This is a genomic window from Candidatus Binatia bacterium, from assembly GCA_035631035.1.
GTDB lineage: Bacteria > Eisenbacteria > RBG-16-71-46 > SZUA-252 > SZUA-252 > DASQJL01.
In genome coordinates, this window is the sequence record DASQJL010000082.1 from 1 (window position 1) to 115343 (window position 115343).

Below are 115343 nucleotides of genomic sequence, written 5' to 3' on the forward strand. Positions count from 1 at the left end.
CTGGACCACCGCGCTCGCGGTGGCGAAATAGGTGAACGCGGGCACGATCACCTCGTCACCGGGACCCACGCCGAGGGCCGCGAGCCCGATCGAGATCGCCGAGGTGCCCGAGGAGACGCCGATCGCGTGCCGCGCTCCGAGGGCGGAGGCCAGCTCCCGTTCGAAGGCGTCGTGCTCGGCGCCCAGGATGAACTGTCCCGACGCGAGCACCCGCTCGAAGTCGCGGGCCAGCTCCGCGGCGATCGGCGCATGCGCGCGCGCGAGATCGAGCAGCGGCACCGGGCGCGCCGCTTCCGCGGGCGCCGCCTCGGCCGCGAGCTTACCGGCGCTCATGGGTGGCCTCCGCCGCGAGCCGCGCGCCGTGGGCCGCCTTCAGATCGTTCAGAAGCGCGTCGCGCTTTCCGTAGATCCGCTTGAGCGGGCGCTCCGCGTGCTTGGAGAGCGCGTAGGCGGTGAGGATCGGGAGCGCCACCGTGCTGTCCACGTAGGCCACCACCGCGTCGGGAAGCTTCTCGGGATCGATCTTCCCCCACGACACCGCCTCCGCGGGCGTGGCGCCCGAAAGCCCGCCGGTGTCGGCGCGGGCGTCGGTGAGCTGCAGGAAGTAGTCGTGCCCCGCCTCGTCCAGACCCAGCACCTCCTGGATCTGCGGCTCGGTCTGGAGCGCGAAGTTCTTGGGCGACCCGCCCCCCAGGATCAGGATCGCGCTCTTCCCGCCCGCCTTCTTCGCGCCGTAGACGATGGCCGCGGTCTCGTTCACGTCCCGGAAGACGTCCCACTGGATCGGCTCCCCCTCCAGGGAGAGCGCCGCCGCGTTCATGCCGATCGAGGAATCGCCCGGGGACGAGGTGTAGAGCGGCACCTCCAGCCGGTGCGCTGCCGCCACGAGCGAGACCTCCCCCTGGTTCAGCGCGCGCTCGCGCTCGGCCACGTAGCGCCCCACGCGGTAGTGGAACTCGGCCGTGCCCATCGGCCGGTGGAACTCCGGCTGGCGCATCACCTCGCGGAAGAAGGCGTCGGTGCGAAGCAGCACGTCGTAGTCGAAGAAGATGTCGAAGATCCGGACGATCCCCTGCTCGCGCAGCACCACGTCGTCGGCGTTGGCGCGCCCCTGGTGCATCGTGAGCCCGATGCCGAAATGGGTGTCGTGGTAGAGATTGGCGCCGGTCGAGATGACCCAGTCGACGAACCCGGCCTTGAGGAGCGGAATCAGGCAGGAGCGCCCCATGCCCGCCGGCGTGAGCGCGCCGCTCAGCGTGAGCCCCACCGTGACGTCGGGCTCGAGCATCTTCTCCACCAGGAGGCGGCACGCCTCCCGGAGGCGCGCGCCGTTGTAGGCGAGGAACGCGGTATCCACGAGCCGGTCCACCGTGATGCCGGGACGGATCGGATCGGGAGCGATCGAGGGGCCCTTCGAGTAGCGCGGCGATTTCGACGACGAAGCCATGGCTCAGGCCTTTCCGTAGATGGGGATGAGCGCTCCGGTGACCGCGGCCGATGCCTCCGAGCCGAGGTACGAGAGGAGTGCTGCGATCTGTTCGGGGCGGACCCAGGTCGCGACGTCGGCCTTCGGCATCGCGGCCCGGTTCTGCGGCGTGTCCACGAGGCTCGGAAGCACCGCGTTGGCGGTGACGCCGTCCTTCTTCAATTCCTGCGCCAGCGTGGCGACCAGCGCGTGCAGCCCGAGCTTCGAGGCCGCGTAGGGCGCCGCTCCGGCCTGGGCCTGCACGGCGCCCCGCGAGGAGACGAAGAGGAGCCTGCCTCCCCCCGATCGCTTGAGATGGGGAATCGCGTGCTTCGCGGCCCAGAACGCGGAGAGGAGATTCAGCTCGATCATGCCGCGCACCGAGGCCTCCGGGAGCTGTTCCACCGGGACGCCGCCCTCGTAGCCCCCCGCGATGTGGGCGAGCACGGCGAGGCCGCCCAGCCGCGCGGCCGCGCCGTCCACCGCCCCGCGCGTGGAATCGTGGTCGGTGACGTCGGCCTGGAACCCGGCCAGTCGCCCCGATTCGACCTCGGAGGCGTGCGCGGCGCGGAGCCGCTCCCACTCGGCGGGCGCTCGATAGGTCACCGCCACGGCGTCGCCGTCCTGGAGAAACCGCGCCGTCACGGCGCTTCCGATGGAGCCGGTCCCGCCGGTGATCAACACGCCCCGCGCCATGAGCCTCCCTGCCGCTAACGTGAACGGAAGCCGGCAGTATAGCGTGGGGCGTCGGCGACGTTCCAGAGCGCCGCTCTGGGGACCCATCCCACGGGGCTTCCCCCGATGATCACCTCGACGTCGTCGCCGTGGACACGCCCGGCGCGGGCGCGCTCTCCGGCGCGCATGAGGATCGGCGCGCGGGGGGTTTCGTCCACGCCGCTCCGCGCCTCGACGCTCATGGCCACCACGACGGCTTCGGGATGACGCCGCTCGGTGACCGCTCCCGCCGTGAGCCATGCCGCCAAAAGCAGCCCGGCGGCAACGCCCGCGGCGGCTCCGCGCGGAAGCCAGCGGCCGAGGCGTCCCGCGGGGAGGCGGCGCTCCGAGCGCGCGATCGCCGCGATGCCCGCGGCCGCCCCGAGCGCGACGAGGAGCGCTGCGAGCCACCATCCCTCCGCCGCCGAGAGGGCGATGGCGGGACCGCGCGGCATGGGCGGAAGGTCCTCTCCGCGCGCGGCCGCCACGGTCCGCTCGGCGATGGCCAGGTTTCGCCGGATGTCGCCCGCGCGCGGATCGATCCGCTTCGCGGCGAGCAGGAACGCGGTCGCCTCGCCGATCGAGCCGCGCCCCAGCGCCGCGGTGCCCGCGTCGTAGAGGACGCCCGCGTCGCCGGTCATGCCGCCTCCCGCGCCAGCCGCTCGACGAACGTCCGCGCCCCGGCGATCGCCTCACTGGCGGCACCCGGCGTGGCCGGCGCGAACGCGATCCGCTCCAGCGATTCCAGATTCCGCCGCGCCTCCTCGACCATGGCCTCGCCGGCGCCCGCATCGAGAGCGCGACGCAGCGTCTCCTCCCGCGAGCGCCCCTCCACGTCGGCGCCGTAGCGGACCCCGAGCGACTCGCCCAGCATCGCCGCGGCCCGGGCCGCCGCCGACGCGGCCGGAAGGCCGGAGCCCTCGAGCGCGGCCAGCTCGCGCGCGAGACGCTCCAGCTCCGAGCGCCGGCGCCGCTTCGGGTCGAGCCGGGCGCGCCGGCGCGCGCCGGCCGCGAGCGCCGCGCCCGCGAGCGCCGCAAGCGATCCGGCGCCGAGGGCCGCCGCGCCGGCCGGAGGCCCCAGCGAGAGCGACCCCCGCGGACCGGGGGTTTTGCGCGGGGCCGCCGGCGGCTCCATCGGCGCGGCCGCGGCCAACGTGGAGTCGCCGCCCGCGACGACACGGATCGGGATCGAGTCGGAGGTCTGCGTGTGGAAGCGCCCGTCTTCCGGATCGAACCAGGAGAAGCGGATCGGCTCGATGGCGAAGGTGCCGGGGACCTCGGGAACGAACGCCTTCTCGTGGCGCCGCTCGCCGCGGACCTCGAGCCCCTCGTTGCGCGCGCTGACCGCGCCGGGCGATTCGAAGGAACGGAGCGGGAGCGACGCGCCGACGTCGGGATCGCCCGCGGTGTTCAGGTTTCCCGCGCCGCGGAGGATCGTGGTGACCGTGACCGGCTCGCCGGCGCGCGCGACGAGGCGGTCCACCCGGACGTCCATCGAGAGGCGGCCCACCGCGCCCCGGAAGCCCGGCGGAGCGCCCCCGGGCAGCGGGAGCACGGTGACCGTGGCACTCTCGGTCTGGAGGGGGATCGTTTCGATCTGCGTCTCGGGGAATCCGAGAAGGCTCCAGGGATCGGGCGCGGTGGTCGAGCGCGCGACGCGCGCCTCGATGCGGCCGGGGCCCAGCGTGAGCTTCCCCGTGCGCGTCGGGAAGTAGGCCACGTCCTGCTCGTAGGCGATGTAGTCCTCCTTGCCCACCCGCACGCGGCCGCGCTTCATCTCGCCGAGCGACTCCTTCCAGAAGCCGTTCGCCTCGGCCACCTCCCACATCGGGACCTCTTCCAGGCGGTCGCGCGCGAAGAGGACGAAGCGTGCCGTGATCTGCTGGTTCCAGTAGGCGCGGCGCCGGTCCACGACCAGCCGGACGAACATCTCGGGCAGGCTCTCGTCGCCCCACACCCGGGGAGGGATCGCTTCTCCGGGCGGCGCTCCCGGCGGACCGGGCGCCTGCGCGCCGGCACCCCCGACCTCCAGCACGATCGGCTGGGTCTGCGCGCGCGCTCCCCCGGAAACGATCGCCACGGGAGGAATCGTGTAGCGCCCCGGGGCCGCGGCGCTCACGAGAAAGATGCTCGTGGTCGAGCGCGAGAGATTCCCGTTCACCCAGGAGAAGTTCTGGGAGTTGGCGACGCGCACGATGTGGAGCCCCGGCACCGAGGGGAGGGCGTAATCGGGCAGGCTCACGCCGCGCGCCTCGGCGACCACGGTGATCTGCGCCTCCTCCCCTACCGCGACGTGGTTCTTGTCGAGCTGCGCCTCGATGAGCAGGCGCGGCGCCGCGGCGCGCCCCGGCGCGGGGGCGACCGCGGCAAGGAGAAGGAGAACGGCGGCAATCCCGTTCCGCGCACTACCAGTCACGGACGTTCTCCCGCCTGGGCTCGCTCTGCTGCTTCTCGCGCTGGCGATCCGAGCGCCGCTCCGACTCGAGCGCATCCAGCCAGAGTTCCGCGTCGGAACGGCTCGGGATCGGGCCCGACGCGGAGGGGGGCGTGTTCTGCCGGCCGGGAGAGGGCGGCGCGTTCGGCTGCGCATTGCCCCCACCTCCCCCGCCACCCGAGCCGGGACCGGTCGGACCCTTGGACCCGGAGCCTCCCTGGTTGGGCGGCGTGGGCGGCGGCTTCGCCTCGCGCAGGCGGCGGAGCGCCTCCTCGAGGTTCTTCTTCGCGTCGGCGCGGCGCGGGTCGGCGCGAAGCGACTCCTTGTAACCCTCGATCGCCGCGTCGAGCTGGTTCTTCCGGAGCGCGTCGTTGCCCAGGTTGAACGCGGCGGCGCTCCGCGCGGGAGCGCCGTGGAGCTTCATCGCGTCCCGGAACGCCGCCGCCGACGAGTCGGCCAGTCCCAGCTTCCGGAACGCGATCCCCTGGTCGTAGCGGACGGCGGCCGAGGTCGGCTGTTCCTGGCGCGCCTCGCCGAAGGAGTGGAGCGCCGCGGCGTCCTCTCCCTTCTTCAGCTGGCGCACGCCGCGCCGCGCGGGGCCGCCCCATTCGTAGAACGCCCCGAGCGTGCTCGCGGCGAGCAGGACCAGCACGAGGGCGCGCTTCACCGCTTCCTCCGCCGCGGCACGAGCCGCTCCAGCACGAGGAGCAGCCCCGCGCCCGCGGCAAACCACGCGAACCGCTCGTCGTAGGCGCGCACCGTCTGCCCGCGCGCCTCCACGCCCCCCTCGGAGCGCATCGCGTCGGCCAGGTGGAGCGCCGCGCGGCCGGTGCCGTCCCCGCGCTCGTAGGTGCCGCCACCACGCTTGGCGAGGTCGCGGAGGAGCGGCTCGTCCAGCTTCGTCTGCACGATGGTTCCCTCGGGATCGCGGCGCTTGCCGACCACGACCCCGGTCGAGTCCACGATCGGGATCGTCGCGCCCTGCGGCGTACCCATGCCGAGCGTGAAGAGGCGCGCGCCCGCGCCGCGCGCCATGCCCGCGGCCGCGCGCGGGTCGCCCTCGAGGTTTTCTCCGTCGCTCACGAGCAGGACGGCGCGGGGCCGCTCCCCCGGCCGGCGAAGGAGCATCGAGGCGAGCCGCACCGCGCCGGCGACGTTGCTCCCGGGCTCGTCCAGATCCTCGGGCACCGCGGTCTCGACCACGGACTCGAGCCCTTGCGTGTCGGTGGTGAGGGGACTCAGCACGCGCGCGTTCCCCGCGAACTCGACGACCCCGATGCCGGAGCCCTCGAGCGCCGAGAAGAGGGAGAGGAGCTCGCGCTTGGCGGCGCGCAGCCGGTCGGGACGGACGTCGCGCGCCTCCATGCTGTGGGAGAGGTCGAGCGCGATCACGAGATCCACCCCGCGCGAGGTGGTGGTCACGAGCCGGAAGCCGGCCTGGGGGCGCGCCATCCCCGCGATCGCGAGGGCGGCCGCAGCGAGCAGGAGCGCGTGCCGGGCCCATCGGAGCCCGGCGCCGGGCGTCTGGGCCCGCAGGCGGAGCATGCGCGGCTCCCCCAGCATCCGCTCCAGGCGCCCGCGCCGCCGCTCGGCGAACGCCAGCGCGAGCAGGAGGACCGGCACCAGCCAGAGCAGCGACAGGAGTTGAGGTTCGGCCCAGCGCACGAACGGCCTCCTAGGGGTAGCGGCGGAGCCAGGTCGCGCCGAGGAGCACGTCGAGGGCGAGCAGGATCAGCCCCGCGGCCAGGAACTTCGGCCCCGCCTCGGCCCATCGGGTGTACGAACGCATCTCCACGCGCGAGGGTTCCAGCGCGTCGATCTCGTGATAGACGCGGTCCAGGAGCTCGGCCGTGGTCGCCCGGAAGTAGCGGCCGTGCGTGGTGTCGGCGATCGCCTTCAGCGTCGTCTCGTCCACGTCGGAGCGCACCCAGATGTAGTGGCGTCCCAGCACCGGGTCGTCCACCGGGAAGGGCGCCTGTCCCTGGGTCCCGGCGCCGACCGTGTAGACGCGCACGCCCACCGCGGCCGCCAGTCGCGCCGCCGTGACCGGGTCGACCGAGCCCGCATTGTTGATCCCGTCGGTCAGCAGGACCAGCACCCGGCTCTTCCCTTTCGTCAGCCGGAGCCGTTCCGCCCCGAGCGCGATCGCCGAGCCCACCGCGGTACCGTCCGGAAGCATCCCGAAGTCGAGACCGTCGATCAACGCGTTCAGGCCGTCGTAGTCGAGCGTGACCGGCGAGATCAGCTCCGCGCGTCCCGCGAAGGCGACGAGGCCGATCCGATCGTGCTCCCGCCCGCGCACGAAGCGCTTCGCCACCTCCTTCGCGACGAAGAGACGGTTCTGCGGCCGGAAGTCCTCGCAGCGCATCGAGCCCGACACGTCGATGGCGAGCAGGATGTCGATCCCCTCGCTCACGATCTCGCGCACCTCGCGCCCGGCCTGGGGGCGCGCCGCGGCCACCAGGAAGAGCGCCGCCGCCAGGGGCGCGAGCCAGGGCGCCGCGGCCGCGGCCCAGGCTTTCGGGCCCCGGGCGGAGGGAACGAGCGCCAGGCTCGGCACCGGCAGCTCGGGGTCGCGGAGCCGGGCGCGCCGGCGCGCGAAGAGCCAGAGGAGCACGGCGGGAATCAGGAGCAGGAGCAGGAGCGGCTGGCCGAAGCGCACCGGTCAGCCCTTTCCCGCGCGGGCGGCCGGCGGGCCGGGCGGGGTCCCGCCCGATCCGGCGTCGGCGCTCTCGGCCGCGGCAGGGGTCCGCGCCGGCAGGCGCTCCGGAAGGCGCTCGGCCGTGTCCAGCACGTCGAGCGCTTCGTCCCAGCCGCCGCCGCGCCGCGCGAACTTGGCGAGATCGGCGCGGGAGAGCGCCCGCCGGAGCGCGTCCACGCCGTCGGGCGCGACCGATCCGCCCGCGCGAAGGTCGCGAACGATCTCCATCGTCGTGCGGTCGCGCGTCGTGATCCCGGTGGCCGCCGCCGCGTAGTCGCGGATGGCGAGCGAGAGCCGGTCATAGAAAGCGTCGCGCGGCATCGGCTCCCCCTCCGCGCGAAGGGTGGCGATCGCGCGGCGCAGCAGAACGTCGGGCGGCTCCGCGGGGACCGGCGGCGCCTCCCCGGGCTTTCGCCGCCGCCGGATCGCGCGCGCGATCAGGATCGCGGCGACGATCGCGAGGAGGAGGAGTGCCGCGGCGACCGCATAGTCCACGCGGCGCAGCTCGGGGGTGATCGGCCCCCGGTCGGGCAGCACGGTGCCGCTCGCGGCGCGCGTCAGGGAATCCACGGCGAGGGTGTCGGCCGGGAAGAGAAGCGTGTCGCGCGCGGTCCCGTACGCCACCGGAAGGCGCACGGCGGGAAGGGCGATGGGGCCCAGGCCGAAGCCGCGGACCTGGTAGGGCCAGCGATAGACCGCCCGGTCGGCCGCCCCCTTGGTCCCGCTCGAGCGCGCCGATTCGATGCGGGGCGCCTTGGGCGCGGCCAGGTCCAGCTCGGGCGCCGCGGGGCTTCGGAGCAGCTTTCCCGGAACGGCCCCGGCGGGAAGATCGGCAGTGAGCGTCCAGACGGAAGGGTCGCCCAGCGTGACGCGGCGGGGCGAGAGGCTGCTCTTCATGAGGATCCGCCGGCCGCCGCGGATCTCCTCGCGCTCGGCGGTGGCGCCCGAGCGCTCATCGGAGCGGCGCGCGCAGCCCGCGGCGAGTAGAAGCGCCGCGGCGAGGAGGAGGACCGGCGCGAGGCGCCGCGCGGCGGGCTGGAACGGCGCGGGGATCACCCGCCCCGGTGCGCGCGCCGCTCGAAGTGCCGGATGAGGGGCGGAGCGACGGGCGCGCCCACTTCGAGCGCGATGCGCCCCGCGCGGGCGCGCGTGAAGGCCTCGGTGATTCCGCGCGCGCGCCGGGCCCGCTGCGCGCGCCACTCGGCGCGACCGCGGCGGGAGCCGAGATCGGCCCACCCCACGCGTCCGGTCTCCAGATCGCGCGCCAGGACCAGCCCCGCAGGCGGAAGCTCGCGCTCGAGGGGATCGGATACCTCGACGACGACCACCTCGTGCCGCCGCGCCAGGTAGGAGAGCGGCCGGTCGAAGTCGGAGGCGATCCAGTCGGAAACGAGCACGACGATGGCGCGGCGCCGGAGCACGCGGCCGAGGAAGGAGAGGGCTCCGGCGAGATCCGTGCCCCGCCCTTTCGGCTCGTAGGCCAGCATCTCGCGCACGACGCGGAGGGTGCGCGCCCGGCTCTTCCCCGGCGGCAGGTAGAGCTCGACCCGGTCGGTGAAGAGGAGAAGTCCCACGCGGTCGCGGTTCCGCGCCGCGGCCAGGGCGATCAGGGCGCCCGCCTCGGCGGCGATCTCGCGCTTGGTGCGCGCGCGGCTCCCGAACGCGAGCGATCCCGAAAGGTCCATCGCCACCACCACGGTCAGCTCGCGCTCCTCTTCGAAGCGCTTCACGTAGGGGCGTCCCGCCCGCGCCGTCACGTTCCAGTCGATCGCGCGCACGTCGTCGCCGACCACGTACTCGCGGACGTCGGCGAACTCCAGCCCCTTCCCGCGGAAGGCGCTGCGGTAGGCGCCGGAGAAGACCTCTTCGACCGCGCGCCGGCTCCGGATGGTGAGCCGCCGCACCTGGGCCAGGAGCTCGGGGGTGATCACGGCGATGCCGCCGCGGCCGCGCTCACGGCACTTCCACGCGCGCGAGGATGCGGCGCGTCACCTCGTCCACCGGCACCCCCTCCGCCTCCGCCTCGTAGGTGAGCAGGATGCGGTGGCGGAAGACGTCGGGCGCGAGGAGCTTGATGTCGTCCGGCGTCACGTAGGCGCGGCCGTCCAGGAACGCGTTGGCGCGGGAGGCACGCGCCAGCGCAAGCGTCGCGCGCGGCGAGGCGCCGAACTGGATGAGCGGCCGGAGGTCCAGGCCGTACCGCTCCGGCTCGCGGCTTGCGTGCACGAGATCCACGATGTAGCGGCGGATCCGGTCGTCGGTATAGATCGCGTTCACGGTGTGGCGCGCCCCGGTGATCTGATCGGCGGTGACGATCGGCTGCGGGAGCGGCGGCACCTCGCCCCCCATCCGGTCGAGGATGATCCGCTCCTCCTCGGGCGTGGGATACCCCACCTTGATCTTCAGGAGGAAGCGGTCCATCTGCGCTTCGGGAAGCGGGTAGGTCCCCTCCTGCTCGATCGGGTTCTGCGTCGCCAGCACCCAGAAGAGCGCGTCCAGCGGATAGGTCGTGTCACCGATCGTGACCTGCCGCTCCTGCATCGCCTCGAGGAGGGCGCTCTGCACCTTGGCCGGGGCGCGGTTCACCTCGTCGGCGAGGAGGATCTGCGTGAAGACCGGTCCGAACTTGGTGGCGAAGGCGCCGCGCTGCGGATCGAAGACCAGCGTCCCCGTGAGGTCGGCCGGCAGGAGGTCGGGCGTGAACTGGATGCGCTGGAAGCGCGCGTGGATCGCCTGGGCGACCGTGCGCACGGCGAGCGTCTTGGCCAGCCCCGGCACCCCTTCGAGGAGGAGATGGCCGTCGGCGAAGAGCCCGATCAGGATGCGCCGCACCATCGCGGCCTGCCCCACGATCGTCCCCTCGATGGCGGAGAGCAGGGGTGCTACGAAGGCGCTCTCCTCCCGCACGCGCGCGGTCCGTTCCTCGAGGGTCAGCGACGGTGTCTCGGGCATGCGCGTCAGCGGGTCAGGCGGCTCTGCGGGGGTAGAGCGGGAACGCCGCGCAGAGCGCCTCGACGTCGGCGCGGATCTTGGCGAGCGACGCGGGTTCGGCGCGCTTTTGGATGGCCTCGTCGATCCAGGCGGCGAGGCGGCGCATCTCGGCGACCCCGAAGCCGCGCGTGGTGACCGCGGGGGTGCCGATGCGGATGCCGCTGGTCACGGCCGGAGGCCGCGGATCGTTCGGGACGGCGTTCTTGTTCACGGTGATGCCGGCCGCATGGAGCGCGGTCTCGGCGTCGGCGCCGGAGAACCCGGCCTGCTTCAGGTCCACGAGGAGCAGGTGGTTGTCGGTTCCCCCGGTCACCAGCTGAAAGCCCCGCGCGGTGAGCTCGGCCGCGAGGGTCTTCGCGTTCTCCACGACCCGCTCGGCGTACGCGCGGAACTCCGGCGCCGCCGCTTCCTTCAGGCAGACCGCTTTCGCGGCGATCACGTGCATGAGCGGCCCCCCCTGCATGCCCGGGAAGACCGACTTGTCGATCGCTTTCGCGAACTCGGAGCGGCAGAGGATCATCCCGCTGCGCGGTCCCCGCAGGGTCTTGTGCGTCGTCGTCGTGACCGCGTCGGCGAACGGGACGGGGCTGGGATGCACGCCCGCGGCGACCAGTCCGGCGACGTGCGCCATGTCGAAGACGAAGCGCGCGCCGACCTCGTCGGCGATGGCCCGGAGCCGCGCGAAGTCGAAGAAGCGCGGATAGGCGCTCGCCCCCGCGACCAGCACCGCGGGACGGTGCTCGCGCGCGAGCCGCGCCGTCTGGTCGTAGTCGAGGAGGCCGGTCTCGGGCGACAGGCCGTACTGCACCGCCTTGAAGACGATGCCGGAGTAGCTGACCTTGTGCCCGTGCGTCAGGTGGCCGCCGTGCGCGAGCGCCATGCCCAGCAGCGTGGAGCCGGGCGCCATCAGCGCCATGTAGGTGGCGAAGTTGGCCTGCGCCCCGGCGTGCGCCTGCACGTTCACGTGCTCGGCGCCGAAGAGCGCCTTGGCCCGCTCGATGGCGAGCGTCTCGGCCACGTCCACGAACTCGCAGCCGCCGTAGTAGCGCTTCCCCGGATACCCCTCGGCGTACTTGTTCGTGAGGGGCGATCCCATCGCCTCGAGCACCGCCTCGCTCACGAAGTTCTCGGAAGCGATCAGCTCGACGGTGCTCTGCTGGCGCCGGACCTCCGCCCGGATCGCGGCGTCGATCTCGGGATCGACCGCGGCAAGCGGGCGCGCCGCCGCCGGGAGAGCGGACGGCGCGTCCGAAACCGGAGCGTCGGGAGTGCGCGGATTCATGATCGCGGCACGGGCGCGGGCGGGCGCGGTGCTAACGCGCCTTCTTCGCGGCCCGCTGCACCTTGGCGCGCGCTTCCACGGGGAAGAGCCAGCCGTGCCGGTCGCGCTCGCGTCCCTCGATGATGTCGAAGAACGCCTCTTGAAGCCGCCGCGTCACCGATCCGACGCGGCCGTTTCCGACCGGGAGCCGGTCCACCGATGTGATGGGCGTGATCTCGGCCGCGGTCCCGGTGAAGAAGACCTCGTCCGCGATGTAGAGCGTCTCGCGCGGGATCTGCTCCTCGCGGGTTTCGATCCCGAGATCCTTGGCGATCTCGAGGATGCTGTCGCGTGTGATGCCCGGCAGGATGGCGCTCGCGATGGTCGGGGTGCTCAGGACGCCGTTCTTGACGAGGAAGACGTTCTCGCCGCTCCCCTCGGCGACGAAGCCGAAGGAGTCGAGGGCGATCCCCTCTTCGTAGCCGTCCGTGACCGCCTCGAGCTTGATGAGCTGGCCGTTCATGTAGTTCGCGCCGGTCTTGGCCATGAACGGGAACGTGTCGGGCGCGGCGCGCCGCCACGAGGAGACCTTCACCGCGATGCCGGCCTCGAGCGCCTCGGCGCCGAGATACTTCCCCCAGTTCAACGTCGCGATCGCCACGTCCACCGGGACGCCGGTCGGATTCACGCCGAGCGTCTTGTGCCCGCGATAGACCACGGGGCGGATGTAGCAGGCGCCGCCGCCGTTCTTCTTGACCGTCTCCTTGGCGGCATCCATCAGCTCGCTGACGGAGTACGGGCAGTCGATCCGCGAGATCTTGCAGGAGTCGAGCAGGCGCTGCATGTGCCGGTCCAGCCGAAAGACCGCCGTCCCCTTCGGCGTGTCGTAGGCGCGGATCCCCTCGAACGTGCTCGAACCGTAGTGCACGACGTGCGAGAGGACGTGGATCTTCGCGTCCTCGTACGCCACGAACTTCCCGTTCATCCAGATGTAGCCTTGCGGCTCGCGAGACATCGCCCCTCCTTTAAACGGCCACGGCGTCCGGACGGACGCCGCCTATCGAACGCCTTCCCGCCGCTCGACGGCCTCCCGGATGACCGGGAGCCAGCGCAGCATGTGACTTCGAATCCGGTTGAATGTATCGACGTAATCATCAGGACCCCCATAGATTGGGTCCCTGACGCCGTCGTCTGCTCCCCCCTCGGCCCCGTGCTCGGACACCAGGTGGACCCGATCCGCAGAATCGGGCGCCAGGCTCTGGGCGGCGGAGACGTGGGCGGGCTCCATGGCGAGGACCAGATCGGCCTCGCGGACGAGCGCCGCCGTGAGCGGGCGGGAGCGGTGCTTCGTGAGATCGAGGCCACGTGAAGAGGCGGTCTGAATGGCGTATGCGGCGGCCGGGGCTCCCTCCCCCGCGCTCGACCCCGCCGACGATACGGTCACCCGTTCGGCGATGTCGGGCGGAAGGACGGAGCGGAGAATCGCTTCGCCCATCGGGCTACGGCAGGTGTTCCCGGTGCAGACGACGAGAACCTGGAACATGAGCCTCGCAATGTTGGAGAAAGAGCGTCGCGAAGCCCAGTCTAGGGGCCCCCCGAGGGGGCGTCAAGGGGCGCTTCCCGGCAGGGTCACCGCCCCCTGGCGCAGTACCGTAACCCGCTCTCCCTCCGCGCGTACCACCGTCGACGGAGCGCCCGAAAGAGGGCCCGAATCGACCACGAGCGCGACGCCGTCGGGAACGTCGTCGGGAGGGGGCGCCGTGGCTGCCGGCGCCGCCCCCGGAGCGTTCGCCGAGGTGGACACCACGAGTCCTCCGGCCGCCAGGATCACCTCGCGCAGGAAGGAGCTTCCCGGGCAGCGGAGCGCGACCGTTCCGCCCGGACCGAGCAGCGCCGCGGGGACGGAGGGACCGGCATCCAGCACGAGGGTGAGGGCTCCCGGCCACTGCGCGTGGATCAGCGAGGCGGCGGGCGCGGGGAGCGCGGCCATGAAGCGATAGGCGTCGCCGGGGCGCGCGACGAGTCCGATCCACCCCTTCCCCGGGCCGCGCGGCTTCAGCGACTCGAGGCGCGCGATGCCGGGCGCGCTGGCGGCGAGCGCGTGATACCCGTACAGGCCCTCGGCGGGAAGGATCGCGACGCCGCCCTCGCGGAGGGCCGCGCCGGCGCGCCGGACCGCTTCGTCCCGCGTCCCGTCGCTCAAGACGATCCGCTCGGCCAACGTGTCGCGTCCTGGGCTACAGCTTCTCGCCCCGCGCGAGCCGTTCCTTCAAGTCGTCCAGCTTGATCTGGAGCGCGGGATCGGCCAGGGCCAGGATCTGCGCCGCCAGCACCGCCGCGTTCTTCGCCCCCGCCGAGCCGATCGCCACGGTCGCGACCGGAACCCCCGCGGGCATCTGGACGGTGGAGAGGAGCGCATCCGCGCCCCCCAGGGGCGAGCCACCGAGCGGCACGCCGATCACGGGGCGCGTCGTGTGCGCCGCGACCGCGCCGGCGAGATGGTTCGCCATCCCCGCCGCCGCGATGAACACGTGGACGCCGCGCGCGGGTCCTCCGCGCACCAGCTCGCGCACGCGGTCGGGGCTCCGATGCGCCGAGGCCTGCTCCAGCTCGTTCGGAATGCCGAGCCGGTCGAGCACCTTGACCGCTTCCTCCAGCGTGGAGCGGTCCGACTCGCTCCCGATCAGGATCATCACCCGGGGCGCGCTCACGACGCGGTCCCCGCTTCGAGCGGATTGGCGGCGATGTCCTTCCGGTAGCGCATCCCCGCGAACCCGATCCGCGCCACCGCGCCGTAGGCGGCATCGCGGGCGCGCTCGAGCGTCTCGGAGCGCGCGGTGATGCCGACGACGCGCCCGCCGGCCGTGACCCAGCGGTCCCCGCGGCGGTCCACGCCCGCGTGGAAGATCGAGAGGCCGTGCGGCCAGGGGCCCTCGAGACCCTCGATCGGGACGCCCGACTCCGAGCGCTCGGGATAGCCGCGCGAGGCGAGCACGACACAGACGGCGGCGCCTTCGTGCGCGACGAACGTGGCGTGCCGCTCGGCGGGAAGCGCTCCGCGGGCGGCGGCGCGGAAGAGCGGAAAGGGATCTTCGGTCAGCAGCGGAAGCACGACCTGCGCCTCGGGATCGCCGAAGCGCGCATTGAATTCGAGCACGTGGGGGCCCTCGCGGGTGAGCATCAGTCCGACGTACAGGATGCCGCGGTACGGCGTTCCCTCTTCGCGCAGCGCGCGGAGCACGGGGTCGACGAAGCGGCGGCCGATCGCGATCGCCTCCTCGGCCGCCGGGACGCGCGCCGGGGCGCAGGCGCCCATTCCGCCGGTGTTGGGGCCGCGGTCGCCGTCCTCCAGGCGCTTGTGGTCCCGCGCGGCGGGAAAGAGCATCCACCGCTCGCCGTCGGTGAGCACGAGGAGCGAGGCTTCCTCGCCGCGCAGGCACTCCTCGACCACCACGACGGCGCCGGCATCTCCGAGGACCCGGCGGCGCATCATCGCGTCGATCGCCTCGCGGGCCGCCTCGCGCGACTCCGCGATCACGACCCCTTTTCCCGCCGCGAGCCCGTCGGCCTTGAGCACGACGGGATAGCCGAGCTGATCGGCGCCGCGCTCGGCGTCCTCGGGCGTCTCGGCGATCACGCAGCGCGCCGTCGGGAGCCCCAGCGCGAGCAGCCGCTCCTTCGCGTGGCGCTTGCTCGACTCCAGGCGCGCTCCCGCGATTCCCGGCGCCAGCACGTCGATCCCCACCCCGCGGAGCGAATCGCCGATGCCCAGCGCGAGCGAGGACTCAGGGCCGATGACGGCGAGATCGATGGAGTTGCGTCGCGCCCACGCCGTGAGCCCGCGGACGTCGGTGGTCGCGATCGGCACCCGCTCGGCGACCGGCGCCATTCCCGGGCTCCCCGGCGCGACCAGCACGTGCGGGTGGGACGGCGAATCGTGCAGGGCGCAGACGATCGCGTGCTCGCGACCACCCTGCCCCACGACCAAAATCCGGGGTCCGACTTCCATCAGCCCTCCCCGCCGAGCGCGCTTCGTAGCGCGGCCTGGAGCTTCTCGGGATGGGCCCGTCCGCGCGACTGCTTCATCGCCTGGCCCACCAGGAACGCGAAGGTCTTCTCTTTGCCGGCCCGGAACTCGGCGGCGGGGCCGGGATTCGCCGCGATCACCTCGCGCGCGAGGGCAACGAGCTCCGCCTCGCTTTCGATGGGGGCCAGGCCGTGCCGGCGCACCAGCTCGGCCGGGGGCGCCTCGTCGGTGAGCATCCGCTCGAAGAGCTGCTTGGCGATCTTCCCCGAGATCGCCCCGCTCGCGATCATCCCGATCATCGCGCCCAGCCGGTCGGCGCGGATCGGGAAGGTCTCGATCGGCTGGCCCGTCTTGTTCCGGACGGCGTTCACCTCGGTCATGATCCAGTTCGAGGCCAGCTTCGGCTGCCCCGACGCGGCGACCGCCTCCTCATAGTAGGCCGCGAGCGACCGCGTCTCCGTGAGCACTTCGGCGTCATACTCCGGGATTCCGTGGGCCGCGACCAGCCGCTCCCGCAGCGCGTCCGGCAGCTCGGGCAGCTCGGCCCGCACCGATTCGATCCACGCCGGCTCGAGGTCGAGCGGCAGGAGGTCGGGTTCCGGGAAGTAGCGGTAGTCGTGTGCCTCTTCCTTGCTACGCATCGTCTCGGCCACGCCGCGCGCGGAGTCCCAGAGGAGCGTCTCCTGGGTGATCCGGCCGCCCGACTCCACCACGCCGACCTGCCGGGCGATCTCGAACTGGATCGCTTTCTCGACGTAGCGGAAGGAATTCAGGTTCTTGATCTCGGTCTTGGTGCCGAACTCCTTCGCGCCCGCGCGCCGCACGGAGACGTTCGCGTCGCAGCGGAGGCTTCCCTCCTCCATGTTGCCGTCGCAGACGTCCAGGTAGACCAGGATCTGCTTCAGCTTGGTGAGGTAGTGGTAGGCCTCGGCGCCCGAGCGGAGGTCCGGCTCGGAGACGATCTCGATGAGCGGCACGCCCGCGCGGTTCAAGTCCACGCGCGTGGTCTCCACCCCCTCCTTCCCCTCGGGGTGGAGCGACTTTCCGGCGTCCTCCTCGAGGTGGATGCGCACGAGGCCGATCCGCTTGTGCGCGTCGTCGACGTGAATCTCCACCGCGCCCCCCTCGCAGAGCGGCCGGTCGTACTGCGAGATCTGGTAGCCCTTCGGGAGGTCGGGATAGAAGTAGTTCTTCCGCGCGAACACGCTCCGGAGGTTGATCCGGGCGCCGACCGCGAGCCCGGTCATGACGGCGAAGCGCACCGCCCGCTCGTTCGTCACCGGCAGCACGCCGGGGAGCCCGAGGCAGACGGGACAGACCTGCGTGTTCGGCGGCGCGCCGAAGCGCGTCGAGCAGCCGCAGAAGATCTTGGACCGGGTCTTGAGCTGCGCGTGCACCTCGAGCCCGATCACGGGTTCATATAAGGCCAGGGCGGCCACGCCCTGGCCTGAAGCGGCGTCCCTGGCGGCGCTCACGCGCTCACCTCCGCGGCGATCGGCGGCGCCTTGGTCGCGGCGTCGTTCCACCCTTCGTTGGCCCGGGCGATCCGCAACAGCGTCTCCTCGGCGAACGGACGCCCCACCAGTTGGAGCCCGATCGGCAGACCGGTCGCGCCGAAGCCCGCCGGGTAGGAGAGCGCCGGCACTCCCGCGAGCGAAGCCGGGATCGAGTAGACGTCGTTCAGGTACATCGCGAGCGGATCCTCCACCTTCTCGCCTAGGCCGAACGCCGTGGTCGGCGTCACCGGCAGGAGGAGCGCGTCGGTCCCGGAGAGCGCCTTCAGGAAGTCGCCCCGCACGAGCGTGCGCACCTTCTGCGCGCGCAGGTAGTAGGCGTCATAGTAGCCGGCGGAGAGCGCGTAGGTGCCGAGCAGGATGCGCCGGCGCACCTCGCGTCCGAAGCCCTGGCCGCGCGTGCGCTCGTACATCGCGCGCAGGTCGCCGCCGTTCCTGGCGCGCAACCCGTAGCGCACCCCGTCGTAGCGGGCGAGGTTGCTCGACGCCTCTGCCGGAGCGATCAGGTAGTAGGTGGCGATGGCGTGCTTCGAGCTGGGGAGCGCGACGTCGGCGAGCCGCGCGCCGTGCGCGGCGAAGGCGGCCGCGGCCGCGTCGAAGCACGCGCGGATCTCCGGCGAGAGCCCCTCGCCCTCGAGGAGGTCCCGCGGGATCCCGATCGTGAGCCCCTCCATCCCGCCCTCCAGCGCCGCGAGATCGACGGGGCGCGCCTCGGCGCGGCTGGTCATGTCGCGCGCGTCGGGACCGGCCACCGCGTTGTAGGCGAGCGCCGTGTCGCGCGCCGTGCGCGCGAAGGGTCCGATCTGGTCGAGCGAGGAGGCGAACGCGACCAGGCCGTAGCGCGAGACCGCGCCGTAGGTCGGCTTCAAGCCATAGACGCCGCAGAACGCGGCCGGCTGGCGCACCGAGCCGCCGGTGTCGGAGCCGTAGGCGATCGGCGCCTCGCGCGCCGCGACGGCCGCCGCGGATCCGCCGCTCGAGCCTCCCGGCACGCGCGCGAGATCCCAGGGATTTCGGGTCGGGTGGTAGGCGGAGTTCTCCGTCGAGGAGCCCATCGCGAACTCGTCGCAGTTGGTCTTTCCGACGAGGACCGCGTCCGCCGCGCGAAGCCGCTCGATCACGTGCGCGTCGTAGGGCGGCCGGTATCCCTCGAGGATCTTCGAGCCGCAGGTGGTCGGGATGCCGCGGATGCAGATGTTGTCCTTGATGGCGATCGGTGTCCCCGCGAGAGCACCCAGAGGCACGCCGGAGGCGCGCCTCTGATCCACGGCGCGGGCAGCGCGAAGCGCCTCCTCCGGCATCCGGTGGAGATACGTGCCCAGCTTCCCGGCGGTCTGGTCCGCGTGCGTGAGGAAGGCCCGCGTGATCTCTTCGGCGCTCACGCTCCCGGAGCGGACCGCGGCGGCGATCGCCTCGGCGGTGGCGCCGACCCCTTTCACGGATTCGCTCATACGACCTGCGGCACCCGGAAGTAGTCGCCGTCCCGATCGGGGGCCTGCGCGAGGGCTTCGTCCCGCACGTCGCAGGGCCGCTCCTCGTCGGGGCGAAGGGCCGGAGCCTTGCCCTCGGTCACCTGGCTCGTCGGCTCGATGCCGGCGACATCCACCGCCTGAAGCTGCTCGACGTACGCCAGGATCGCCTGGAGCTCCCGCACCATGCGCTCCTCCTCGGCGGGCTCGAGCTCGAGCCGCGCGAGCGCGGCGATCTTCTCGACGGTTCGGGCGTCAATCGGCATGGGACAGTTCCGCGAACGCGGCGAGGATCTTCTTGATCCCCGCGCGCCGGAATTGGATGGTCAGCTTGGCGCGCTCCCCGAACCCCTCGCTCCCCACCACGACGCCCTCCCCGAATTGCGGATGGATGACCCGGAGACCGACCGCGCTCTTGAGGGACCCCTCGGAGCGGCGCATGGCGGCCCCGGCGCTCCGGCGCGGCGAATACCGCGGCGCCTCCACGTCCCAGTGGCGCTCTTCCTGGACCAGGAGGCAGTCCTCCGGGATCTCCGACACGAAGCGCGAGATGCCGCCCCCCGACGCGTTCCAGGTGCGGCGATACGAGGCATGGAAAAGATGGACCCGCTCCCGCGCGCGCGTGAGCGCCACGTAGAAGAGCCGCCGCTCCTCTTCCAACTCGGCCGGCTCGTCCAGCGCCGAGGCGTGCGGCAGGAGTCCCTCCTCCAGGCCCACCACGAACACCACCGGAAACTCGAGCCCCTTCGCCGAGTGGACGGTCATGAGGTTCACGGCGTCCTCGGTGTCGTCCCAAAGGTCCACGTCGGTGAGCAGCGCGACCTCGGAGAGGAAGCCCTCGACCGAGGGATCCTCCGCGCGCCGGGCATAGGCCTCGGCGCCCGCGATCAGCTCCTCGACGTTCTCGATCCGCTCCTCGGACTCGGCCGGCGATTCCTCGGCGAGGTATTCCCGGTAGCGCACGGCGGCGACCACCTCGGCCACGCACGCGGGGGCGGTGCGCTCGAGGAAGGGTCGCATCCCCTCGAAGAGCGCGGCGACACCGGCCAGCTTCTTCGCCGCGGGCACGCCGAGCGCGGCCGGAAGCTCGGGATGGATCAGCGCCTCGGGCACGGTGAGCTTCCGCTCCTCGGCGAAGGCCTGGAGGCGCTCCACCGTGGTCCGGCCGATGCCGCGCGGCGGCACGTTCAGGACCCGGTACCAGGACACCGCGTCCTTCGGCTGCACCAGCGCGCGGAGATACGCGAGCACGTCCTTCACCTCGCGCCGCTCGTAGAAGGAGATCCCGCCGGTGATCTGGTAGGGGATCGCCGAGCGGCGGAGCGCGTTCTCCACCGCTCGCGACTGCGCGTTCGTCCGGTAGAGCACGACGAAGTCCTTGTTCCCCCGGTCCGACTCCCGGCGCTCCTGGAGGAGGATCGAGACGACCTTCTCCCCCTCGGCCTCCTCGTCCGGGAGCACGTGGAGGGTGAGCGGGTCGCCGGCCGGGTTCTCGGTCCAGAGCTCCTTCTCCTTGCGCGCCGTGTTGTGCTTCACGACACCGTTGGCGGCGCGGAGGATGGTCTGGGTGGAGCGGTAGTTCTGCGTCAGCCGGAGCACGGCCGCGTCCGGAAAGCGCTGCTCGAACGAGAGGATGTTCCCCACGTCCGCGCCGCGCCAGCCGTAGATCGACTGATCGTCGTCGCCGACGACGGTGAGGTTCTTGTGGAGGCGCGAGAGCCGTTCGATCAGGTCGAACTGGATCGCGTTCGTGTCCTGGTACTCGTCCACCAGGACGTGCTGGAAGCGCGTGGCGTAGTGGCGGTGCACCCCCTCGTCCAGGTCGAGCAGCTTCACCGTGTAGAGGAGCAGGTCGTCGAAGTCCATCGCCGCCCGGTCGCGCAGTCCCCGCTCGTAGCGCTCGTAGACCTCCGCCAGCTTCCGGTCCACGGGAGCGAACGCCGTCTTCGCGTACTCCGCCGCGGGAATCCCCTCGTTCTTGAGGCTCGAGATGCGCGAGCCCGCGCCCGCGGGGGTGAGGCGCTTGTCGTCGGCGCCCACCTCGCGCAGGAGCTCGCGGAGGAGGCTCCGCTGGTCGTCGGTGTCGTAGATGACGAAGGAGCGGGGATAGCCGAGCGTCTCGGCGTGGCGGCGCAGGATGCGCACGCAGGTGCCGTGAAAGGTGCCCAGCCAGACCTTGAGATCGTCCCCGCCGAGGAGCGCGGCCGCGCGCGAGCGCATCTCGCGCGCCGCCTTGTTCGTGAAGGTGAAGGCGAGGATCTGCTCGGGAAGGACGCCGCGCTCCTGCACGAGATGCGCGATGCGCCCCGTGAGGACGCGCGTCTTCCCGCTGCCCGCGCCCGCCAAAATCAGGAGCGGGCCGCCGGGGTGTTCGACGGCCTGGCGCTGCACGGGATTCAGTTGCACGTCGGGCTAGTACTCCAGTCGGACCTTGAGGTCGAGGTTGTATTCCTCGGGAGGACGGCCTCCGGGCGTGGCGTTCCGATCGGTGCGCTCTCCCTTGAGCAGGAGATGCCGCGTGACGCGGTACTCCGCGCCGATCCGCTGCTCGACGGCCCCCGAGAATTCGCGAGAATAATTGATGTAGAGGTCGCGCGTCACATACTTTCCCGCCCCCACGACGCCCACGTCGAGCGGACCCGAGCCGGTCTCGCCGCCGGCGCGCGCGCCGGTGCCGAGATCGAACGTGTCGATCCAGCCGCTCTGCGAGAGCCACCGCTCGGCATTGCGGAAGAGGTAGGCCTGGATCGGCAGCGCGAGCCCGCCCGCGCCTCCGTTTCCGCCCGTGCCGTCGCCGCTCGCCTCCTGCGAGGGGGTGAACTGCCCGTAGGTGAGCATCCGCCAGAGATCCGCCTGGGAGTAGCGGCTGTCGGGATTGGGATCCCAGAGATGGACCTCGGGGCGGCTCGCCCTTCCGGTCAAGGATACCTTGATGACCGTGGGCGATCCCTTAGAGACCGGGATCGTCGTCTCGCCGTCCACCGCCAGCTCCGGATCGGTCCGGTCGAGGCTGCTGAAGATGAAATCGCCGCTCAGGTTCTGGATCTCGCGCGTGAACAGGTAGTAGCGCCCCTTCCGCACGGTCATCGTGCCGAGCGCGAGGTTCCCCTCCCCCTTGTTGAGCAGCCGGAGATTCCCCTGAAGCTCCACCTCGCTGTCCACGGTGCGGTAGAAGAGTCCCTGCGGCACGTCCACGCTCACGTCGTAGTAGAACGGCAGCACGATCTCCTCCTGGTCGGTGGCGGCCAGGTCGAGCGTGAGGTTCCCCTTGGCGAGCGTGGACGATCCGGTGATGAAGGGGATCTGCCTTCCGTCCTCGGTCGTGCCGTTGGCGATGGTGAAGGTCCCCGTGAGCTGCATCGCGTAGGTCTCGCGATCGGTCACCGTGAAGTTGGAGGCGTTCACCTTGAACGAATACTTCCCCGGCGGCCCCGCCTCGATCGGGATCGCCTTGCCGGCGAGACCGCCCCATTGCCAAGTCCCGCTCCCGGTGAGCTTCCCCTTGGCTCCCTGCATCCCCGTCATCGACGTGATCGTGAGCTGGTTCTGGTCGAACGCGCCTTCGAGCTGGATCCGGCTCACGATCTCCTCGCGGCCGGCCAGGCGCACGACGCCGTCCTTGAGCTTGACCGATCCCTGGATCGCCGGCGCCCGCGGTGTGCCCGAGACCCCCGCCATGACGCTGAACTTACCCGTGCTCGAAGCGACATAGGCCGGATAGATGACCGAGGCGAGCTTGAAGTCGGCGTCGGTGATCCGGACGGTGAGCTGGAACGGACGGTCCCGTAGCAGGCGGTCCTTGGCAAAAAAGGAGAGATCCACCGGGATCTGCCCCGTGATGGAGGAGACGCTGCCGCTCTGCGTGAGGTCGAGCCGGGTGATCCGGAGCGTGCGCTCGGCGTAATCGAGGTCGGCGCCCGTGATCGCCCCGAGGACGCCGCGGAAGGCGATCCGCGGCGAGGTGGCGTGGATGGCCGCCACCGGCATGAGCCCCGTCCCCGAGACGTGGGCGGTGAACGTCGCCGTCCCGTCGAGCGAACGGAGCGAGGTGTCGGCCGGGGCGAGCAACGAGAGATCGAGCGAATCCACCCGGGCATCCAGGTCGAGCGCGGCGTTCTTCGCCCAGGACTCGTCGCGCCTGGCGATGCCGCGAAGCCATGCCTCCAGGGAGACCGGCGCCCGGATCGTTCCGGTGAGCGCGGCGCGACCGTCGGCGGCCGCCCAGCGCGCCCGGTCGATCCGCAGCACGCCCGGCGCGTAGGCGAGCGCCACGGACAGGCTGTCGCCGTTGATGCCGCCCCAGGAGGGGCGGAGCACCGCGGCGTCGACGGTGAGCGCGGGGTCGGAGAGCGGGCCCGACACGTGGAACGATCCCTCGATCTCCCCGCGAAGGGAATCGCGCGATGCCGCGAGTCCTGGGATGCGCGTCGCGTCCAGCCCCGAGAGCCGGCCGTCCGCGTCGATCCGGGCGCGGCGCAGATCCCAGTCGAACGCGATGTCGGCGCGGCCCGGGCGCATGTCGAGCGGCAGGGACGCCGTCTTCACGTGCCCCTGGCCGAACACGAGACGCACCGGCTCGAGATTCCGGAAGCGGAGCGTCCCGGCGGTCAGCACCATCGAGTCGAGAACGGCGGTGGTCTCTTCCTTCCCCGGGGTCACCGTGCCCCGGAACGCCAGGGTCGAATCGCCCGCCGACTGCACGTAGCGCTCGATCACGATCTTCTTTCCGAACGAGACGGTCGCCGCCGCGTTGCCCAGGGGCCGTCCGGCGGCGCGGATGCCGCGCGCCGTGAGGTAGGCGCGGGCCGTGCCGTCGGTCCCGAGGCGGCCGGCGGCGCTCACCAGCAGCGAGTCGTAGCCCGCGCCGTTCGTGAGGCGCCCGTCTCCCAGCGAGGCGCGCGCCTCGAAATCGGGCTGGCGGATCGAGCCCGACAGATCGGCCGTCAGGCGGCCCCGTCCCGACTGCGCGGCCACCGGCGACATCAGGCCGTTCATCGCGGCGAGATCCTCGATCGAGGCCACCACGTGCGCGTCGATCGTCTGGTCCGGCGCAAGGCGCGCGCGCCCGAGAAGGCGTCCGCCGGGCACGTCCACCCAGCTGCTGTCCAGGACCGTCGAGCCGTCGGCGCCCGTCGCCACGTGGAGAAGTCCCTGCCGCATGTCGAGCCGCCCGAAGCGGCTCTGCTCCAGCGCCACGGTCGCCGCGACCGTCGCGCGCGGGCGGTTGAAGCGAATCAGAAGGCGCGACGTGCCCGCGAGCGCGCCGGACGGCATGTCGTCGGGCGCTTTCCACCAGGGCACCGCGGCCGGGTCGATGCCGTGGAACGTGATCGAGGCCTGGAGCGGGCCTCCCGGTCCCAGCGCGAGGACGCCGCCGCCGGTGGCTTCGGCGCCGCGCACGCGGACGCGGAGTCCCGAGAAGGTGATGCGCTTGGGCGCCAGCGCGGCCGTCACGGCCAGGGTGTCGAGCGTCTCTCGATTCACCGTTCCCGCGAGGCAGGCCGTGGCCTTGCCGTCGGTCGGCGTTCCCTCGAAGGAGATCTCGCCCGAGAGCCGCCCGTCGGTCTTGCCGGCGCCCACCAGCCCCGAGACGTCCCCCAGGCGGAGCGGATCGAGGCGGAGGAGGCCGTCGGCGGCGCGCCCCGCGCGGAGGTCCCAATCGACGCTGCCCCGCACCCGCGAGTCGCCGTAGGCGACGACCAAGGGATCCACCCGGAGCGAGGATCCGATCACGGTCATCCCGCCGCTCGCGCGCACGCGGCCCCGCGAGCGCGCCGCGGGATCAGGCAGCCCCGAGAGCTCGTCCAGGACCAGCGTGGACTGGCCGGGGCCGGCCGTCAGCACGCCGCGGCCCTGCACCTGGGTGAAGCGGAGATTCCTCCAGTCGAGCGAGACGACGCCGTTCTTGGCGGCAATCGCGACCCGGGTCGTCCCGCCGGTTCCGCGCCGCGCCGGGTGCGACGCGAACTTCGGGAACACGACGCGACCCGCGCGGTCGTGCACGAGCCGGACGGTCAGGGAGTCGATGACGGCGGTGAGGCTCCGGTCCTTGCGGAAGAGGATGCCGAGCAGGTCGTAGTCCACGTGGACGCTCTTGGCGGACGCCCACGTGACCTCCCCGTCGGCGGTCTTCACCATCAGCCGGGGCCGTTCGAGGATGGCCCCGCGGAAGAGGGTGCCCGAGACCCGGCCCGCCTCGATCCGCGTAGAGTCGGTGCCCACCTGGTGGTTCAGGATCGCGACCAGCTGGCGCGAAAGAGCCGGATCGCCCCCGGAGAGGAGCGACGTCAGCACCCCGACCGCCGCCGAGACCACGAGGAAGGCGAGCACGATCCCCACGACGAAGAAGCGGACCGCCTGAAACCCCCAGCCGCGAGGTGCGGGAGCCGGAGGCGCGGGAATGTCGGTGGGTTCCGTGGTCATCAGAAGGCCTGGCCTACGCTGAAGTGGAATGTGCCCCGGGACGTGGCCGGATCCCGCTGGTCGGGTCGAGCCATGCGGAGCTTCCACCCGTAATCCAGCCGGAGGGGTCCCAGGGGCGTCGCGAAACGGATCCCCAGGCCGGCCGTGTACCTCATATCGTTATACCCCGCCCGGTCGCCGAAGCTCAGGAGATTCCTGGCATGAATATCGGTCGGGCGCTCCCAGACATTACCCCCGTCGAGGAAGGCCTCGGCCCCGAGCGGCCCGAAGAGCCTGTGGCGGATCTCGGCGTTGAGGAGCAGGAGGACTCTTCCTCCGACGCGGATCGTGGGGAGCCGTTGCGCCGGCGGGTTCCGCCCGGGGACGTCCACGGTGATGTAGTTCCCGGCCGCGTCGACCTGCGCCCTCGATCCCAGCTCATTCTCGCCGTATCCGCGCAGGCTGTTGGCGCCTCCGAGGAAGAGCCGCTCCTCGATCGGGATCAGGTCGATCGGGCTGGTCCCGGCCGTGACGCGACCCGCGGCCTGGGGGTTGATCAGGCCGAAGCGGATCCGGAACGCGGCGGTCGTCTTGAGGTTCACCGGGACGAAGGCCATGCCGATCCCTGTGTGCTTCAGGAACTGCGCGCTCCCGCTCAGGGCGCCCCCGACGAAGGAGGTCGACCCCAGCAGGTCGGTTCCCGTGCGCGGATCGAAGGGATTGTCGCGCGTATCCCGCTCCAGAGAGGCGACGAGCCGGTTGGTTTGATAGCTCTGGATGTTCGAGCCTCCCGTGGACTGGAAATTGACCGTGTCCGATACAACGTTTCGATGCTCGAAGGAGAATCGGCTGTGCGTGTGCAGCGTGAAATCGTACGAAAGGGCGCCGGTTCCCCCATAGGCGCGGTAGGGGCGAAGCGCCTGCGATCCGATCGTGGGCAGCAGGTGCTCGGCGTATCCCCCAACCGTGGCCGCGACGCGAAGGCCGAAGTTCCACGGACGCGTGAGCGACGCGTCGATCCGGCTGTCCCCAAGGCGAACCGCCTTGGGGTGCACCCGGAAGTAGGGGAAATGGACGTCCCCCTCGGTGCTTCCCTGCAGGCGCACGCCGAGGAGCCCGTTGGCGACCAGGCGCACGCCGTCGCGCCAGAGGTTCCTCTGCCCGAGCTGCGTCGTGAGGCGCAGCTGGTCCACCGTGCCGTACCCGACGCCCATCTCGACCCAGCCCATCTTCCGCTCGCGCACGTCCACGATCACGTCCGCGGTCTGTCCCAGGCTGTCCACCTCGCTCCGGTCGAACCGCACGTCGGAGTAGAACCCGGTGTCGTAGATACGCTGCTGGCTTCGAAGCAGCTTCGATCGCTTGAGCAGGTCGCCCCGGCCGATCGTGAACTCGCGCCGCACGAAGGTCGGCTTGGTCACGGACGTCCCCTCGACGATCACCGAATCGAGCCGCGTGACCGGGCCGGGCGCGATCCGGTAGACGATCGAAGCGCCGCTCGTGTCCACTTCCAGCGAGTCCCGCACGGTCGCGGCCACGTAGCCGCGCTCGGCGTACTCGTTGTGCACTGCCTCCCGGCTCAGGTCCTGCTTCGGGATGTCGAGCGGATCGCCCGGCTTCAGCTCCAGCACGTTCCGGAGCTTGTCCTCGGCCAGCGGTCCGGTGCCCTCGAAGCGAACCTCGCGGACACGGGCGCGCGGCCCCTCGGTGACGTAGAAGTGGACCTCGGCCTCGTTCCCCTTGGCGTCGAAGCGGAGCGGCACGCTGTCCACGCGGGCCTCGATGAAGCCGTGGCGCCGGTAGTAGTCCTGAAGCGTGAGGCGGTCGAAGCGGATGTAGTCGGGACGGAGCGGCCGCGTGCGGAAGAAGGGAAAGCCGCCGCGCCCCCGGGTGCGCAGGAGCTTCTTCAGCGTCCCGTCGCCGACCGAGGCGTTGCCGTGCATCTCGACCTTGCGGACGGTGCGCTCGACTTCGATGTCGCCGTTCTGGGCGAGAGCCGGCGCGGGGGCGAGGACCGCAAGCGCGGCGGCGAGGGCGGCCGCGAGCGCGGCGATGAGGAGGGCCGAAGCCCTTCCCGAGCCCTCGTCGCGCTTCAAGGGAGCGCGGTCAGGGCGTCGCGCGGCCCACGCTGTCTCCCGCCGCCGGGACCGTGAGCCGCTTGGAGATGTCGGCCTCCGCGCGCCGCCGTTGGGAGACGCGGTTCAGGTCATTGTAGAAGGAGAAGACCACGAGCCCGACGAGCACGATCAAGCCGATGCGCTGGAAGAAGAGCTGGGTCTTCAACGAGAGGGGGCGCTTCCGCACGCCCTCGATCAGGGCGAAGAAGACATGCCCGCCGTCCAGGATCGGAATCGGCAGCAGGTTCATCGCCATGAGGGCGAGGCTGATGAAGGCGGCGAAGAGGACGAGCTGGTCGAAGCCCCCGCTCGCCTGCTGGTTCGCGACCTGTGCGATGGCGATCGGCCCCGCGATGCTGTTGTGCAGCTTGACCGGGTTCGAGACGAAGCTCCAGAGCCCGGAGTAGATGAGACCGACCGTCTCCACCGTCTTCAGCACGGCGTACTTGGCCGCGGTGACGGGAGGAACGGTGCGGCGGACCGATATCTGCTCCACCGGGCCGATGCCGATCTTCCCCTCCGGCGTCGTGTGCACGGTGGCCCGGAACACCTGCTTCTCGCGCCCGATCGTGAGCGCGATGTCCTGGTCGGGGCGCTTGGTCACCTTCTCCTGAAGGTCGTTCCAGTTCGCCACCGGCTTTCCGTCCACGGCGAGGATCCGGTCCCCCTCGCGGATCCCGGCCGCGTAGGCCGGATTCCCGATGAGCACCTGCCCGATCACGGTCTTCATGTCCCACTGGACGCCGCTCGGAATGTCGGAGACCTGCTCGCGCGGCACGCTCAGCGCGACCACCCGGCCGCCCCGCTGCACCTGGAACGCCATCGGACCGGGAGCCTTCTTCGAGGACATCGCGTTCTCGATGGCGTCCCGGAGCTGCCCCATCGTGCGGGCCGGGACCCCGCCCCAGGTCAGGAAGGCGTCGCCGCTCTGCAGCCCGACCCTGGCCGCCGTGGAGTTCGCCTCCACGCGTCCGACGCGGGCCGGATAGTCCGACTCGGTATAGCCGATGGTGTAGAGGCCGAAGAAGAGGAGCATGGCGAAGACCAGGTTCGCGAGCGGACCCGCGACCGTGATCAGCGCGCGCCCCCACCACGGCTTTTCCAGGAATTCGCCCGCGTCTCCCTCCCGCTCCTCCTCGGGATTGTCCCCCGCCATCCGGACGAAGCCCCCAAGCGGCAGGAGCGAAATCCGGTAGTCGGTCTCTCCGGCCCGGAAGCCGAAGAGGCGCGGCCCCATGCCGATGGAGAAGGAGAGGACGCGGACCCCGAGCCACTTGGCCACCAGGAAGTGGCCCAGCTCGTGGACGAAGACGAGTACGCCCAGGACAAGGGCTCCGTACAGCAGGGTCGGCAGGAAGGCGGCCATCATGGTCCTCGGTAGGATGCGAATGGGAACAGGCTCGGCAACACGGTAACAGGTTGGGAATTCTGAATCAAGGCGGCCCGACCACCTCCCCGCCACCGGCCGCACGCCCCCTCGAACCAGGGAATCGGCCCAGGAGTTCCTCGTAAAGCGCCCTCGTGGAGGCGGCCGTCCGGTCGGCGGAGAAGGCGCGGGCCCGCTCCCTTCCCCGTCCGCCCATCGCGGCGCGCAGCGCGGGGTCCCCGGCGAGCCCCGCCATGGCGGCGGCGAGCGCCCCCGGGTCCCTCGGCGGGACGAGCAGTCCGGTGCCCCGGTCCTCCACGATCTCGGGGACGCCCCCCACGGCGGTCGCGACCACCGGCAGACCGGCGGCCATGGCGTCGAGCACGGAGGTGCCGAGCCCCTCCAGGTAGGAGGAGAGGACGAAGAGGTCGGCCGCGCGCAGGAGCGGCACGACGTCCTCGCGGAAGCCCAGGAAACGCACGCGCTCGCCGAGACCCAGCGATCGGTGCTCGGCGAGGAGCGCCTCGCGAAGGCCCCCCTCCCCCGCGATCCAGACGCGGAGCCGCGGAGCCCCGGCCACGGCCGCCGCCGCGGCGCGAAGGAGCGTGGTCTGGGACTTGTGCGGCGCCAGGGCCGCGACCTGAAGCGCCACCACCTCGTCCGGAGCGATGCCGAGCGAGGCGCGCGCCGCGGCGCGATCGAAGGGCGCCTCGAAGGGCGCGAGATCGATCCCGCTCGGGATCACGCGGATGAGCCGGCCGGAGACGCCGCTCGCCTCGAGCGCCCGCCGGACTCCTTCCGAGATGGCGGCGATCGCTTCGATCGGGAGGCCGTAGAGGAGGCGGCTTCCCCAGGACCCGCGCACCGGAAAATCCACGCGGCGGGAGAGGACGCGGACCGGTCCGGGTGCGGCGAGCGCGGCCATCGCGCCCAGGGCGTGCGCGCGCGCCGCGTGCCAGTGGACCACGTGCGGGCGCATCGCGCGCGTCACCGACGCGAGGCGGAGGATCGAATCGAGATCCCACGCCCCGCGCATCGGGACGCTATGCACCGGGAATCCCTCCGCGCGCGCGCGGGCAGCGAGGGCGCCCGACCCCGGCGCGGCCAGGTTGGGCTGGTCCCCGGCGTCGCGCTGGCGGCGCATGAGGAGCAGCACCTGCCGCTCCCCGCCGCGCCACGTGCGCTCGGAATCCACGTGGAGCACGCGCAGCGGCTCCCCCGCTCCGGGAGGGGCCGCGGCACCGGGCCCGGCCGCGTTCACCGCAGCCCGCCGCGCGGCCGACGGATCGCCTCGAGGAGGGCCGCGCCGACGCGCTCGGGAGTCGCGAAGCGGAGCGCCGCCTCGCGGCCCGCGGCTCCCATCGCCTCCCGGCGAGCCGGGTCTTCCGCCAGGGTCTCGATCGCTGCCGAGAGCGCTTCGGCGTCGCCGGGAGGCACCAGCGCCATCGGGGACGATCCCGGGAAGAGCTCGACGACGGCCGGCGAGCGCCGCGTCACCACCGGCACGCCCGCGGCGAGCGCCTGGTAGACCTTGTGCGGGATCACGCGCGCCGCTTTCTCCGTCGTGCCGAAGATGCCGAGAGCGACGTCGGCGTCCGCCAGGATCGCGAGCGCCTCCGGGTAGGGCACGCGCGGGACCCGGCGGAGGCTGCGAAGTCCCAGGGCCGCCGCGTCCCGGTCGGCCCGGTGCGCCGTCATCCCGTCCCCGACGAGGGTGAAGCGCGCGAAGCCGGCCCCACGCCGCGCCTCGAGGAATGCCGCGGCGCCGATCACCATCTCGACCCCGTGCAGCGGGAGAAAGCCGCCGACGTACACCACGTGAAGCGGCGCGCCGTCCCGCGCTCGCGTCGCCGCGCGCGCTTCTCCGAGCGCGAACGCGGCGCGGTCGGCGCCCACCGGCACGCGGGCGAGCTTCGAGCGCGGCACGCCGAACTCGGACGCGAAGAGCTCGCCGTGCTCCCACGTGTCGCAGAGGACCACGTCGGCGAGGCGCATCGCGACCGCGTCGCTCGCGCGGAGCCGCGCGGCCGCGACCGACCCGGCGCGGACGCGGCCCAGGTCGCGGACCTGGGTGTCCCAGCGCGAGACCAGAGGATCGAAGAGGAGCGGAGCGCCCGCCGCGTGCGTGAGGAGCGAGATGGGCGGCACGTCGCGGTGGCCGAAGGAGGGGACGACGAAGGCATCGGCGAGGGCGGCTCCCGAGAGCCACGCGCCGATCAGCTTCGCCTCGCGCGCCATCGGCCTGGCGGAGAGCGGATAGAGGCGCGCGTCCACGCCGTGTTCCACCAGTCCCTCCTGGAGCACGCGGACCCGCGGGTAGCCCGGATCGAACGCGCCGAGGAACGCGACCCTCACCGCCTGGGGTCTCGCGCGGATCCCTCCCGCGAGGCGATCTCCAGCTCCCAGCGCCGCGCGTACTTCATGAAGACCGAGAACGCCGCAAGCCCGCAGAGCACGATGCCGTGGCGCCCCTCCCGGAATCCTCCCTCGAGCAGGTACATGCGGAGAAAGCGGAGCGGCGGCCGGAAGAGGAGGCGCGCCGCCGACGCGCCCACGCCCCGCGCGCGGAGATCCTCGGCGGACCACCGGGTGTAACGGTGGAATTTCTCGAAGTACTGGTCCAGGTCGCGGTACGTGTGGTGGATCAGCGGCTCGAGCAGGCTCCCGACCCGCCCCGTCGCGATCGCGACCTCGGCGTGCACGTGGAGCGGCTCGTAGGCGCCCTGGGTGCGATCGAAGAGGCGGAGCACCCGGTCCCGCTGCCATCCCGCCGAGCGGATCGGCTTCCCCAGGAAATGGTTCGCCCGGCGGATCCAGTAGCCGTCGAGCCGGCCGCCGTCGGCGAGAACCGCCTCGATCTCGGCCCGGAGCGCCGGCGTGACGCGCTCGTCGGCGTCCACGATCAGCGCCCACCGGTGCGTGAGCTGCGGGAGCGCCCAGTTCTTCTGCGCCGCGGAGTTCACGTACTCGTGCTCCAGCACGCGATCGGCCGCGGCGCGCGCCGCCTCCAGCGTGCCGTCCGTGCTCCCCGAATCCACGACCACGACCTCGTCGGCCCAGCGCACCGACGCCAGGCAATCGCGCACGTTGGCGATCTCGTTCTTCACCGGGACGAGGACGCTCAGCGGCTCGCGCACGTCGTTCCCCGGGTCGCGGCGCGCAGGAGATCCCGCGCGGCCGCGGCCACCCGCTCCGCGGCCACGTCGCGCATGCAGCGCATGTGGCGGTCGCCGGGAAGCGGGCAGCGGTTGGCGTTGCAGTGCAGGCACTCGAGCCCCGCGGCCTCGACCGCCACGTGCGGTCCCTCGGGCGGGTGCCACGTGGCCGGGTTCGTCGGGCCGTAGACGGTCACCGTCGGGACGCCGAGCGCCGAGGCGAGGTGCTTGGGACCGGAGTCGTTCCCGATCAGGAGGGCGCAGCGCGAGAGGAGGGCCCCGAGCTCCTGCCAGCCGGTCGCGGGCGCAAGCAGCGAGGGGGTCTTCATGAGCGAGCGCGCCGCCTCGACGCGCTCCCGCTCCTCTGGCCCCCAGAGCCAGAGCGTCGTGCCCTCTCCGGCGAGCGCGTCCATCGCCGCCGCGAACCGCTCGGGCGCCCAGGTCTTCGCGGGCCAGGAGCCGGCCGGAGAGCAGGCGATGAGGGGCGGCGACGCGTTCGCGCGCCGAAGCCACGCATCCACCGAGGCCCGCGCCTCGGGAGCAACCTCGAAGCGGAGCGCCAGCCCCTGGGCCGGCAGGCCGAGCGCGCGGACCACGTCGAGCGCCGCCTCCGGCGCATAGCGCAGAACGGGGCGGCCGCTCGGCGCGAGCGGCTCCCGCGGGACGCGCACGGTGTAGGCGCCGCGCCGTCCGGGGATGTCGTAGCCGGCCCTCACGCGGGCGCGCGTGAGGCGCGTCAGGAATGCCGTGCGCGGATTGGATACCAGGTCGAGCACCAGATCGTAGCCGCCCCGCGCGAGCTTCGCGTAGAGGGAGGCCTGCGAGCGGAGCGAGCGGCGGTCGAACTCGATCACCTGGTCCACGTCGGGGTTTCCCTGGAGCAGGGCACCCATGCCGCGCGCGGCGATCACCGTGACGCGGGCGCCGGGGAGCCCCGCGCGCAGCGCGCGAAGCGCCGGCGTCGTGAGGAGCAGGTCGCCGCCGGCGCGGTGGCGGATCACCAGGACGGAGCGGACCCCCTCAGGCGGGAGCAAGCCGCGCCTCCTTACGCTCGAGCGCGCGCGCCACCGCCGCCAGCGCGTCGCCGACCCCGATCCAGTGGAGGCAGTCGAGGCGCGCGCACTCGTGACGGTGGCAGGGGCGGCACCAGATCTCCCGGTGGAGGAGCTGGTGCCCCTCGTCCGCTCCGTACGGAAACCAGATCTCCGGCACGGTCGGCCCCAGGATCCCGACGGTCGGCACGGCGAGCGCCGGGCCGGCGTGGAGCGGGCTCCCGTCGTTCGTGACCAGAACGTCGAGGGCGGCGAGCACGCCCCAGTACTCGCGAAGCGGAAGCCGCGGAAGGGACGGCGCGCCCGACCGCTCCGCCACTTCGGCCACGGTCCCCTCTTCCCCGGGACCGCCCAGGACCAGGGCGCGCGCTCCGAGGCCGGGGAGGGCGCGCGCGAGCGCCGCGAAGCGCTCGGGATGCCACCGCTTCGCGGGCCAGCGGTTTCCCACGTGCAGGCCGACGCGCGCCCCTCCCGGGGGCAGGAGGCCGTCCAGCCGCTCGCGCCCGCGGGCCGCCTCGTCGGCGGTCAAATGGATGCGCGGCGCGCCTCCCGAGGTCTCGATGCCGAGGGCGCGCAGCGCGCCCAGGTGGTGCTCGATCGCCGAGAGCGGCTCCCGCACCGGAGGAACGACGTGAGTGTAGAGATGGCGGCGTCCGCGGCGCGCCGGACCGACCCGTACCTGCGCCCCCGTCAGCGCGAGGAGCATCGCCGAGCGCGAATTGCCGTACAGGTCGATCGTCCAGTCGTAGCGCGCGCCGCGCAGCTCCCGCAGCACGGCGGCCGGGGCCGGCAGCGGAGACGGGGACGGACGGAAGGAGAGAACGCGATCGATCGCCGGATGGCCGACCGCCGCCTGCGCCGGATCTTCCTCGGCCAGGAAGTCGATCCGCGCGCCCGGGAAACGCTCGCGCAGCGCATCCACCAGCGGGAGCGCCAGGATGACGTCTCCGATCCGGCGGAGCCGCGAGACCAGGACGCGGGCCGGCGCCGGGAGAGGCGGAGCGGCAGGAGGAGCGTCCAGGGGGCGCGCGTCAGCCATCCGATCCACCCCGCCGGATCCGGCCGATCAGATCGCTGGAGGCGTGCTCCTTCGCGTCGCCGACGATGATCGTCCGCACGCCCAGCTCCCTCGCGATGCTCCGCTCGGGGACGGTCTCGACCGTGTAGTCGGTCCCCTTCGCGTGCAGGCCGGGGCGGATCCGGCGCAGCACCTCTTCCACGGTGTCCCCCTCGAACGAGGTCACGTGATCGACGCACTCGAGCGCGGCGAGCAGCTCGAGCCGCTCGGCCAGCGGAAGCAGCGGCCGCCCGGCGCCCTTGAGCCGCCTCGCGCTCGCGTCCGAGTTCACGGCCACGAGCAGCGCCCGTCCGGCCTGGCGCGCGGCGGCGAGGTAGCGGACGTGGCCGACGTGGAGGAGGTCGAAGATGCCGTTCGCGAGCACGAGACCCTCGCGCTCCCCGGGCGCGCGGTCCAGCCGGGCCGCGAGCGCCTCCAGCGACGCGATCTTCTCCGCCGCCGATCTCACGCCGGCCCCCGCCGCGACCCGATCACCGGAGCCGCGGAACCTCGTGCGCCTCGATGGCCGCGCGGAGCTCCGAGGCGTCCACGGTGGCCGTGCCCCGCTTCATCACGACGACCGAGGCCGCATAGGTCGAGAGCAGCGCCGCCTCGGCCTGCGACGCTCCCGCCGCCAGCGCGAGCGCGGCCGCGGCCGAGACCGCGTCCCCGGCGCCGGTCACGTCCGCGACGTCGGCCCCGCCGACGATCGGCACCGCCAGCGGAGAGCGCCGCCGTTCGATGAGCAGCATGCCGCCGCTCCCCCGCGTGATCCAGACCGCCTCGGCGGCGGCCGCCTTGCGGAGCGCCTCGCCCGCGCGGCGCAGCGACAAGGGGTCGAGGGAGTCGAGGTGGAACGCCTCCGCCACCTCGTGCTCGTTCGGGGTCAGCAGCGTGGCGCCGCGGAAGGAGCGGAGCGCGTAGCGCGAATCCACCACCGCCGGAATCCCCGCGCGCCGCGCGGCCGCGAGGGCGGCCCGCCGGACCGCGGGACCCAGGAGCCCGTAGCCGTAGTCGGAGAGGAGGACGGCATCGGAGCCGCGCACGGCGCGCTCGGCCGCGCGGACGAGGGGTCGGATCGCCGCGGGCGAAAGCGGTGCCGCGTGCCCGCGATCCATCCGCACGATCTGCTGGCGCGAGGCATGGCTCGATCCGGCGAGCACGCGCGTCTTCACGATCGTGCCGCCCGCACCGTCCCGCGCCAGCCAGCGGCCGTCCACCCCGATGGAGCGGAGCGCCCGCCGGAGATCGCGCCCCGCGGGATCGGCCCCGATCCGTCCGACGAGCCGGGCCGCCCCTCCCAGCGCGCGCACGTTCGCCGCGGCGTTCGACGCGCCGCCGGGCACGGCCCGCTCCTCCTCGAAGTCCAGGATCAGCACGGGGGCCTCGCGCGAGATGCGCGAGGAGCGGCCCACCCAGTAGCGGTCGAGCACCAGGTCGCCGATCACCGCGATCCGGCGTCCGCGGATCGCCCGCGCCAGGTCGAGGAGACGCTCGCGCGCGACGGTCACGGCGCGCTCCGCGCCTCGGCCAGGTCCAGCAGGCGGGCGCGCGCCCACGCGTCCGCGGCCCGGATCGATTCCAGGGTCAGCGGCTCTCCCGGCGCGTGCGCCGAGAGCACCTCGTCCACCAGCGGCATGAGGTCGACGAAGCGGATCTTCCGCGCGAGGAAGAGCCGCACCGCCTCCTCGTCGGCGGCGTTCAGCACCGCGGGCGCCGTGCCTCCGGAGGCGAGCGCGCGCCGGGCGAGGGCCAGTCCCGGCGAGCGCGCGGGATCGGGCGCCTCGAACGTGAGCGATCCCGCGCGCGCCAGGTCCAGGCGCGGCAGCTCCGACGCCCACCGCTCCGGATAGGAGAGGGCGTACAGGAGCGGAAGGCGCATGTCGGGACAGGAGAGCTGCGCCACGACCGAGCCGTCCACGAACTCCACCAGCGCGTGCACGATCGACTGCGGATGGATGACGACGTCGATCTGCGCGGGGTCGAGGCCGAAGAGCCAGCGCGCCTCGATGAGCTCGAACCCCTTGTTCATGAGGGTGGCCGAGTCCACGGTGATCCGCTCCCCCATCGACCAGGTCGGATGGCGGAGCACCTCTTCCGGCGTCACGCCGGCCAGCGTGGCGGGATCGCGGCGCAGGAAGGGGCCGCCCGAGGCGGTCAGGGTGACGCGGCGGATCGTGTCCAGCGCGCACCCTTCCAACGCCTGGTGGATGCCGCCGTGCTCCGAGTCCACCGGCACGATCGTGCCACCCCCCTGCGCGGCGACCCGTGCCAAGAGCTCCCCCGCGAGCACGACCGACTCCTTGTTCGCCAGCGCGACGCGCTTCCCGGCGTGGAGTGCCGCGATCGTGGGCGAGAGACCCGCGCTCCCGACGAGCGCGTTGACGACGACGTCGGCGTCGGGGTCCTCGGCCAGGCGCGTCGCCGCCAGGTCGCCGTCCAGCACCTCGCCGCGGAAGCGCGTTCGGAGCACGCGCGCGGCCTCGGGATCGGACAGGGCCACCCGGCTCACGCCGAACTCCTCGGCGGCGCGGAGCACCGATTCGACGTTCGCGCGCGCCGACAGGGACACGAGGCGCATCCGGTCGGGGTGGGCGCGCGCGAGCGCCTGCGCGGCCGCGCCGATCGAGCCGGTAGCGCCGAGGAGGGCGATCCGGATCATCGGTCCAGCACCCGGAAGAGGAGGTAGTAGGCCGTGACCGGAGCCGCGAAGAGGACGCTGTCAAAGCGGTCGAGGACGCCCCCGTGACCCGGAATGATCCGCGAGGTGTCCTTGGCGTCGGCGTCGCGTTTCAGCAGCGACTCGACGAGGTCGCCGAGCTGCCCCAGCACGCCGACCAGGGTCCCGAGCACGGCGGCGTCCAGGGCCGTGAGGTAGGGGGCGAACCAGGCGCGCGCCGCGAACGCGGCGCCCACCGCGGCGAGAAGCCCCGCGACCGCGCCCTCCACCGACTTCTGGGGGCTCACGTCGGGCATGAGCCGCGTCCTGCCGAAGGCGAGCCCGACGGCGTAGGCCGCCGTGTCGCAGATCCACACCAGGAAGAAGGGGAGGATCGCGAAGGAGGCGCCCAGCGCGTACGGCAGGCGCCACGCGCGCGGCAGCTCGCGGAGGAGCTCGATGTGGCTGCCGAACCAGCCGAGGTAGACGACGCCGAGGAGCGTGGCCGCGATGCTCCCCACGGCCTGCTTCCCCGCCCCGCGCCGGAGCTCCGCGAGCAGAATCGCCCCGGCGAGCACGGTGAAGAGCGCGCCCAGGTTCCACTCCGCCGTGCGCCCGGTCTGCAGGCGCAGGTAGGTGCCGACGGGCAGGAGCAGCCCCGCGAAGGTCCCCGACTTCCAGTGCGGCGCGAGCCCCTTCGATTCCATCATCCGATAGAACTCGCGGAGCCCGAGGCCGATCACGATCAGCGTGAACGCGAGCCAGACCAGCCCGCCCACGCGCGCCGCGAGCACGAAGAGCGGCAGGAAGACGACCGCGCTCGCGATCCGGAGCGGGAGGGCGGCGTCGCCGCGGGGCCGCCCGGCGGCGCCCTGGGCGTCCCGCGTCACGCCGTCCGGGACGGCGGGGTCAATCCGCGCGGCCGAAGCGCCGGCTTCGGTTTTGAAAGTCATAGACCGCCTGGTACAGGTGCCTGCGCCGGAAGTCGGGCCAGAGCGTGTCGGTCACCCAGAATTCGGCGTAGGCGAGCTGCCATAGGAGGAAGTTCGAAACCCGAAGCTCCCCGCTGGTGCGGATCAGGAGGTCGGGATCGGGGAGGCCGTCGGTGTCCAGCTGCGACTGGAAGTAGCTCTCGTCGATCTTCGTCAGCGGGATCCGCTGCTTCCGGTCGGCGGCCACGATCCGCCGAGCCGCGTCCACGATCTCGGCCCGCCCGCCATAGGAGATGGCGAGCACCAGGGTCAGCCCGGTCGAGCTCTCGAGGAACTGCATCGTCTCGGCCAGGATCGCGCGGCTCCGCTCGGGGAGGAGATCCACCCGGCCGATCGTGCGGAGCCGGACGTTGTTCTTCTTGAGCTCGTTCCGCTCTTCGCGGAGCACCTGCTCCAGGATCCGCCAGAGCCCGCGCACCTCGCCCGCGCGGCGCTCCCAGTTCTCGAGGGAGAAGGTGTAGAGGGTGAGGACGCGCACGCCCAGCTCGACGCATCCCTCGACCGCCTCGCGCACGGAGCGGCGGCCGGCGCGGTGCCCCATCAGCCGCGGGAGCCCGCGACGCTTGGCCCACCGTCCATTGCCGTCCATGATGATCGCGATGTGCTCGGGGACGGGCCGGCGGAGCACCTGGTCCAGGGTCGGAGCTTTGGATGGGGCGCGCATGCGATCCTCTTGCGCCGGGTCGCTCAGACCTCCATGACCTCGGCCTGCTTCTTGTGGAACAGTTCGTCCAGCATGCCGATGTAGCGGTCGTGGATCTTCTGGACCGCGTCATGCGTCTTCTTCGCGTCGTCCTCGGAGATCTTGTGCTCCCGCTCCAGCTTCTTCAGCTCGTCGTTGACCTCGCGCCGCACGGTGCGGACGCGCACGCGTCCGTCCTCGATCAGCTTGCCGAGGTGCTTGACCAGGTCCTTCCGCCGCTCCTCGGTCAGGGTCGGCAGCGTCAGGCGCACCACCGAGCCGTCGTCGGCCGGGTTCAGCCCCAGGTCCGATTTCTGGATCGCTTTCACGATCTCGGGAAGGATGGCGCGCTCCCAGGGCTGGATGACGAGCATGCGGGGCTCCGGCACGCTCACGCTAGCCACCTGCTGCAGCGGCGTGGGGTTGCCGTAGTACTCGACCTTGATGCCGTCGAGCAGCGCGGTCGTCGCGCGGTTCGTTCGAACGGTGGCGATCTCGTGCCGGATCGTCTCCACCGCCTTCTTCATCCGCTCTTCCGTCTGCTTCAGGATTTCAGGCCCCATCCCTAGACCTCCACGGCGACCCGGGTCCCCACGATCTCCCCGCGCAGCGCCCGGGCGAGATTGCCCGGAACGGTCACGTTGAAGACGAGGATCGGGAGCTGGTTGTCCATGCCCATCGTGAACGCCGTCATGTCCATCACGTTCAGGCGGCGATCGATGGCCTCCAGATAGCTGAGCGCGTCGAAGCGGACCGCATCGGGGTTCCGCATCGGATCATCGGTGAAGACGCCGTCGACCTTGGTGGCCTTGAGCAGCACGTCCGCGCGGATCTCGACCGCGCGAAGGACGGCGGCGGTGTCGGTGGTGAAGTAGGGATGCCCCGTGCCGGCGGCGAGGATGACGACGCGGCCCTTCTCGAGGTGGCGCACGGCGCGGCGGCGGATGTAGGGCTCGGCCAGGGAGCGCATCTCGATCGCGGAGAGGACCCGCGTCGAGAGGTCGCGGTCCTCGAGCGCGTCCTGGAGCGCCAGGGCGTTGATGACGGTGCCGAGCATCCCCATGCTGTCGGCCGTCGTGCGGTCGAGGGCGCCGCCGGTCGCCGTGCCGCGGATCATGTTGCCGCCGCCGATCACGATGCCGACCTGCGTCCCGGCGCGCGCGCCCTCGACGATCTCGTCCGCCACCCGCCCGAGGGCCTCGGCGTCGATGCCGAAACGAGCCTCCCCGGCGAGGATCTCTCCGCTCAGCTTGAGCAGGACCCGATGGGGCGCGGGGGCTCCGGACGAGGCGGACGAAGGGGCCATGTCCGGGCTCAGGCTTCCCCGATCTTGAACTTGGCGAAGCGCCGCACGACGATGTTCTCGCCGAGCTTCGCGATCGCCTGGTCCAGCAGCTCCTTCACCTTCCGGTCGGGATCGCGGATGGTCGGCTGCTCGAGAAGCACGACCTCCTCGTACATCTTCTCGATCTTCCCGTCGACGATCTTCTGGATGACGGCTTCGGGCTTGCCCGTCGCCTTGGCCTGCTCCGTCAGAATCGCGCGCTCCCCCGCGAGGAACGCCGGATCGAGCGACGTGCGGTCGACCGCCTGGGCGTTGGTCGCCGCGACCTGCATCGCGAGGTGCCGGACGAGCTGCTTGAAGTCGTCGGTGCGCGCGACGAAGTCGGTCTCACAGTTCACTTCGATCAACACCCCGAGCTGGTCGCCGGGATGGATGTAGGCGTGGACGGTGCCCTGGCGCACCTCGCGGCCGGCCTTGGCCGACGCGCGGGCCATGCCCGACTTGCGCAGCACCTCGATCGCCTTCTCGATGTCGCCGTTCGCTTCGGCCAGGGCTTTCTTGCACTCCATCATGCCCGCGCCGGTCCGCTCGCGCAGGTCCTTCACGTGCGAGGCGGTGATCGTCATGGAACACTCCTTCCTTCGTTCGGGATTCGGATGCGGGGGATCGGGCGGGCGCTAGGCGCTCGCGACCGCGGGCGTCTCGGGCGCCGCTCCGGCCTGGGCCGCCATCGCCTCGCGGTCCGCGCCCTCCTGCATCTCCTGGCGCGAGTTCATCAGCGTGTCGGAGACGAAGCGGCTGAACAGCCGGATCGCCCGGATCGCGTCGTCGTTCCCCGGCAGCGGGAAGTCGATCACGTCGGGATCGCAGTTGGTGTCCACGACGCCGATCACGGGGATGGCGAGCCGGTTCGCCTCGGCCACGGCAATCCGCTCCTTCTTGGTGTCGATCACGAAGACGGCCGCCGGAAGCTGCGCCATCTCCTTGATGCCCGTGAAGATCTTCACGAGGCGCACCCGCTCCTTGTTGATCTGGGCCTGCTCCTTCTTCGACAGCTTCTCGAGGACGCCCTCGGCGTCCATCTTCTCGATTTCCTTGAAGCGGCGGATGTTCGACTTGATCGTCTTGAAGTTGGTGAGCATGCCGCCCAGCCAGCGCTCGTTCACGTACGGCATTCCCGAGCGCTCCGCCTCTTCCCGCACGGCGTCCTTCGCCTGGCGCTTGGTCCCGACGAACAGCACGGTGCCGTTGCGCCGCGCCACGCCCTCGAGGAGCGCGCGGGCGTCCTGGATCGCCTTCAGCGTCTTCTGGAGATCGATGATGTAGATGCCGTTCCGCTCGATGAAGATGAACTTCTTCATCTTGGGATTCCAGCGGCGGGTCTGGTGCCCGAAGTGGACACCCGCTTCGAGCAGCTCCTTCATTCCAATGTCAGCCACGTCCAAACCTCCGGTCTTGTGCCTCCGCCCCTTCGATCCTACGGGCCCCCTCGCGCGAGGGAGACCGCCCGAGGCCCGGGGCGTGCGTAGTGGCGGCTCCCGTAGCGGGAGCCGCGGAACAACTCGTTTACCGCTTGGAGAACTGGAAGCGCTTCCGCGCCCCCGCCTGCCCGTACTTCTTCCGCTCCTTCATGCGCGCATCGCGCGTGAGGAACCCCTCCTTGCCGAGGAGCCCGCGGAGCGCCGGGTCGATCACCTGGAGCGCGCGCGCCACCCCGAGCGACACCGCACCGGCCTGGCCGGCCGGACCGCCGCCGCGAACGAGCGCGATGACGTCGTACTTGTCCGCCAGGTTCGTCGCGAGGAGCGGCTCCGTCGCCATCCGGGTGAGCACCATGCGGCAGAAATAGCGGTCGAACTCCACGCCGTTCACCGTACGCTTCCCGTTTCCCGGGACCAGCCGCACGCGCGCCACCGACGTCTTCCGCCGTCCGGTCGCCATGACTGGATTGGCCATCGTCACGCACCTCCCGTCGCGCCGGGCATCGGGAACGGACGCGGCATCTGGGCCGCGTGCGGATGCTCCGATCCGGCGTAGACCTTGAGCTTCTTCATCATCGCGCGTCCCAGCCGGTTCTTCGGCATCATCCCCTTCACCGCGAGGCGGATGATCTCATCCGGCTTCTGCGCCTGGAGGTCGCGGAACCGGGTCCGCGTGTCGCCGCCCGGATAGAGCGAGTGGCGGAAGTAGATCTTGTTGTCGCGCTTCCGCCCCGTCACCAGCACCTTCTCGGCGTTGACGACGATCACGTTGTCGCCCACGTCGAGGTGCGTGGAATAGGTCGGTTTCCGTTTTCCCTTGAGCACGCTCGCGATTTCACTCGCGAGGCGCCCCAGGATCTGCCCCTCGGCGTCCACGACGTACCAATCCTGCGTGATCTCCGAGGCGCGTACCGAGTACGTGCCCATCGATTCGACCTCCACTGACGATTGTTGGAACGAGCAAACGCTAGAGGATACGGGCGCTTACACCACCCTGTCAACCACCGCGGCCGGGACCTCGCCGGGGCGGGCGGCGCCCCGCTCCGTGACCACCCAGGAGACGAACCGCGCGGGGGTGACGTCGAAGGCCGGGTTGCGCCCCAGGACGCCGGGCGCCGCCGTCGGAATCCCGCGCAAGAGCGTCACTTCCGAGGAGTCGCGCTCCTCGATCGGGATCGAGGCACCGTCCTCGAGCGAGGGATCCATCGTGGAGGTCGGGGCCACCACGATGAACGGGACGTCCGAGGCGTGTGCGGCCAGGGCCAGCCCGTAGGTGCCGATCTTGTTCGCGACGTCCCCGTTCCGGGCGATCCGGTCGGCGCCCACGAGCACCGCCTCGATCCCCTCCCGCGCGATCACGTGCGCCGCGGCGCCGTCAGCGATCAGCCGCGGCTGGACTCCGGCGCGCACAAGCTCCCAGGCGGTGAGGCGCGCGCCCTGGAGGAGCGGACGAGTCTCCGTGTGCCACACCTCGACGGCGCCGGGGTGGCGGCGATGCACCTCGAGGATCACGCCGAGCGCGGTGCCGCCGCCGCCCGTGGCGAGCCCCCCGGTGTTGCAGTGCGTGAGGAATCGCCGCCGTCCTCCGAGGAGCGCCGCCCCGTGGGCGGCCATGGCGCGCGACGCGGCGCGATCCTCCTCCCAGATCGCCTCCGCTTCCCGCTGGGCGCGCGCCGCGATCGCGCCCGCGTCCGCCCCTTCCGCGGCGGCCGCGCCGCACGCCGCGAGCGTCCGGTCCACGGCCCACGCCAGATTCACCGCCGTGGGACGCGTCGCGCGAAGGCGCGCGCCCGACTCGCGGAGCGCCGCGAGGAGCGAGGCCGGGTCGCGGGATCCGCCGGCGCGGCGGCGCGCTTCCGCGGCGAGCGCGAGCGCGGCCGCGATCCCGATGGCCGGCGCGCCGCGGACGGCGAGCCGCGCGATCGCGTCGGCCATCGCGGCGGCGCCGTCGATCGCGATCCACGATTCCCGTTCCGGCAGGAGCGTCTGGTCCAGGACCTCGAGCGCGCCCTTCTCGATGCGGAGCGGATCCATGCCGGGCCGGCTCAGGGTTCCCGGACCGATGCTTCGCGCAAGAGCCCGAGCAGATGCTTCAGGTGGCTCAGCGGAAGCCCGACCACGTTGGAATAGGACCCCTCGATCGCCTCCACGAACAGCGCGCCTCCCCCCTGCACGGCGTAGGCGCCGGCCTTGTCGAGCGGCTCTCCGGTGGCGACGTACCGCTCCACCTCCGCCGAGCCGATCCGGGCGAACTTGACGATGCTGCGCACCGCCTCGCCCAGTCCCCGCTCTTCGGCCGGGTCGAGGATGAAGAGGCCGGTCCAGACCTCGTGCACGCGCCCGGACAAAAGCCCGAGCATGCGCGCGGCGTCCGCGCGATCGGCGGGCTTGCCCAGGATGACGCGGTCGATCACCACGACCGTGTCGGCGCCGACGTAGACCGTCTCCTCGGGCGCACCCTCCCCCGTGGGACCCGCTGCCGCGCCCCGGCCGGCGCCCGCGGCTTCGCGGGCCGCCCGCGAAGCGCGCGCCTTTGCTTCCGCCAGGCGCAGCACGTGGGCATCGGGGCGTTCCCCGGGGAGCGCGCTCTCGTCCAGGTCCACCGGCGCGGTCTCGAAGTGGGCCCCCACCAGCGTGAGGAGCTCGGCGCGACGCGGCGAGCGCGACGCGAGCCAGAGCTTGGGGCCGAGCGGATTCAGCAGATTGGGGCGCATGGGCGCCGGACCTCCCCCGGTCTCACGACGGCGTCTCGAGGAGAAAGGTGGCCGGGCCCTCGTTCACGAGCTCGACCCGCATCGACGCGCCGAAGCGGCCGCGGCGGACCGGGACCCCCGAGCCCTCGAGCGCCGCACAGAAGCGCTCGTACGCCGCCTCGGCCGCGACCGGCGGCGCGGCCGGGTCGAACCCCGGCCGGCGGCCTCGGGACACGTCGGCCACCAGCGTGAATTGGGATACGACGAGCGCCTCTCCCGCCACGTCGAGGACGGAGCGGTTCATCCGCCCCGCCTCGTCCTCGAAGATGCGAAGCAGGGCGCAGCGCTCGGCGAGACGGGGTGCCGCGGCATCCGGATCGGATGCGGCGACCCCGAGCAGGATCAAGAGCCCGGTCCCGATCCGCGCGATCTCCTCCTCCTCCACCCGCACCGCGGCGCGGCTGACGCGCTGGAGGAGCGCCCTCACGAAGCGAGACCGGCTTCCCCGTGGCCCGGCTTGCCGAAGACCTGCTCGCGCTCGACGGCATCCACGCCGTCCACGTTCTCGATCGCGCGCATCACCTCGCGAAGGTGCGCCAGGTCGCGCACCTCGACCACGAACGCGCCGCGGGCGTTCCGGTCGTTCGCCTTGATCCCGGCGGTCCGGATGTTCGTGTTCGTGGTCGAGATCGCCTTGGCGATGTCGGCGAGGAGGCTCTTCCGATCCTGGCCGAAGATCGAGAGCTTCACGGTGAAGGAGTCCTCGGGCTTGGCGCTCCAATCCACGACCATCCGCCGCTCCGCCGGCACGCGGTCGTCGAACGTGTTCGGGCAGTCGGTGCGGTGCACGGTCACGCCGCGTCCGCGCGTCACGATGCCGACGACCGGATCGCCGGGCACCGGCTGGCAGCACTTGGCGTAGGCGACCATCAGGTTGTCGACGCCCTGGATGCGCACGCCGTGTCCGGGCCGCCCGGTGATCGCGCGGATGGTCTCGAGCGAGGCCTCCTTGAGGCGCTGCACCGGGCCGCCGCCGTCGGGGATCCACTTGCCGATCACCTGCTGCACCGAGAGGTTCCCCTGTCCCAGCGCGGCGTAGAGCCCGTTCACGTCGGGATGCCCCATCGACTGCGCGAGGCTCTCGACGGAGACGTCCGGAGGAGGGGTGAGACGCCGGCGCCGCAGCTCGCGCTCGAGGATCTCTTTCCCCAGCGCGACGCTGTCGGAATGCTCGGCCACCTTGAGCCAGTGGCGGATCTTGGAGCGCGCCGCGTGCGTGCGCACCAGCTTCAGCCAGTCGCGGTTCGGTTTGGCGCCCGGCGACGTGATGATCTGCACCGTGTCGCCGCTTCGAAGCTCGGTGCGGAGCGCCACGATCCTTCCGTTCACCTTGGCGCCGACGCAGTGGTTCCCCACCTGCGTGTGCACGAGGTAGGCGAAGTCGAGCGGCGTGGCGCCGCGCGGCAGCCGCCGCAGGTCCCCCCGCGGCGTGAAGACGAAGACCTCGTCCTGGTAGAGGCTCGTCTTGAGGTACTCCATGAACTCGTCGGGATCGCCCATGGTCGCGCTCTGGAAGTCCGCCCCGCGCAGGAGCGGCGCCAGCTTCGCCTCGAGCTCCGCGTCCTGCCGCCCCCCCTCCTTGTACCGGTAGTGCGCCGCGACGCCGAGCTCCGCGATCTGGTGCATCTCGGCCGTGCGAATCTGGAACTCGACCATGAGGCCGCCGGGGGCCACGACCGTGGTGTGCAGCGACTGGTACATGTTGCTCTTGGGCGTCGCGATGTAGTCCTTGAAGCGCTCGTGGACGGGCGTGAAGAGGTCGTGCACCACGCCGAGGACCCGATAGCACTCGGTCTTGTCGCGCGTGATCACCCGGATGCCCAGGAGGTCGAAGATCTCCTCGAACGCGCGCTCCTGCGCGCGCATTTTCCGGTAGATCGATTCCAGGTGTTTCGGGCGCCCCATGACGTCGGCCTTGATGCCGGCCGCGACGAGGCGGTCCTTCACCGGCCCCATCACCTCCTGGATCTGCCGCTCGCGCTCCTCGCGCTTCAGCGCCACCTTCTGGCGCAGCTCCTGGAACGCCTCGAAGTCGAGGTGCTTCAGGCAGAGGTCGTCCAGCTCCCACTTGATCCGCGCGATGCCGAGCCGGTGCGCGAGCGGCGCGTAGATCTCGCGCGTCTCGCGCGCGATGGCGGCCGCGCGCTCCGGATTCAGCGCGTTCAGGGTGCGCATGTTGTGGAGCCGGTCCGCCAGCTTGATCAGGATGACGCGCAGGTCGCGCGCCATGGAGAGGAGCATCTTCCGAAAGTTCTCCGCCTGCTCCGTCTCGGGGCGGTCGAAGTGGAGTCCGCTGATCTTGGTCACGCCGTCCACGAGCGCCGCGACCTCCGGCCCGAACGCGCGCTGGATGGCCGGGAGGTCGATCTCGGTGTCCTCGACCACGTCGTGGAGGAGCGCGGCCTCGAGCAGCGTGTCGTCCAGGCCGGTCCCCAGCAGGTCCACGAGGATCGCGGCCACCGCGACCGAATGGGTCACGAACGGCTCGCCGGAGCGGCGCTTCTGGTCGACGTGCGCGCGCGCGGCGAATTCGTAGGCCTCGCGGACCTTCTCGAGATGGAAGGGCTTGCCGGTCTTGTGCAGCGCCTCGAGGAGCGGCCCCAAGGCGTCCGGGGGGGCCGGGACCACGGTCAGCGGACCTGGATGTCGCGCAGCTTGAGCTGGAGGCGCGACCGATTCTGCCAGACGTTGATCGTGGGGACGAACGCCACGGAGAGCTTGCCGCCGTTCTGCGCGATGACGCTGGCCATGTGTCCCATGCCGAACCCGATGCAGTCGAGATCCCGACCGCTCTGGCGGATGGTGAGCTTGAGGTGGTTGCGGCTCACGACGGCCGGCGGCAGGGAGAGCTTCACGTCGTCGGCCACGAACAGCGGCTCGGCGTTGCCGATCCCGAACGGCGCGAGCCGGTCCAGCGCCTGGACCAAGTCCTCGTTCAGGTGCTCGAGGTCGATCGGGCCGTCGATCGAGAGCTTGGGGATGAAATCGTCGGGCAGCACCTTGGAGCGCACCACGTCGCACAGCTGGTCGCGGAACGCCTCGAGGCACTCGGTCCGGATCGTGAGGCCGGCGGCGTAGGAGTGGCCGCCGAAGCCGAGGAGGTGCGCGCGGCACTCCTGGAGCGCCAGGCAGACGTCGAAGCCGGGAATGCTCCGCCCCGAGCCCTTCCCCTCGTCGCCGTCGGAGGCGATGAGGATCGTCGGCCGGTGAAATCGCTCGATGAGCCGCGACGCGACGATCCCGAGCACGCCGGGATGCCACCGGTCGGACCAGAGGACGATGGCGGGGGGAAGGTCGGCGCCGTGCTTCTGGAGCTGGTCGAGCGCGTCCTCCAGCGTGGACTCGTCGATCTTCTTCCGGTTCGCGTTGTCCTCCTCGAGGCTCTCCGCGATGATCGCCGCCTCGCGCGGGTCGTTCGAGAGGAGCAGGCGCACGCCGCTCTCCGCGTTCCCGAGCCGGCCCGCCGCGTTGATGCGCGGCGCCAGGATGTAGGCCACGTGGCCGCTCTCGACCCGCCGCGTGCGGAGACCCGCCACCTCCTTGAGCGCCGCGATCCCGGGCTTGTCGGAATGGCAGAGGCGCTCCAGGCCGATCTTGGCGAACACGCGGTTCTCCCCCACCAGCGGGACGACGTCGGCGATCGTGCCGAGCGCGACCAGGTCGAGGTGGTGGAAGACGAAATCGGGCGGGAGCACGTCGGGGCGCCGCGCGGCAAGCCCCTGCACCAGCTTGAAGACCACCCCCACCCCCGCGAGCTCCTTGAAGGCGTAGGGGCAGTCCTTGCGCTTGGGATTGAGCACGGCGCAGGCCTGCGGCAGCTCCCCGAGGGGCTCGTGATGGTCGGTCACGATGACGTCGATCCCCTCCTTCCGCGCGAGGAGGACCTCGTTCGTGGCGGTGATGCCGCAGTCGGCGGTGATCACGAGGCGGATGCGGCGCTTGCGCGCCACGTCCACGCCCCGTTCCGAGAATCCGTAACCGTCCCGGATCCGGTCGGGGATGAAGTAGGAGACCTTGGCGCCCATCTCCGCCAGCGCGGCCGTCAGGAGCGACGTGGAGGTGATGCCATCCACGTCGTAGTCGCCGTAGACCAGGATCGACTCGCGCGCGGCGACGGCCTGCAGGACCCGGTCCACCGCGCGGTCCATGTCGCGCATGGTGAACGCGTCCAGCAGCCGGTCGGTCGAGGGGACCAGGAACGATTCGACCTGCGCGGAGGAGGTGAAGCCGCGGTTGGCGAGGAGCCGCGCGAACGTGTCGGAAACGCCCAGCTCGGTCTTGAGCCGTTCCGCCAGCTCGGGAGCGGCGGGGCTCTTCAGGACCCAGGTCTTGGGCGTGGACGGACGCAAAGGCACCTCGGGGAGGCTGAAACGGACATTCGGGAACATGAGGCCACGCTCATTGTAACACCTTGCGCAACCGGCATCAACGGCCGGGACTCCAGGGAGTTACGCAGGCCGACGCCGGGGGTCAGAGCAGGTATCCGCCCGAAACCGGGAGCGCGGCGCCGGTGATGTATCCCGACTCCTCGGCCAGGAGGAAGAGCGCGGCGCGCGCCACCTCTCCCGGCGTCCCCAGGCGGCGTGCCGGGATCTTGGCCGAGGCGGCGGCCGCCGCCCACCGCGCCGGCGTGCCGGGGGTCCGGATCACGCCCGGGAGGATGACGTTGACCGTGATCCCGTGCTCCGCTTCCTCCTGCGCCGCGCTCCGCGCGAGGGTGAGCAGCGCGATCTTCGCGGCGCGATAGCCGTGCGCGAGCGACGCCGCGCGCGGCGTGTCCCCGCCGGCGACGCCGAAGAGGAGCACCCGCCCGAAGCGCCGCCGGCGCATTGCGGGAAGCGCGGCATGGAGGAGCGCGACCGCGCCGGTCACGTTGGAGCGGACGAGCGCTTCCCAGCGCTCGGGCGTGAGGGCCCGGAGCGGCCCCTCCCAGTAGTCGCCCGCCGCGTGCACGACGATGTCGGGGGCGGCGTGCCCCAGCCGTCCGCGTCCCCCGCGTCCTCCGGCGCCGGCGCCGGCGAGGCGGACCAGCCGTTGCGCCGTGCCGGGGCGCGTCACGTCGCCCCGGGCGGTGCGGAGGCTCAGTCCTCGCGCCGCGGCGGTCTCGCGCAGTGCGGCAAGCGAGACCGCCGAACGCCCCACCGCCAGCACGCGGCACCCCTCGCGCGCGAGCGCGATGGCCACGGCGCGGCCCAGGCCGCGGCTGCCCCCGACGACGAGGGCCGTGCGTCCCTGGAATCCGGTCGCGAGCGGGGCATCTTCTTTCGGGGCCATGGGCTGTGGTACTATAGGCGGCTCAGTCCGCAAGTCAATCGAGGGCCGATCCATGAACGACCAGCGCTGGGAAGAGGTGCTCCGCCGCCTCGACAAGCACTTCGGGAACCTCGAATTCGACGAGTCCGAGGACGAGGAGACCCACGCCGTCTCCGAATCCGTCACGTGGGAGAGCCCCCAGGGCCGGATGAAGCTGGTCCGCACCACGAAGCCGCTCGTCGTCGACAAGAAGATGCACTACTCGAACCGCGCCGGCGGCGGCACCCACGTCGAATACGTCTACTCCAAGACCGAATCCACCAGCCGCATCCGCCTGTTCCGCTGGAACGGATCGCTGAACGACTGGGACGAGATCGACGCCACCGCCCTGACCGGGCCGGAGGCCCGCTAGACCGTGGACCGCCACGTCGGCCTGGACCTGGTCCGCGTCACCGAAGCGGCCGCGCTCGCCTGCGCGCGATTCATGGGCCGCGGCGACGCGCACGGGGCCGACCAGGCCGCCGTGACCGCGATGCGGCGCGCGTTCGACAACGTGGACATCCGCGGCACGGTCGTGATCGGCGAGGGGGAGCGCGACGAGGCGCCCATGCTCTACATCGGGGAGCGCGTCGGCTCGGGGTACGGCGCCGAGGTGGACATCGCGCTCGACCCGCTGGAGTGCACGAACTCGGTGGCGTACGGCCGCGACAACGCCCTCGCGGTGATCGCGCTCGCCCAGCGGGGCCATTTCCTCCACGCGCCCGACACCTACATGGAGAAGATCGCCGTCGGCGCCAAGGCCGCGAACGCGATCGACCTCTCCCGCTCCGTCGAGGAGAACCTCGAGTCGGTCGCCGCCGCCAAGGGGTACGACCTCGAGGACCTCACCGTCGTCGTGCTCGACCGGCCGCGCCACGAGGAGCTGATCCAGCGGATCCGGAAGGTCGGCGCGCGCATCCACCTGATCCCCGACGGCGACGTCTCGGCCGCGATGGCCACCGCCGTCGAGTCGACCGGCGTGGACGTGCTGCTGGGCATCGGCGGCGCGCCCGAGGGCGTGCTCGCGGCGGCGGCGCTCCGCTGCCTGGGCGGCGCGATGCAGGGGCGCCTCAGGTTCCGGAGCGACGAGGAGAAGGAGCGCGCGACGCGGATGGGGATCGTCGACCACGACCGGATCTACACCCAGACCGATCTCGCGCGCGGCGACTCCATCATCTTCGCCACGACCGGCGTCACCGACGGGGACATGCTCGACGGCGTCCGCTTCAGCGGGGACGGCGCCGAGACCCATTCGATGGTGATGCGCGCGGCCACGGGAACGGTGCGCATCTTGAGGACGAGCCACCGCTTCTCCGGACCGGACGGACGGCCGGTGAGCATCGAGCCGTTCGAAGCCTTCCACCGGTCCTGATCCCGTGGCGCCCCCGCGCGACCTCGATGCCTTCGATCCTCCCGAGTCACCGGACGGCCCTCCGCTCGACCTGCTCGCGATCGGCGCCCATCCCGACGACGTGGAGATCTCCTGCGGGGGGACGATCGCGGCCGCTGCCGCCGAGGGGCTCCGCGCCGGGATCCTCGATCTGACGCGCGGGGAGAGCGCGACCAACGGCACCCCCGAAATCCGCGCGGCGGAAGCGGCAGAGGCCGCGCGCCTCCTCGGCGCGTGCGGCCGCTGGAACGCGGGGCTGCCCGACGGAGCCCTCCACGCCCACGATCCCGAGCAGGTGCGCCGCGCGGTGCTCTGGCTGCGCGCCCTGCGCCCCGACGTCGTGGTCGTGCACTTCCCGCGCGACCGCCACCCCGACCACGTGGCCGCGTCCGAGCTGATCGACCGCGCCTCCTACCTGGCAGGGCTGCGCCGCTTCGAGAGCGTCGGGAACGCCGCCCCCTTCCGCCCGCGCGCGCGCTACCACTACGCCTCGCGCGTCGGCTTCGCGCCCTCGTTCGTCGTGGACGTGACGGCGCACTGGGAGGCGAAGCGGGCGGCGATTCTCGCGCACGGGAGCCAGGTGAGCCGCACGTCGGCGGAGGCGCGCCCCACTCCCTTGAATCGGGAGGGCTTCCTCGACTTCGTGGAATCGCGGGCGCGCCACTACGGCGGGATGATCGGCGTGACCTACGGCGAGCCGTTTCACGCCACGGAGCCGATCGGCGTCCGCGCGCTGGCCGCCTTCCTCCGGACGCCGCAGCCGGCACCCGGCTCGTTCACCGGCTAGGCGACGCCAGCGCCGCTTTCGCGGCGCGAAAGAGGCGGAGCCGCTCCGCGTAGCGCTCGTTCCCCCGCGACAGCCGCACCGCGCGCTCGGCCGCTTCGATCGCCCGCTCGAGATTCCCCGCCCGGTAGGCCGCCTCGGCCAGCGTGTCGAAGAGGTTCGGATCGTCGCTCCGCGCGGCCACCGCGGCCTCCGCGTAGCGCAGCGCCTCGGCGGGATCGCCTCCACGCGTCGCCAAAAACCACGCCAGCTCGTTCAAGGCATCCGCGTCCTTGGGACCGCCGGCCACCGCGGTGCGAAACCCGGCCTCCGCGGCGGCGTACTCGCGCGCGGCCGCCGCGTCGTCGCCGCGCCGCCTGGCAGCGTCGCCGTAACGGACATGCGCCGCGGGAAGGAACGTCTCGGCGTGGCGCGCGTAGATCCGGCCCAGGGCGCCGATCGGGTCCTTGTCCAGGTCCACCCGCAGATCAGTGATCCGGTCCGAGCCGGGGACGGAGCCCGTGCCGAACCGGGGCTCGGGCTCGGCCGCGGCGCGCACGACGAGGAGCGCCGCCGAGGCTTCCCTCCCCCGCGCCGCGAAGGGATCGCCGTCCGCGCGCTCGCCGGCTTCGAGCGCGGCGAGGAGCCGCGCGCCCAGATCGCCGCTCCGCTGCGCGAACGCCTCAGCCATCGCCTCGAGGGTCGCCGCACCCCGGAGGCCATAGCCGGCGCAGGCGAAGCTCGCGCCGAGTCGGGTGCCCGAAAATCCCGGCAGATGCGCGCCCGAGCGGGCCGCGGCGCGCCCGCCGCGCCCCACGACGATGCCCACGCGGGCCGCTGGATCGGTGCCGGCGGGCACGAGCAGGATCAGAGCGGAGTCGGGATCCATCCCGCGCGCGAGCGCGGAGGCCGCGGCGCGGAGATCCCCGGCCCCGGGTCCCAGCGAGAGGAGGGCGCCCGCTTCCGCCGAAGCTTCCAGGGCGCGCGCGCCCACCGCGATCTCGGAGGCGGCGCACGCCGCGCCCCAGGAACCGGTCGCGGAATCGAACGCGGCCGCGGCCAGGGCGGGACCCTGTCCCAGGACGACGCGGAGCGGAAGGGCGAGGGTGTCGGTTCGGGACGGGGACGGTGGCGGCGGCGCGGCACGCGGCGCCTGCGCGTGCGCGATGGGGCCGAGCACGGCCAGGGCGGCGACGAGCGCCGCGGCCGTGGCCGTGGCCCGGAGCGAGACCCTCATGAACGTGGCGCGGCGTGGCGCCGCGGCATTACCGGGCGCGTTTGCGGGCGAGCGCGCGCTCGGCGGCCTGGATCACGTCGGGAGCCTTGATCCCGAACGCCGCCATCAGCTCGTCCTGCTTTCCCGATCGGCCGAAGCGGTCGTGCACCGCCACGAGCTCCATCGGAACGGGATGCGTGGCCACCACCGCTTCGGCGACGGCGCCCCCCAGCCCTCCGTGGATCTGGTGCTCCTCGGCGGTGACGATGGCGCCGCAATCGCGCGCGGCGCGCTCGATGGCGTCCCGGTCCAGCGGCTTCAGCGTGTGCATGTTCAGCACGCGGCATTCGATGCCGCGCGCGGCCAGCGCCTCGGCGGCGACCAAGGCCTCGTAGACCATCACGCCGCACGCGATGATCGCGAGGTCCTTCCCCTCGCGCAGCTGGTTCGCGCGCCCGATCACGAACGGAGATCCGGCGTCGGTCACGACCGGGACCGGCTCGCGTCCGAAGCGGATGTAGTACGGATGCAGGTCGCTCCCCGCGGCCACCGTGGCCTTGCGCGTCTCGTAGTAGTCGGCGGGCACGATCATCCGCATGTTGGGGATCGAGCGGATGATGGCGATCTCCTCCATCGCCTGGTGCGTGGCCCCGTCCGGGCCGACGCTGATGCCGCCGTGCGCCCCGCCGATCTTGACCGGAAGATTGGTGTAGGCCACGGTCACGCGGATCTGGTCGGCGCTCCGGCAGGAGGCGAAGGCGCCGTACGTCGCGAGGAACGGAATCTTTCCCACCGCGGCGAGGCCGGCGGCCACGCACATCATGTTCTGCTCGGCGATGCCGACCTGGATGAAGCGATCGGGGAACTTCTCCGCGAAGAAGTTCACGTTCGTCGAGCCGGTCAGATCGCCGACCAGCACGACGATGCGCGGATCCTTCTCTCCGAGGTCGACCAGGCCGTGGCCGAACCCCTCGCGGGTGCGCTTCATCTCGGGCTTGGCCAGGGTCGGCGGCTCGGCGGGACGCGGGGCGGCCGGAGCGGTTCCGCTGCTCATCGGACACCTCCCGCCATCGCGGCCGGAACCGGCGCCGCGGGGATCGCGGGCGGCGCCACCTGCGCCGCGCCATGGGATTCGAGGCGCTTCGTCCAGGCCTCCAGGGTGGTGCCCAGCTCGGCCAGCGCCTTCTCCGCCTGCTCCACGCTGGGCGGCACGCCGTGCCAGCGGTAGTCGTCTTCCATGTACGAGACGCCCTTCCCCATGACGGTCTTCGCGAGGATCACCGAGGGTTGGCCCTTCGCCGCGCGCGCGGCGTCGAACGCGTCGACGATGGAGGGGATGTCGTGGCCGTCGCAGACGATCACGTTCCAGTTGAACGCGCGCCACTTGTCCGCGAGTGGTGCTACCCCCATCACGTCCTGCACGTCGCCGTCGATCTGCTTCCGGTTGTAGTCGATCACGCCGCAGAGGTTGTCCAGCTTGTAGTGCGCGGCGAACATCGCCGCTTCCCAGATCTGCCCCTCCTGCTGCTCGCCGTCGCCCATGACGCAGTAGACGCGCCGCGGGTTCTTGTCCATGCGCGAGCCGAGCGCCATGCCGCAGCACACCGACAGCCCCTGGCCCAGCGATCCGGACGAGACCTCCACGCCGGGCGTGTCGTGCTTGCTCGGATGCCCCTGCAGATGACCCTCGAACCGGCGGAACTGGAGGAGGTCGCGAAGCGGGAAGTAGCCGCGCTCCCCCATCAGCGCGTAGATGCAGGGCGTGATGTGGCCGATCGAGAAGTGCCAGAGATCGCGGCCCGGATCGTCGAGCCGGGCGGGATCGAGATTCATCTCCCGGAAGAAGAGCACGCTCCCGAAGTCGGCGGAGGAGAGCGGGCCGCCGCTGTGGCCGGACTGGGAGCGCGCGAGGAGCGTGATGATGTCGCGGCGCACGAAGAGCGCGCGCTCGCGGAGCTGGTTCGGGTCGAATTCCAAACGGGGCATGGATTTGTCTCCCGGAAGTCGGACGAGCTGCCGATCCGACGCTACCGGGGCCGCCCCGGCCCCGCAAGGGAAATCCCGAGGCGTATACCACGGAAGCATTCGAGGCCGGGAGCGCTTCCGGGCCCCGCGGGGAGCCGCTCCGGCGACCCGTCAGGCGTTCACGTAGCGGGCGTCGTAGGGCTGGGGGATCCGGCCGCCCCGGACGGCGGCGGCGATCTCGGCGATCCCCTCCCCGACGCGACGCTCGGCGCGGAAGCCCCAGAGGCGCTCGATCTTGTCGAACGAGACGCGGTAGGTGCGGGGGTCCTTGGCGGCGGGCTGGATCGTGGCGCGGGCTCCGGGAACGTTCTCCTCGATCGAATCTTTGAGTTCCTTGAGCTGGTAGTTCTCGAGATTGTCCCCCACGTTCACGATCGGCGAGCCCTCCGGCGGCGGCTCGAACGCCGCCAGCCGGAGCGCGCGCGCGATGTCGGCGACGTGCACGAAGGGGCGCCACTGCTCGCCGCCGAAGATGGTGACGGCGCCCTTCAGCACGGCGTCGCGCGCGAGCAGGTTCACGACAAGGTCGAAGCGCATGCGCGGCGACAGGCCATAGACGGTCCCGAAGCGCAGCAGCACCGGCTGCAGCGTTCCCTCCGACGCCAGCTCGAGCAGTCCCTGCTCGGCATGCCACCGCGTCTCGGCGTAGAGGGAGAGCGGCTTCACCGGGGACTCCTCGGTGAGGGTCTCCTCGCGCCCCTCGCCGTAGACGCTGCAGGTGGAGGCGAAGACGAAGCGGCGGATGCCGCGCGCGGCGGCGGACCGCGCGAAAGCCACCGTCGCGGTCCAGTTGGTCTGCACGGCTCGCTCCTCGTCCTGCGCGCACGCCTTGTCCCCGACGATCGCCGCGAGGTGGATCACCGTCTCCACCCCTTCGAGCGCCTCGGCGTGCGCCCGCGGATCGCGAAGGTCGCGGTGAAGCACGGTGAGCGATCCGTCCGACGCGAGCCCGTCCAGTCCCTGCCCGCCGAAGAGGAAGCGGTCGAGGACGCGCACGCGGGCCCCGTCCTCGAGGAGGCGGCGCACCAGCACGGACCCGATGTATCCGGCACCGCCGGTGACCAGGATCGGAGGCCGGCTCACCGGCGCACCAGGAGATGAAGGTGGTGGTCGGCCGCGGCGTCGGCCATCGGCCCTCGCGGCCGGAGCGCGCGGTCCCACGCGGCGGCGCGCTCGAAGAAGGGAGCCAGGCGCGCGTCGCGCCGCCGGCGCTCGTCCAGGGCGCGCGAGGCGTGGCGCTGCAGCGCGTAGAAGAGATTCGAGCCGAGCGCCTCGTCCCGGAAATGGGGCTCCGCCTCGGCCAGGAGCGACGCCCCCGGCACCACGGCGCAGTAGTAGCCGTTCTCGCGCTGGGCGCCCACGCGGTGCGGATTGTCGGAGGGATCGCGGAGCAAGGCGCTCCGGTCATTGTTCAGGACGAGCGCCAGGAGTCCCCCCGGGCGCACGACCCGGGCGAGCTCGGCCAGCGTGGCGCGGCGCGTCTCGGGTGGAAGGTGCTCCAGGAGTCCGAGGCAGACCGCCACCGGAAAGGAGGCCTCGCGAAACGGGAGGCGGTCGGAGCGGAGCCGCACCGGATCGAGGCCCGCCGCGCCGGCCCGCGCCGCGTTCCGCCGCAGCCGCTGGAGCATCCCCGGCGCGAGGTCCCCGCAGGCGAGACGCCCAACCCGGGGGGCGAGCCGGATCGACACCCTGCCGACGCCGGCGCCGAGATCGAGCCCGCGATCGGCACGGCCGATCACGTCCAGCAGGAGTCCCGTCTCCCAGGCGTCGTACGCCGCGTTCACGTGCGGCGGCTCCCCCAGGCTGAGCACCGCGGCCAGCTCGTCTCCCGCCTCGTGGCGCGCACCGCCCCAGTAGGCCGCGGCAAGGGCCGCGTCGTAGCCGCGTTCCCGATCGGGGCCGGTCACGCCGTGCTTCCCGCCGGCCGCTTGCCGCTCCGGAACGCCGGGGCTATAGTACGGACCGAACGATGCGCCGCGCGGACGCGCCGCGCGCCCTTCCCTCGTCCCACGGAGGAGTGCGAATGCCCGAGATGGCCGAGATCGTCTCCAGCCCCGCGGTCGAATGCCTGAAGTGCGGCAAGCTGTTCGGCCCGAATCAGATCTTCCACCTGAAGGAAGATCCGCGCCGGGCCTACATCCGCTGCCAGCACTGCGGCGGGCGGAACGAGATCCGCGCGGAAGAGCGCTTCTGCATGCGCCTGGTCGGGATCCTTCCCGAGCCGGCGGCTTCGCGCGCAGGGGCCCAGGCGATGTCCACTCCGGAGAACCCGCTCCCCTAAGCGCGCCTCGAGGGCCAGTTCGCGGCTCCGCGTCCCAACGTGATCCGGCATGAAAACGGGTCCCCCTCCCTCGCGGGAAGGGGACCCGATGTGTGCCCGGGGCGAGATTTGAACTCGCACGGGGGTTACCCATACGCCCCTCAAACGTACGTGTCTACCAGATTCCACCACCCGGGCGTCTGCTGGATCATTGTCCGCCGGTCGCGGGCGACTGTCCGCTGCCCGAGGCCGGTGGCGTCGTCGCGCCTCCGCTCGTCGCGGGACCGGAAGGAGGAGCCGTCGTGCCGCTCGGCGAGGGAGCCGTCGTGCCGCCGGGAGCCGGAGCCGTGCCCGCCGGAGGAGCGGGCGCCACGGTGCCGCCACCCAGAGGAGCGGACGCACCCGGCGAGGGCGCGCTCGCGCCCGAGCCGGTCGGAGGCGCGCCCGCAGCGCGGCGACGTGCCTCTTCCTGAACCAGGCTGCGCCGCGCCGAGGCCTTCGATGACGAGAGGCCGAGCGTCAGCGACGTCACGAAGAAGAGGACCGCGAGCACGGTGGTCGCTCGGCTCAGGAACCCCGCCGCGCCGCGCCCGCCGAAGAGGGTCTGGCTGGAGCCGCCTCCGAACGCGCCGGCCAGACCGCCGCCCTTCCCCGACTGGAGAAGGATGGTGATCATGAGCGCGATGCAGGCGAGAACGTGAATGGTGACGACCAGACCCAGAATGACACCGGACATGCGCGAGCTTCCTTTCGAGAATCGTTTGCCGTGCCGAAGCGAGTACGCGAGGGTACCACGCGGTCCGGCGAGGGGTCAATGCGCGGGGACGGTCTCCTCCAGCAGGCGGCCGATCTCGAGGAACGAGGCGGCCTGGAGCGAGGCGCCCCCCACGAGGAAACCGTCCACCCCCGGGACCGCGGCGAGCGGTCCGGCGTTCCTGGGATCCACGCTCCCTCCGTACAGGATGGGGACGGGGTCCCCGGCGGCGCCTCTTCCCGCGGCCGCGAGCTCCTCGCGCACCCAGGCGTGCGCCTCGGCGACCTCCTCCACCGACGCGACCACTCCCGTTCCGATCGCCCACACCGGCTCGTACGCGACCCAGAGCGTAGCTTTCGAGGGAGATCCCTCGAGCGCGCGCCGGAGCTGCCGCGCGAGCACGTCGCGCGTCTCGCGCCGCTCGCGCTCGGCCAGCGTTTCGCCGATGCAGAGCACGGGATGGAGCCCCGTGCGCCACGCGGCGAGCAACTTCTGGCGCACGAGCTGATCGCTCTCGCAGAAGAGGCGCCGGCGCTCCGAGTGCCCCACCAGCGCATACCGCGCGCCCGCGTCCTTCGCCTGCTCCGCCGAGACCTCGCCGGTGAAGGCGCCCTTCGATTCGAAGTGGCAGTTCTGCACGCCGAGCGCGGGACCGCCCTCCGTCCGCGACGCCGCGAGCGCGGCCAGCGCGGTGGCGGGAGGGAACAGGACGCAGGCGATTCCGGAGCGCTCCCGGCATCCCGCGTCCACCCCCTCATACAGGGAGCGCGCCTCGGCCAGGAGCAGATTCATCTTCCAGTTTCCGGCGAGAACGCGCTTCATCGTGCCGGCCGCGGCGCGTCCTCCAGCGCGGCGACGCCGGGAAGCTCCTTCCCTTCCAGGAACTCGAGCGACGCTCCGCCGCCCGTCGAGAGATGGCTGATCTGGTGCTCCACCTCGGCGGCGTTCACCGCGGCGAGCGAATCGCCGCCGCCCACCACCGTGAAGGCCCCGCGCTTGGTGGCGCGAGCCATCTCGCGCGCGACGCCGATCGTCCCCTCGGCGTAGGCCGGCACCTCGAAGATCCCCATGGGGCCGTTCCAGAACACCGTCTTCGCGTCGGCCAGCGCCGACGCCAGCGTTCCGAGCGAGGCAGGGCCGATGTCCACGCCCATGCGGTCGGACGGAATCGCCGTCACGGGAACGATGCGTCCCGGGTCCTCGCCCCTGGGCCCGTCGGCGGCGCGGCAGTCCTCGGGCAGGAGGAGCTTCGCCGCCTCGACCGACCGGAGCAGCTCGGCCGCGAGCGGGATCCGGTCCTCCTCCACCAGCGAGCGCCCGGTCTCGAGCCCCTTCGCGCGCAGGAAGGTGAACATCATCCCCCCTCCGACGAAGACCCGGTCCACGCGGGGCAGGAGGTTCTGGAGCACGTCGATCTTGCCGGAGATCTTGGCGCCGCCCAGGATCGCGACATACGGCCGAGCGGCGCCCTCCAAGAGCCGGCCCAGCGCCGAGAGCTCCTTCTCCATCAGGAACCCCGCCGCGCGGTCGGCGAGGTGCGCGGTGATCCCCACGGTCGAGGCGTGCGCGCGGTGGGCCGAGCCGAAGGCATCGTTCACGTACGCGTCGGCGAGCGCGGCCAGAGCGCGGCTGAACTCGGGGTCGTTCGCCTCCTCGCGCGGGTCGAAGCGCAGGTTCTCGAGCAGGAGCGCCTGCCCCGGCTGGAGGGCGCGCGCCTCGTCCGCCGCCTCGGGTCCGATGATGGACGGGGCGAAGCGCACGGGGGCGCGGAGATACTTCTCGAGCACGTCGCGCACGGGCACGAGGCTCTGCTTGGGGTCGCGCTTTCCCTTGGGGCGCCCCAGGTGCGAGGCCACGACGAGGCGCGCCCCCTTGTCGAGCAGGTAGCGCAGCGTCGGCAGCGAAGCCACGATCCGGGTGTCGTCGGCCACGCCCCCCTCGGGCTTCAGGGGGCAGTTGAAGTCGACGCGCACGAAGATCGTCCGCCCCTCCGCCTCCAGATGGTTCAGCCGTCGAAACGTCATCTCATTCTCCTCAGGACGCCCGTCCCAGCAGGAGCAGCGCGTCCACCATGCGGTTCGAGAAGCCCCATTCGTTGTCGTACCAGGCGAAGACCTTCACGAACCGATCCCCCTGGGCCATGGTGAGGGGGGCGTCGAAGATCGCGGAGTGCGGGTTGCCGACGATGTCCGCCGAGACGATCGGGTCCTCCATGTACTGGAGGATTCCGGAGAGACGCCCCGTCGCGGCGGCGCGCATCGCGTCGTTCACCGCCGCCGCCGACACCGGGCGGGCCGTCTCCGCCGCCACGTCGATGATCGACCCGCAGGGAATCGGCACCCGGACCGCGATGCCGTCGAGCTTCCCCTGCAGCGAGGGGATCACGAGCCCGATCGCCTTGGCCGCGCCCGTCGAGGTGGGGATCATCGATTGCGCCGCCGAGCGCGCGCGGCGGAGATCCTTGTGGGGGGCGTCCAGCACCTTCTGATCGTTCGTGTAGGCGTGGATCGTGGTCATGAAGCCGCGCTCGATGCCGAACGTCTCGTCGAGCACCGACAGCACCGGCGCGAGGCAGTTGGTGGTGCACGAGGCGATCGAGACCACCTGGTGCTTCGCGGGGTCGAACGCCTTGTCGTTCACGCCCATCACGAACGTCGCGTCGGCGCCCTTGGAGGGCGCGGAGACGAGCACGCGCTTGGCGCCGGCGCCCAGGTGCACCGCGGCCTTGTCGCGATCGGTGAAGCGCCCCGTGCACTCGAGCACGACGTCCACGCCCAGGTCCTTCCACGGGAGGTTCTCGGGCTTCGCCTCGCAGAGGACCCGGATCGTGGTCGTTCCGACGCGGAGCCCGCCCTCGGCCGGCGAGAACCGCTCCGGCCAGGGCCCGTGGATCGAGTCGTAGGTGAGGAGATGGGCCAGGGTCTTCGCGTCGGTGATGTCGTTCACGGCGACGAAGTCGATCGTTTCCTTCCGCTTCAGCGCGGCCCGGAGCACGAGGCGCCCGATCCGTCCGAAGCCGTTGATGGCGACGCGCACAGCGCCTCCTTAGCTGGAAAACACTCGGGCCAGCTCGTAGAACTCGGGCCCGACGGTTTTGAGCGTCCCGACCGCCTCGGCGAGCGGGACGTCCACGATTTGCGTGCCGCGGATGGCGACCATCCGCCCGAAACCCTTGTTCGCGATCAGGTCGGCCGCCGCGATGCCGAAGCGCGACCCGAGCACCCGGTCGAACGCGGTCGGAGAGCCGCCGCGCTGGATGTGTCCCAGGATCGTGTAGCGGGTCTCGAAGCCGGTCTGCTCCTCGAGCCGCTCCGCCAGCGTGGCGCCGATGCCGCCCAGCCGCACGTGGCCAAAGGCATCCATCTTCTCGCTCGCGAGGTGGAGGGCCTGGCCGCCGTCGTCCGCGAGATGCGCCCCCTCGGCGACGACGATGATGCTGAAGCTCTTTCCCCGGTCGTGGCGGCGGCGCACCACCTCGGTCACCTCGGAGAAGGCGACCGGGAACTCCGGGATCAGGATGAGATCGGCGCCTCCGGCGATTCCGCTCTCGAGCGCGATCCATCCGGCGTGGCGCCCCATGACCTCCACGACCATGACGCGGTCATGCGACTCCGCCGTGGTGTGCAGCCGGTCGATCGCCTCCGTCGCGATGGTGAGCGCAGTGTCGAACCCGAACGTGAGGTCGGTGCCGTTGACGTCGTTGTCGATCGTCTTGGGCACGCCGACGACGGGAAGGCCGTCCTGGGCGAGCTTGTTGGCGGTGCCGAGCGTGTCCTCGCCGCCGATCGCGACGAGCGCGTCGATTCCGTGCGTCGCGAGGGCCGCGCGGATCCGCGCGGGTCCGTCGGCTTCCTTGAAGGGGTTCGTTCGCGATGTGCCGAGGATCGTGCCGCCGCGCGGCAGGATGCCCGACACCTTGGCCAGGTCGAGCGAGTCGATCTCGTCCACCAGGAGCCCGCGCCATCCGTGGCGGATGCCGCACACGTCCCAGTCGTAGGTCTTGACCGCCCTCTGGACGACCGCGCGGATCACCGCGTTCAGCCCCGGGCAGTCCCCCCCGCCCGTCAGGATTCCGATCCGCATCAGCCGCCCCCGCGTTCCCTGGTAAAGCCTAGAGTAACTGCTTCGTTCCGTGCGACTTAGAGAGCGATGAATTCTAGGCGCCGGCGGCGCTCAAGTCAAGCGCCGCCCACGGCGGGGCGAGACCTTCGGCGCTCAGTGGATTCCGGTCGTCGAGGAGTAGCGGAGGGTGTACTCGCCGTATCCCTGGTCGTCGATGAAGACGAACTTGAGACCGGTGGCGACCTCGTTCAGCCCGTGGCGGGCGGAGGCCTCCTTGCCGTGCGAGTCGTAGGTCCAGATCTCGTAGGGGCGCGAGTCGGCGATTCCGGTGTCGGTCCGGGTGATCGTCTCGCGCGAGGCCTGCGGGATGGAGGAGTCGAGCGCGTGGCCGATCGTCTTTCCCGCGACGGGGATCCGCTCGATCTTCATCTCGTCGGGCTCGCCGTAGCGGATGTAGACGCGCCCCCGGTCGGAGAACATGCCGGGCGTGAAGATGGTGTAGTGCTGGTTGGCGTACGCCACCCGGCGCAGGAACTCGAGGCGCGCCTCGTTCTGGGCCGTCTCGGGCGAGGGATCGGCGTTCTGCCAGGCTTCCTCGATCCGCACTTCCTTCTCGCCCATGCTGAGCATCGGGAATTTCGCGGCTTCCTCCGAGGACAGCAGCACGCCGGCCTCGACGTCGTAGAACTCGGCGGCCTCGGGCCGCCAGGAATCGCGCGACCAGAGGACGTCGAACTCGGTCGAGGTGACCGCGGTCACCGGCTCCCCTTCCCTGTGGATCTCGAGGGTCAGGCGGTAATGCCCCGCCGCGAGGCCCGAGGCATCGATCGAGATGGCGTGCGGCCAGGCGGTTCCCTCCGTGACGCGAAGCGAGTCGTCGCCGGTCGGGATGGTGTCCCCCTTGGCGTCCACCAGGAGGGAGCGGACGCGATAGCTGCGACCCCCCGGGGGCGGCGGGTCGTCGTAGATCTCGTAGTATCCCGAGACCTCGTCCTTGTAGAGGCCGTAATAGCCGCTCGGGTGGGGATAGACGTCGTAGGGTCCCTTCCGGAACGGAGCGCCCTCTTTCGCCGCGGAGATCTCCCACGCGGGCTCGATGCCGCTCAGCGAGGGATTGCGGAAGAGCCAGGGACCCAGGTCGACGCGCCCCTCCACCTTGCCCTGACGTTTTTGGCTCTTCATCTTGTAGATGAGGCCCATGCGAGCCATGTTCATGTCTTCGACGGTGACCCGGTAGGCGTAGCGGCCCGGCTTGGCGGTGAGTCCCAGCTTGTAGACCTCGCCCAGCAGGGAGTCGCCGGCCGCCGAGGGATCGGTCACCTGCACACGGGCTTCCTGCTGGCGGTATCCGATCCGCTTCTCGGCCGCGTCCCACATCTCCACCGTCACGCGAAGCAACCCCTCGAACAGGCTGTCGGTCTTTTGGATGAACTTGATCTCGCGGTACGGAACCCGGATGGAGAATTCGGCGCGGCCCTCGGAAGGGCTGTGGCGGTACGGGATGGCGCGGGCGTGGAAATGGATCTCGCCCGCGGACGCGGCCGCCTCGCCCGCGGCTACGGAACCGGGGGGAGGTGGCGCCGCGGGAGAGCCCGAGGCCAGGAGCAGCAGGACGAAAACGGCGGCGATGGCCTGGCCGGGTCGGGAGCGCCTCAAGGCGCGGACTCCTTTCGCGTGGCTAGAACCCGATGTTCACCGAGACCCGGTGCGTCGCCCCCAGGAAGTTCATGTCCTGATAGGCATAGTCCAGGCGCGCGACCGAGGACTTCACGATGGTCAGCGGGAATTTGACGCCGAAGCCGGCCGTCAGCCCCTGCGTATCGTAGTTGAGCTTGTACCCGCCCCGGAGGAACAGATAGTCGTGGAAGCCGTACTCGGCGCCCACGTTCAGCTTCTCCGAGTTGTCGGGCGGGTGGGTGAACTCGGCGGCGGCGATCAGCCGGTTCTCACCCTGCTGCATCACGTCGAACGAGCCGCCGACGCGGAAGAAGACCGGCATCTTGACCTTCTCGTCGATGAAGGTCATGTCGCTCCCGATGTTCTGGATCGACATGCCGATCTTCGCGCCCAGCACGCCCACGTCGTAGAGCGTGCCGAAATCGAACGTGGTGGACGAGCCCTTCACGTCGTCGAGGCCGGTCTGGACGTAGTTCACGCTCAGCCCTGCCGAGAACTTGTCCGTGAGCGCCCGCGCGTAGGAGAGGCCGTAGGCCCACTCCCCGGCGTCGAACGTGTCCCCGGTGCCTTCCGGCAGATAGGTCGTCCGGACGATATCCCGGCTCATCGTGAGCGCCCGGACGTTCACGCCGAGCATGCCGGGAATCCACTTGATGTTGAAAACGTACGCGGCCTGGTCGAACAGGATGTCGGCGGGCCAGGACGTGTGGTTCAGCGAGATCGACTGCCCCGACATCCGGGCGATCCCCGCGGGGTTCCAGTAGACGGCCGTGGCGTCGTCCGAGAGCGCGACGTAGGCGTCTCCCATGGCCGCCGCACGAGCCCCCACGCCGATCTTCAGCGACTGGCCTCCCAGGGTGCCGACCTTCTCGAAGATCTGGGCCCCTTCCGCCGAGAGCGGGAGCAGCAGTAGAACGGCCAATACGAGCGCGCTTCTCACGAAGTTCCTCCTCGGTCCGCCCAGAGCAGGTTGGGTCGTTCCGGCGGCGTTCATCGGATGATCACGAACTTCCCGACCTCCCTGCCGAGGTCGGTGTCCACGGAGAAGAGATAGATTCCGCTCACGATCTTCTGACCGTTGCGCGAGATCAGGTTCCACGCCACCTCACCCTGCCCCGCCGTCACCGGGTTCTTGCCGTACTGCAGGTCAGGCGGAGCCGTTGCATCGAACGGAAGGTCGCGCACCAGATCGCCCGCGAGGGTGAAGATGTGAATCGTCCCCTTGGTGCGCGGGAGATTGTGGAACGTGACCTTGGTTCCGGAGGGATCCTCCTCGCGCGGCACCAGGTCCCATTCCGATCGCGCCTTGTAGGGATTGGGCACGACGTACACGTGCTTCTGGTCGTTCTGGGCATCGGTCCGCGGATAAACCACCTGCGCGTTCGTCGCGCTCGGATTCCCCACCAGGGTGATATCCGCGATCTGCGCGTTCCCGGGCACGACGGAGACCGGAACGATGGAATAGAAGTAGGGGAATCCGTTCAGGACATGGGTGTCCACGAAGGAGTAGCGGCCCACGGCGAACAGGGTGTCCGCCACGACTTGAGACGTCGTGGTGGTCTTCTTCGTGATCGGATCCCACGATACCCGCACCGAATCGATCCGGGTGTACCCCACCGACGGGTCGATCAGCTCCGACAGCGGATGGGCAGCCGTTCCCGTGGGATCGATCCGCCACTCGCCCAGGAGCGACCACAGATTCTTCCCCGGGGCGTTGGTCCCGAACGGGCGATTCCACCCCGCCGCTTTGTAGATCCGGTACCCGATGAACTCCTTGAGATTGCCCCGCTGGGCGTCCCGGACCAGCTCGCCGTAGTTGTTCCATTTGAGCGTGACCTTCTTGTCTCCCGGGAAGAACCAGGCGGAGACGCGTGTCGACTCGGCCTTGGTGTCGTAGGAGTTCAGGAAGTCGCTCGGCTCGTCGCGTCCGTCCACGCCCGAGAAGAAGGGCGCGGGCAAGGGCGATGCGGCCACCCAGTGGACGAGGTGTTCCTTCCCATCCCGTCCGGTGTTCACGTCGCAGTCCTGGTCGATGTAGACGCAGGCGGGGCTGCTGATCCGCGTCTGGATCGTATCCTGCGAGGCGCAGTGTCCGGGCCCGTCCGGCAGATCGCTGTCGAGGCACCAGAACCGCCCGCTGCCGCGCACGCAGTCCACGGTCGGGTTGAAGTAGTCGACGCTCGCAAACCGAGGATCGGTCGAGGGCTCCGGACGGAACCGGATGATGCAGGACGAGTCCGGCCAAACGTTCCCCGGGGGATACTGGAAGAGGATCGACTGCGGCGAATTGAGACAGGTCTCCTTGCCGCAGGTGCCCGTCCCGAGCCGGCCGTCGAGGTCGGTGTAGAGCCCGTCGAACACCTGCTGGGCGGAGACCGCGTTCGCGATCAGGCTTCCGCCGATCATGTCCGAGGCGTTCAGGACGGTCGGAGGACCAAGCGCTCCCTCGGGAAGGCCGAATCCAAGCCCCATCACCCATCCCACCGAGACGGTCAGCGAAGAATCCGGCAGCAGCGTCCGGAACGGCCCGGTCGCCATGATGAACCGGTAGTCGAGCGGACGGCTGGACTGCTGCTGTCCCGTCACGTCGGGGTTGAGCTGCGGGTCGGTCATGAGCTGATAGCGCTGCGCGTCGTTCTCGGGGTCGCCGCCCTGGATGAAGGAACCGGAGCCGGAGAAGAACTTGAACGACGTGACGCCCACGTGGTTCGGAGCGGTCTGCCCGGACGGATCCACCGTGTGGTTCAGGAACATGCAGCCGAACCAGCCCGGCGCGTCTCCGCCCTTGGCTTCCTGCGGGTTGTTGGGGTTGTCCGGGTTGTCGTACGCGTAGGCCATCTGGATCCGCCGCTTCACGGTCTGGCCGGTGGCGCCGACGTAGGTGATCTGCCGGTCGAAGAGACCCACCTGGTCATCCTGGAAGTAGCCCTGGATGCCTCGATTCCCGATGTCCGGGTCGGCGAAAATCGCCACCATCACGTTTCGGAGGGTGCGGCCGCTCCGGTTCGTGATCTCGTAGTCCATGCCGACGAAGTCGTTCTGCCCGGGGGTCGCCCAGGCATAGGAGGTCTGGCGCACGCGGATGCCGAGCGGCACGTGCTCCGGCAGGATCTGGCGGATGGAAGGGATGTCGTCGAAGTACTCCGTCGCGAACATCTGCTGTCCGACGGCGGCGAAGTCCTCGTCGCAGAGCCCGTCCCCATCGTCGTCCAGACCGTTCGGAAAGTCCTCGTCCACCCGGCCGTCGCCGTCATCGTCGGGGTCGACGCTCGAGGAGATGACCCGGTTGCCGCCCGGGATGCCCTCGTAGGATTCCCGCACGTCCGCGATCTGGTCGAGCGGCAGGTTGGCGCACGGAGCGGGCCCGGTGCTGAAGTCCACCTGGGGCGAGAACTCCCGCTGGTAGAGCGCCGTGGACACGTGCGGGATGCCGCTCGCGTCGATCGCGCCGACCCAGAGGCCGGCGGCGTACAGATAATCGTTCCCCGAGCCCGCCGGCCACTCCGCGGAGGGCACGGTCGTGCGCGAGGGGTTGTTCTGGTTTCCGGTCTCGCCGAGATTGGTGATCTGGAGCTGGAGCCGGCCCACGTTGTGGACGAACTTGCCGTCGAGCCGGAACAGGCGCTGGGGATCTCCCTTGCCGCCCGTGCTTCCCGTGCCCTCCGGCGACGTGTGCCACGCCACCGTGCCGCCGAACAGGACGATGCCGGCCGCGAGCGCGCCGATCCTCCGCGCCGTCGTGACGACCGAGGGCGCTCCCGATCCTCTCCCTGCCGTGGTTCCCACCTTCGCCTTCTTCGTCATGTCAGAACTGGACCCCCAATCCGACGCGGATCACGCGACCCTGCTGGTACACGCGCGGGTCGTTCACGGGGTACCAGTCCTCGACCCCGTCTCCCGTCTGGTCCGCCGTCAAGAAGGCGCCGCCGGCACGGCCCGTTTCCGTGTAGTAGACCCGATACGACGTGGGATTCACCTGGTTGTCCGGCCAGAGGCTCGGCTGCAGGTCGCTGATGTTCTTCGCGTCGAGCAGGTTCGAGCCCTGGAGATAGAACGTCACGTTCTGCCCCCACACCCTGAAGAAGCGCTCCGCCTGGACGGAGAGGGTGGACGTCGAGGGGAGGCGCAGCGAGTTGGTCAGGGTCGGATCCTGCCGCCGCTGCGACCGCTGCTCCGGCGTGTAGGGAACGCCGGTGCCGAACTGATAGACGAAGGTGGACGCCCAGTCCTTCTCGTTCCCCAGCCGCAGCGTCGCCGAGATGCTGTGCCGCTGATCCCAGTCGAGCGGCTGCTCGGAGGTCGGCTTGAACTGGTCGCGGAGGTTCCCCGACGAGGCGAGCGCGCGGTTCGGGTCGGACGCCGTTCCGCTCGAGTTCGAATAGGTGTAGTTGAGCTCGCCCGAGAAGCCGTGGCTGTGCTGCTTGATCAGGGTCACTTCGATCCCCCGCGAGGAGGCGTAGTCGCCGTTCACCCAGGTGGGCACCGTGACCGAGAAGCCCGGGATCTCCTGATCCACCGTCGTCAGGAGCCCGAAGATGTCTTTGAAGTAGACGCCGAACTGCCCGTAGATCTCCTTGCTGAAGAGGTGCTGCACGCCCAGCTGGTAGGCGATGGTGGTCTGCGGCTCGAGGTTCGGATTGCCGCGCGCCTCGGCCGAGACGTTCTTGCCCTGATAGATGAAGAGCCGGTCGGGAACCTGGAAGAGGCGCCCGTAGTGGAAGCTCATCACGTCGCGGTCGGAGATCGGATAGGCAATCCCGATGCGCGGGCTCCACTGCGTCTTGACCGGATGGGTCACGAGATTGCGATCGACCTGGTTCCCCACCGAGAAGTTGTCGTAGCGCATCCCCGCGTTCAGGACCATCCCCTCGTACTGCCAGCGATCCTGGGCGTAGAAGGACCCCTCGGGGTTGAAGTTCCGGAACTCGTCGCGCGTCGCGCCGTAGTTGCCGGTGGCGTCGAGCACGTTCGGGAACTGCGTCAGCAGATACTGGAGGTCGTTGTAGTTGAAATCGCCGCCGACCATGAAGTTGTGCTGGCCGAACTTCTTCGAGAGGTCCCCGTTCATGGTGTAGGTCGTCGTCCGGCGGTTCTCGTAGAACGGGTAGTCCCCGTTCGTGACGTAGTAGGCCCCGTTCAGGCGGTTGAAGGGGTCGTAGTACGCGTTCGGCTGCGCCTGGTACTCCCAGAGCTGCCGGCCGAGCACGTCCTGGCGGGACTGCCACTCCTGGCGCGAGGCCCGCAGGTTGTAGATCGCTCCGTTGTTCATGACGCTCCGCCAGGTCAGCGCGATCTGCTCGTAGTCCTCGGTCGTGATCGGGAGATGGTCCGCGGTGTTCATCGGCACGAACGAGGAATCGACCTGGTAGTACGCCCACGTCCCGTAGCGCTGCGTGATCGTCCCGTCCGTCGGCGCGGTGCTGTCCGAGACCAGCTGCACGAATCCCTTCCGATTCCACCGATTGTGGAAGCGGCTGCTGAGCGAAGCGTTCCGGATCACCTCGAGATTCATCTTCTGGTTGGGAGTCACCTTCCAGGTCAGCTTGCTCGAGAAGTTGGTCGCGTTGGACTGCTTGTTGCCGATCCGGATGAAGTCCAGGAACCGGTGTTCCTTCTGCTCCGAGGTGTTCCGCAGATAGGTGTCGCTGTAGGTCCCCTCGAAGGAGACGTAGTAGTTGGTCTTCGGGAAGACGAACGGCCCGCCGAAGCCCACGCTGAGCCGCTCGAAATCGTTGAACGACTTGTCCTGCTCGCCGTAGCGGTCGGTGAAGTAGCGGGCCTCGCCGCCGAACTTGTCGCCGCCCTCGCGCGTGGTGAGCGCGATGACGCCGGAGAGGGCGTTTCCGTACTGCGCGTCCATCCCGCCGAGCACCTGCTCGCTCGAAGAGACGGCGAGGAGCCCGAGGTCCACGCCCTCGGCGCGCATCGGGTTCCGGCTCGGGATGCCGTTGACGATGGTGAGCACCTCGTCCTCACGGCCGCCGCGGAAGTGCAGCGCGCCGCCCTGGCTGATGACTCCCGCCTTGAGGGCGATCGCGTCCTTGTAGCTGTCCACGGGCAGCGCGTGCAGGTCTTCGGAGGTGACGACCTGCTTGGTCGAAGAGCTCGTCTTGTTGACCGCGATCTTGGCGTTGCTCTTCACTTCGACGGCCCCGATCTTGATCGCGGATTCGACGATCTTGAGATTGGCGACGGTGGTGCGGTTGGCGTCCACCTGGACGACCTTGTCGTCCCGCGTGTAGCCGACCTGCATGGCGCGAATGGTGTAGGAACCGACCGGAACGCGGACGATGCTGTACTTCCCTTCGGCGTTGGTGAACGCCCCCATCTGCTTTCCCAGGATGATGACCGAGACGCCAGACATGGGACCGCCGCTTCCGTCGGTGACGGTGCCGCTGATGGTTCCAGTCTGCGCGAGCGACTGGGCGGGAAGGATGGACGGCGCGACGACGAACAGCAACGCGGCGACCAGGGGAAGCAGCGCCCGGGCGCATCCGCGTCGTCGGGAACTCATGCTCGGCATGGCTTCATGCGCTCCTTTCCATGGCGGGTTTCGAAATCGTGACAAAGTGGCTGATTCTAGGCCGTCCTGAGCGGTTCTCGTCAAGGCAAAACCCTTCAAATTTCGAGTGTTCGGGGCATCGCAAGCCGATTCGGCATCTCCCGCCTCCAGGTCAGCCGCAATGGACGGCGCGCAGGGCGACAAGGAACGAAGCCGATGGATGGGGGGGGGATTTCCAGAGACGTCCGGCAGGTACTCAACTCGTCTCTACGCCAGGATTATATTCAGGTTCGCGCGGCCCGCAAGGGGTAATTTCACTTTTCCGCCCTTCCGGACGGCCCAAACTCAAAATTCCGTCCCGCTGGACATGTGGAACGACCGGACGAGGAGTCCCGGGCAGACCACGCCGCCCACCCGCTCCACCGCGGAGAGCCCCTCCACCTCGTTCAGCATCCGGACGACGCTCTGGTTGAAGCGGAAGTTCTGGACGGCACCCCGGACCCGTCCCCCCTCGATCGCGAAGAGCCCATCGCGGGTCATGCCGGTCAGGGTCGCCGTCATGGTGTCCACGACGTTCGTGTACCAGACGCGGGTCACCAGGAGGCCGCGATCCACCCGCGACACGAGGTCGTCCACGCTTCCCGTGCCCCCCTCGAGCACCAGGTGCCCGGCGATCGGGCCGAACGGATTGGGATACGGAAGCCCGTGCCCCGTGGACGCCTTCCCCTCCTTGGCCGCGGTCTGCCGGTCGTAGACCGGGCTGGCCGCCACCCCGCGGTCCACGACGGTCACCGGCGTGACGGGCATCCCCTCGGCGTCGAAGGGGAGGCCGCGGTGGAGCGGATGGTAGGGGTCGTCCCGGATCGTGACGTTCCCGCCCAGCACCGGCTGGCCGATCTTCCCCGACAGGAAGCTCCGCCCCTCCTGGACCGGCAGCGCCCCGAAGGAGAGCCAGGCGGTGTCGGTGAGGAGGTCCGAGACGGCGGCCGGCTCGAGCACCACGGTGTAGCGGCCCGGCTCCCACCGCTCCGGCTTCCGCGAACGGACGGCCTTCTCCACGGCGCGCTCCGCGATCGCGTCGGCGTCCAGATCGCGGCTGGCGTGCGACTCGGAGGAGGCCCAGCCGGAGGCGGCCCCATCCATCGCCGAGATCGTGAAACGCGCCGCGGTTCCCTCGTGGTGAGCGAAGAGGCCCTTGGTGTTGGCGATGGCGAGCGGCGCGATGGTTCCGTACTCGCCGATCGAGCCCTCGCCGCTCTCGTAGATGCCGGCGGCGTCCACCCCCGCTTCCCGGCACCGGGCGACGGCGCGCTCCACCGCCGCGGCGCGCGCGTCGGGACCGAGCGAGGCGGTCGCCGCATCGTGCGCGTCGACCTCCCGGTACTCCTGCGGGTCCGCGAGCGGAAGGAGGTTCTCGATCTCGGGAGAGAGGCGCGCGGCCTCGTCCGCCCGGCGCACCAGCCGCGCGATGCCGTCGTCGCTCAGGTCGTTCCCGGTCGCGCGCCCCGTGCGCCGCCCTCGCGCCACGCGCACGGAGAGGACGTAGCGGCGCTCGGAGACGTTCTGGGTGATCTCGTTGTTGGCGAACCGGGTGAGCTCGGAGCGGCCGCCGCCGAGCACCACTTCCATCTCGAGCCCCTTCGCGGCGGCGAGGGCCCGGCCGAGCACGTCGCGGGCTTCGTCTCTAGTCATCGTAGCCGACGCCGACGCGCACCTTACGGAAGCGAGCGGGAGCCGCGCCGTGGGTCATATCGGCGACCTGCCCCGGCTGCCCCTTCCCGCAGTTCACGACGCCCCAGGGGCGCCACGCATCCTCGCCGCAGACGAAGTCGCAGGAGTTCCAGAACTGCGTCGTGATCCCCTGGTAGGTCGGATTCCGCAGCATCCGGATCCGCTTCCCCCGGCGGATCTCCCAGGCGATCTCGGTCTTGAACTGGAAGTTGTAGCGGAGCTGGTCGATGCTCCAGCTCCGGTTGGTCTCCATGTAGATTCCGTGGTCGGTGTCGCCGAGCAGGTCTTCCAGCGAGCCCGCGCCGGGCATGAGGCTCAGGTTCACCATCCGGATCATCGGGATGTGGTGCCAGCCGTCCGTGCGCACGCAGCCGCGGCTGCGCGCCTCCCCCACCCGGTGCGCCAGCTCGCGCGAGGTGAGGTACCCGGTGAAGAGCCCCTCCTGCACGATCGGCCAGCGCTGCGCCGCCACCCCCTCGTCGTCGAACGCGAACGTGGAGAGGCCGTGCGGCAGGGTGGCGTCGGCGACGAGGGTGACCTGCGGCGATCCGAAGCGGAGCGTGCGCAGCTTGTCGAGCGTGAGGAACGACGCGCCCGCGTAGTTGGCCTCCATCCCGAGCACCCGGTCGAGCTCCGAGGGATGCCCGACCGACTCGTGGATTTGCAGGGCGAGCTGGGAGCCCTCCAGCACGACGTCCATCTCCCCCGACGGGCAGGGTTCCGCCGAGAGGAGCGCGACCGCCTCCTCCGCCACGCGCGGCGCCTCCTCGACCCAGGGGATCGACTCGATGAACTCCCACCCCATCGTCTGGTGGTGCCCCTCGGCCTGGGGGTAGGAACGGCGCTGCACCTCGTTCCCGGAGACCGCGGTGGCCGCGTAGCCGCCGCCGGAGCGCGTGACCGTCTGGTCGATGTCGGCGCCCTCCGACGAGAGGAAGCGCTGCCGGCGCCGGACGAACGTGAGGAAGCTCTCGGCGATGGTGACGCCCTTCACGGAGCGGAGCGCCGCGTCGATCCGGAGCAGGAGATCGAGCTTCCGGTCGAGCGGGACGGCGAAGGGATCGACGGCGCAGGGAGAGCTCCAGACCGCGCGATGGGGCGGCTCGGGCGCGAGCCGCACCGGCTTCGCGAGCACGCGGGCGCTGGCGCGGCCGATCGCCACCGCGTGTGCGGCGCACGCCTGCACGCTCTCGCGCGTGGCGCTGTCGGTGGCGGCGTAGCCCCAGGCCCCGTCCACCAGGACGCGCACGCCGATGCCGCGCGATTCCGTCTGCTCCAACCCGGCGAGGCAGCCGTCCTTGACGATCAGGTCTTCGCGGAGGGTCTCGAGCAGGCGCGCGTCGGCGTAGCCGGCGCCACGCGCGACCGCGGTGTCGAGCGCCTCGCGGACGAGCTCGTCCACGAAGCGGCTAGAAGAGGCGGGAGATGGTCAGGACGGCCTGATCCCCCGATCCGATTTCCAGCGAGGGGTCGAGCGGCTCGTGATGGAAGTGTTCGTGGGCGTAGGCCGCGTCGACCTGGGCGCCCAGCGCCCGCCAGTAGGTCCCCGCCCCCACCGAGGCGCGGATCCCCTTGTAGGGCGCGATGGCGTCGCGACGGTCGGGATCGGTGCGCAGGAGCGCGACGCCGGCCCGGACCGGCAGCCAGCGCAGCACGCGATACTCGGCGCCCAGATGATAGCTCCGCTCGCTCGAGGCGATATCCGGGAACACGCGGAGGAAGTCGTTTCGGAAATCGCGCGTCGCGTGAACCTCGACCGCGATCTGGCCGTCGCCGTCCGGAAGATCGAGCGCCAAGCCTCCCGCGGCACGGTAGCCCAGCCGGCGCACGTCCATCGGGAGCGCCATCTGCAGCACGTCGGGGTTGGTCCGGATCCACTCGTATTCGCGGTAGTAGCCCCACTCGGCGCCCAGGTGGGCGGGAAGCCACGGAAGGGCGGCCATCCAGCGCGTGCTCGCCTCGTTGTGGCGGTACCCCGAGAGGAACGACGACCACCGCTTCTTGAAGACGTATCGCGGGTCGGTATTGGAGGGGAACGGATTCATGAAGAACTGCGGCGCCCAGTTCACCTGGGCCACCTGTTCCCCGTCGTACGAGCGATGCCGCCCATCCACGATGCCGCGGATGCGGCCCGTTCCGATGAGGAGCTCGGCTCCGTAGGCGATGGTGGGACGCTTCCAGTCGAAGACGTCGTCGTTCAGCGGCGACTGGCTGTGTGCCTTGACATCGTCCTTCACGTACTGGCCGAAGCCGCCCAGACGCACGGCCGTGCCGAGGTGCGGGAGCCGGATGACGGCGCCCGCGGTGTACTCGGTGGCGCGGGCCGAGTTGTCGAGGTTGTAGGGATCGGCGATGCGCCGGTCCTCACTCTCCTGGCGGTATCCGATCCGTCCCCCGAGCGTGATCCAGGACAGAGCCGGAGCGCGCCGGGCGTACGTCACGGCCACGCCCGGGTACACGACGCGCGCGCCGATCGTCCGGTCGCCGGTGATCGGCTGGTACGAGCTGGCGAAGGGAATGTCGAAATCCCTCATGAAGCGGCTGTTGTCGGGGGTTCCGATCAGGTCGTGCCGGCTCGCGTCCAGGGAGGCGTAGATCAGATCCACGCCCATCGCCCACTTCGTCTGCTGCACCGCGCCCCGGATCCCGCTCTTCCGGGAGACGGCGCTGTGGTTCTCGCCGTAGTAGTCGTCGGCGAAATCCTGGTACTCGGAGCCCTGCTCCGCCCATGAGGTGTCGCGGAGCCCGAGGAGCCCGGCGGGATTCATGCCGTACTCGTAGGCGTTCAGGCGGCTGAAGCGGTCCTCGGCCGAGACGGTGAGACCGCCCATGGCCGTCAGGCGCGCCGACTGCCAGATGTCCAGCGCTTCGATCGGAGTGGCGTGCACCCAGGCCTCGGCCACCTGGCCCGCGGCGGCGCGCGCGACCATCAGCGGCGCGAGCGATAGAAGAAGGGCGGAAACCACGGCCACGGCGGAGCCGCGGCCGGTCGGAATCGTTCGATGAGGCGTCGATCGGGACATGGCGCTCAGCTTCTCGGCTTGATGTAGAGGGGGAGAATCGGGGACACGCTGCTCCGCGTCTTCGACGCGTTGTAGATGCGGATCCGAACCCCGTACGTGCGGCCGCTGTGAAGCTCGATGTCGTCCAGGTGGGGCGCGCCGCGCGTGGTCGTGCCGTCGGGATCCCGCGACTGCATCAGGCGCCGCAATTCGAGCGACCACTTGCCGCGCTCCCAGCCGCCGCGCGAGACCACGTCCGCCTGGCTGCCGGTCGGCATGCCGCTGATGTACGAGGGCACGTAGTCGCCCGGATTCCAGGTCTTCTCCCGCACCGACGCGTCGTCGGAGCGGACCGGGTTGATGCTGTCGCAGGCGCCGAGGAGCGACGCGACGTACCGCCAGATGAGCCGGGACGTCGGCTTGCCGCGATTCAAGCGGATGTCACGCGTCCCCTTGCCCGCGATGTAGACGGGAACGTAGGTGCCCCCGCCGAAGTTCGGCTGGTACGTGACCTGGCCGGCGTCGCGCACCCAGCCGGCCCCGGAGTTGTAGAAGTCCTCGGACCAGCCGCCCGTCGGATGGAGCGCCGATCCGAAGATCTCCTCCGGAGCGGCCGTCGGAATCTCCGTCGGATTCACGGGCGTCACCGGATCGGTCGTGCCCGCTCCCCACCGCCAGCGGTCGGCGGGGTAGTCGCCGCTCGCGTCGGTGTAGAGCTCCAACTCGACCTGATCTTCATGGAGGGTGGTGTTCTGATGCCAGTTCGCCGGATCGCGAAGCGGATCGCTGGTCTCGCAATCGATGAGCGAGTTCCCGTCATCGTCGGTCCAGTCGACCGACGTGACGAGGGGCTGCTCGAGGAAATCGGGCCCGGGATCGGACCACTGGACCAGCATGTAGAGCGCGACCGAATCCTGATTGAACGGATTGTAGGTCCAGATCGCGCGCACCGAGGCGAAGTAGTCGCCGCCCCGTCCGGTGTCCCCTTTCAGGAGCACCACGGTGGGCGTCCCGGCCACGTTCCACTCGATGTCGGTGGCGCGGCCGTCGATCAGGAGCTCGCGCGATTCCAGCTGCGGCGAGTTGGCGAAGACGTCCGTGGTCGGCACGGCGACGATGCGGGTCGGAAGGTCCGGCTCGCTGGGCGTGCGCTGGCCGCAGGAAACGAGAGACAAGGACAACGAGACACAAAGAATCCCACCACGTGCGAGGTTACTGCGGAGCATGTAGTCCTCGGTTGATCAACGACGTTCAGGGGGGGAACGGACGTAGCCTACGAACGGGCCGCGCCATGTGTCAAGTGAAAAGCCCCGGATCGAGTTCCGGGAACAGCGGATCGGCCGCTTCCAGGGCCGCGATCGCCCCCGCCTCCAGCGGCCCCTTCTCCAGCGCCTCGGCCAGCTGCTCGAAGCGCTCGAGATGCGACTCGGTTCGGCGGACGGCGTACGGGATCAGCGTGCCGGTCTTCATGATGAACGCCCAGTCGCTCGCCTGCGCCAGGAGCAGCTCGCGCCCGGCCTGCCGGAGCGCCCGCCCGCGCAACGCGTCGCCTCGATCCCCTTCCCGGGCGAGCCGCTGCATCCGCTCGGCGGCGCGAAGCAAGTGCCGGTAGATCCAGTCGTTCACCGGGTCGAGCCACACCGCCGCGTATCCTCCGGCGCCCCACGAGGAGGGATGGAGCCGGCCCTCGGGCGTGCGCGCGAGCGCGGCCGAAGCCTCCAGCGGGTCGGCCGCGGCCAGCTCCCCGCTCGCGGCCACCCCGTCGAGCACGTGGTCCAGCCAGTCGGGCCCCTCGTACCACCAGTGGCCGAACAGCTCCGCGTCGTAGGGAGCAAGCAGCGTCGCCGGCTGCCCCAGCGCGTCCGAGGCCGCCCGCGCCTGCGCGACGCGCCCCGCGACGAAGTGCGCCGCGTGCTCGGCCACGCGCGCCGAAGCCCGCGCCGGATCGTACGCTTCGCGATGCGGGTAGCGCCGGTCGGTGATGCGATGGTACTTGAGCCCCAGGTGCGTGCGGGTGCCGCCCGACGGAAGGAAGTCCCGGACCTCCTCGATCGGCAGATCGAAGCCCTGGTCGCGGTAGTACTCGCGGTACCACGCGTCACCCGGGTAGCCCTCGGTGCTGCTCCAGACCTGGCGCGAGGATTCGGCGTCGCGGCCGAACGCGAGCACCCCGGCCTTCGTGCGGAGCGGCGCGTACGTTCCCGGGACGGGCCGCGGGCAGGCGTCCAGGATGCCGTGCGCGTCCACGGCGAACCAGCGCACGCCGAATTCCGCGAGCACCTCCTCCACGCCAGGCGCGTAGCCGCACTCCGGGAGCCAGAAGCCCTCGGGAGGATGGCCGAGGTGCCGCTCGAACTCGCGCGCCCCCGCCCCGATCTGCGCGCGCCACGAGGGCGCGCCCAGATCCATGAGCGGAAGGAAGCCGTGCGTGGCGCCGCAGGTGATCAGGCGCGCCACGCCCGCCCCTTCGACCGCGCGGAATGCCGCGGCCAGATTCCGGCCGTAGCGCTCGTACTGAGCGATGCCGGTGCGGAAACGGTCGGCGTAGTGGGCCGCCACCGGACCGAAGGGAGATCCCCCGCGGTAGCGGGCGCGGTCGCGCTCGGCCAGCTCGAGCAGGCGCTCCATCCGGAACGCCATGCGCGAGCGAAGGAGCGGATCCGCGAGCATCGCGAGCAGGGTCGGCGAGAGGGAGATCGTGATCCGCCCGCGCGCGCCGCGGCCGGCGCGCCCCTCGAGCATGCGGAGGAGCGGCAGGTAGCACTCCACGAGCGCCTCGACCAGCCAGCGCTCCTCGAGGCTGTCTTCGTATTCCGGATGGCGCACGAACGGGAGGTGCGCGTGGAGGAGGATCGAGAGGAATCCCGCGGGATGCGGGCGGCCGCTCACGGCTTCGGTGCCTGGGGTGAGGCGAGATACCGGGAGGCCGAGGACGGAAGCGGCGTCAGGGCGCGTCCGCGCTGCCGCTCGGCCTCGCGCTCGAGCCAGGCGCGGCGGACGTCGTCGACGGGCCAGTCGCCCGTCTCGCGGCAGGGGCCGTCGGGCGGGACCGGCATCCAGCGCGAAGCCAGGAGCGGCTCGAAGTCTCCGCCCGGGAGGTCGAGCCCCAGCACCGCGCGACAGGACCCGCCCCCGCGCGCCAGCTCGACGTACCAGCCCTCCCCTCCGAGCGCGTCGGGAAGCGGGGCGCGCGAGGCGACGCGCGGCGCGCCCTCCGCCTCGCCCCTTCGCTCGATGAGGAGCGCGTACCGGGCCGGAGATCCCTTCGACGCGGCGAGCGCCGAGGCGCGGCGCGCGAGCGCTTCGCTCATCTCCCACGCGGCGAACACGCGATGCGGGTCGCGGACCAGGAGGTGGAGACGGTCCTCGCCATGCCGGCGTCCCCGCCAGGCGGCCGCCGGGGCTTCGGTCGAGACGGCGCTCTCGCGCGGGGCGAGGCGCTCGAGGGAGCTCACCGACGCTCCGGAAGCGGCTTCGGGTGCGGGATCATCGGATCAGGAGGACGCGGTGCGTCGCGACGGCGGTTCCGAGCTTCACGACCACGAAATATAGTCCCGCGGCCGCGTCACCGCCACCCTTCCCGCGACCGTCCCACCGCCAGGTCAGCACGCCCTCCGCCGGCACCGCCACCGACCAGGTCCGGACGATCCGTCCGGCAAGGTCCAGGATCGAGGCCGAGCCCGAGGCGCCCGGCGGTCCCGTCAGGCAAAGCCGGGCCTCGCCGCGAAGCGGCGCGGGCGCGGCGACGATCCGGGGCGCGGCGGGAGACTGCGCGCCGCCGCCGGGACCTCCGGGCGCGGCGCCGGAGACGTTGAGCGTGGTGCCGCTCGGCACCGGCGCCGTCCGGCCGCTGGAATTCCAGGCGCGCCATTCCACGATGTGGCTCCCGGTGGAGAGCGGCGGCAGCACCAGCGTGAAGCGCTCCACGCCGGAGTCGCACCGCCCGTCCCCGCAGGCGATCGGGATCCACGATCCGTTGTCGAGGCGGTATTCGATCGAGTCCACGGTGGCGATCGAGATCGAATCGCCGGCGCCGGAGTGGTACGGATTCCGGTTCGGAAACGCGCCTTCGTCCGCCTCGCCGCGGAGCGTGATCGCCTGGCCCGCCCCGGTGCGGTAGTTCGTGGAGTCGGGACGGACGACGGGGCGCGTCTCGTAGAGGTCCAGGATGCCGCTGCCGTCCAGGTCCACCCAGCCGATCTGATCGGTCGTGAAGTCGCACCAGTCGTCCGGGTAGTTCCCTTTCATGAGGCAGTGCACCGTCGGAATGCCGCAGTAGCCGTCGGCCGGCACGGAGGCGTTCCGGTTCGGGCGGTTGAAGTAGCCGGTGGTCAGCGTGCAGGCCCACCACGCGTTCACCGCCGGATATTCGTCGAGGGCCCAGAACTGGTGCGTGATCTCGTGCTCGAAGTAGTAGTCGAGGGTGGCGCTCCGGGTATTCAGGTTGTTCACGGGGATGACGAAGTAGGGCCCCCCGAGGTTGGAATGGGCGATGTAGCCGTCGGGGAACGTTCCCGTGGCCGACGTGTCGTTCTGGACGGCGAAGGCGATCGCGGCCCACTGAGCGTTCCACCGCGCGCGCGCCGCATTGGCGTAGGCGTAGGCCATCGTGAGGGCGTTTCCCTTCGTCCCGAGCAGGGGCTCGAGCACGTCCTCGATCCAGAGCGTCTCCTGCCCGATCGGGCGGTCGATCGGTTCGTACTTGGTCGCGAGCCCGAAGTGCGGCTCGATCAGGAACGTGAGCGGGATGTTCCTCGAGGCCGCCAGGACGCTCCATTTGAGGAAGCCGCGCACCGCGGCGTGCAGCACCGAGTCGCGGAGCGCGGGCGTCCAATCGAAGTGATTGGGATCCACGGTCCCGTCGCTCTCGGCGAAGAGGATCGGGACGGCGACGCGGCCGATCATGAATTCGCTGGTGTCCTCCCACCGACTGCCGGAGGGAAAGCCGGGCGGCGGCACCGATCCGGGCGGCGCGATCCCCGCGCGCGCGGCCGTACCCGCGAGGAGCGGGTTCCCGACGGCGGAGCGGTCCACCGGCGGCAGCGCGTCGGCGCGGCCGCCGAAGGGGTCGACGTCCGAGGCGACAGCGGATGGAGCCGCCGGGTCCGGCCCGATCCGCACCGGAGGCGCGTCGAGGGCGCGGGCGCCGAGCGGGAGCGTCCGGGCCCCGGCGCTCGCGCTCACGTAATAGGTCGAAGGCAGGAGGGCCACGTGCACGCGGTAGCCGGCCGCCTCCAGCGCGTCGATGACGTCCGACGGCGCACCGGGAGCGGAGACGGCGCGCACTTCGGCCGGAGCGGCGCCCGGCGCGGCGCGGCCGGGGGCCGAAAGGGCGGTCGCCGCGAGCAGAAGCCCCGCGGCCGCGAGCGCCGAGCGCCGAAGCGGCCCCTCAGCGAAGATAGACGACGCGCGTCGTCGCACGTTCCCCTCCCGATTCCACGGTGATCCAGTAGACGCCGCTCGCGGCCGGACGGCCCGCGGCGTCGCTGCCGTCCCAGCGCAGCGTGAAGCGGGCGCCCGCGGCGGCGCCGTCCGCCAGCGTCCTCACCAGCCGGCCCCGCGCGTCCCACACGCGCGCCACGACACGGGCGCCCGGGGCGCCCCCGATCTCGACCGGTGCCGCGAGCGAGGACGAAAAGGGATTGGGCCGCCCGGGACCGACGCGCGTCGCGCGCGGCGCCGAGACCGGAGGCGGCTCCGGAACGGGGGGCGGATCGTCGGCGCGCGTCGGAGCGAACTGGAACGAGCGGCCGAGAATGTCGCTTCCGCTGGAGCGCGACCGGAAATCGGTCCAGATCACGACGGCGCGCCCGGAGGTGTCGAAGCCGGCGCACGGGTCGAACTGGTCGGCCGCCGTGAGATCCTGGTCCACGCGAAGGGGCGGACCCGCGGCCGCGCCTCCATCGAACCGCTGCAGCCAGACGCTCCAGTCGCCCAGCGTTCCCCGCTCGCCCCAGGTCACGACCGATCCGCTCCCGGCCACCGCGAGCGTCGGCCCCGCCGCGGGCCGCCCCGATTCGGCCTCGACGAGCGTGGCGTCGAGCGCCGAGAGGATCCCCGGCCCGTAGCTCTCGTGATAGACGTGCCCGTACCCTTCCGCCCCCGTGCCGAGCCAGACGACCTCGACCCTCCCGTCGTTTCCCGCCCCCACGGAGGGATGGTCGCGTCCTCCGGGCATCCCCGGCGCGACCGGGAACGGCGCGCCGGCGGGCGCGAGCCCCGCGTCCAGATCGAGGAGCCAGAGGCGCTGATCGGCCGAGGATCCCTCCGCGTAGGCGAGCCAGTATCCGCCCGCGCCGTCGGACGCGAGATCGAGGGCATAGACCGGATCCTGAGGCTCGAGCGCGAGCACCGGATGGTTCCCTCCGACCGGCGCGCCCAGCGCCGAGATCCGCTGGCCATACAGTCGAGGCGTCCCGTCGCGTCCGTCGATCCACACGACCGCGAACTCCGAGTCCCCTGCCGCCACGGAGGGCGTGGCCTGGGGGCTCGGGAGGACGTCGCCGATCCAGAACGACGAGGTCGGCGGAATCCCCGGCGACCCGTAGAAGAAGCCGCGGATGTCCCCGCCGTCGGCGAAGTGCGTGATCTGCGCCGCCACCAGGGCGCGTCCCGTTCCCGCGACGGCCGAAGCGAACGCCACCGGACGGTTGGTCAGGTCGTCGCGCCAGAGCAGGTGGTTCTCGCCGTCACGGGCTCCGGCATCGGTCATCCACTGCGCGTACAGGTCGTCGGACCCGCTCCGCCGGTCGGTCCAGGCGGCGACGAAGCGCCCCGGGCCGCGCCCCAGGCGCGGAGCGCGCTGGTCGAACGGCGCCGCATCGTCGTTGAGCTGGGTGTCCGAGCCGCGCCGCGTGCCGTCGGGGAAGAAGGAGATCGCGAAGATGTCGGGAGCGCCGTTCCGTCCGTCCTCCCAAGCTCCGATGAAGGCGTCGCGCCCATCCCACAAGGCCGCGGGCGCGCCCTGCCGTCCGCCGAGATCGGCGTTCACGCGGAAGTTTGCCCCCGGCGCTCCCGCGTCGTAGGGGACGAGGGCGCCCTCGGCGTTCGCGTCCACGCCCAGATTCCCCCGGTAGTCCTCCCACACGAGCAGCGCCGCGCCGGGACCGGAGGTCGCGTACACGCTCCGCTGGTCCTTCCCCGCCGCGTCATCGTTCACGCGAACGTTCCCGCCCACCGGGGCGCCCGCGAGGTCGAAGCGCTGGGCGTAGACGTCGCCGGGGTCGGCGGGAGCGCCCCGGCGGTCGATCCACGCCACCACCCAGCCTCGCGTGGAGTCCGCCGCCACGGTGGGCGTCGCGCACTGGGCCGGTCCGGTCGTGCCGTTGATCTTGAAGTTGGATCCGATCGGGGCGCCGGAACCGTCGAGCCACTGGGCGTAGACGTCGAACGTCGAACCGAAGGCGGAGCCTCCCTCGCGACCGTCCAGCCAGACGACCAGCGTGCGCCCCCCCGCCCCGGCCGCGGCCGCCGGCGCGCCCTGGAAGCTCCCGGTGGGAACGGGATCGACCGATAGTTTTCGATTCGGACCGAGCGGGGCTCCGGCCGCGGTGCGGTACGACGCGTCGATCTCCCCCTGGCCCTCGCGGCCGTCGCCCCAGACGACGAGGAAGCGGTCGGAGCCGATCGGCAGGGCGCGCGGAAGCTGCTGGTCGGCCGAGCCGGCGTCGTCGTTGACGCGAAGGCTCGAGCCGATGCGCGTGCCGATGGAGTCGAGCGCGGCGGCATAGATGTCGCGGTTGCCGCTCCGCGCGTCCTCCCAGACGCACAGGAACGTGCCGGAGGGGCTGGACGCGATGTCGGGAAAGCCCTGCACGGGACCGGGCGCGTCGTCGTTCACGCGCCGGTTCAGGGACGAGCCCAGTCCCAGCGGATCGCGCAGGGACATGAGCTCGATATCGTAGTCGATCGAGACGGGGCCGATATTCCGACCGTCCATCCAGACGAAGAGGAGGGTCCCGTTCGCGCCCAGCGCGGCGCGCGGGGCCCACTGGTTGCGATCGATCCGGTCGTCGTTGACGAGGAATTCATCCTGCGCCGCGGCGCGGCGGGACGAGGCGCAGAGGAGAACCAACGGAAGCAGGGCGAGGAGCGGCTTCCACCGCACGCGTGATCCCCCTCCGGCGAGGAACCGAAGGGACGGCGCTGGTGCGACCGGAGCTTCGACCGGTCAGACCGGAAGCGCGGGGATCGTCACCTCGGGATAGCGCGACAGCACGTCGTAGACTTCCTGCGCGATCGCCGCGAGGCGCTCCTTCGATGTCGCCTCGAAGCGTACCACAAGGACGGGCTGCGTGTTCGAAGCGCGGATGAGACCCCATCCGTCTCCGAACTGCACCCGCGCGCCGTCGACGTCCACGACGTCGTGCGTCGCGCGGAAGTGCTCGCGCACCGCGTCCACGATAGCAAACTTCCGGTCGTCCGGGCAATCGAGCCGGATTTCGGGCGTCGCCACGTACTTCGATTGCGGGAGCGCGTCCACCATCGCGGAGAGCGGCCGGTCCGAAGCCGCGAGCAGCCGGAGCAGCCGTCCCGCGCCGTAGAGGGCGTCGTCGTACCCCGGGAATTCGTCGGCGAAGAACATGTGGCCCGAGACCTCGCCCCCGAGCGGCGCCTTCGTCTCGCGCATCTTCGCCTTGATCAGCGAGTGCCCCGCCTTCCACATGATCGGCTGCCCGCCCTTCTGCTGGATCAGCTCGACCAGCCCCTGCGAGCACTTCACCTCGAAGACGATCGGCGCGCCCGGGTGCGAGGCGAGCACGTCGGCGGCGTAGAGCCCGAGCAGCTGGTCTCCGTAGAGGAGCCGGCCCTTCTCGTCGACCGCGCCCACCCGGTCGGCGTCGCCGTCGAAGCCGATCCCCACGTCGGCGCCGGTCGCGCGCACGCGTTCCTGGAGCGACCGCATCAGCTCGGGCACCGTCGGATCGGGGAGATGGTTCGGGAAGCGGCCGTCCGGCTCGGCGAAGATCGCGTCCACGTCGCAGCCCAGCCGGCGGATCAGCTCGGGGCCCAGGATGCTCGCGGCTCCGTTCCCCGGATCCACGACCACCTTGAGCTTCCGCTTCAAGCGGAGGCGCCCGACGAGGTCCTCGAGATAGGCGGCGTCGACCGAGACCTGCTCCATGCTGCCGCGCTCAACCGGCAGGCCCGGCGTCGCCGCGGCCCGCCACAGGGCCTGGATCTCCTCGCCGTGGAGCGAGGCGAGCCCCTCGGAGAGCTTGAGCCCGTTGTACTCGATCGGATTGTGGCTCCCCGTGACCATGACGCCGCCGTCGGCCTTCTGCTGGAGGATGGCGAAGTAGAGCGCCGGCGTGGGCACCTGCCCCACGTCGATCACGTGCGCTCCGCGCTCCACCAGCCCCGCCGTGAGGGCCGCGGCGATCCGTGGCGAGGAGAGCCGAACGTCGCGGCCGACCGCGATGCGCGTCTTGTCCCGGTCGCGCATCCGGTCGGCGAACGCGCGCCCCACGGCGCGCACCGTGTCGTCGGTCAATTCCCTGTCCGCGATGCCGCGGATGTCGTATTCCCGGAAGATCGTCGGAATGAGGGGGCTCACGCCGTCTCCTTTTTGCGAAGGTATGCGTCCACGAAGGGCTCGAGAACGCCGTCCATGACGCCCTGCACGTCGCTCGTCACCACGTCGGTGCGGTGGTCCTTGACCTGCGTATAGGGCTGGAACACGTACGACCGGATCTGGCTCCCCCAGGAGATGTCCTTCTTCCCGCCCCCCAGGGAATCGCGCTTCTCCTTCTCCTCCTCCAGCCGGAGCGCGTAGAGCCGGGCCTTGAGCACGCTCATCGCCGCGTCACGGTTCCGGTGCTGGCTCCGCTCGTTCTGGCACTGCACGACCAGCCCCGTCGGAAGATGCGTGATGCGGATGGCCGATTCGGTCTTGTTCACGTGCTGGCCGCCGGCGCCGCCCGCCCGGAAGGTGTCGATGCGGATGTCGCCGTCCTTGATCTCGACGTCGCCGCCCTCTCCGGCCTGCGGATAGACGAAGACCGACGCGAACGAGGTGTGGCGGCGCTTCTGCGCGTCGAACGGCGAGATGCGGACCAGCCGGTGCACCCCCCGCTCGGCCTTGAGGTAGCCGTAGGCGTAGGCGCCGTCCACCTGGATCGTGGCGTCCTTGATCCCCGCCTCTTCCCCCGGCTGGAGATCGAGCACCTGATAGGTCCATCCCATCCGCTCGACGTACCGCCCGTACATGCGGAAGAGCATCTGCGCCCAGTCCTGGGACTCGGTGCCTCCGGCCCCGGGGTGGATGGAGAGGATGGCGCCGTGGGCGTCGCTCTCGTCGGAGAGGATGCTGACCAGCTCCAGCTGCTGGATCTTGGGGAGCAACTTCTCCGAGGATTTCTCCAGCTCGGTCGCGATCGACTCGTCGGGCTCGTCCTCGAGCAGGCCGACCATTCCCTGCGTCTCGTCGATCTCGCGGAGCAGCGCGCGGTAGGGATCGACGATCCGCTTGAGCGACTTGAGCTCGGTCAGGACCCTCTGGGCGGCTTCCGGGTTCTCCCAGAAGTCCGATTCGGCCATGCGGGCCTCCAGCTCGCCCGCGCGCGCCTCGCGCTGCGCGACGTCAAAGATAGCTCCCGAGGTGGGTCAGGATCCGCCGCCCTTCGTCGAGCCGCTTCTTCGTCGCGTTCAGGTCCATCCGGGGAATTCCTCCGAGTCAGGGTCGCGGCGCGGAGGCGAGCGAGGCGATCTCGCTCCACACCTGATCCGCGCGCGCCCGAAGCGCCGCGGCGTCCGCATCGTTGACGATCAGCCAGTGCCGCTTCACGGCCGCGAGCGGCGGGAGCGCCTGCCCCCGAACGCGCCGCTCCGCCTCTGCGGCGCCGTAGCCGCGCGCCGCGCGCAGGCGGGCGATCCGCACCGGCTCGGGCGCCGTCACCTCCACCACGCCGTCCATCTCCCGGTCGAGGCCCCAGCGGGCGAGCATCGCCGCGTCCAGGATCACCACCGGCGCCGAAGCCTCGTCGAGCGACTGCCGCACCAGCGCCAGGAGCGGCGGCTGGACGATGGCGTCGAGCCGCGCCATCGCGGCGCGGTCGGCGAAGACCACGGCCCCGAGCCGGACGCGATCCACCGCGCCGTCTCCGGCGATCGCTTCCGGTCCGAACGCCCCGGCGATCCGGTCGCGAACGGCGGGGATCCGGAGCGCCTCCCACCCGAGCGCGTCGCCGTCGATCCGGATGGCGCCCCGCTCTTCGAAGCGCCGCGCCACGGTCGACTTTCCCGACGCCATGAGCCCGGTCACTCCGATGCGGAGCATGGATCGAACCTAGGGGGAGCGTCGTGCGCGGTCAAGGTCTTAGGCGTGGGCGTCGGCCCACGACGTCCCCACGCCGCGATGGACCACCAGCGGGACCCGGAGCGGCAGCGCGCGCTCCATCGTCTCGACGACGAGCGGCGTCAGCGTCTCGATCTCCTCCTCGTTCGTCTCGAAGAGGAGCTCGTCGTGGACCTGGAGGATGAGCCGCGAGCGGAATCCCTTTTCGGCGAGGAGCGCGTCGATCCGGACCATCGCGATCTTGATCAGGTCGGCGGCCGAGCCCTGGATCGGCGCGTTGATGGCCGCGCGCTCGGCTTCGGCCCGGAGCGCGTCGTGGGGATCGCACAGGTTGGGGAGAGGGCGGCGCCGCTTCAAGATGGTCTCGACGTAGCCTCGCTCGCGCGCCTGCGCCAGCGTCGACTCCATGAAGGCCGCCACGCCGGCGTGGGTCCGCTTGTACTCGTCGATGAACGCCTGCGCCAGGGCCCGGGAGAGCGAGAGCTCGCGCGCGAGCCGCACCGGCCCCATGCCGTACATGATCCCGAAGTTCACGACCTTCGCCTGCGCGCGCTGCGCCGGCGTCACCAGCTCGGGGGCGACGCCGAAGAGGCGCGAGGCCGTGGAGGCGTGCACGTCGCCGTCCTTGCGGAACGCCTCGGTCAGGGCCGGATCGTGCGTCAGGTGGGCGAGGATCCGGAGCTCGATCTGCGAGTAGTCGAAGGAGGCGAGAAGCCCGCCCGGGCCCTCGGCCACGAACGCGCGGCGGATCTCGCGCCCCTCCTCCGTGCGGATCGGGATGTTCTGGAGGCTGGGGTCGCTCACGGAGAGCCGCCCGGTCGAGGCGATCGTCTGGTGGAACGTGGCGTGCACGCGTCCCGTCTCGGGGTGGACCAGGCGCGGCAGCGAGTCCACGTAGGCGCTCTTCAGCTTCGAGGCCTGCCGCCATTCCAAGAGGAGCTTCGGCAGCGGATGGAGGAGCGCCAGGCGCTCCAGCACCTCGGTGTCGGTCGAGTAGCCCTCGCGCGTGCGCTTCCCCTTCGGCAGCCCGAGCCGCTCGAAGAGCACCTCGGCGACCTGGCGCGGCGAGTTCACGTTGAACGGGACTCCCGCGGTCTCCTCGATGTTGTGCGCCAGGTCGTCCAGCTGCGACTGGAGCCCCCGCCCCAGCGACTCGAGCGCCTCGGTGTCGACCCGCACGCCGGCGCGCTCCATCCGCGCGAGCACCCCCACGAGCGGCATCTCGACGTCCCGGAAGAGCGGGGTCAGCTCCAGGCTGTCCAGCTCCCGCTGGAGGAGCGGCACCAGGCGCAGCGTGACGTCCGCGTCCTCGCAGCAGTATTCGGCGACGCGGTCGACCGACACCGAGGCCATCGTGACCTGCTCGCGCCCGCGGCCCAGCAGCGCTTCGGTCGGGATCTTGGCGATGTTCAGTCGCGCCTTGGCCAGATGATCGAGCGACTTCGGCTGGTCGGGATCGACCAGGAACGCCGCGACCATCGTGTCGAAGGCGACGTCGCGGACCGGAACGCCGAAGCGGTCGAGCACGTGCCAGTCGTACTTCGCGTTCTGCGCCGCGCGCAGCGCGTCGGGCCTCGCGAAGAAGGGAGCGATCGCCTCGCGCGCCCGGTCGGGGTCCAGATTCCGCCCCGAAGCGTGCCCCAGGGGAAGGTAGAAGGCCCGCCCCTCGGCGGTCGCGAGGGCAATCCCGACGGGGTGGGAGCGGAGCGGGTCGAACCCCGTCGTCTCGGTGTCGAACGCGACGGGACCCCGGGCCTCCGCCAGCTCCCGCGCGAGCGCGTCGAGGTCGGCTCCGCTCTCGAGCACGTGATAGCGGCCGAGCGGCGCGCGTCCCGAGGGAGCGTCGCGCAGCGGCGACTCCCCTTCGCCGAGAACGTCGAAGATGGTCCCGACCGGCTGCCCCACGGCCGCGGCGGGGACCGCGCTCTTCGCGGCCTTCCCCCGCTTGGCGGCGGCGCGCCCCGGACGCGTTTCGGGTGGCGTCCCCGGCGGCGGAGCCGGAGGCGTCGGCGCTTCCGCGTTCTCGGCGGGCGCCCCGGCGCCCTCGGCCGGCGGGCCCGGGGGCTCCGCGGGCGGCGGCGCGGGGCGCGCCGCCTTCGCGATCTCTTCGGGCGGAGGCGCCTCGCTCTCCGGCGCCGGAGCGAGCGGCGCCCCGCCGCGCGAGGCGTACTCCTCGCGATAGCGGCGGGCCAGCACGCGCAGCTCCAGATCCTCGAGCAGCGCGAGCAGCGGCACGTATTCCACCGGCGCGCGCACCAGCTCGTACCAGTGGCGCTCCAGGGGCAGGTCGGAGCGGATCGTCGCCAGCTTGTAGGAGAGCCGCGCGCGATCCTCGTTCTGCCGCAGCTTCTCCCGGATCGAGGGGCGCTCCACCTGGTCGAGCGAGGCGTAGAGCGCGTCCAGGCTGCCGAACTTCTGGATGAGCTGCGCGGCGGTCTTCTCCCCGACGCCGGGAACGCCGGGGACGTTGTCCGACGCGTCGCCCATGAGCGCGAGCAGGTCCACGATCTGCCCGGGATCGACGCCGTAGCGCTCCCGCACGCCGGCGCGGTCCACCGTCACCGCTTCGCCGCCCCCGCGCCCGCGCGGTGCCAAGAGCACGATGCGATCGTTCACGAGCTGGAAGAAATCCTTGTCGGAGGTCAGGATGAGCGTCGTGGCGCGGTCGCGCGCCGCCTCGCAGGCGAGGCTCCCGATCAGGTCGTCGGCCTCCACCCCCTCCTGCTCCACGATCGGCACCCCCAGGAAGCGGATCGCGTCGCGGACGCGCGGGATCTGGCAGGCCAGGTCGTCCGGCATCTTCGGGCGATGCGCCTTGTACTCGGCGTAGACCCGGTGGCGGAACGTGGGCGCGACCGTGTCGAAGACCACGGCCATCCGGTCCGGCTTCTGCTTGTCCAGGAGCGGAAGCAGCGCCTGCAGCATGCCGAAGGTGACGGTCGTCACCTCGCCGCGCGAATTCTTGAGCGGGTTCCGGAGGAACGCGAAGTGGCTCCGGTAGAGGAGCGCCGAGCCGTCGACGAGGAGAAGGCTACGTCCGGCGCGTTCGCCGGCTTCGGTAGAGTCCATGTCGGTCCATGTAGGTCAGCACCGCGTCCGGCACCCAGTATCGCACGCTCGCCCCCCGCGCGACGCGCCGCCGGATCGCGGACGAGGAGAGCTCGATGCCGGGCATCGGCACGAAGACCACGTGACGCCGGAGCGCCCCGCGGAGCGGGGCGCGCGGCGTCCCCTCCCGGCGCGCCACGGCGAGACGGGCGAGCTCGAGGATGCGGCCCGGCTCGCGCCAGGTGCCGAACTCGCGCAGGCTGTCCTCCCCCATCAGGAAGAAGTAGTCGGCGGGCTCGGCGGCGGCGAGCGCCTCCAGCGTGCGCACCGTGAACGTGACGCCGGCGCCCCCCGCCTCCAGGGTCGAGACCTCGAGGCGCGGATTCGAGCGCGCGGCCAGCCGGAGCATCGCGACCCGGTCCTCGGCGGGGGCCAGCGCCCGGCGGCGCTTGTGCGCGGGGCGGCCGGCGGGCATGAGCAGGAGGCGGTCGAGGCGAAGATGCTCCAGGGCGGCTTCGGCCAGGATCAGGTGTCCGAGGTGGACGGGATCGAAGGAGCCGCCGAGGATGCCGACGCGACGCCGTCCGGCGCGTCTCACGGGGTGGCGGAGGAGCCCAGCTCCCGGAGCTGGTCGGCCGCGCGCGACTTGACCTCGCCGGTGGCCGACGGCGGAACCCTCCGCAGAGCCGCGATCGCCTCGTCCTTCCGGCCCAGCTTCACCAGCACGTCCGCGAGGAGCACCGCCGCGTCGCCCGCCCAGCGCGACTCGGGATAGTCGTCGATCAGCTCGCGGAGGTTGATGGCGGCGGCCTGCGGCTGCTTCAGCTTGGCGTAGAGCCGGCCGTTCCGGAACCGCTTCTCCGCCAGGCGGTCGCGCAGCGCCTGCGTGCGCTGCCGCGCTTCGGCCGCGTGCGCGTGGTCGGGATAGACGTCGAGGAACTGCTTGTAGCGGTCGATCGCCCGCTGCGTCTCGGTCTGGTCGAGCGGCGCGGGCCGCGAGTCCAGGTCGTCGCACCGGGCCAGGTAGAACAGGGCGTCGGGCTGGAAGGGAGACTGCGGGAAGTCGCGCGTCAGCCGGTCGAACTGCGTCGAAGCGAGCGCGTAGTCCTTGGATTTGAAGTAGGCGAGCCCCAGGTAGTAGAGCGCGTCGTCGGTGCGGTCGGTGCCGGGATACTGCTCGACGTAGGCCTTGAGGTCGAGCTGCGCCTGGACCCAGTCCCCGCGGTCGTAGGCGGACTTCCCCGAGTCGAAGCTGGCCGTGCCGCCGCTTCGCTCCTGGAGCGCCGCGGCGCCGCAGCCGAATACGGACAGGAGAAGCGCCAAGAACGGCGCCGCGCGCCGGAGCCGAAAGCGTGCGCGCCGGATCATGAAGGGAGCGGGTCCGCGCCCTCTTCGCGCTCCAGCATCTCGAGGTAGGCCCGCGAGCGGACGTCCCCGTCGCGCTCGGTGAGACAGCGCTCCCACTCCTCGCGGGCGCGATGCCGCTTGCCCGAGCGGTAGTAGACCAGTCCCAGGGTCGTGCGCGCGTCGACGTAGCGCGGATTCTGGGCGAGCGCGGAGCGGAGCTCGGCCTCGGCATCGGCGTAGAGCCCCATGCCGCAGTACACCGTGCCCAGCTTGTTCTTCACGTCCAGGAACTGCGGCGCCAGCTTGAGCGCTTTCCGGTACTCCTGCGTCGCGTCGACGGGCATTCCGAGATCGCGGTAGGTGTCGCCCAGCAGCACGTGCGAATCGGCGAGGAAGGTGCGCACGTCCGGCGAGAGGTTCTCGTGATCGGGATCGCGCGGACGCTCCACCGCGAACTCCTCGAGCGCCTCTTCATAGCGCCCCAGCTCGTTGTAGACGATCGCCAGATTCAGCCGCGCCTCCAGGTATTGGGGATTCAGCTCGAGCGCGCGGCGGAACGCCGCGACCGAGCGCTCCCGCTCGCCGCTCATGCCCAGCGCCAGCCCGAGCTGATTGTGCAGATCCGGGAAATCGGGCACCAGCGCGAGCGCCTCCTCGATCTCGCGGATCGCATCGGCGTACTGGCCGCGGTCGAAGTAGTCCCGCCCGAGCACCTGGTGCTGCCTGGCCGCCAGACTCATGCCGACCCTCCCTGCGTTCATGGAGCCGCTCCCTCAGTTCCGGTTGGAGTAGAAGAGAACGACCAGACCGGCCACCACCCCGACCACGATCAGGGGCTCCAGGATTCGGGGCCCCGTGCCCTGCGGCAGCGGGGGGTTCCATCCGGTCGAGCCTCCGGAGACGTACGCGAGATCGCGCTTTCGGACGACGTCCTGAAGCGAGGCCGTGGCACTCCGGGCCCAGACCACCCGCCCCGTTCCCTGCTCCAGCATGGTGGCGCTCGCCCGCATGGTGACCAGCCGCTCGTATCCTTTCACCCCGAAGGGGAAGGAGCGGATCCGCCGCACGTAGCTGACCCCGGCGCCATCCACCCGGGCGTGCAGCTCGAGCGGCGCCGAACCCGAGTCGGAGGCCGGGACGGCCGGCGGCATGCCGGGCGGCATCGTCGGGGGCTGGGCGCCGGGCGTCGCCAGCGGCCGCTCCCGGACCCGGACGTCGCTCGTGACGGAGCGGAGCCGCTCGAGGAGCCGCTGCGCGAGGAGCCCCGACGTGTCCCCCTCCAGCGGAACGACGACCGCCACCGCCCGGTCGCTCGCCTGGCCGCGAAGCAGGTCCGCGGCCACCGTGGCGGCCAGCGAGTCCAGCATCATCCCATGGGTCGGAAGGTACGCGCGGGCCGGCGAAGCGCCCATTCCGAGCCCGGCCAGCGCGAGCGCCGCGAGCGTGGCGCGAGGCGCGAATCCGAAAACGCGTCTCCTCACGTGAGAACCTCCCCGTCCAGGTCGTAGCCCCGCGCGGCGCGGATCCGGACCGTCACCCGGTCGCCCGGCAAAAGCGGGGCGTGCCCCGCGCGCGTCCGGATCAGCGTCTTCCCGTCCACCTCGTAGCCCTGCTGCTCCACGCGTCCCTCCCACACGCCCGGCTTCGCGCCGGGCCCGTCCACGCGCGCCGTCACCTCGCGCCCGACCCAGGCGCCCCACACCCGCGCGGCCACCGAGCGCTGCGCCGTGAGGAGCCGCCGCCGCCGCTCGAGCTTCACCCGCTCCGGAACCTGCTCCTTCATCCGCCCCGCCGGCGTCCCCTCCTCGCGCGAATAGGCGAAGCACCCGACGTGGTCGTACGCGGCGCGCTCGACCGTGCGGAGGAGCTCCTCGAAGTCCTCGTCGGTCTCGCCGGGAAAGCCCACGATGAAGTGGGTGCGGATCGCCACGCCGGGCAGCCGGCTCCGGAGCGTCTCCATGAGGCGCTCCGTGTCGGCGCGGCGCACCTCGCGACGCATGCGCCGGAGCATCGCGTCGGTGGCGTGCTGCAGCGGAATGTCGACGTAGCGGCAGATCTTCGGCTCCTCCTCGAAGGCGCGGATCAGCTCCTCGTTCCAGGTCTTGGGATGCGTGTAGTGCACCCGGATCCACTCGATCCCCGGAACGCCCGCGATCGCCCGCAGGAGCTCGGGAAGGCGCGAGGTCCCGTAGCGGTCGGCGCCGTAGGACGTGGAGTCCTGCGCGATCAGGAGCAGCTCCTTCGTGCCGGCCTCGGCCAGCCGCCGCGCCTCCTCCACCACCGACTCCAGCGGCCGGCTCCGGAGATCCCCGCGGAGCGTCGGGATGATGCAGAAGGTGCAGCGGAAGTCGCAGCCGTCGGCGATACGGAGATAGGCCAGGTGCCGCGGCGTCGAGACCGCGCGATGCGCGGCGAGATCGACCGCGGTGCCGGCGGGCCCCACCTCGAGGAGGGGTGCCTCGGCGCCGCGGCGCACCCGGTGCGCGACGCGCACGATCGCCTCGACCTGCCCGGTCCCGACGACGGCGTCCACTTCGGGAATCTCGCGGAGGATCTCCCCCTGGAAGCGCTGCGCCAGGCATCCCGCCACGACCAGGCCGCGCAGGCGTCCCTCGCGCTTCAGCGCGGCCATCTCGAGGATCCGGTCGATCGACTCCTTCTGGGCGGGACCGATGAAGGCGCAGGTGTTCACGATCGCGACGTCGGCCTCTTCGGGCGACGCGGTCGTCGAAAACCCGCCGGAGGCGAGCAACCCCGCCATGATCTCCGAGTCCACGAGGTTCTTCGCGCAGCCGAGCGTGACCAGGGCCACCCGCACCGTGGCGGCGCCGGCGTCCTCGCCCGGCTCGATGCGCGCGGGCACGGACGCCCCCGCCGCGGTCAGCCCGATCGGGACGCTCACGCGTCCTCGTCCAGCGACGCATGGGCCGCGCGCCGCTCGGCCAGCTCATGCTCGGTGACCAGCACTTCGCGCCCCTTCGCCCCCTCGGACGGCCCGACCACGCCGCGCTCCTCGAGGAGATCGAGGAGCCGCGCCGCGCGCGAGTAGCCGACCTTGAGCCGGCGCTGGAGCATCGAGGTCGACGCCTGCTGGTGGAGCACCACCAGGCGCATCGCCTCTTCGAACAGCTCGTCGTCGCTCTCCGTCTCCTCCAGGGCGCGCACCTGCTCCAGTGCGGAGTCGTCCGCCACGACCTGGCCCCCCTGCGATTTCAGGAAGCCCACGACGCGCTCGATCTCCTCGCCCGACACGTAGGAGCCGTGGATGCGGTAGGGCTCGGGCTTTCCGGCCGGGAGGAAGAGCGAGTCGCCGTGACCGAGAAGGCTCTCCGCGCCGTTCATGTCCAGGATGACCCGCGAGTCGGTGCGGCTCGCGACCTGGAAGGCGATCCGCGAGGGGAAGTTCGCCTTGATCATCCCCGTGATCACGTCCACCGAGGGGCGCTGCGTCGCAAGGATCAGGTGGATGCCCACCGCGCGCGCCATCTGCGCGAGGCGGCCGATCGGCTCCTCGATCTCCGCGGGGAGGAGCGCCATCAGATCGGCCAGCTCGTCCACCACCACGACCAGGTACGGGAGCTTGGCGTCCGCCCCGGCGACCGCGGGATCGAGGCCCAGCCGGTTGTACGACTCGATGTTCCGCGCCCCGTGCTTGGCGAGGAGCTGGTAGCGGGTCTCCATCTGCTTCACGCAGTAGCGGAGCGCCTGCGCCGCCTTCTTGGGCTCGGTCACCACCGGCATCGCGAGGTGCGGGATCTTGTTGTACGGCGTGAGCTCGAGCATCTTGGGATCGATCATGATGAAGCGGAGCTCGGCCGGCGTGCGCGTCATGAGCAGGCTCATGATCAGCGTGTTGATGCAGACGCTCTTCCCGGAGCCGGTCGCCCCGGCGATCAGGAGGTGCGGCATCTTCTCGAGGGACGTCGTGAACGGCTCTCCCGCCACGTCCTTGCCCAGGGCGAACGGCAGCGCGTCCCCGCTCTCCTGGAACGTCTTCGACGTCACGATCTCGCGGAAGGAGACGAGCGCTTTCTTGCGGTTGGGGATCTCGATCCCGACCGCCGCCTTCCCCGGGATCGGCGCCACGATGCGGATCCGCTGCGCCTTGAGCGAGAGCGCGAGATCGTCCTGACGGTTCAGGATCTGGTTCACCTTGACGCCCGGCGCGGGCTCGTACTCGAACAGGGTGATCACGGGGCCGGGGTGCACCTCGGAGACCTTCCCCGCCACGTCGAAATCGGCCAGCGTGCGCTCGAGCACGCGCGAGAGCTCGAGGAGCTCGGCCTCGTCCACGGCGTGCGTCTTCGACTCGTGGCGGTCGAGAAGGTCCACCGGGGGGAGCGCCGCGTCCATCGCGGGCGCGGGCGACAGCGAGAGCCCCGCTTCCGGAGCGCCGGCGGAGCCGGGCACGCCCGGGGCCGATCCCAGTCCGCCCACGGTGGCCGGGGCGGTCCGCCGCTTCTCCGGCGCCGCGGGCGAGGGAGGCGGGAACGGGATCGACATCGATTCCGCGCGCTCGCTCCGCGACACGATGCGCGGCTTGGATTCGCGCCGCGCGGCGTTCTCGCCGGCCGGAGGCGAGAACGCCGAGGCGAGCGCCTCTTCCTCTTCGACGATCGGGGCCTTCCGGCCGCGTCGCGGCGGCTCGGGCGCGGCGGCCTCCTCGGCCGGCGCGGCCGCGGCGCGCTTCTTGGGCGCCGGCGCGGGGAGGATGCGGGCGAGGAGTGCGGCGGCCGCGCGGCGGAGCGGCGAGGAGGCCCCGAGCTCGAACGCGACCACGCCGATCACCACGAGCGCGGTGCCGAGCGCCAGCTCGCTCCCCACGCGGCCGAGGAGCCGGGTGGCGACGAGCCCGATCCACTCGCCCAGGCGCCCGGCCAGGCCGCGGTTTCCGCCCGAGAGGAGATCGAGAAGTCCCAGCGCGAGCACGGCGCCGCAGAATCCGATCGCGGTGCGCAGCGCGAGGTCGCCCGCGGGGCGAAGCCGGATCCGGTTCCACCCCCAGGCGAGGAGCGCGATCGGCGCGAGCCAGGCGCCCACGAGGCCGAGGGAGGTGACGAGGCCCGAGGCGACGAACGCGCCGACGACCCCGCCCTGGTTCCGGACGGCGCCCGTGGAGAGGAGATCGGCCGTCGTGTCGCGCGCGTCGCGCGTGAAGAGGGCGAGCGCGACGAAGAGGGCGACCGAGAGAAGGCAGAGCCCCAGGATCTGGTACTTGCGGCGGACGGGCACCCGTCCCAAGAGCCACATGCCGGTGTGGTCGCTCCTACGTTCCCTGCTGCCAGGACGCGAGGTACGCGACCTGCTCGGGCGTCAGCGTGTCGATGCGGACTCCAAGCGCTTCCAGCTTCAGGCGCGCGATCTCGGCGTCCACCGGAGCGGGAATGGCGTAGACGTTCGGCTTCAGCTCCTTCGCGTGGGTCTGCAGGTATTCCAGCCCCAGCGCCTGGTTGGCGAAGCTCATGTCCATGACGGAGGCGGGATGCCCCTCGGCGGCGGCGAGGTTGATGAGCCTTCCCTCGCCCAGGACGAAGACCCGCTTGGACCCGAGCGTGAACTCCTGCACGAAGGGTCGCACCTCGCGCGACGCGGAGGCTTCCTTCGCGAGCGCCTCGAGGTCGATCTCCGCGTTGAAGTGCCCCGAGTTCGCGACGATGGCGCCGTCTTTCATCTGGCGGAAGTGCTCCATGCGGATCACGTTCAGGTTTCCGGTGACGGTGACGAACACGTCGCCGACCTTCGCCGCCTCGGAGGCTGGCATGACCGGAAAGCCGTCCATCACCGCTTCGAGCGCGGGAAGCGGATCGATCTCGGTCACGATCACGTGCGCGCCCATCCCCCGCGCGCGGCTGGCGAGGCCGCGCCCGCACCATCCGTAGCCCAGCACGACGAACTTGGAGCCGGCCAGGAGCCGGTTGGTGGCGCGGAGCACGCCGTCGATGGTGCTCTGCCCCGTCCCGTAGCGGTTGTCGAAGAGGTGCTTCGTCTTGGCGTCGTTCACGGCGAGGATCGGGTAGCGGAGGGCCCCGTCCTTGGCCATGGCGCGAAGACGGATGACCCCGGTGGTGGTCTCCTCGGTCCCCGCGATGACGCCCTTGGCGTCGCCCGCGCGCTGCGTGTGGAGCACGGTGACCAGGTCGGCGCCGTCATCCATGGTGAATTCGGGGCGCACGTCCAGGCAGGCCGCGATGTGCTTGTAGTAGGTCTCGGGGTCCTCGCCCTTGATCGCGAACGTCGGGATGCCGAGCCGGTGCGCGAGCGCCGCGGCCACGTCGTCCTGCGTCGAGAGCGGGTTGCTGGCGCAGAGCGCGATCTCCGCGCCGCCGGCCTTCAGGGTCACCATGAGATTCGCGGTCTCGGTGGTCACGTGCAGGCAGGCGGCGACCCGCCGCCCGCGGAAGGGCTTTTCCTTGGCGAACCGCTCGCGGATCTGCCGCAGCACCGGCATCTCCCGCTCGGACCACTCGATGCGGCGGAGTCCTTCCTCGGCCAGCTTGGAATTCGCCACATGTCCCTGCGGCGTCATGGCGACCATCGTCTCAGGCGTCACGCTTCAATTCCTCCACGCGATCGAGGAGCTCCCACTTGAACCCCTCCTGGTCGCGTCCGAAATGTCCGTAGGCCGCGGTGCGCCGGTAGATCGGCTTCCGCAAATCGAGCGCATGGATGATCGCCTGCGGCCTCAAGTCGAAATGCTTCCGCACCAGCTCGCCCAGCCGGGCGTCCGGCACCTTGCCGGTGCCGTGGCTGTCCACCATCACCGAGACCGGCTCCTCGACGCCGATGGCGTAGGCGACCTGCACCGTCACGCGGTCGGCGAGGCCCGAGCCCACCAGGTTCTTCGCCACGTGGCGCGCCGCGTACGAGCCCGAGCGATCCACCTTCGTCGGATCCTTCCCGCTGAAGGCGCCCCCGCCGTGCCCGCCGAAGCCGCCGTAGCTGTCGACGATGATCTTCCGGCCGGTCAGTCCCGTATCCGCGCGCGGGCCGCCCAAGACGAACCGGCCCGTGGGGTTGATGTGGTAGACCGGATCCTTGTCGACCAGTCCCTTGGGGAGGGCCGGCCGGATGATCTCGTCGATGATGCGATCGCGAAGCCGGGCGATCTCGGCGTCGCTCATCTCCGCGTGCTGGGTCGAGAGCACGACGGTGTCGATCCGCTTCGGCACGTCGTCTTCGTACTCGACCGTGACCTGCGACTTGCCGTCGGGGCGGATCTCCGGGAACTTCCCCGACCGGCGCGCATCGGCGAGCGCCTTCGTCAGCCGGTGCGCCAGCATGATCGGAAGCGGCATCAGCTCCGGCGTCTCGCGCACGGCGTAGCCGAACATGAGCCCCTGATCCCCCGCGCCGCGGCGGTCCACGCCCTGCGCGATGTCGCGCGACTGCTCGTCGATCGCGGTCAGGACCGAGCAGGTCTCCCAGTCGAAGCCGTACTGCGGGTCGTCGTAGCCGATCGAGCGGATCGTCTCGCGCACGATGCGCGGGATGTCGACGTAGCACTTCGTGGTGATCTCGCCGGCGACCAGGGCCAGCCCGGTCGTCACGAGCGTCTCGCAGGCGACCCGGCCGAAGGGATCCTGGCTCAGGATCCCGTCGAGGACCGCGTCGGAGATCTGGTCGGCCACCTTGTCGGGATGCCCCTCGGTCACCGATTCGGACGTGAACAGCATGGAATGGCGCAGGCGCGGGTTCTGCCGCGCCTCCGGTGCGGTCTGCGTAGCGGGAGCGCTCACGAGACTTCGACCTCCGAAGAGTCTCCGACGTTGAGACGCTGATAGCCGCCGCGGACGACCGTGTTCTCTCCGACCACGGAGAGATCCAGCAGCACGTCCTCGACGATCGCGCCTTCGTTGACGATCGAGTTCTTGACCACCGAGCGGCGCACGCGCGCGCGCGCGCCGATGGATGCGTGGGGACCGATGACCGAGTGCATCACGTCCGCCGTCGGGTCCAGAGCGACGGGAGGCACGATGACCACGCCCGGCCGCTCGACGTGGTTGCCGGCCACGTCCAGGAGCGCGCGGTTCGTCTCGAGCAGGGCGTCGGTCTTGCCGCAATCATACCAGCCCTCCACCGGGAAGGGGCGAAGGTCCGCGCCGCGCGCGAGCATCTCCGCCAGGCCGTCGGTGAGCTGGATCTCCCCCTTGGTGCGCTTGCCCGAGCGCTCCACCTGCTGCAGGCAGGAGAAGAGAAGGGGGGAATCCTCGAGATAGTAGAGTCCGACCAGGGCCAGATTCGATTTCGGGTGCTCGGGTTTCTCCACCAGCGACACGATCCTCCCGTTCTCCAGCTCGGCCACGCCGAACCGCCGCGGGTCTTCCACCTCGCGCACGCCCACTTTCGATCCTCCGGTCACGAGCCCGCGCAGGTCAGCGCGGACGATCGTGTCGCCGAGCAGGATCAGGCTCGGCGCCGTCCCCACCGCCTCGGCCGCGCGCGACACGGCGTGTCCCAGGCCGAGCGGCTCCTCCTGCACGACGCAGGAGACCGCGAGATCGGTCCGCGACGCCGCATACGCCCGGAGCCGCTCGCCGTGCGGGCCCGGCCCGATGACCAGCACGACGCGCTCCGGGCTCACGAGCGCGATCTGATCCAGGATGTGCCCCAGGATCGGCTTCCCCGCGACCGTGAGCAGCGCCTTGGGGGTGGTGATCGTGTGCGGCTTCAGGCGCGTTCCCGCGCCCGCGACCGGAATGACGGCGACCGGCCTCACCGGAGGAGGGCTTCTTTCAGCGACTCCACCCCCGGAAGGGCGCTCGGATCCACTCCATTGGCGAGCGCGAGGTAATAGCTCACGAAATCTCCCAGGGCGGACGCTCCGAGGAGCCGCGCCGCCGCGTCCTCGCCCTCGGCGAGAACCTCGACCGCGACGACATCCTTCCGCTTCAGATAGGCGCCGAGCCAGGCGAACCGGGCGGCGATCCGCGGGTGCTCCTCCGGCTCGCGGAGCAGCACGACCGCGAGGCGCCCCACCGCGGCCTTCGGCCCGGCGAAGCCGTCCACCTCGTTGTGATTCATCTCCGGAAGAACCGAGGCCCACGCGAGCTGCTTGGCGTTCTCGTTGAGCTGGCCCTTCCAACGCTGCGCGACCGCCGCCAGGCCGCGCTCCCCCCCGATCACCAGGACGGCGCGTCCCGCCAAGCGTATCGCCAGTTTTTTGGCTAAGTTGCGCGATTGTAGCACACGCGTCCCGCAGGCGGAAACCACCCGCTCCACGGCCTGGGCGGCCCCCTCCATGCGGTCCCCGAGGCCGGGAACGACGCCCACGTGGGAGGCCACCGCGGCCAGGGTCGCGAAGGAGTACCCGAGCGCCGCGCGGGGGGGATGCCCCGGCGGGAGGTACGCCGCGGGAATCCCGGCCGCGCCGGCCTGGGCGGCGAGGGTCCCGCCGGTCGAGAGGACGCATCCCCTGGCGCCGATCGAGCGCGTCGCCTCGAAGGCGGAGAGCGTCTCCTCGGTCTCTCCCGAATAGGAGGAAAAGACGAGAAAATCCTCTGGCGTGAGCCACGCCGGCGGCAGGTAGTGGCGGACCACGTGCACCGGTGCCGTTCCCTCGCGCTCGGCGACGGCGCGCAGCAGATCGCCGGCGATGGCGGAGCCCCCCATGCCGAAGAGGACGAGCCGTCGCGGCACCCCGGGCGTGAGATGCCGAAGGGCCGGCGCGGCGATCGAGGCGCCGGCGCGAATCTGCTCCGGGAACGATTCGATGCGCGCCGCCATGCCCCGCGGGTCGAGGCGCTCCCGGCGCCGGGGGTCGTCCAGCGGGACGGCCGCTCTCGGCGCGGGCCGCTTCCGGCTCGCGGGCTTCCGCGAGGCCGCGCTCCGGCGGGCCGGCTTTCGCGCCGGGCTCACGCCGAGAAGTACTGCGGGAAGCGGCGGCTCATGAAGTCGGTCACGATGGTGCGCACCTCCGAGGGGGTGGACAGGCTGAGGCAGCGCTGCGCCAGGCTCACCGCCTCTTCGTACATCGAGGCGCGGAGGATCGTCTTGATCTCCGGAAGAAGGTAGGGGCTGACGCTCAGGTCAGCGACGCCGAGACCGAGAAGGAGCACCGCGTACAGCGGCTCCCCCGCCATCTCGCCGCAGATCCCCACCCGGATGCCGAACCGCTGCCCCGCCTCGATCACGGTGCGGATGGCGCGGAGCACCGCGGGATGGAGCGGCTCGTAGACCTCGGCGAGCGACTCGTTCCCGCGATCGACGGCCAGCGTGTACTGGATCAGGTCGTTGGTGCCGATGCTCACGAAATCCGCCTCGCGCGCGATCAGGTCGATCGCGAAGACCGACGCGGGCGTCTCCACCATGACTCCGAGCGGCACCTGCTCGGCCATCGGCACCCCCTCGTGCGCGAGCTGCCGCCGCACGCGCGAGACGATGGCGCGCGCGCGGCGGAAATCCTCGAGACCCACGACCATCGGGAACATGATCCGCACGTTCCCGCAGGCGGTGGCGCGCAGGATCGCGCGCACCTGGGTGCGGAAGATCTCCTCGTGGCGGAGCGAGAAGCGAAGCCCCCGCATGCCGAGGAAGGGATTCCGCTCGACCGGCGTGCCGAGGTAGCTGGCGAACTTGTCCCCCCCCACGTCCAGCGTGCGGATGGTGACCGGGCGCGGGGCCATCGCCTCGACGATCGACTTGTAGGTGCCGAACTGCACCTCTTCCGTCGGCAGCGAGCGGCGGGAGAGATAGAAGAACTCGGTGCGGTAGAGCCCGATGCCGTCGGCGCCGTTCTCGAGGATGCCCGGGAGCTCCTCCGGCACTTCGAGGTTCGCGCCCAGCGCGATGACGCGCCCGTCGGGCGTGACGCACCGCTCCTCGCGGAGCACGGCGAGGTTCGCGTTCAGCTCTTCGTAGCGGCGCTTCTTGCGTCGGTGCTCCTCGAGGATCTCCGGCTCGGGATCGAAAACCGCGACGCCCCGCGTGCCGTCCACGAGCGCGGTGGCCCCCTCGCGCGCCGCGTCCATCGCGCTCTTCAGGCCGACCACGGCGGGAATCCCCCGGGCGCGCGCCATGATCGCGGTGTGCGAGGTGCGGCCGCCGAGATCGGTCGCGAAGCCGAGGATCTTGTCGCGCGGCGCCAGCGCCATCTCGCTGGGCGGAAGGTCGGCCGCGACGATCAGCGAAGGAACGCTGAGGTCGCTCAGCGATCGGGAGCGGACGCCGCCCAGTTTTTCGAGCACGCGGCGGCGCACGTCGCGCACGTCGAGGGAGCGGCCGCGGGTGTACTCCCCGTCCGCCTCCTCCAGGCGCCCGGCCACCGTGGTCAGGATCCTCCGGTAGCAGAACCCCGCGGTCCGGAGATCGCGCTCGATCGCCTGCAGCGTGCGGGAGATCGCCTCGGGATCGTTCAGGATCTCGAGCTGGGCGTCGAGGATCCCCGCGTGTTCTTCGCTCGTCTCGGCGGCGATCTTGTCCCGCAGCTCGCGCACCTCGGCCGTGCCGGCGGCGATCGCCTCGCGGAAGCGGGCCTGCTCGGCCGCGACCTGGTCCGGGGCGATCGGCCCCGCGGGGATCTCGATCTCCTCGGGGTCCACGATGTGGACCGGTCCGATGCCGATGCCGGGCGAGGCGGCGATGCCGGTGAGGATGTTCATTCTTCCCCGAATTTGTCGTTCACGACGCGAACCAGGGCGGCGAGCGCCTCGACCTCATCGTCCCCCTCGGTCCGGAGGAGGATCTCCGCGCCCCGCTCGGCCGCGAGCATCATGACGCCGAGGATGCTCTTGCCGTTCACCTCGAGGCCGTCGCGTCCCACGATGATGTGCGACGCGAACTTGGCGGCCTCCTTGACGAACACGGAACAGGCGCGCGCGTGCAGCCCGAGCCGGTTCTGGATCGTCACCGTCTGTTCGACCACCCGCCCCCCTCTAGACCCAGGCCGCCATGACGCACCCCGCGAGCAGCGCGGCGAGCGCGACCTCGACCGGACGCCCCGGCATCGCCTTCCGGCCGGCGAGGCCCACGAGGGCGCCGAGCGCGACGGGCGTCAGCATCAGCGCCCACGCGGCGCCGCCTTCGTCCGCGCCGCCCCGGACCGCGCCCGCGGGACCCTGCACCAGGGCCGCGAGGGCGAGGAACGCACCGAACGCGAACGCGCCGACACGCTCCAGAATCGCGTTTCGTTCGGAGAGTTGAAGCGAGCGGAGGAGCGCGGCCGGCCGGTCTCCCTCCCGGTAGCCGCGCGCGACGCCGGCGAGCCGGTACGGCAAAGCGACGGCATTGTACGTCAAAAGCAGGAACAGGGGACAGAGCAGCACCCGGAGATCCGGAGCGCCCGATGCGGGGGGCGGCAGCACGAGCAGGGCGATCACGCTCAGGAGCCCCGCGAGCGGGCGGAGTGTCACCCAGAAGAGCGGGTCTCCGAGACCGGCGAGCGGCGTGGCCATGGCGCGCTTCGCGCCGTCGATCGCCGCTTCGGAGATCGGCTCGCCCGACGCCCGGCGCTCCTCGAGGCGCGCCGCGACCCCCAGGACGTAGCCGGAAAGAATCGGATGCGTGGCGAAATAGGCCAGGTGGCGGCGCAGCGCGGCGCCGCGCTCGGCGGGATCGGCGTAGAGCCGCCGCAGAAAGGGAATCATCGCGAAGCCGAAGCCCAGCCCCTGCATCCGCTCCGGCTGCAGGAGGGCCTGGATGTGGAACGACCGCGACGTCGCGCGGCCGAAGTCGGTCTTCGGGAACCGGTCGCTCACGGAGCCGCCACCTTGAGCCCTTGAAGCAGGAAGGCCACGACCAGCGCCCCGAGCGCGGCCCAGCGCCATCCGTGCCGCCGCCCGCGGACGTGCGCGTTGAGTCCCGCGGCCGCGGCGGCCCCGAGGAGCACGGCGAAGACCACACCTGCGCGGCGCGCGGTCAGCTCGCCGGCGAAGCGCGGCAGATAGCTGAGCGCCGCCCAGAGGAGGAGGATGGTTCCCCCCCACGACCACGCCGCGCCGACCAGGAACGTCCGGCCGAGCCCGGCCCAGTAGAAGCGGTCGAACGAGGCCATGTCCCCCGCCGCGGCGAGGGCCTCGGCGCGCGCCACCGTGGCGCCGCCGGGACGGTGGAGACGCGCGAACCAACCCCCCAGCACCGCCGAGAGGAGTCCCGCCCCCACGCCGATCACGACCCACAGGATCCCGCCCGCCGAGACCGCGAGGGCGGGATGGAGGCGCGGAAGCGCCAGCAGCGCGACGGCGCTCCCCACCACCGACGCGGTCGCCGTGTCGCGCGGCGCCTGCGCCGCCGGGAGCGCGGGATCGGTCAGGAGCAGCTGCAGAATTCCGCCCACGGCGAGCGGGATCCGGAGCGCCCAGAGCTCCCACTCCGGGCCGGGATTGATCAGGGCGCCGGCCAGGCACGCGCCGACCAGAGGCTGGCTCAGCATGAGGCTCCAGCCGGCGGCGCGGTCGACGGCGAGGATGCCGCCCACGAGCGAGACGCGGATCAGCTCCCCGACCACGGCGCCCCCCCGGCGCGGCCGCCGCGCGCGCGCGCCGTCACGACGCGCTCCCGGGCAGCAGCTCTTCGAGCGGATGCTCGGGATTGCTGGGCAGGTCCCGCGCCGCGACCCGGACGCCGAGCGAGGCGAGGCGCGAGAGCCGCGCGCGGTCCTGTTCGTCCAGGAACACGTAGGGCAGCACCGGCGAGCGCCCCGGCGCGTGATGCAGGCCGCCGACATTGAGATCGGGGATCGGAAAGCCTCCCAGGACCAGCCGCAGCGGCTCGTCGAGTCCCGGGAAGAGCATCACCGCGCGCTCGCGCTCCACCAGGGCGCGGGTCTCCGGCGCGAGCGCCTCGCGCACCGAGACGCAGCGGCCCGCGGCGTCTTCCGGCACGGCCAGCAGATAGAGGTCTCCGCGGGCAGGATCCGCCGCGAGCTCGTCCGAGACGACGAGGTACAGGGTGGGGCGGAGCGCACGGCCCCATCCGTGGGCGACCTGCCCGTGGACCAGCCGGTCGTCGACGCGCGCCAGGAGCAGCGGCACTAGTAGAGGACGATCCCCGCCTTCCCCTTGGCTTCCATGCGCGCGAGGAGCTGTTCCAAGGGGATGGCGTCGCGGTTGTAGAAGAACTCGAGGAGCATGGGAAGGTTCACGCCGGCGATCCGCTTCACGGTCCGCGCGGCGGGTTCGGCGCGGCGCGTGGCGATGCCGCAGCTTCCCGCGGCGAGATCGCTGAACAGGACGACGGGCGCGCCCTCGGGAAGGCCGGCGATCTCCGCGTCGATCCGGTCCCGGAGGCCGTCGGCGGAGAGCCCGCTGTTGCTGACCGTGATCACCGCGGATTGCGCGCCGAGGATCGCCTCCACCGTCCGCACCAGCTCCTCCCCCAGCACGCCGTGCGTGACCAGGATCGCGACCGGTCGCGCGCCTCCGGCGGGGCCGTTCATGGCGGCTACTCCGTGTCGTCCCGAACGAGCGGGCTCGAGAGGACCTTCATGCGCATCGATTCGAGCAGCCGGTCGTTCAGGGCCCGCGCGGGATGGTAGCCGTAGACCTTGACCAGGTGGTTCAGCGCGACGACTTCTGCGATCACGGTGATGTTCTTCCCCGGGAAGATGGGAATGGTGACCAGCGGGATCTCGACCTCGAGGTGCTTCACCGTCTGCTCGTCCATCCCGAGGCGCTCGTAGTCGCGCGCCTCGCTCCAGTCGGTCAGGTGGACCTCGACCTCGACGCGCTTCTGCCCGCGGATCGAGCGGATGCCGAAGATCGACTGGACGTCGATGATGCCGAGCCCGCGGATCTCCATCGTGTGCTTCAGGACCTCGTTGCACGATCCGATCAGGATGTCGCCGTGGCGGCGCGTGATCCGGACCACGTCGTCGGCAACCAGGCGATGGCCGCGCTCCACCAGGTCGAGCGCGGTCTCGCTCTTGCCGATGCCGCTCCGTCCGGTGAAGAGCAGCCCCACGCCGTAGACGTCCACGAGGGAGCCGTGGGTCGTGACGTGCGGGGCGAAGACGAAGTCGAGATAGGCCGTGAGCTGGTGGATGAAGGGGGTCGTGTCCTGCGGCGTGCGGAAGACCGGGACCCCTTCCCCGTTCGCCCGATGGAGGAGGCCGGCGGGAAGGTCGAGCCCCTTCGCCACGATGATGCAGGGGACGCGGAACTGGAAGAAGCGGTCCAGCGCCTCGGTCTGCTCCTTGGGCCCCAGCGTCTGGAAATAGGCGATCTCGGTGCGACCGAAGATCTGGATGCGCTCGGCCAGAAAGTTCTCGGTGAAGCCCATGAGCGCCATCCCGGGCCGGTTGATGTCGCTCATGGTGATCGGAATCTTCGAATCGCTGGAGTCCGACAGGAGCTCCAGGCTCAGCTGCTCCTTCTGGCGCTCGTAGAGCTGCGCGACCGTGAGGGTCGGCGGACTATTCGAGCTCAAGGAGCGCGACCTCCCGGTCCCCGAGACGATAGGCGACGCGCAGTCCCGCGTTCGTTCCGCGCTCCGAGAAGACGAGCACCGGCTTGTTCCCCTTGAGGAGCGCGCGGGCCGCCTGCTCCGCCGAGAGGAGCGGCGCGCGCGTCTTCCGGCGGACGACGGAGATGCCGGCCGGGCGCGTGCTCGGGAGCTGGAGCGATTCCAGCTCGGCCGGCTCGGCGCGCATGGCCGGGGCGCGCTTCTTCTTGTCCTTGAGCCGGTCCTTGTGCCGCGTGAGCGCCTTCTCCTGCTTGGCCAGCACCTGGTCCAGAGCCACGAGCGGATCCTGGTCGGTGCCGCGGGTCAGGAGATCGACGGCGTTGCCGTGCAGGCGGATCTCGGCGATGTGCCGGAAGCCCTCCTTGGTGACGACCAGCTCCGCCCGGATGAGGCTGGGATAGAAGCGCGCGAGCTTCTGGATGCGGGCCTCCGCGGATTCGCGAAACGCGGGGGTGGGCTTCCAGTGGCGCCCTTTGATCGTGATGTCCATGGCTTCCTTTCTGGGATGGATGCGCGCGGGTTCAGGCGTACCGGCGCCGGGCCCGGGCGGGCAGGATGCGGAGGGCTTCGCGATACTTGGCCACGGTGCGGCGCGCGATCTTGAGCCCCGACTCCTGGAGCACCTCCGCGATGCGCTGGTCGCTCATCGGGTCCAGCTTGTCCTCGCCGTTGATGAGCTGGAGGATCTTGTCCTTGGCCGCCTTCGCCGAGACGTCGTCCCCTTCCTCGGTCGCGAGGCCGCTCGAGAAGAAGTACTTGAGCTCGAAGACGCCCCGCGGGGTCTGCACGTACTTGTTCGTCGTGACGCGGCTGACCGTGGATTCGTGCATGCCGATCTGGTTCGCGATCTGCTGGAGCGTGAGCGGCCGGAGCCCTTCGACGCCCTTCTCGAAGAAGTCCCGCTGCTCCTCGACGATGCGCCGCATCACCTTGATCATCGTCTTCCGCCGCTGCTCGATCGTCTGGATCAGCCACTTGGCCGAGTTGAGCTTCTCCGAGATGAACTTCCGCTCCTCGTCGCCGCCGCTCTTCTTGCGCAGGATGTGCTGGTAGGCGTTGTTGATGCGGAGCCGCGGCACGTTCCGGTCGTTCAGCGAGACCACGTAGTCCTCGCCGACGCGCTCGACCACGAGATCGGGCGTGACATAGCGCGTCTCCTCCGCGGCGACCTCCTGTCCCGGACGCGGATCGAGGGTCGCGATCAGGTCTCCGGCGCCCTGCACCTCTTCCACCGTGCAGCGCATCGCGCGGGCGATCTCGCTGAAGCGCTTGTTGAGGAGATTGTCGAACTGCTCCTGGACGATCCGGCCGGCCAGCGTGGCCTGGAGGTTCTTCTGCGCGAGCTGGATCCAGAGGCACTCTTGCAGGTTCCGCGCGCCGACGCCCGCGGGCTCGAACGTCTGGATCTTGGCCAGCACCTCCTCCACCTTCTCGGGAGGCGCGGCCAGCGCCTCGGCCACCTCGTCCACCGTCGTCTGCAGATAGCCGTTCTCGTCGATGGAGCCGATCAGGTAGTCGCCGATCGAGAGCTCCAGCTCGCCCATGCCCGTCAGGCGGAGCTGCTCGCCCAGGTGCTCGCTCAGGCTCTTCACCGTGACCGGCACCTTCTCGTAGAACTCCTCGCCCGGATCGTCGGTGCGGGGCGCCACCGGGCCGTCCCACGAAGAGTCCGGCCAGAAATCCTCCCACTCCACTTTCTGGTCCTCGGGGGTCGCGTCGGGCGCCTCGGGCTGCTCGGACTCCTTGAGCCCGGTCTCCTCCTTGGCGTCGTCGATCTCCTGGACCTCTTCCACCTCGTCCACTTCCTCGAGCATCGGATTGCGCTCGAGCTCCGCCTTCAGCGCCTGCTGCAGCTCCAGCGTCGGCATCTGAAGCAGCTTCAGCGCCTGCTGCAGACGCTGCGTGATGATCAGCGTCTGCCGCATCTGCTGGTGGAGGCCGGCTTTCATTTCCATCGGGGGGTTCCTCTAATCCAGACGGAATCGCTCGCCCAGATAGATCTGGCGCGCGACCGGGTCGTCGGCCAGCTCCCGGCTGGTGCCCTGGAGCAGGATCCGTCCCTCGAACATGATGTACGCGCGGTCCGTGGTGCTCAACGTCTCCCGCACGTTGTGGTCGGTGATCAGAATGCCCAGTCCTTTCGCCTGCAGCCGTCCGACGATGTCCTGGATCTCGGCCACCGCGATGGGGTCGATCCCCACGAACGGCTCGTCCAGCAGCATGAACTTCGGCTCGGTCACCAGCGCCCGCGTGATCTCCACGCGCCGGCGCTCCCCGCCCGAGAGGTTGTACCCCTTCCGGTCGGCGAGGTGCGCAATGTTCAGCTCCTCGAGGAGCTGCGCGAGCCGCGACGCCCGCTCCTTCCGCGAGAGCGGCAGCGTCTCGAGGATCGCGAGAATGTTCTCGCGCACCGTCAGGCGCCGGAAGATCGACGGCTCCTGCGCCAGGTATCCGATGCCCAGGCGCGCCCGCCGGTGCATCGGCATCCGGGTGATGTCCCGTCCGTCCACCAGGATCTGCCCCGCGTCGGCGCGGAGCAGCCCCACGATCAGATAGAACGTCGTCGTCTTCCCCGCCCCGTTCGGGCCGAGAAGGCCGACCACTTCACCCTGGTCCACCGTGATCGACACCTTGTCGACCACCTTCCACTGCCCGTAGTACCGCTCGAGGTCCCGCGCGACCAGCCCGCTCACAGGGAGTCGACGTTCCCCTCGGTATCCGTCACCTCGGCGCGGACCTCGCGCCGGAGGTGGAAGTGGTCCAGGCTCGGATCGCTCTCGAATCCGTAGCCGGTCACCACGTCGTGCTGCCGCGTCACCTTGACGAAGCCGTCCGAGACGATCTTGCCGGCCGTGTTCTGCCAGCGCAGGGAATCGGTCTCCATCCGGATGCCGCTCTCGGTCGTCACCACCACGTTGCCCCGCGCCTCCAGATCGTTCGTCCGCTGGTGCACCCGCCCCGTCTTCGCGACGAGGGTCGAGAACTTCTTGCCTTCCTTGTCGAAGAATTCGATCCGGACCGTCTTCGCGTCGACGAGGCTCTGATCGTTGTACATCGCGGCATAGGACGCCCAGAGGGTCCAGTTCTTCTTCCCCTCCGAGCTCTCCGTGAGGGTGAAGTCCCGCGCCTCCTGATCCGGCAGCCGGACATCTTCCCCGGTCGGGGTCGAGGCCGGACGCGACTGGCACCCGAACGCCGTCAGGACGGCGGCCAGCGCGACCAGGACCGGCGCTCGCGCCAGGACCCGGCTCCGGCGGAGTCCCGCCGGCGACCCGGAGCGCGACTCTACCACGGCGCTTCGAGCGTGGTCAAACTGTTGCGCCGCCATGGTCTTACCCGGCGCGCACTCCGAGGCAGTCGTGAAGATGGAGCACCCCGACCGGGGTGCCGTCCTTTTCCAGCACGACCAGGGAGGTGATGGGTCCCCCCGGGTTTTCCTCCATCATCCGGACCGCCCGGGCGATCGACGCCTCTGCCTCCACGGTCCGCGGCGTCCGGATCATGACCACGGACACCGGCTGGGCCAGATCTCCGCCGCCGCGCAGGAGGATCCGCTTCAGGTCGCCGTCGGTGAGGATCCCCGCCAGCTTCCCCGCACCGTCCACGACGGTGGTCATGCCGAGCCGCTTGTTCAGGATCTCGAGCAGCGCCTGGCGAAGCGTCGCGCCCTCTTCCACCCGGGGGAGCGCCGCGCCCTGGTGCATCAGGTCGCACACCCGGTGCGACGCCGCGTGCCCCAGGACGCCGCCGGGGTGGAGCACGGCGAAGTCCTCGCGCGTGAACCCCTTCAGCCGGAGAAGGACCACGGCGAGCGCGTCGCCCAGGGCGAGCATCGCCGTCGTGGAAGAGGTCGGAACGAGATCCTCGCCGCACGCTTCGCGCGGCGCGCCGATCTCCAGGACGTGATCGGAGACGCCGGCGAGGCTGGATTCGCGGCCCGCCGTCATCGCGACGACGCAGACGCCCCTGCGGCGGAACGCGGGAACCAGATCGATCAGCTCGCGCGTCTCGCCGCTCTTGGAGAGGAGCAGCGCCGCGTCCTCGGGAGCGACGATGCCGAGATCCCCGTGCACGGCGTCCACCGGATGGACGAACGTGGCCGGCGTGCCCGTGCTGGTCAGGGTGGCCGCGATCTTCTTCGCCACGAGCCCCGACTTGCCGACCCCCAGGGTCAGGATCTGGCCGCGCGCTTCCGCAAGCGCCTGAACCGCGGCCTCGAACTCCGTTCCGATCCGCGGCTTGAGCTGAAGAACCGCCGCCCCTTCGAGGTCGAGCACCTCGCGCGCCCACGCGACGACCTTCGATGCGGTATCGGTTTCGGCCGCCAGGGTCACGCCCTCTCCTCGCGCTCGCGTCATGCTCGCTGGCCTTCCAGAACCACCGTATCGGCAACCGCTTGCCGAATCTTCATCAAGCTTCGCAAAAGCTCCTCCAGTTCCGCGAGAGGCCACTGCGACTCGCGGTCCGATCGGGCGCGCTCCGGCGCGGGATGGGTCTCGATGAAGATCCCGTCGACGCCCGCCGCGACCGCGGCCCGGGCCAGGACCGGGATCATCGCGCGATCGCCCCCCGTCTCGGCGCCGGCAGGACGCTGCACCGAATGGGTCGCGTCGAAGAAGACAGGGCAGCCGAAGCCGCGCATCGTGGGGAGTCCGCGGAAGTCCACGACGAGGTCGCCGTGTCCGAAGGTCGTCCCGCGCTCGGTCAGGAGGATGCCGGGCGCGCCGGCGGCGCGCGCCTTGTCCACGACGTGCCCCATGCCCGAGGGGGCAAGAAACTGGCCCTTCTTCACGTGGAGCGGCTTCCCCGTCTGCGCGGCCGCCTCGATGAGCGCCGTCTGGCGGCAGAGGAAGGCCGGGATCTGGAGCAGGTCCAACACCCCCGCCGCGTCGCCGACCTCGGTGGATTCGTGCACGTCGCTCGTGACGGGAACGTCGGCCACTTCGCGGATCCGCGCCAGCGAGCGCAGCCCCTCGGAGGGGCCGGGTCCGCGATAGGAGTCCCCCGACGTGCGGTTCGCCTTGGCGTAGGACGCCTTGAACACGAACGGCATGCCGAGCGATCCCGCGATCCGCTTCACCTCCCGCGCGATCTCGAGAGCCTCCCCTTCGTCCTCGAGCGCGCAGGGACCCGCGATCAGTCCGAGCCGCTCGGAGCCGAAGGTGACCGGACCGACCCGCACCGGGGCGATCTTGAGCGGAGAAGGCGTGGGACTCATGGGCGCGGCGCGCCGGAGGCGCTCTCCTGGCCCGGGCGCGCCGGAGCGCCCGCCTCGCGGCGACGGCGCTCCTCGTTCGCGGCACGGACGAAGCCGCGGAAGAGCGGGTGCGGATCGGAGGGGCGCGACTTCAGCTCGGGATGGAACTGGACGCCCACGAACCAGGGATGGTCGGGCAGCTCGACGATCTCGACCAGGTCGCGCGCCTCGAAGAGGCCGGTCACGCGCATGCCGCGCTCCTGGAAGACGTCGCGATAGGCGTTGTTGAACTCGTACCGATGACGATGGCGCTCCTCCGCCCGCGGACGGCCGTACTCCGCCTGCGCGTGGCTGCCGGCGGCGAGCGCCGCCTCGTACTTCCCGAGCCGCATCGTCCCGCCCATCTGGGAAACCCCCTCCTGCTCGGGCATGAGATCGATCACCGGGTGCGGCGTCGAGGGATCGAACTCCGAGGAGTCCGCGCCCTTCAGTCCGGCCACGTCGCGCGCGAACTCGATCACGGCACACTGCATGCCAAGGCAGATGCCGAAGAAGGGCACCTTGCGCTCGCGGGCGTAGCGCGCGGCCTGCACCATCCCCTCGGTGCCCCGGTCGCCGAAGCCGCCCGGGATCAGGATCCCGTGCGCCTGGCCGAGCAGCGCCTCCGGGCCGTCCAGCTCGACGCGCTCCGAATCGACCCAGTCGATCTTCACCGTCACGCCGTTCGAGACCCCCGCGTGCTGGATCGCTTCGGCGATGCTCTTGTAGGCGTCGCGCAGATGCGTGTACTTCCCCACGACGGAAATCGTCACCGACTCGCGGGCCGACTTCATGCGTTCCGAGAACGAGTTCCAGGCGCGCAGATCGGCCGGGCCCGCGTCCAGGCGGAGCATCTGCACGACCAGGTCGTCCAGGCCTCCCTTGTGAAACATGAGCGGCACCTCGTAGATCGAGGGGACGTCGATCGCCTCGATCACCGAGCGGGTCGGGACGTTGCAGAAGAGCCCGATCTTCTCCTTCACCTCCTGCGGCAGCGGCACTTCGGTGCGGCAGAGGAGGATGTCGGGCTGGATCCCGATCGCGCGGAGCTCCTTCACCGAGTGCTGTGTCGGCTTCGTCTTGATCTCGCGCGCGGCGCCCAGGTGCGGCACCAGCGTGACGTGGATGAACAGCGTGTTCAGCGAGGAGAGCTCCAGCCGCAGCTGGCGGATCGCCTCCAGGAACGGGAGGGATTCGATGTCTCCGACCGTGCCGCCGATCTCCACGATCGCCACGTCCACCGGCCGCCCGCGCGTCAGCGACATCATGCGCGCCTTGATCTCGTCGGTGACGTGCGGGATCACCTGCACCGTGCGACCCAGGTAGTCGCCGCGGCGCTCCTTCTGGATGATCGCGTCGTAGATCTGTCCCGCCGTGACGTTGTTCTCGCGGCCCATCGAGACGCCGAGGAAGCGCTCGTAGTGCCCCACGTCCAGGTCGGTCTCGGCGCCGTCGTCGGTGACGTAGACCTCGCCGTGCTGATAGGGGCTCATCGTCCCCGGATCGACGTTCAGGTAGGGATCGAACTTCTGCAGCGTGACCGCGAGACCGCGCGACTTGAGCAGCGAGCCGATCGCCGAAGCGGCGATCCCCTTGCCGAGCGACGAGACCACGCCACCGGTCACGAATACGAACTTGGTCATCGCCCCGCTCCCCCCTTCGTCATGATGCTCCCCCCTCGCTCCATCGCGTCCGTGCCCGCGCCAGATCCTCGGGCGTGTCGATGCCGATCGAATGATAGTCGCCGATGGCGACGTGAATCGGGATGCCGTTCCAGAGCGCGCGCAGCTGCTCGAGCCGCTCGCTGGTTTCGAGCGGCGCGGGTGGCAGCGCGGCCAGCTCGCGCAGGGTCGTGAGCCGATAGCCGTAGATGCCGACGTGAAGCAGAGTCGGCGCCGGGCCGGCCGCGCCCGTGCGGGACGCGCCCGGCGCGGAGCCTCCATGCGGAATGGGCGATCGCGAGAAATAGAGGGCGCGGCCCATGCGGTCGAGCACCACCTTCACGCGGTTGGGATCGTTCGGATCGTCGTCCGGCGCGAAGGGCGCGGCCAGCGTCGCCATGCGCACCTCGGGCCGGTCGAAGAGCGAGACCAGGTGATCGAGCCCCTCCGGGTTCAGGAACGGTTCGTCCCCCTGGACGTTCAGGATGACGGGATCGGCCGCCAGGTCGGGGTCGCGGACGCCGTCCGCCTGGGAAGCCCGGCGCGTCACGTCGCACAGGGCGGTCGCGGCCTCCGCCACACGGTCCAGCCCCGAGGGATGGTCGCCGCGCGTCAGGATCGTTTCACCCCCCGCGCCGCGGACGGCCGCGGCAATTCGCTCGCTGTCCGTGGCGACCCAGATCGCCTCCAGCGAGCGCGCGCTTCGCGCACGCTCGAGCACGCGAACGACAAGCGGCTTACCGCCGAGATCTTGTAAGGGTTTTTCGGGGAGACGGGTGCTTTGGAGCCGCGCCGGGATGATCGCGACGGCCCCTGAGGTCGGGCGCGTGGGCACATCGCGCTCCGCTCGGGGGGACGGGAGACGGTGCACGAGTCATGCTAGCAAGGCATGTATGCAGCAGTCAAGGCACGAGCCGTGCGAGATCTATTCACTGGGTGGGAACGGAACCGACGCCTCGATCCAGACGGCAACCGGCTTGTTGTTGCTCAACGCGGGTTTGTACACCCAGCGGGAGACAGCTTCCGTGGCCGCGGCGTCGAGGCCGTCCACGCTCCGCACCACCTTCACCTTCCGGACACGGCCGTCGCGTCCAATCAGGAGATGGACCACAACCGTTCCACGGATGCCGGCGGTTCGAGCGGCCTCCGGGTAGACCGGTGCCGGACCCTCGAGTTTCACAGGAGGGTCCTCGTAATAGACGAACTCGCCGTGTTCAGGATCTCCGTTGGGGGGAGCACGGAACGTATCGGCGCCGCTCTGCTGGGGGGGCGGCTTCCATGTTCGTCTTCGGGAAGACGACACCAGAATCTTGAAATCAGTCCAGGCCCCGACCGGGCTTCCGTGGAACACCGACGGACGATATCGACTTCGGCGCACAACTCTGTTGATCTCCGCGTCGGTGCCCGGAACGCCACGGACGACTTGAACGCTCCGGACCAACCCGTCGATGCCAACGAACACGCGGACCTGAACCGTATCCCAGGGAGCGCCGCCGGAACGCAGATTTCCGAGAAGCAGCGAGTCGGCCTGCAGGAGCGCAGGGAGCCCTCCGCTGCGCGCCGTGGCGATAGCCCAGGTCGCAGGGTCGATCCCGCGAGGTGGTGGCTGGTCGTGCGGCACCAGCACGCCCAAGTCGACGCGCGCCGTGATCGGTCGCCCGTCGAGAAAGGCGGGAAAAAACGTCCACTCGAGAGCCCGTCGCTCGGTCTCATCCACGAGCCCCGGCGTCCGCGGAAACACGCTCTCGACCGTTCCACGGTTCGACAGATCGGCCCGATACCAGATGGTATCCGCCGCGGCTCCTTTCGCCTGAAGCGCGCGCGACCCGGCGTCCATCCGAAGCCTCTGCGGAGCTCGGAATCGTGAAGGCTCTGGAGACTCCAGAACCCGTCCGCCCCAGGTGGACTTGGACAATCCCCGGACAAGCACCCTGAGCCGGTCCGCAATGGGCGCGCAGCCCGCGGCGATGGGCTGAAGCCCTCGTGAACGCATCGAGATCAGATCGGGCTCGAGATCGAGCACGAGCCGGGTCGAGTCCACGCGATTCTCCGAGCGGACTTCCCAGAGTTGCGCGTCATCGTAGAGGGTCAGGCTGTCCGTTCCCCTCGCAAAGGCTCCGGGAAGCTCAAGCAAGGCAATCAGGCTCTCCCTCCAGCCGGGAGGAGGCATGGAAACGGTCCCCAGCAGCTGGGGACGTCGTGCCGTCATGTCCAGACGGAGGGACCTCGGGATCAGGACTTCGATCGCGCGCGCCTGACGCAAGCGCTCGATGTGGCGCGCGAGGAGATCGCGATCGGGACCCGAACCCGCGAATCCGCTCGCCGCGCTCCCCAGGACAAGAGCGAGGACGGCGCCCAGAATGCCCGCTGGGGTTCGCTTCCCTCCCGATGGGAACGACGGAGGTCCTTGGCGCAGGCGGCGATGACGGTCGAACCATGCGGCCCATGGCACGAGGAACCACAGCGCGAGACCAGTCCACGCGATCGTCCGCACCATGTCCGGTCCCGGCGTGGGCGGCGGCCCCGCCACGTCGCCCAGCCAGATCAGGGAAAGAAACGCGAGGAACAGGACGAAACCCCACGTTCCCCGCCGGTCGCGCGCCTTGGTCTGCACGGCATAGATCGCTACGGCCGCCACGTACATCGCGGTCTCGATCGTCACCTCGAGCGCCGGGTGGTTCCAGAGGCCGAGCCCGACGCGGGTGGAAATCCCCGGAGCGAGCTGGAGGTCGGGGCGATGGGTGATCCAGTCCAGGAACCAATGGCTGAAGACGGCGACGCCAAGCATGAGCGCGCCGATCCGGTATCGCTTCCGCGCCCCATAGACGCCTCCGATGAGCACCGCCCAGACGATCGCCATCAGGAGACTGTGCGAGATCGGGTAGGCATCGAACGCCAGCGGCGTCGCCTTCGTGGCGGCCACGTCGATGTGGAATCGCTCCAGACCCAGCAGCACGAGCGGCGGCCAGATGAGGTCGAGGAACTGCGCCCCGAAGATCAGGGTGCCGAGCGACATCTTCGGCGCGACCCGCTTCCCCGCAAGAGCGACCGCGAAGTGTCCGACGAACATCAGGGAAGATGAAACTCCACGGGCACGTCGATCCAAAC

At 71.0% G+C, this 115343-nt stretch carries 103 protein-coding genes and 1 tRNA gene (1 of these 104 running past the window's edge); 4 read left to right on the plus strand and 100 right to left on the minus strand.

Annotated elements, in window-relative coordinates; translation table 11 throughout:
* The 46 genes from VE326_08875 to VE326_09100 all read right to left on the minus strand — a co-directional run.
* Window positions 1–333: aminotransferase class I/II-fold pyridoxal phosphate-dependent enzyme (locus tag VE326_08875; GenBank protein HYJ33316.1), on the minus strand; the 333-nt coding region annotated here is incomplete at its 3' end.
* Window positions 320–1447: a deoxyhypusine synthase gene (gene speY, locus VE326_08880; protein HYJ33317.1), complete on the minus strand. Its 1128-nt coding sequence runs from the start codon at window positions 1445–1447 to the stop codon at window positions 320–322. The genes speY and VE326_08875, both read right to left, overlap by 14 nt.
* 3 nt (window positions 1448–1450) lie before the next feature.
* Complete coding sequence (locus tag VE326_08885; protein HYJ33318.1) at window positions 1451–2161, minus strand: SDR family NAD(P)-dependent oxidoreductase; 711 nt, start codon at window positions 2159–2161, stop codon at window positions 1451–1453.
* Window positions 2162–2175: 14 nt separating this feature from the next.
* On the minus strand, window positions 2176–2820 hold the full coding sequence (locus VE326_08890; protein ID HYJ33319.1) for a hypothetical protein: 645 nt from the start codon (window positions 2818–2820) through the stop codon (window positions 2176–2178).
* Window positions 2817–4595, minus strand: coding sequence for a BatD family protein (locus tag VE326_08895; protein ID HYJ33320.1), 1779 nt, complete (start codon window positions 4593–4595; stop codon window positions 2817–2819). The genes VE326_08890 and VE326_08895 overlap by 4 nt, the downstream gene beginning before the upstream one ends.
* Window positions 4585–5280 (minus strand): hypothetical protein, encoded by a 696-nt coding sequence (locus VE326_08900; GenBank protein ID HYJ33321.1) that lies wholly within the window; start codon window positions 5278–5280, stop codon window positions 4585–4587. Before VE326_08900 ends, VE326_08895 begins: the two co-directional genes overlap by 11 nt.
* Window positions 5277–6278, minus strand: a complete 1002-nt coding sequence (locus VE326_08905) for a VWA domain-containing protein (GenBank protein ID HYJ33322.1) — start codon at window positions 6276–6278, stop codon at window positions 5277–5279. Before VE326_08905 ends, VE326_08900 begins: the two co-directional genes overlap by 4 nt.
* 10 nt (window positions 6279–6288) lie before the next feature.
* Window positions 6289–7275: a VWA domain-containing protein gene (locus VE326_08910; GenBank protein HYJ33323.1), complete on the minus strand. Its 987-nt coding sequence runs from the start codon at window positions 7273–7275 to the stop codon at window positions 6289–6291.
* 3 nt (window positions 7276–7278) lie between these two features.
* Window positions 7279–8370, minus strand: a complete 1092-nt coding sequence (locus VE326_08915) for a hypothetical protein (GenBank protein ID HYJ33324.1) — start codon at window positions 8368–8370, stop codon at window positions 7279–7281.
* Entirely contained in the window at window positions 8367–9245 is an 879-nt protein-coding gene (locus VE326_08920; GenBank protein HYJ33325.1) for a DUF58 domain-containing protein, read from the minus strand. The genes VE326_08915 and VE326_08920 overlap by 4 nt, the downstream gene beginning before the upstream one ends.
* Window positions 9246–9267: 22 nt before the next feature.
* A complete protein-coding gene (locus VE326_08925; GenBank protein ID HYJ33326.1) occupies window positions 9268–10266 on the minus strand; it encodes a MoxR family ATPase in 999 nt (332 codons plus the stop codon).
* Window positions 10267–10279: 13 nt separating this feature from the next.
* Window positions 10280–11587, minus strand: coding sequence for a serine hydroxymethyltransferase (glyA, locus tag VE326_08930; protein HYJ33327.1), 1308 nt, complete (start codon window positions 11585–11587; stop codon window positions 10280–10282).
* A 31-nt stretch (window positions 11588–11618) separates the two neighbouring features.
* Entirely contained in the window at window positions 11619–12581 is a 963-nt protein-coding gene (locus VE326_08935) for a branched-chain amino acid transaminase (protein HYJ33328.1), read from the minus strand.
* 42 nt (window positions 12582–12623) lie between these two features.
* The gene (locus tag VE326_08940) at window positions 12624–13109 is read right to left on the minus strand and encodes a low molecular weight protein arginine phosphatase (GenBank protein ID HYJ33329.1); all 486 of its coding nucleotides are present in this window, start codon (window positions 13107–13109) and stop codon (window positions 12624–12626) included.
* Between the two features lie 63 nt (window positions 13110–13172).
* Window positions 13173–13787, minus strand: a complete 615-nt coding sequence (locus VE326_08945) for a Sua5/YciO/YrdC/YwlC family protein (protein ID HYJ33330.1) — start codon at window positions 13785–13787, stop codon at window positions 13173–13175.
* Between the two features lie 16 nt (window positions 13788–13803).
* Complete coding sequence (purE, locus tag VE326_08950) at window positions 13804–14277, minus strand: 5-(carboxyamino)imidazole ribonucleotide mutase (protein ID HYJ33331.1); 474 nt, start codon at window positions 14275–14277, stop codon at window positions 13804–13806.
* The gene (gene purD / locus VE326_08955) at window positions 14274–15575 is read right to left on the minus strand and encodes a phosphoribosylamine--glycine ligase (GenBank protein HYJ33332.1); all 1302 of its coding nucleotides are present in this window, start codon (window positions 15573–15575) and stop codon (window positions 14274–14276) included. The genes purE and purD overlap by 4 nt, the downstream gene beginning before the upstream one ends.
* Window positions 15575–17023 (minus strand): Asp-tRNA(Asn)/Glu-tRNA(Gln) amidotransferase subunit GatB, encoded by a 1449-nt coding sequence (gatB, locus tag VE326_08960; protein HYJ33333.1) that lies wholly within the window; start codon window positions 17021–17023, stop codon window positions 15575–15577. Before gatB ends, purD begins: the two co-directional genes overlap by 1 nt.
* A 41-nt stretch (window positions 17024–17064) precedes the next feature.
* The gene (gene gatA, locus VE326_08965) at window positions 17065–18558 is read right to left on the minus strand and encodes an Asp-tRNA(Asn)/Glu-tRNA(Gln) amidotransferase subunit GatA (GenBank protein ID HYJ33334.1); all 1494 of its coding nucleotides are present in this window, start codon (window positions 18556–18558) and stop codon (window positions 17065–17067) included.
* The gene (gene gatC / locus VE326_08970; GenBank protein HYJ33335.1) at window positions 18555–18842 is read right to left on the minus strand and encodes an Asp-tRNA(Asn)/Glu-tRNA(Gln) amidotransferase subunit GatC; all 288 of its coding nucleotides are present in this window, start codon (window positions 18840–18842) and stop codon (window positions 18555–18557) included. Before gatC ends, gatA begins: the two co-directional genes overlap by 4 nt.
* Window positions 18832–20982, minus strand: coding sequence for a UvrD-helicase domain-containing protein (locus VE326_08975; protein HYJ33336.1), 2151 nt, complete (start codon window positions 20980–20982; stop codon window positions 18832–18834). Before VE326_08975 ends, gatC begins: the two co-directional genes overlap by 11 nt.
* A 6-nt stretch (window positions 20983–20988) precedes the next feature.
* Window positions 20989–24999: a translocation/assembly module TamB domain-containing protein gene (locus VE326_08980; protein HYJ33337.1), complete on the minus strand. Its 4011-nt coding sequence runs from the start codon at window positions 24997–24999 to the stop codon at window positions 20989–20991.
* Window positions 24999–27074: a BamA/TamA family outer membrane protein gene (locus VE326_08985; GenBank protein ID HYJ33338.1), complete on the minus strand. Its 2076-nt coding sequence runs from the start codon at window positions 27072–27074 to the stop codon at window positions 24999–25001. The genes VE326_08980 and VE326_08985 overlap by 1 nt, the downstream gene beginning before the upstream one ends.
* Window positions 27075–27084: 10 nt before the next feature.
* Window positions 27085–28464 carry an RIP metalloprotease RseP gene (gene rseP / locus VE326_08990; GenBank protein HYJ33339.1) on the minus strand — a complete coding sequence of 460 codons (1380 nt, stop codon included), beginning with the start codon at window positions 28462–28464 and terminating at the stop codon, window positions 27085–27087.
* A 64-nt stretch (window positions 28465–28528) separates the two neighbouring features.
* Window positions 28529–29722, minus strand: a complete 1194-nt coding sequence (locus tag VE326_08995) for a glycosyltransferase (GenBank protein ID HYJ33340.1) — start codon at window positions 29720–29722, stop codon at window positions 28529–28531.
* On the minus strand, window positions 29719–30816 hold the full coding sequence (locus VE326_09000) for a glycosyltransferase (protein ID HYJ33341.1): 1098 nt from the start codon (window positions 30814–30816) through the stop codon (window positions 29719–29721). The genes VE326_08995 and VE326_09000 overlap by 4 nt, the downstream gene beginning before the upstream one ends.
* Window positions 30813–31598, minus strand: a complete 786-nt coding sequence (locus VE326_09005) for a glycosyltransferase family 2 protein (GenBank protein HYJ33342.1) — start codon at window positions 31596–31598, stop codon at window positions 30813–30815. The genes VE326_09000 and VE326_09005 overlap by 4 nt, the downstream gene beginning before the upstream one ends.
* The gene (locus VE326_09010) at window positions 31583–32650 is read right to left on the minus strand and encodes a glycosyltransferase family 9 protein (GenBank protein HYJ33343.1); all 1068 of its coding nucleotides are present in this window, start codon (window positions 32648–32650) and stop codon (window positions 31583–31585) included. The genes VE326_09005 and VE326_09010 overlap by 16 nt, the downstream gene beginning before the upstream one ends.
* Complete coding sequence (locus VE326_09015) at window positions 32637–33707, minus strand: glycosyltransferase family 9 protein (protein HYJ33344.1); 1071 nt, start codon at window positions 33705–33707, stop codon at window positions 32637–32639. Before VE326_09015 ends, VE326_09010 begins: the two co-directional genes overlap by 14 nt.
* Window positions 33700–34194 (minus strand): adenylyltransferase/cytidyltransferase family protein, encoded by a 495-nt coding sequence (locus VE326_09020; GenBank protein ID HYJ33345.1) that lies wholly within the window; start codon window positions 34192–34194, stop codon window positions 33700–33702. The genes VE326_09015 and VE326_09020 overlap by 8 nt, the downstream gene beginning before the upstream one ends.
* A 22-nt stretch (window positions 34195–34216) precedes the next feature.
* Entirely contained in the window at window positions 34217–35236 is a 1020-nt protein-coding gene (locus VE326_09025; protein ID HYJ33346.1) for a PfkB family carbohydrate kinase, read from the minus strand.
* Window positions 35233–36387 carry a 1-deoxy-D-xylulose-5-phosphate reductoisomerase gene (dxr, locus tag VE326_09030; protein ID HYJ33347.1) on the minus strand — a complete coding sequence of 385 codons (1155 nt, stop codon included), beginning with the start codon at window positions 36385–36387 and terminating at the stop codon, window positions 35233–35235. The genes VE326_09025 and dxr overlap by 4 nt, the downstream gene beginning before the upstream one ends.
* Window positions 36384–37337, minus strand: coding sequence for a phosphatidate cytidylyltransferase (locus tag VE326_09035; protein ID HYJ33348.1), 954 nt, complete (start codon window positions 37335–37337; stop codon window positions 36384–36386). The genes dxr and VE326_09035 overlap by 4 nt, the downstream gene beginning before the upstream one ends.
* Window positions 37294–38040 carry a polyprenyl diphosphate synthase gene (gene uppS / locus VE326_09040; protein HYJ33349.1) on the minus strand — a complete coding sequence of 249 codons (747 nt, stop codon included), beginning with the start codon at window positions 38038–38040 and terminating at the stop codon, window positions 37294–37296. Before uppS ends, VE326_09035 begins: the two co-directional genes overlap by 44 nt.
* 23 nt (window positions 38041–38063) lie before the next feature.
* Complete coding sequence (gene frr, locus VE326_09045) at window positions 38064–38621, minus strand: ribosome recycling factor (protein ID HYJ33350.1); 558 nt, start codon at window positions 38619–38621, stop codon at window positions 38064–38066.
* 2 nt (window positions 38622–38623) lie between these two features.
* Window positions 38624–39364: a UMP kinase gene (gene pyrH, locus VE326_09050; GenBank protein ID HYJ33351.1), complete on the minus strand. Its 741-nt coding sequence runs from the start codon at window positions 39362–39364 to the stop codon at window positions 38624–38626.
* An 8-nt stretch (window positions 39365–39372) separates the two neighbouring features.
* Entirely contained in the window at window positions 39373–39969 is a 597-nt protein-coding gene (gene tsf, locus VE326_09055; GenBank protein HYJ33352.1) for a translation elongation factor Ts, read from the minus strand.
* Window positions 39970–40020: 51 nt separating this feature from the next.
* Window positions 40021–40782, minus strand: a complete 762-nt coding sequence (gene rpsB, locus VE326_09060; protein HYJ33353.1) for a 30S ribosomal protein S2 — start codon at window positions 40780–40782, stop codon at window positions 40021–40023.
* A 127-nt stretch (window positions 40783–40909) separates the two neighbouring features.
* Entirely contained in the window at window positions 40910–41299 is a 390-nt protein-coding gene (gene rpsI / locus VE326_09065; GenBank protein HYJ33354.1) for a 30S ribosomal protein S9, read from the minus strand.
* Between the two features lie 2 nt (window positions 41300–41301).
* Complete coding sequence (gene rplM / locus VE326_09070) at window positions 41302–41751, minus strand: 50S ribosomal protein L13 (GenBank protein ID HYJ33355.1); 450 nt, start codon at window positions 41749–41751, stop codon at window positions 41302–41304.
* A 57-nt stretch (window positions 41752–41808) separates the two neighbouring features.
* On the minus strand, window positions 41809–42858 hold the full coding sequence (mtnA, locus tag VE326_09075; protein ID HYJ33356.1) for an S-methyl-5-thioribose-1-phosphate isomerase: 1050 nt from the start codon (window positions 42856–42858) through the stop codon (window positions 41809–41811).
* An 11-nt stretch (window positions 42859–42869) separates the two neighbouring features.
* Window positions 42870–43538: a Maf family protein gene (locus tag VE326_09080; protein ID HYJ33357.1), complete on the minus strand. Its 669-nt coding sequence runs from the start codon at window positions 43536–43538 to the stop codon at window positions 42870–42872.
* A gap of 22 nt (window positions 43539–43560) precedes the next feature.
* Entirely contained in the window at window positions 43561–44004 is a 444-nt protein-coding gene (gene dtd, locus VE326_09085; protein HYJ33358.1) for a D-aminoacyl-tRNA deacylase, read from the minus strand.
* Window positions 44001–46205 (minus strand): bifunctional (p)ppGpp synthetase/guanosine-3',5'-bis(diphosphate) 3'-pyrophosphohydrolase, encoded by a 2205-nt coding sequence (locus VE326_09090; GenBank protein ID HYJ33359.1) that lies wholly within the window; start codon window positions 46203–46205, stop codon window positions 44001–44003. The genes dtd and VE326_09090 overlap by 4 nt, the downstream gene beginning before the upstream one ends.
* Before the next feature lie 2 nt (window positions 46206–46207).
* Complete coding sequence (gene recJ / locus VE326_09095) at window positions 46208–47965, minus strand: single-stranded-DNA-specific exonuclease RecJ (protein HYJ33360.1); 1758 nt, start codon at window positions 47963–47965, stop codon at window positions 46208–46210.
* 82 nt (window positions 47966–48047) lie between these two features.
* Window positions 48048–48851 (minus strand): SDR family oxidoreductase, encoded by an 804-nt coding sequence (locus VE326_09100; protein ID HYJ33361.1) that lies wholly within the window; start codon window positions 48849–48851, stop codon window positions 48048–48050.
* A 52-nt stretch (window positions 48852–48903) separates the two neighbouring features.
* Here VE326_09100 and VE326_09105 point away from each other — a divergent pair, with 52 nt between their 5' ends.
* From VE326_09105 to bshB1, 3 genes are read left to right on the plus strand one after another with little or no spacing between them, the layout of a single operon-like run.
* Complete coding sequence (locus VE326_09105; GenBank protein ID HYJ33362.1) at window positions 48904–49242, plus strand: hypothetical protein; 339 nt, start codon at window positions 48904–48906, stop codon at window positions 49240–49242.
* 3 nt (window positions 49243–49245) lie between these two features.
* The gene (gene glpX, locus VE326_09110; protein ID HYJ33363.1) at window positions 49246–50241 is read left to right on the plus strand and encodes a class II fructose-bisphosphatase; all 996 of its coding nucleotides are present in this window, start codon (window positions 49246–49248) and stop codon (window positions 50239–50241) included.
* Between the two features lie 4 nt (window positions 50242–50245).
* A complete protein-coding gene (gene bshB1, locus VE326_09115; GenBank protein ID HYJ33364.1) occupies window positions 50246–51046 on the plus strand; it encodes a bacillithiol biosynthesis deacetylase BshB1 in 801 nt (266 codons plus the stop codon).
* Here bshB1 and VE326_09120 read toward each other — a convergent pair.
* The 5 genes from VE326_09120 to VE326_09140 form a co-directional block, all read right to left on the minus strand.
* A complete protein-coding gene (locus tag VE326_09120; GenBank protein HYJ33365.1) occupies window positions 51036–52259 on the minus strand; it encodes a DUF1028 domain-containing protein in 1224 nt (407 codons plus the stop codon). The two genes, bshB1 and VE326_09120, sit on opposite strands and share 11 nt — an antisense overlap.
* Before the next feature lie 28 nt (window positions 52260–52287).
* Complete coding sequence (locus VE326_09125) at window positions 52288–53292, minus strand: transketolase C-terminal domain-containing protein (GenBank protein ID HYJ33366.1); 1005 nt, start codon at window positions 53290–53292, stop codon at window positions 52288–52290.
* On the minus strand, window positions 53289–54224 hold the full coding sequence (locus tag VE326_09130; GenBank protein ID HYJ33367.1) for a transketolase: 936 nt from the start codon (window positions 54222–54224) through the stop codon (window positions 53289–53291). Before VE326_09130 ends, VE326_09125 begins: the two co-directional genes overlap by 4 nt.
* A 150-nt stretch (window positions 54225–54374) precedes the next feature.
* Entirely contained in the window at window positions 54375–55346 is a 972-nt protein-coding gene (locus VE326_09135; protein HYJ33368.1) for an SDR family oxidoreductase, read from the minus strand.
* The gene (locus VE326_09140; GenBank protein HYJ33369.1) at window positions 55343–56170 is read right to left on the minus strand and encodes a class I SAM-dependent methyltransferase; all 828 of its coding nucleotides are present in this window, start codon (window positions 56168–56170) and stop codon (window positions 55343–55345) included. The genes VE326_09135 and VE326_09140 overlap by 4 nt, the downstream gene beginning before the upstream one ends.
* 116 nt (window positions 56171–56286) lie before the next feature.
* Here VE326_09140 and VE326_09145 point away from each other — a divergent pair, with 116 nt between their 5' ends.
* On the plus strand, window positions 56287–56544 hold the full coding sequence (locus tag VE326_09145) for a hypothetical protein (GenBank protein HYJ33370.1): 258 nt from the start codon (window positions 56287–56289) through the stop codon (window positions 56542–56544).
* A gap of 93 nt (window positions 56545–56637) precedes the next feature.
* On the opposite strand, the gene VE326_09150 is transcribed toward VE326_09145, so the two are convergent.
* From VE326_09150 to VE326_09390, 49 genes are all read right to left on the minus strand, one after another.
* A tRNA-Leu gene (locus tag VE326_09150) sits at window positions 56638–56721 on the minus strand.
* Between the two features lie 10 nt (window positions 56722–56731).
* Window positions 56732–57259: a preprotein translocase subunit SecG gene (gene secG, locus VE326_09155; protein ID HYJ33371.1), complete on the minus strand. Its 528-nt coding sequence runs from the start codon at window positions 57257–57259 to the stop codon at window positions 56732–56734.
* A 75-nt stretch (window positions 57260–57334) separates the two neighbouring features.
* Window positions 57335–58099: a triose-phosphate isomerase gene (gene tpiA / locus VE326_09160; GenBank protein HYJ33372.1), complete on the minus strand. Its 765-nt coding sequence runs from the start codon at window positions 58097–58099 to the stop codon at window positions 57335–57337.
* Entirely contained in the window at window positions 58096–59301 is a 1206-nt protein-coding gene (locus tag VE326_09165) for a phosphoglycerate kinase (protein ID HYJ33373.1), read from the minus strand. The genes tpiA and VE326_09165 overlap by 4 nt, the downstream gene beginning before the upstream one ends.
* Before the next feature lie 10 nt (window positions 59302–59311).
* On the minus strand, window positions 59312–60313 hold the full coding sequence (gene gap / locus VE326_09170) for a type I glyceraldehyde-3-phosphate dehydrogenase (protein HYJ33374.1): 1002 nt from the start codon (window positions 60311–60313) through the stop codon (window positions 59312–59314).
* 9 nt (window positions 60314–60322) lie between these two features.
* Window positions 60323–61360, minus strand: a complete 1038-nt coding sequence (locus tag VE326_09175; protein HYJ33375.1) for an ATP-dependent 6-phosphofructokinase — start codon at window positions 61358–61360, stop codon at window positions 60323–60325.
* A 132-nt stretch (window positions 61361–61492) separates the two neighbouring features.
* Window positions 61493–62995 (minus strand): GWxTD domain-containing protein, encoded by a 1503-nt coding sequence (locus tag VE326_09180; GenBank protein ID HYJ33376.1) that lies wholly within the window; start codon window positions 62993–62995, stop codon window positions 61493–61495.
* Between the two features lie 22 nt (window positions 62996–63017).
* Entirely contained in the window at window positions 63018–63956 is a 939-nt protein-coding gene (locus VE326_09185) for a PorV/PorQ family protein (protein HYJ33377.1), read from the minus strand.
* A 50-nt stretch (window positions 63957–64006) separates the two neighbouring features.
* A complete protein-coding gene (locus VE326_09190; GenBank protein HYJ33378.1) occupies window positions 64007–66820 on the minus strand; it encodes a hypothetical protein in 2814 nt (937 codons plus the stop codon).
* Window position 66821: 1 nt separating this feature from the next.
* A complete protein-coding gene (locus tag VE326_09195) occupies window positions 66822–69530 on the minus strand; it encodes a TonB-dependent receptor (GenBank protein HYJ33379.1) in 2709 nt (902 codons plus the stop codon).
* 333 nt (window positions 69531–69863) lie between these two features.
* Window positions 69864–71210 carry a TldD/PmbA family protein gene (locus tag VE326_09200; GenBank protein HYJ33380.1) on the minus strand — a complete coding sequence of 449 codons (1347 nt, stop codon included), beginning with the start codon at window positions 71208–71210 and terminating at the stop codon, window positions 69864–69866.
* Window positions 71203–72651, minus strand: a complete 1449-nt coding sequence (locus VE326_09205; GenBank protein HYJ33381.1) for a TldD/PmbA family protein — start codon at window positions 72649–72651, stop codon at window positions 71203–71205. Before VE326_09205 ends, VE326_09200 begins: the two co-directional genes overlap by 8 nt.
* Before the next feature lie 7 nt (window positions 72652–72658).
* A complete protein-coding gene (locus VE326_09210; protein ID HYJ33382.1) occupies window positions 72659–74272 on the minus strand; it encodes a hypothetical protein in 1614 nt (537 codons plus the stop codon).
* 5 nt (window positions 74273–74277) lie between these two features.
* Window positions 74278–75432, minus strand: coding sequence for a hypothetical protein (locus VE326_09215; protein ID HYJ33383.1), 1155 nt, complete (start codon window positions 75430–75432; stop codon window positions 74278–74280).
* Window positions 75433–75547: 115 nt separating this feature from the next.
* Window positions 75548–77140, minus strand: a complete 1593-nt coding sequence (locus tag VE326_09220; GenBank protein HYJ33384.1) for a 1,4-alpha-glucan branching protein domain-containing protein — start codon at window positions 77138–77140, stop codon at window positions 75548–75550.
* Complete coding sequence (locus VE326_09225; protein HYJ33385.1) at window positions 77137–77706, minus strand: DUF4912 domain-containing protein; 570 nt, start codon at window positions 77704–77706, stop codon at window positions 77137–77139. The genes VE326_09220 and VE326_09225 overlap by 4 nt, the downstream gene beginning before the upstream one ends.
* 31 nt (window positions 77707–77737) lie before the next feature.
* A complete protein-coding gene (locus VE326_09230) occupies window positions 77738–79672 on the minus strand; it encodes a FlgD immunoglobulin-like domain containing protein (protein ID HYJ33386.1) in 1935 nt (644 codons plus the stop codon).
* Entirely contained in the window at window positions 79641–82358 is a 2718-nt protein-coding gene (locus tag VE326_09235) for a FlgD immunoglobulin-like domain containing protein (GenBank protein HYJ33387.1), read from the minus strand. The genes VE326_09230 and VE326_09235 overlap by 32 nt, the downstream gene beginning before the upstream one ends.
* Before the next feature lie 63 nt (window positions 82359–82421).
* Window positions 82422–83807, minus strand: a complete 1386-nt coding sequence (locus VE326_09240; GenBank protein HYJ33388.1) for a phosphomannomutase/phosphoglucomutase — start codon at window positions 83805–83807, stop codon at window positions 82422–82424.
* A protein-coding gene (gene prfB, locus VE326_09245; protein ID HYJ33389.1) for a peptide chain release factor 2 occupies window positions 83804–84908 on the minus strand; the annotation gives its coding sequence in 2 pieces (ribosomal slippage) (window positions 83804–84835 and window positions 84837–84908; 1104 coding nt in all). The genes VE326_09240 and prfB overlap by 4 nt, the downstream gene beginning before the upstream one ends.
* A gap of 18 nt (window positions 84909–84926) precedes the next feature.
* The gene (gene coaE, locus VE326_09250; GenBank protein ID HYJ33390.1) at window positions 84927–85529 is read right to left on the minus strand and encodes a dephospho-CoA kinase; all 603 of its coding nucleotides are present in this window, start codon (window positions 85527–85529) and stop codon (window positions 84927–84929) included.
* A 39-nt stretch (window positions 85530–85568) separates the two neighbouring features.
* Window positions 85569–88616 (minus strand): DNA polymerase I, encoded by a 3048-nt coding sequence (gene polA, locus VE326_09255; protein HYJ33391.1) that lies wholly within the window; start codon window positions 88614–88616, stop codon window positions 85569–85571.
* The gene (gene nadD / locus VE326_09260) at window positions 88579–89193 is read right to left on the minus strand and encodes a nicotinate-nucleotide adenylyltransferase (protein HYJ33392.1); all 615 of its coding nucleotides are present in this window, start codon (window positions 89191–89193) and stop codon (window positions 88579–88581) included. Before nadD ends, polA begins: the two co-directional genes overlap by 38 nt.
* Complete coding sequence (gene bamD / locus VE326_09265; GenBank protein ID HYJ33393.1) at window positions 89190–89963, minus strand: outer membrane protein assembly factor BamD; 774 nt, start codon at window positions 89961–89963, stop codon at window positions 89190–89192. Before bamD ends, nadD begins: the two co-directional genes overlap by 4 nt.
* Window positions 89960–90682 carry a tetratricopeptide repeat protein gene (locus tag VE326_09270; GenBank protein HYJ33394.1) on the minus strand — a complete coding sequence of 241 codons (723 nt, stop codon included), beginning with the start codon at window positions 90680–90682 and terminating at the stop codon, window positions 89960–89962. The genes bamD and VE326_09270 overlap by 4 nt, the downstream gene beginning before the upstream one ends.
* A 33-nt stretch (window positions 90683–90715) precedes the next feature.
* Window positions 90716–91423, minus strand: coding sequence for a hypothetical protein (locus VE326_09275; protein ID HYJ33395.1), 708 nt, complete (start codon window positions 91421–91423; stop codon window positions 90716–90718).
* Window positions 91420–92844: a 30S ribosomal protein S12 methylthiotransferase RimO gene (gene rimO / locus VE326_09280; protein ID HYJ33396.1), complete on the minus strand. Its 1425-nt coding sequence runs from the start codon at window positions 92842–92844 to the stop codon at window positions 91420–91422. The genes VE326_09275 and rimO overlap by 4 nt, the downstream gene beginning before the upstream one ends.
* A complete protein-coding gene (locus VE326_09285) occupies window positions 92841–95192 on the minus strand; it encodes a DNA translocase FtsK 4TM domain-containing protein (protein ID HYJ33397.1) in 2352 nt (783 codons plus the stop codon). Before VE326_09285 ends, rimO begins: the two co-directional genes overlap by 4 nt.
* A gap of 16 nt (window positions 95193–95208) precedes the next feature.
* Window positions 95209–96468, minus strand: coding sequence for an adenosylhomocysteinase (ahcY, locus tag VE326_09290; protein ID HYJ33398.1), 1260 nt, complete (start codon window positions 96466–96468; stop codon window positions 95209–95211).
* A gap of 13 nt (window positions 96469–96481) precedes the next feature.
* On the minus strand, window positions 96482–97615 hold the full coding sequence (metK, locus tag VE326_09295; protein HYJ33399.1) for a methionine adenosyltransferase: 1134 nt from the start codon (window positions 97613–97615) through the stop codon (window positions 96482–96484).
* A gap of 59 nt (window positions 97616–97674) precedes the next feature.
* Window positions 97675–98658: a sugar phosphate nucleotidyltransferase gene (locus VE326_09300; protein ID HYJ33400.1), complete on the minus strand. Its 984-nt coding sequence runs from the start codon at window positions 98656–98658 to the stop codon at window positions 97675–97677.
* Window positions 98655–99797, minus strand: a complete 1143-nt coding sequence (locus tag VE326_09305; GenBank protein HYJ33401.1) for a bifunctional phosphoglucose/phosphomannose isomerase — start codon at window positions 99795–99797, stop codon at window positions 98655–98657. The genes VE326_09300 and VE326_09305 overlap by 4 nt, the downstream gene beginning before the upstream one ends.
* A complete protein-coding gene (ptsP, locus tag VE326_09310; GenBank protein HYJ33402.1) occupies window positions 99794–101539 on the minus strand; it encodes a phosphoenolpyruvate--protein phosphotransferase in 1746 nt (581 codons plus the stop codon). Before ptsP ends, VE326_09305 begins: the two co-directional genes overlap by 4 nt.
* On the minus strand, window positions 101536–101802 hold the full coding sequence (locus tag VE326_09315) for an HPr family phosphocarrier protein (protein ID HYJ33403.1): 267 nt from the start codon (window positions 101800–101802) through the stop codon (window positions 101536–101538). The genes ptsP and VE326_09315 overlap by 4 nt, the downstream gene beginning before the upstream one ends.
* A 10-nt stretch (window positions 101803–101812) precedes the next feature.
* Window positions 101813–102634: a PTS system mannose/fructose/sorbose family transporter subunit IID gene (locus tag VE326_09320; GenBank protein HYJ33404.1), complete on the minus strand. Its 822-nt coding sequence runs from the start codon at window positions 102632–102634 to the stop codon at window positions 101813–101815.
* Window positions 102631–103383 carry a hypothetical protein gene (locus VE326_09325; protein HYJ33405.1) on the minus strand — a complete coding sequence of 251 codons (753 nt, stop codon included), beginning with the start codon at window positions 103381–103383 and terminating at the stop codon, window positions 102631–102633. Before VE326_09325 ends, VE326_09320 begins: the two co-directional genes overlap by 4 nt.
* Before the next feature lie 37 nt (window positions 103384–103420).
* Window positions 103421–103909, minus strand: coding sequence for a PTS sugar transporter subunit IIB (locus VE326_09330; GenBank protein HYJ33406.1), 489 nt, complete (start codon window positions 103907–103909; stop codon window positions 103421–103423).
* On the minus strand, window positions 103909–104313 hold the full coding sequence (locus tag VE326_09335; protein HYJ33407.1) for a hypothetical protein: 405 nt from the start codon (window positions 104311–104313) through the stop codon (window positions 103909–103911). Before VE326_09335 ends, VE326_09330 begins: the two co-directional genes overlap by 1 nt.
* 5 nt (window positions 104314–104318) lie before the next feature.
* The gene (gene hprK, locus VE326_09340) at window positions 104319–105302 is read right to left on the minus strand and encodes an HPr(Ser) kinase/phosphatase (protein ID HYJ33408.1); all 984 of its coding nucleotides are present in this window, start codon (window positions 105300–105302) and stop codon (window positions 104319–104321) included.
* Window positions 105289–105828 (minus strand): ribosome-associated translation inhibitor RaiA, encoded by a 540-nt coding sequence (gene raiA / locus VE326_09345; protein ID HYJ33409.1) that lies wholly within the window; start codon window positions 105826–105828, stop codon window positions 105289–105291. Before raiA ends, hprK begins: the two co-directional genes overlap by 14 nt.
* Before the next feature lie 31 nt (window positions 105829–105859).
* The gene (rpoN, locus tag VE326_09350) at window positions 105860–107293 is read right to left on the minus strand and encodes an RNA polymerase factor sigma-54 (protein ID HYJ33410.1); all 1434 of its coding nucleotides are present in this window, start codon (window positions 107291–107293) and stop codon (window positions 105860–105862) included.
* A 12-nt stretch (window positions 107294–107305) separates the two neighbouring features.
* Window positions 107306–108022 carry an LPS export ABC transporter ATP-binding protein gene (gene lptB / locus VE326_09355; protein HYJ33411.1) on the minus strand — a complete coding sequence of 239 codons (717 nt, stop codon included), beginning with the start codon at window positions 108020–108022 and terminating at the stop codon, window positions 107306–107308.
* Window positions 108023–108027: 5 nt separating this feature from the next.
* Window positions 108028–108630, minus strand: a complete 603-nt coding sequence (gene lptC / locus VE326_09360; protein HYJ33412.1) for an LPS export ABC transporter periplasmic protein LptC — start codon at window positions 108628–108630, stop codon at window positions 108028–108030.
* 40 nt (window positions 108631–108670) lie between these two features.
* The gene (locus VE326_09365; protein HYJ33413.1) at window positions 108671–109672 is read right to left on the minus strand and encodes a KpsF/GutQ family sugar-phosphate isomerase; all 1002 of its coding nucleotides are present in this window, start codon (window positions 109670–109672) and stop codon (window positions 108671–108673) included.
* 20 nt (window positions 109673–109692) lie between these two features.
* Window positions 109693–110556: a 3-deoxy-8-phosphooctulonate synthase gene (gene kdsA / locus VE326_09370; GenBank protein ID HYJ33414.1), complete on the minus strand. Its 864-nt coding sequence runs from the start codon at window positions 110554–110556 to the stop codon at window positions 109693–109695.
* The gene (locus tag VE326_09375; GenBank protein HYJ33415.1) at window positions 110553–112217 is read right to left on the minus strand and encodes a CTP synthase; all 1665 of its coding nucleotides are present in this window, start codon (window positions 112215–112217) and stop codon (window positions 110553–110555) included. Before VE326_09375 ends, kdsA begins: the two co-directional genes overlap by 4 nt.
* A 19-nt stretch (window positions 112218–112236) precedes the next feature.
* Window positions 112237–113106, minus strand: a complete 870-nt coding sequence (gene kdsB, locus VE326_09380) for a 3-deoxy-manno-octulosonate cytidylyltransferase (GenBank protein HYJ33416.1) — start codon at window positions 113104–113106, stop codon at window positions 112237–112239.
* 54 nt (window positions 113107–113160) lie between these two features.
* Window positions 113161–115305 carry a TonB family protein gene (locus tag VE326_09385; GenBank protein ID HYJ33417.1) on the minus strand — a complete coding sequence of 715 codons (2145 nt, stop codon included), beginning with the start codon at window positions 115303–115305 and terminating at the stop codon, window positions 113161–113163.
* Window positions 115305–115343: the final stretch of an energy transducer TonB gene (locus VE326_09390; protein ID HYJ33418.1), read on the minus strand. It continues 882 nt past the right edge of the window; only the last 39 of its 921 coding nucleotides appear in the window; its start codon lies beyond the right edge, outside the window; its stop codon occupies window positions 115305–115307. The genes VE326_09385 and VE326_09390 overlap by 1 nt, the downstream gene beginning before the upstream one ends.

Coding starts and splice junctions, on each gene's coding strand:
- speY (HYJ33317.1), bottom strand. CDS start 1,447: ATGGCTTCGTCGTCGAAATCGCCGCGCTACTCGAAGGGCCCCTCGATC.
- VE326_08885 (HYJ33318.1), bottom strand. CDS start 2,161: ATGGCGCGGGGCGTGTTGATCACCGGCGGGACCGGCTCCATCGGAAGC.
- VE326_08890 (HYJ33319.1), bottom strand. CDS start 2,820: ATGACCGGCGACGCGGGCGTCCTCTACGACGCGGGCACCGCGGCGCTG.
- VE326_08925 (HYJ33326.1), bottom strand. CDS start 10,266: ATGCCCGAGACACCGTCGCTGACCCTCGAGGAACGGACCGCGCGCGTG.
- glyA (HYJ33327.1), bottom strand. CDS start 11,587: ATGAATCCGCGCACTCCCGACGCTCCGGTTTCGGACGCGCCGTCCGCT.
- VE326_08935 (HYJ33328.1), bottom strand. CDS start 12,581: ATGTCTCGCGAGCCGCAAGGCTACATCTGGATGAACGGGAAGTTCGTG.
- VE326_08940 (HYJ33329.1), bottom strand. CDS start 13,109: ATGTTCCAGGTTCTCGTCGTCTGCACCGGGAACACCTGCCGTAGCCCG.
- purD (HYJ33332.1), bottom strand. CDS start 15,575: ATGGAAGTCGGACCCCGGATTTTGGTCGTGGGGCAGGGTGGTCGCGAG.
- gatA (HYJ33334.1), bottom strand. CDS start 18,558: ATGAGCGAATCCGTGAAAGGGGTCGGCGCCACCGCCGAGGCGATCGCC.
- gatC (HYJ33335.1), bottom strand. CDS start 18,842: ATGCCGATTGACGCCCGAACCGTCGAGAAGATCGCCGCGCTCGCGCGG.
- VE326_08980 (HYJ33337.1), bottom strand. CDS start 24,999: ATGACCACGGAACCCACCGACATTCCCGCGCCTCCGGCTCCCGCACCT.
- rseP (HYJ33339.1), bottom strand. CDS start 28,464: ATGATGGCCGCCTTCCTGCCGACCCTGCTGTACGGAGCCCTTGTCCTG.
- VE326_09015 (HYJ33344.1), bottom strand. CDS start 33,707: ATGGCTGACGCGCGCCCCCTGGACGCTCCTCCTGCCGCTCCGCCTCTC.
- dxr (HYJ33347.1), bottom strand. CDS start 36,387: ATGATCCGGATCGCCCTCCTCGGCGCTACCGGCTCGATCGGCGCGGCC.
- VE326_09035 (HYJ33348.1), bottom strand. CDS start 37,337: ATGACTTTCAAAACCGAAGCCGGCGCTTCGGCCGCGCGGATTGACCCC.
- uppS (HYJ33349.1), bottom strand. CDS start 38,040: ATGCGCGCCCCATCCAAAGCTCCGACCCTGGACCAGGTGCTCCGCCGG.
- frr (HYJ33350.1), bottom strand. CDS start 38,621: ATGGGGCCTGAAATCCTGAAGCAGACGGAAGAGCGGATGAAGAAGGCG.
- pyrH (HYJ33351.1), bottom strand. CDS start 39,364: ATGGCCCCTTCGTCCGCCTCGTCCGGAGCCCCCGCGCCCCATCGGGTC.
- tsf (HYJ33352.1), bottom strand. CDS start 39,969: ATGACGATCACCGCCTCGCACGTGAAGGACCTGCGCGAGCGGACCGGC.
- rpsI (HYJ33354.1), bottom strand. CDS start 41,299: ATGGCCAATCCAGTCATGGCGACCGGACGGCGGAAGACGTCGGTGGCG.
- rplM (HYJ33355.1), bottom strand. CDS start 41,751: ATGGGCACGTACTCGGTACGCGCCTCGGAGATCACGCAGGATTGGTAC.
- mtnA (HYJ33356.1), bottom strand. CDS start 42,858: ATGGATCCGCTCCGCATCGAGAAGGGCGCGCTCGAGGTCCTGGACCAG.
- VE326_09080 (HYJ33357.1), bottom strand. CDS start 43,538: ATGCGCCCCAATCTGCTGAATCCGCTCGGCCCCAAGCTCTGGCTCGCG.
- recJ (HYJ33360.1), bottom strand. CDS start 47,965: ATGTTCCCGAATGTCCGTTTCAGCCTCCCCGAGGTGCCTTTGCGTCCG.
- VE326_09100 (HYJ33361.1), bottom strand. CDS start 48,851: ATGGCCCCGAAAGAAGATGCCCCGCTCGCGACCGGATTCCAGGGACGC.
- VE326_09105 (HYJ33362.1), top strand. CDS start 48,904: ATGAACGACCAGCGCTGGGAAGAGGTGCTCCGCCGCCTCGACAAGCAC.
- VE326_09120 (HYJ33365.1), bottom strand. CDS start 52,259: ATGAGGGTCTCGCTCCGGGCCACGGCCACGGCCGCGGCGCTCGTCGCC.
- VE326_09125 (HYJ33366.1), bottom strand. CDS start 53,292: ATGAGCAGCGGAACCGCTCCGGCCGCCCCGCGTCCCGCCGAGCCGCCG.
- VE326_09130 (HYJ33367.1), bottom strand. CDS start 54,224: ATGCCCCGTTTGGAATTCGACCCGAACCAGCTCCGCGAGCGCGCGCTC.
- VE326_09145 (HYJ33370.1), top strand. CDS start 56,287: ATGCCCGAGATGGCCGAGATCGTCTCCAGCCCCGCGGTCGAATGCCTG.
- secG (HYJ33371.1), bottom strand. CDS start 57,259: ATGTCCGGTGTCATTCTGGGTCTGGTCGTCACCATTCACGTTCTCGCC.
- tpiA (HYJ33372.1), bottom strand. CDS start 58,099: ATGAAGCGCGTTCTCGCCGGAAACTGGAAGATGAATCTGCTCCTGGCC.
- VE326_09165 (HYJ33373.1), bottom strand. CDS start 59,301: ATGACGTTTCGACGGCTGAACCATCTGGAGGCGGAGGGGCGGACGATC.
- VE326_09175 (HYJ33375.1), bottom strand. CDS start 61,360: ATGCGGATCGGAATCCTGACGGGCGGGGGGGACTGCCCGGGGCTGAAC.
- VE326_09190 (HYJ33378.1), bottom strand. CDS start 66,820: ATGACGAAGAAGGCGAAGGTGGGAACCACGGCAGGGAGAGGATCGGGA.
- VE326_09195 (HYJ33379.1), bottom strand. CDS start 69,530: ATGAGTTCCCGACGACGCGGATGCGCCCGGGCGCTGCTTCCCCTGGTC.
- VE326_09200 (HYJ33380.1), bottom strand. CDS start 71,210: ATGACTAGAGACGAAGCCCGCGACGTGCTCGGCCGGGCCCTCGCCGCC.
- VE326_09210 (HYJ33382.1), bottom strand. CDS start 74,272: ATGTCCCGATCGACGCCTCATCGAACGATTCCGACCGGCCGCGGCTCC.
- coaE (HYJ33390.1), bottom strand. CDS start 85,529: ATGCTCCGCATCGGAGTGACCGGGCTCATGGCGTCGGGAAAGTCGACC.
- polA (HYJ33391.1), bottom strand. CDS start 88,616: ATGGACTCTACCGAAGCCGGCGAACGCGCCGGACGTAGCCTTCTCCTC.
- bamD (HYJ33393.1), bottom strand. CDS start 89,963: ATGATCCGGCGCGCACGCTTTCGGCTCCGGCGCGCGGCGCCGTTCTTG.
- VE326_09270 (HYJ33394.1), bottom strand. CDS start 90,682: ATGAGTCTGGCGGCCAGGCAGCACCAGGTGCTCGGGCGGGACTACTTC.
- VE326_09285 (HYJ33397.1), bottom strand. CDS start 95,192: ATGTGGCTCTTGGGACGGGTGCCCGTCCGCCGCAAGTACCAGATCCTG.
- ahcY (HYJ33398.1), bottom strand. CDS start 96,468: ATGACGCCGCAGGGACATGTGGCGAATTCCAAGCTGGCCGAGGAAGGA.
- metK (HYJ33399.1), bottom strand. CDS start 97,615: ATGCTGTTCACGTCCGAATCGGTGACCGAGGGGCATCCCGACAAGGTG.
- ptsP (HYJ33402.1), bottom strand. CDS start 101,539: ATGAACATCCTCACCGGCATCGCCGCCTCGCCCGGCATCGGCATCGGA.
- VE326_09335 (HYJ33407.1), bottom strand. CDS start 104,313: ATGAACGGCCCCGCCGGAGGCGCGCGACCGGTCGCGATCCTGGTCACG.
- raiA (HYJ33409.1), bottom strand. CDS start 105,828: ATGGACATCACGATCAAAGGGCGCCACTGGAAGCCCACCCCCGCGTTT.
- rpoN (HYJ33410.1), bottom strand. CDS start 107,293: ATGGAAATGAAAGCCGGCCTCCACCAGCAGATGCGGCAGACGCTGATC.
- kdsA (HYJ33414.1), bottom strand. CDS start 110,556: ATGAGTCCCACGCCTTCTCCGCTCAAGATCGCCCCGGTGCGGGTCGGT.
- VE326_09375 (HYJ33415.1), bottom strand. CDS start 112,217: ATGACCAAGTTCGTATTCGTGACCGGTGGCGTGGTCTCGTCGCTCGGC.
- VE326_09385 (HYJ33417.1), bottom strand. CDS start 115,305: ATGTTCGTCGGACACTTCGCGGTCGCTCTTGCGGGGAAGCGGGTCGCG.